Raw genomic sequence first — 82181 nt, forward strand, 5'->3', positions numbered from 1 at the left:
GGCGGGTTCTTCACGCCGAGCTTCGGCAGCAGCCACTGCTCGATGCCGGTCATGAGCGTGGCGGTGTTGCGCCCCTTCTTGAACCACTGCTTGAAGTTCTTGGCCTGGTTCAGTTCCGCGTGCAACCAGCTCGCTTCGAACGCCTCGGGGTAGGCCGAGAGCTCGTCGTGCTGGCGCTGCTGGCCCAGTGCCGCGAAGGCGGCCTCCGCGCACAGCATGCCGGTCTTGATCGCCGCGTGGCTGCCCTTGATGCGGCTGGCGTTGAGGTAGCCCGCCTCGCAGCCGACCAGCGTGCCGCCGGGGAACACCGTCTTGGGCAGCGACAGCAGCCCGCCCGCGGTGATCGCGCGCGCGCCGTAGCTCACGCGCTTGCCGCCCTCCAGGTGCTTCCTGATCACCGGGTGGGTCTTGAAGCGCTGGAACTCCTCGAAGGGCGACAGCCACGGGTTCTTGTAGTCCAGCCCGACCACGAAGCCGATGTAGACCTGGTTGTTCTCGGCGTGATAGAGGAAGGAGCCGCCGTAGGTGTCGGGCTCGAGCGGCCAGCCGGCGGTGTGCACGACGAGCCCGGGTCGGTGGCGCGCCGGGTCGATCTCCCACACCTCCTTGAGCCCGATGCCGTAGCTCTGCGGGTCGCGGCCCTCGTCGAGCCGGAAGCGCTCGATCAGCTGCTTGCCCAGGTGCCCTCTGGAGCCCTCGGCGAAGACCGTGTACTTCGCCAGCAGCTCCATGCCGAGCTGGAAGGCGTCAGTCGGCTCGCCGTCACGGCCGATTCCCATGTTGCCGGTGGCCACGCCGCGCACCGAGCCGTCGTCGTTGTAGAGCACCTCCGCGGCGGCGAAGCCGGGGAAGATCTCGACGCCCAGCGCCTCTGCCTGCTGAGCCAGCCAGCGCACGACGTTGCCGAGGCTGACGATGTAGTTGCCGTGGTTCTGGAAGCACTCGGGCAGCAGCGCCGGGGGCGTGGCCTGCGCGCCGCTCTCGCTCAGGAACAGGAACTCGTCCTGCGTCACCGCCTGGTTCAGCGGCGCGCCGAGCTCACGCCAGTTCGGCAGCAGCTCCGACAGCCCGCGGGGGTCCATGATCGCGCCGGAGAGGATGTGCGCGCCGGGCTCCGAGCCCTTCTCGAGCACGCACACCGAGACCTCGCGGTCCTGGGCGGCGGCGAGCTGCTTGAGGCGGATCGCGGTGGCCAGGCCCGCCGGGCCGGCGCCGACGATCACCACGTCGTATTCCATCGATTCGCGCGGGCCGTAGGAGGCTGGCGACACGTGGGACTGTCGAACTGAGGCCATCAAGGGGTTACTGGTCGTTTTGTGTTTCGGGAAGGAGAGCGGCCATGGCCTGCATTCCAGTCTTGTAGGTGCTCGGAGACCATCGCGTTACCTTGGCTGCCCCCAATGCACATTGCTCCGAGGCGCTGCAGTTCATAACGCAACAGAAACATGCCGTTTGGCCTGCCCGATTGGAGGGGCGACCATTTCAAGCCTAGCAAGTACGAGGCCGCGGCGGGTACGGCTGCGCCCCCTGGGCGCTCGTCTCGGCTTGCCGGCAACGCAATTCTGCTGTCAGGAGCGGGGGCGACAGCCCCCTCTTGCCCTCGGTGAACTGTTCCTCTGCGTTGTCCAGTTCCTGGCGGCGCGCACGCAACTCCCACAGGCATTGGCGAAGAAGAGCCATTTCCACTCCCTCTCGAACTCTTGATCCGGACAGCTCGCTTAGATCTGACCCGCCAGCTCCGGGACCGCACTGAAAAGATCAGCCTCCAACGCGTAGTCGGCCACGCTGAAGATTGGCGCCTCGGGATCCTTGTTGATCGCCACGATCACCTTGGAGTCCTTCATGCCCGCCAGGTGCTGGATCGCGCCGGAGATGCCGCAGGCCACGTACAACTGCGGTGCGACGATCTTGCCGGTTTGTCCAATCTGCCAGTCATTGGGTGCGTAGCCCGCGTCCACGGCGGCACGACTTGCGCCGAGTGCCGCGCCCAGCTTGTCAGCCAGCGGCGTAAGCACCTCGGCGAACTTCTCGCTGGATCCCAGGGCACGGCCGCCGGAGACGACGATCTTCGCAGCGGTCAGTTCGGGCCGGTCGTTCCTTGTCACATCCCGGCCCACCAATCGGCTTGCGCCGCTGTCGGCCACTGCGGCGATGCTTTCGATGACAGCCGAGTGGCTCCTTACGGCCGCGGCATCGAAGGCCGTACTGCGCACTGTCACCACTTGGATGGGATCCGAGCTCAACACGGTGGCCACCGCGTTGCCTGCATAGATCGGCCGCTCGAAGGTGAAGGCATCCACGATGCGCACGATGTCGCTGATCTGGGCCACGTCGAGCCGCGCAGCCACGCGCGGCGCGATGTTCTTGCCGCTGGAGGTCGCTGCGAAGAAGATGTGGGTATAGCCCTTCGCGAGGGTAATCACCTGTTCGGCCAGCCGCTCGGCCAGCCCTTCGCCCATGCCCGGGCCATCGGCATGCAGCACGCGGCCCACGCCGTCGATGCGCGCTGCCGCCTCTGCCGCCGCACCGGCGTCGGTGCCTGCCACCAGCACATGCACCTCACCGACCTGCGCAGCCGCGGCAACGGTGTGGAGGGTGGCTGGCTTCAGGCTGGCGTTGTCGTGTTCTGCAATGACGAGTGCGGTCATGATCAGATCACCTTGGCTTCGTTCTTGAGTTTCTCGACGAGCATCGCGACGTCGGGCACCTTCACGCCGGTACCGCGCTTCGGCGGCTCGGCCACCTTGAGTGTCTTGAGCCGCGGTGCGATGTCCACGCCGAGCGTCTCGGCCTTCAGCGTCTCCAGCGGCTTCTTCTTCGCCTTCATGATGTTGGGCAGCGTCACGTAGCGCGGCTCGTTGAGGCGCAGGTCGGTCGTGACCACCGCCGGCAGCGAGAGCTCCAGCGTCTCCAGGCCGCCGTCGACCTCGCGCGTGACCTGCAGGCGCTCCCCGGCGAACTCCACCTTGCTGGCGAAGGTCGCCTGCGGCAGGCCTGCGAGCGCGGCCAGCATCTGCCCGGTCTGGTTGCAGTCGTCGTCGATGGCCTGCTTGCCCAGGATCACGAGTCCGGGCTGCTCGCGCCCGACCAGCACCTTCAGCAGCTTGGCCACCGCCAGCGGCTGCAGCTCGACCTCGGTTTCCACGAGGATGGCGCGGTCGGCGCCGATGGCCATCGCGGTACGCAGCGTCTCCTGGCAGGCCGCCGAGCCGCAGGAGACGGCCACCACCTCGGAGACCACGCCCTTCTCCTTCAATCGCACCGCTTCCTCGACGGCGATCTCGTCGAAGGGGTTCATGCTCATCTTGACGTTGGCGAGGTCCACGCCACTGCCGTCGCTCTTGACACGAACCTTGACGTTGTAGTCGATGACCCGTTTGACCGGGACCAGGCACTTCATGATTGGAAACTCCTGTGATAGAGCCTCCACTGTCGCGACCCGCCCGGCTCGGCGCGTCCCTCAAACGGACGATCGCCGGCCCCGTCCGAACGGACGATGCCCGGCGGCGGCGGCCTCCCAGAATCGGCCGGCCAACTACCATTCCCCCAAGCCATGACCAATCCCTATTCCGCGCTGCTGCAACCCGGCCAGATCGGATCACTGCAACTGCGAAACCGCATCGTGATGGCGCCGATGGGCTCCAACTTCGCAGAAACCGACGGCACTTGCGGAGATCGTATCCAGGCCTACTACGAGGAGCGGGCCCGCGGCGGCGCCGGGCTGCTGACCATGGGAGTGTGTGCGGTGGCCTTTCCGGCCGGGACCGCCGAGCCCTTCCAGGTGGGCGTGTCGCGCGACGACTTCATCCCCGGGCTGGCCGCCCTCGCGCAGCGCGTGCACCGGCATGGCGCGAAGATCGCGATGCAGCTCCAGCATGCCGGCAAGACCTCCGCGCGTGACATCGCCGAGGGGCGCGAGCTGTGGGTGCCCTCGGTGCCGCCGGCGCACCGGACCACGATGATGGAGGCGCTGACACAGGAGGAGATCGCCAGCTTCGTGCGCAACGTGAGCGGCGGCAGGCCGCGCGTGCGCGTGATGGACCGCGCCGACATCGAGCAGATGATCGAGTGGTTCGCCGCCGCCGCCGCACGCGCCCAGGCCGCCGGCTTCGACGGCGTGGAGCTGCATGCGGCCCACAGCTACATCCTGGCGGGCTTCCTGTCGCCGCACTACAACCGCCGCGAGGACGAATGGGGCGGCCCCCTGGAGAACCGCGCCCGGCTGCTGCTGGACACCCTGCGCGCCGTCAAGGCCCGCACCGGCGGCGACTTCCCGGTCTGGGTGCGGCTCGATGCGCAGGAGCTGCGCACCCCCGGCGGCATCACGCTGGAGGACGCCATCGCCACCGCCCGGCTGGCCGAAGCCGCCGGCGCCGAGGCCATCAGCGTCTCGGCCTACGCCACCATCGACACCGGCACCGCCTTCACCGAGGCCCCTCTGGTGCAGCAACCCGGCGCCTACATCCCCAACGCTGCCGCCATCCGCGCCGCGGTCTCGGTGCCGGTGATCGCGGTCGGCCGCATCGAGCCGGAGGTGGGCGCCGAAAGCATCGCCCGGGGCCGCTTCGACTTCGTCGCGATGGCGCGCAAGATGCTGGCCGACCCGGAGATCCCGCTCAAGCTGCAGCGCAACCGGCCGCAGGACATCCGCCCCTGCATCTACTGCTACGCCTGCGTCAGCGAGATCTTCGTCAACCGCCGGGTGAAATGCGCCGTCAACGCGCTCACCGGCCACGAGTTCGAGGCCGCGATCGAGCCGGCGGACACGCCGCGCCACGTGCTGGTCGTTGGCGGCGGCCCGGCCGGCATGGAGGCCGCGCGCGTAGCGGCGCTGCGCGGCCACCGCGTCACGCTGGTGGAGCGCAGCGAGCGGCTGGGCGGCACGCTGTTCTTCGCCGCGCTGGCCTATCCGGAAAACGGCCGGCTGCTGGACTACCTGGTCGAACAGGTGAAGGCCCTGCCGATCGACATCCGGCTCTCGACCCCGGCGGACGCCGCGCTGGTGGACACACTCCGGCCCGACGCGATCATCGTCGCCACCGGCGCACGCCGCGCTGCACCGGAGATCCCGGGGGCCGGCCAGTCGCATGTCTGGAGCGGAGACGAGCTGCGCCGCCTGATGACGAACGATGGCGCGGACGAGATCGCCCGCGCCAAGCTCGGCCTGGCCGAACGCGCGCTTTTCAAGGCCGGTGGCGTGCTGCGCGTGACCGACAGCACGCAAGCGCTGCAGGGGCTGTCGAAACTGTGGATGCCCCTGGGCAAGCGCGTCGTGATCGTGGGCGGCGGGTTGGTGGGGTTGGAGCTGGCCGAGTTCCTGCTGGCGCGCGGACGCGAGGTGACGGTGCTGGAGCCAAGCGACAAGCCCGGGCGCGAACTCGCGATCGTGCGCCGCTGGCGGGTGCTGGAGGCGGTGGAGCAGCATGGGGTGCTGCACCGCAAGGCCGAGGTGCAGGAGATCGGCAAGCGCGAGGTGGTGTGGCAGGACGCACAGGGCGAGCAGCAACGCACGCCCGCGGACTCCGTGGTGCTGGCGCTGGGGGCGCAACCCGACGACAGCGGGGCGCGCCGCTTCGCCGAATGCGGCGTGCCGGTGATCGCAGTAGGCGACTGCGCCGAGCTCGGCTACATCGAGGGGGCGATGCACGGCGGGCATCGCGCGGGGCGCAGCGTGTAAGGGAAACCGAAAGGCGGCACGCCGCTGGGCGGCGTGCCGGGCGCAGCCTCAGCGCCAGTTCGGCGCCTCGACCCCGCCGTCCACGCCCAGGATCTTGCCGGTGATCCAGCGCGATGCGGGCGAGGCCAGGAAGAGCGCGGCGGCGGCAATGTCCTCGGGCTGGCCGAAGCTGCCCATCGGCGTGCCGTCAAGCAGCGCCTGCCGGCGCTCCGGCGTGAGGAAGGGAGCCAGCGCATCGGTCATGATGGTGCCGGGTTCGATGGCGTTGATGCGCACCGACGGCGCGTAGTCCTGCGCCAGGTTGCGCGTGAGCTGGTTGAGCGCCGCCTTGGCCGCGCCGTAGGCGCTGAAATGCTTCTGTGCATAGCGCGCCGCCGTCGAAGAGATGTTCACCACTGCACCGCCGCCGGCCTCGCGCATGTGCGGCACCACCTTCTGGATCAGCAGGTAGGCCGGCGTGACGTTCCAGGTCAGCGCATGGCTGAAGTCGGCCGCGCCCATGCGGCGCGGGTCGTTGGGGCCGGAGCCGCCGGCATTGTTGACCAGCAACGTGATTCGCCCGAGCTCCTCGCGGGTGCGCTCGACCAGGCAGTCCAGCGCCGCTTCATCGCCCACGTCGCAGGGCACGGCGACCGCCTTGCGGCCGAGCGCGCGGATCTCGGCCGCCACCGCCTCGATGTCGGCCGGCGTGCGCGCGGCCAGCGCCACGTCGGCGCCGGCCTGCGCGAAGGCCAGCGCGCAGGCGCGGCCGATGCCCTTGCCGGCACCGGTGACGATGGCCGCCTGGCCTTCGAGCGAGAACAGGGCGGGAACATGGGGCAAGGCAGTCATGGAGGCGTCTCCTCGGCTTGTCGATGGGGAGACCGATCTTCGGCGCCCCGGCAGACGCGACCATCGTGCGAACGGACGATGCCGGCCCTCAGCGCGTCACCGAGGCCCTGAGCATCGCCTCGAACTGCTCGCCGTAGGGCGGCAGCATCCCCCACTCGCGGCGCGGATCGTGGGAGCCGGCCTGGTAGACCGAGCGCGCATGGCTGAACTCCAGGAAGCCCTCACGGCCGTGGTAGCGCCCCATGCCCGAGGCGCCGATGCCGCCGAAGGGCGCATCGTGCAGCGCGGGGTGCATGCACACGTCGTTGATCGAGACGCCCCCCGAGAGCGTGTGCTCGAGCACCCAGCGCTGCTCGGCCTCGTCGCTGCCGAAGTAGTAGAGCGCCAGGGGGCGCTCGCCGGCGTTGATTGCGGCCACCGCCTGCGGCAGCTCGCGGAAGGTGTTGAGCACCAGCGCCGGCCCGAAGATCTCGTGGCGGGCGATCTCGCTATCGGCGGGCGGGTTCATCACGACGCGCAGCGGCATGCGCCGCTCGGCAGTCCCCTGCGCACTCGGCCAGCCGCCGACCAGCAGCACCCGGGCGCCGCGCTCCGCGGCGTCAGCCACATAGGATTCCACACGCGCGAAATGGCGCTCGTTGACCACCGGCACCACGTCGCGGTTGCCGGCGATGGTTGGGAACAGGCCGCGCCAGACCTCGTCGAGCGCCTCCACGAAGGCCTGCGCCTGCGACTCGTGGACCCACACTACGTCGGGCGCGACGCAGAGCTGGCCGGAGTTGGAGCTCTTGCCCACCGCGATGCGCTCGGCGGCATTGCGCAGGTCGGCGCCCGGGCTCAGCAGCACCGGCGACTTGCCGCCCAGTTCAAGCGTGACCGGCACCAGATTCTCGGCTGCGGCCTGCATCACCCGCTTGCCGACCGCCGTCGAGCCGGTGAACACGAGGTGGTCCCAGGGCTGGGCGGCGAACTCGGCCCCCACGTCCGGGCCTCCCGTCACCACCGCAAGTTCCTCGGGCGCGAAGAAGGCGGCGACGGCCTGCGCCACCGCCTCGGCAGTGCGCGGCGTCAGCTCCGAGGGCTTGAGCACGGCCCGGTTGCCCGCCGCCAGCACGCTGGCCAGGGGCGAGAACAACGTGAACAGCGGCGCGTTCCAGGTGCCGACGATGCCCACCACGCCCTTGGGCTGGTACTGCACCCAGGCGGTGGCCCCGAAGCTGTCGAAGGGCGCGACGCTGGGCCGGGGCTCCCGCGGCGTCCAGTTCGGCAGCTGGTCGCGCGCGTGCTTGAGCGAGGCCAGCGAGCCCAGCACGTCGTTCATCAGGGAAAACACTCTGGAGCGGCCTCCGAAGTCCTGCTCCATCGCAGCGCACAGCGCGTCGTGGTGCTCGACCAGCATGTCGATCACGCGCTGCAGCCGGGCCTGGCGCAGGGTATCGGGGACGCCGCCGTCCTCTAGGAAGGCGGCGCGCTGGGCGTCGAGCAGGGCGCGCAGCGGCGCCGGTGAAGTCTGGGGCATGTCGTCTCCTGAAGGCTCTTTGCGTCAATGATGACCGGGAACCGCACGAGGGTGCCGCCGCGGCCGACGATCAGCGTCGTCCGAAGGGACGATGCCTGCACCCCGTCTCCCCCGGACGATGCACCATCGCCTCTTCCATCGCCCCACCACCATGCAGCACGACGTTTCCTGGCGCACCCACCTCACCCTGGCGCTGCTCGCCCTGGTCTACATCTTTTCCTACATCGACCGGCAGGTCGTGGCCATCCTGATCGAGCCGATCAAGAGCGAGTTCGGGGCCAGCGACACCCACATGGGGCTGCTCAGCGGGCTGGCCTTCGGGCTGCTGTACGCCACTCTGGGCGTCCCGGTGGGCAAGCTCGCCGACAAGTACAACCGGCGCAACATCGTCGCCGTCTGCTGCGCCATGTGGAGCCTCGCGACGCTGGCCTGCGGCATGGCGGCGCAGTTCTGGCAGCTGGTGCTGGCGCGGATGTCGGTGGCGATCGGCGAGGCCGGCGGCATGGCGCCCTCGATCTCGATGGTGTCGGACCTCTACCCGAAGCAGCGCCGCTCGCTGGCCATCAGCCTGTTCATGATGGGGCCGCATTTCGGCGTGCTGATCGGCTTGGCGCTCGGCGGCTGGATCGCGCAGCAGTACGGCTGGCGCGCGACCTTCGTCTTCTTCGGTGCGCCGGGGCTGCTGCTGGCCCTGCTGCTGTGGCTGCTGGCGCCCGAGCCGCAGCGAGGCCGGTTCGACGCGGCAGCACCCGCGCCCGTGTCCGCGAGCAGCGAGTCGCTGGCACGCCAAGTGACGCGCCTGCTCGCCCTGCCCGCCTTCCGCAACCTCGCCCTCGCTTGCGGCATCGCCGGGGTGGCGGGCTACGGCTACGCCGTGTGGGCCCCCAGCTTCCTGGTGCGCAGCTACGGTCTGAGCATCGCGCAGGCCGGCTTGCTGTTCGGCGTGGCCAGCGGCGTCGGCGCCGTGGCGGGCGCGCTTTTCAGCGGCTGGCTGTGCGACCGCCTGGTCCAGCGCGACATACGGTGGCAGCTCGGCCTGCCCCTGGCCGGCGTGGCGATCTCGCTGCCCCTGGCATTGGGCTTCTTCCTCTGGCCGGGGGAGGGGCAATGGATGCTGGGCGGGCTGCGGATCCCACACACCATGGTCTTCGCGCTCGGCTTCGGTTTCTTCGCCAGCTGGTGGCCCTCGCTGTCCTACAGCGCCATCAGCCACATGGTCGATGCCTCGGAGCGCAGCGTGGCTGCGGCGCTGCTGAACTTCTTCATCACCCTGTTCGGCGTCGGCGCCGGCCCCCTCGTGACGGGCATGCTCAGCGACTGGCTGACGCCGCTGCACGGCCCCGAGGCGTTGCGCTATGCGCTGCTGTGCGCGATGAGCCTGCTGCTGCTGACCTTGCTGTTCATGGCGCTGGCCATCGAGCCCTATCGTCACCGCGTGAGCCGCCTGGGCGGCCTCGCCCCCACCGCATCCTGATCGAAAGGAGACCCCTTGAAATCCGCCCCTCCCGTGGTCCTGATCACCGGCGCCAGCCGCGGCATTGGCGCGGCCACCGCGCAGGCCTTCGGCCGCACCGGCTGGCGCGTGGCCGTCACCGCCCGCACCCGCAGCGACGGCCAGCGCCTGGCGCACCAGCTGCGCCGCCCCGACGGCAGCACGCTGGCCGGCAGCCTTGACAGCACCGCCGAGGCGGTGCGGGCCACCGGCGCCGAGGTGCTGGCGCGACCGATGGACCTGATGGACCCCGCCTCGCTGGACGCCGCGCTGGACGAGGTGCTGGCGCACTGGGGCCGCGTCGACCTGCTGATCAACAACGCCGTCTACCAGGACGCCGAGATGAACGCGATGCTGCTGGCCCTCGACGACGAGGCGCTGCAGCGCACGCTGCAGGGCAACGTGGTGGCCCCCTTCCGCCTCGCGCGCCGGCTGCTGCCGGCGATGATCGCGCAGGGCGGCGGCCAGATCATCAACGTGTGCTCGGGCGCGGGCAAGAACGACCCGCCGGTGCCGGCCGACCAGGGCGGCTGGGGCTTCGCCTACGGCGCCTCGAAGGCCGCGCTGGCGCGGCTGGCGGGCTGCATCAACCGCGAGCACGGCGCGCAGGGCTTGCGGGCCTTCAGCGTCAACCCCGGGCTGGTGAGCACCGAGGCCGTCACGGCCACGCTGGGCGACGGCGGCTGGCTGCAGCAGCGCTACGGCGCCATGCCGCCGCAAGCGATCGCCGCCGCGCTGCTCTGGCTGGCGACCGATCCGCGCGCGGCCGCACTGGCCGCCGGGCCTTCGATGATCGACCTGCAGCCGCTGGTGCGCGAGCACGAGCTCGCCGCCTGAGGCGCGACGCACCGGCGGGGCTGCGCCGCCCGCCGGTGCCTTCGGAAGGACCCGGCTTGATCCGGCTCAGGGGACGAGCCGCCCATCGTCCGAACAGGGTATGCGGCCGCCGAATCGTCCTCCGAACATGGACGCACCCCCTCACCACAGGAGCAACCATGGCAACCTCCAAAGACTACAGGCTCGGCGAGTACACCTTCCCGCGCGGCTGGTTCATGATCGCCGACGCCGACGAGCTCAACACCCACAAGCCGCTGGCCGTGCGATTCTTCGGCAAGGACTTCGCGCTCTACCGCGGCCGCGCCAGCGGCAAGGTCGTGCTGCTGGACGCCTACTGCCCGCACATGAAGACCCACCTGGCCGCGCCGAACAACACCTCCTACGTGGTGCTCGACGGCGGCGGCAGCAATGTCGACGGCGACGGCATCCGCTGCCCCTACCACGCCTGGCGCTTCGGCCCGGACGGCAAGTGCGACGACATTCCCTACCACAGCGGCCCGATCCCGGCCGCGGCTTGCGTGAAGTCCTGGACCGTGACTGAGAGCCTGGGCGCGATCTGGGTCTGGCACGACCCCGAGGGCGGCGAGCCCGAATGGGATCATCCCTCGCTGCCCCAGTGGAACGACCCGGGCTGGGTGCGCTGGAAGTTCGACCACCTCGGCCTGCTGGCGCATCACCCGCAGGAGGTCATCGACAACATCTGCGACTACGGACACCTGAGCCCGATCCACGGCTCGACCGTGCAGCGCTACGAGAACGAGTTCCAGGGCCACACGGCCACGCAGCGCCAGTGCGGACCGCACCGCACGCTCGTCGGGCCCAACGGCGCGAGCCCGATCCTGCACACCCTCACCACCTACCACGGGCCGGGCGTGCTGATCTCCGAGCTGACCGGGCTCTTCGAGTCGATCCTGATGATCACCCACACCCCGGTCGACGACGGCACGCTCAAGGTCTGGCACGCGCTGCTGGTCAAGGCGCCCAGCGGCCAGGCCGTGGCAACGGTGGCCGACACCATTGCGGCGCGCCAGTTCCAGGAGGCCAGCCGGCTGGCCTTCGCCCAGGACTTCGAGGTCTGGACCAACAAGGGGCCCTGCCTCAACGGCCTGTTCCTGCCCAGCGACGGCCCCTTCATGAAGGCGCGGATCTGGTACAAGCAGTTCTACAACCCGCGTGCGAAGAAGCAGGAGTACCTCGACCAGTGCGAGGGCCTGTACGTGCCGCGCGGCGCGCAGCCGTATACCGAGCGCGAAACACGCGAGGCCCCGCAACCCGCTTGAGCCGCTTGAGCCGCCTGAGCAGGAGGGCCGCCCGGCCCTCCTACTGCGCAGCCCCGCCTACTGCCGCGACAGCAGCAACTGCTCGAAGTGGCAGCCCTGCATGCACAGGTTGCGGACGATCTCATCCACCCACTGCTCGTGTTCCTCATGCTGCGGTTCCCGGGCCGTCGGGGACGCCTGCGGCTGCCGCGGCGGCGCGAGGCTCGCGAAGGTGGAGACGCCCGCCACGAGGGCGGCCACCGTCAGCGAGCTGACGATCCTGGTTGCCTTGTTCATCATCGTCTCCTCCTGGGTCCGGGTCAGGGCCGCCGGTGCGTCACCTGAGTCAGGATGAACAGGGAGCGCTGCAGATCGGCCATGCCGCCGAGCTGCGGTCCCAATGCGCAGCGCACGTCCTGGCGGCCGAAGGCGGCCCGCGCGCTGGCGGTCCCGTCGAACCACCATTCGCCGATGCCGTCGTAGTCGTAGCCCGGCGGCGCGGGCAGCTGCACCGCGTTGTGCACCACCCGGCCCCCGTGCGGCAGGCTCGCGGCCCCGGCCTGCAGCCAGGCCTGCGCGAACGCCGCGGCCGAAAGCGACGGGCTGCGGCGCAGGAAGCCCACCAGGCAGACCTCCCCGGGGGGCCCGTCACGGCGGACCGCCTCGCGGCAGACCAGGCTGAAGTCGCGGACGTGCCGGTCGAACACCCTCGGCTCGTCGGGCCGCATGATGGCCAGCGTCTCGGGATCGCTCCAGATGTCGAGGGCGGCCTGCAGGTCCCGCAGCTGCAGCAGGTTCACGCCGTCGTGGTCGGCGCTGAGGCCCGCCAGCCCGGGGTCGGCGAGCCGGGCGCACTGCATGACCGAACGCACCTTGTCCTGCACGTTGCGGCACTGCCGCCCGAGGGCCGAGTGCTCGCGCCAGGCCTGCACGAAGCCCGGCAGGTCCAGCGCCGGGTTGCGCCGGGCCAGATAGATCATCTTCGCGTTCATCGAGGCACTCCTGCAGCGGACGTGGCGCTCACGATGCGGCCAGCGCCAGCCGGTCCGCCGCCGTGCGGGCAGCCGGATAGGCCTGCATCGCCCGCGCGAAGGCGAGCCCGCCCGGCAGCAGCATGGACACCGCGCAGGCGAGCGCCACGCGCAGGCCGTCGCCCTGCACCCAGGGCGTCAGCACATCGCTGAGCCAGCCGGTGAAGATGGGGCCGAGGCCGCTGCCGAAGATCGAGCCGGCGAGCAGCACCACCGCGCTGGCCGTGGCACGGCGGTGCGCAGGCACCACGAGGCTCAGCGCCGCGTAGGTGGGTGCCACCCACCAGGTGATGAAGAAGGCGTAGAGCACCACCAGGACCACGACGCCGGACAGCGCGCCGGGGGGCAGCATCAGGTAGGCCAGCCCCGCCGGCAGCGCCAGCAGCATCCCCAGCACCGGCACGCCGATCTGCCAGCGTGGGTCGCGGCGGGCCAGCCGGTCGGTCAGCCAGCCGGAGAACAGGCCTCCGACGACCGAGGCGAGCGCCGCACTCCCCGACACCCAGCCCGCCCCCTGCAGCGACAGGCCATGGTGGCGCACCAGCAGCGCGGTGTTCCAGGCGCCGAAGGAATAGCCCGCCAGCAGCACGCAGGACGCGCCCACGATCAGCCAGCGGGTGACGCCGCCGCGCCAGAGATCGCGCACCGCGCCCGGCTGCGCCCCCTGCATCGCGGTCTGGAGGCGGGGCGGCTCCGTCACGCTGGCACGCAGCAGCAGCGCGAGGCCCAGCGAGCCGAGCCCCACCAGCGCCAGCGTCGCACGCCACCCCCATTGCTGGGCCATCCAGGAGCCGCCCAGCAGCGCCAGCAGGGCGCCGATGCTGGCGCCGGTGCCGAACACGCTCATTGCTCTCGAACGCTGCTCGGGCGGGAACAGGTCGGCCACCATCGCCATCGAGGCCGGTGCGCCGCCGGCGTCGCTGACGGCCCCGCCCGCCCGGCTGAGCATCAGCCCCCAGAAGCCGGTGCTGAGCGCGCCCAGCGCGGCCAGCAGGCCGCCGGCGCCGCGGCACCAGGCGATCAGCCCGCGGCGCTCGCAGCGGTCCGCCAGGCGCCCCAGCGGCACGCCGAGCGCGCTGAAGGTCAGCGCGAAGCCCAGGCCGGTGATCAGGCCGATCTGCAGGTCCGACAGCGCGAACTCGGTCTTCACCGGCTGGACCAGGACCGCCAGGATCTGGCGGTCCATGAAGGCCAGCGCCGACATGGCGGTCAGCAGGACCAGGGTATAGCGGCGCCGGACAATGCCGGGATTCTGGCCTGCGTGCATGGGAAGTCCCGAGTGGAGTTGAATTGATTGTTCGGGGGGTCCCGAGGCCGGGCATCGTCCGTGTGGACGATGTGCAGCGCCTCCGGGCGGCCAGCGGCCACGGCGCGCCCACGCGGCAGCGTCCTGTCGGAGAAGAAAGCGAAGGAAGAGGACGGCCCGCGGAACGGCTCAAGCCGTGGGACCGGCCGCGCCGCAGGAGCCCGCCCCGGGACGACCGATCGTGCAACTTGCTCGGGACCCATCAGCCCTGCCGCGGCCCGTCATGGGCGCGCGGGCCGGTCTCCGGCTAGTCCTTCGAACCGAGCCAGGCGACGCTGTTGAGGAAGATGCGCACCAGCTCGGTCTGGCGCCGCACGCCGGTCTTCGAGAAGATCGAGCGCAGGTGCGCGCGCGCGGTGTTGCGGCGGATGCCCAGCGCCTCGGCCGCCTCCTCGAGCGACAGGCCGTTGGCGAGCTCGATCGCCAGCGCGGTCTCGGCGGGCGTGAGCTGGAACAGCTGCTGCGCGAGCTTTACCGGCGGATGCGCCTTGCCCTCGGTGTCGCGCACGAACACCGCCACGCTGGGCCGGCGCTTTCCTTCCGTCCACTGGTCGGGCGAGATCGCCTGCACCACCACGCCCCAGCTGAGCTGCCCCGAGGGCCGGCTGACCGACATCGCCTCGGTCAGCGCCACCTTGGAGGACTGCGGATGCGCCAGCGCCTCGCGCACCAGGCGCTGCAGCTTGCGGTTGTCGTTGACGTAGGTGGCCTCGAGCTGCTGGCCCGCGATGCGCAGGCCGTCGTTCATCGCCAGGATGCCGGTGGCGGCCGGATTGGACTCGATCACCAGGCCGTTCTGGTCGAGCACCACCACGCCCACCATCAGCTGCGCCATCGCGTGGCCGTAGAGGGAGTTGAGCCTGCGGTCCTGATGGATCGACAGGTGCAGGTTCAGCGCACGCTTGAGATGCGGCACCAGGCGCCGCGCCAGCGCCACGTCCTCGGCCGAGAAGGCCGGCGCCTCCTCCGAACGCGTCACGCGAAAGCCGTAGGTGCTGCCGTCCTGGGTCACGATGTCGGCGGCCAGGACATGGAAGACCTGGTGAGGGGCGCACCAGTCCCGGTAGTAGGCCGAGGCCCGCCAGTCCGACTCGGACAGCAGGTCCTGGATCGTCACCACCTTGTCGGGCGGCAGCCCCGTGAAGGGACTCATCGCGATGTAGCGGTTGTGCGGCGACAGCACCCGGTAGTCCCCCGAGGCCGAGACGATCAGCCCGAGGTCCTCGGTGTTGCCGGGGCGCACGATCAGCGACGAATAGTTGCCGGCGAACTCGCGCCGGATCTTCTCGAGGCACGCCACCCAGTGCCCCGGATCGAGCGCCACCTCGTAGAGGGCCTCCAGGATCTGGCTGAAACGCTCGATCGTCAGGGGCGCACGCGCGCCGCCCGTTGTCTCCAGGCCCGTCTCTTCGGACAGGTCTTCGATGGAACTGCTCATAACGCTCCAAATGTGCCATTCGGTCGCAAAGTGTGCCATCCGGCGCGCTGCGCTGCAGGTGGGCCGATCCCTGCCCGCGCCCGCTCAGGTCAGCTCGAACAGGCCGGCCGCGCCCATGCCGCCGCCGATGCACATGCTCACCACCACGTAGCGCACGCTGCGCCGGCGTCCCTCCAGCAGCGCATGCCCCACCAGCCGCGCGCCCGACATGCCGAAGGGGTGGCCGATGGCGATCGCCCCGCCGTTGACGTTGAGCCGCTCGTCCGGGATGCCCAGCACGTCGCGGCAGTGGATGACCTGGCAGGCGAAGGCCTCGTTGATCTCCCACAGGCCGATGTCGGACACGTTCAGGCCGTGCTGCTTCAGCAGCTTGGGGATGGCGAACACCGGCCCGATGCCCATCTCGTCGGCACGGCAGCCTGCCACCGCCAGGCCGCGGTAGGCGCCCAGGGCCTTGAGGCCGCGCCGCCGGGCCTCGGCCGCGCTCATCAGCACCGAGGCGGAGGCGCCGTCCGAGAGCTGCGAGGCGTTGCCGGCGGTGACGAACTCGCCCTGCTCCACCCAGCGGCCCTGCTTCCACACTGGCCTGAGGGCCGAGAGGCTCTCCAGCGTGGTGTCGGGGCGGTTGCCCTCGTCGCGCTCGAGCCGCACGGTCTCGCTGCCGACGGCGCGGCCCTCCTTGTCGAACAACTGCCTGACGGTGGTCAGCGGCACGATCTCCTCGTCGAGCAGGCCGTCGCGTTGCGCCGCAGCGGTGCACTGCTGGCTGCGCAGCGCGTACTCGTCCTGTGCGGCACGCGAGATGCCGTAGCGGCGGCTGACGATCTCGGCGGTCTCGATCATCTGGATGTAGGCAGTGGGCTCGGCCTCCAGCACGGCCCGGGACTGCGCGCGGTGGCTGTTCTTGTGCGAGTTCTGCACCAGCGAAATCGATTCCAGCCCACCGGCGACCGCGATCTCCATCTCGCCGCAGACGATGGACTTGGCGGCAGTTGCGATGCTCACCAAGCCGGAGGCGCACATGCGGTCGATGGCCATGCCGCCCACCGACGCGGGCAGCCCGGCAGTGTAGGTGCACAGCCGGCCCAGGTTGTAGCCCTGCGTGCCCTGCTGCGCGGCCACGCCCAGGATCACGTCGTCCACCTCGGTCCTCTCGACCCCGGCCTTCTCCAGCGCGGCGCGGATGACGTGGCCGCCGAGCACCGGCGCCTCGGTGTCGTTGAAGGCACCGCGATAGGCCTTGCCGATCGGCGTGCGGGCGGTGGAGACGATGACGGCTTCATTCATGATGGTTTTCCTCACTCCTCGAAATACAGGCGGCTGATCGTGTCCACCACGCAGCCGGGCTTGTCCGATCCCTCGATCTCGACGCTGATGCGCACCACCACCTGCACGCCCTCGCCGACCTCCCGGGCCGCGAGGATCTGGCCGCGGCCGCGCACGCGCGAGCCCGCGCGCACCGGCGCCGGAAAGCGCACCTGCTCGCAGCCGTAGTTCAGCCCCATGCGCAGCCGCTCGTAGCCCACCAGCTGCGGCAGGAAGCAGTTGGCCAGCGACAGCGTCAGGTAGCCGTGCGCGACGCAGGCGCCGAAGGGGCCGTCCTTGGCGCGCACCGGGTCGACGTGGATCCACTGGTGGTCGCCGGTCGCCTCGGCGAACAGGTCGATGCGGCGCTGGTCGACCGTCAGCCAGTCGGTCGTGCCGAGCTCCTGCTGCTGCGCCGCCAGCACCGCGGCCACCGAATCGAAGCGCTTCATGCTCAGGCCCTCTGCGCGCTGACCGAGACCACTTCGCCGGTCATGTAGGAGGCGTAGTCGCTCGCCAGGAACACCATCACGTTGGCCACCTCCCAGGGCTCGGCGGCGCGGCCGAAGGCCTCGCGGCCCGCGAGCTCCTGCAGCAGCTCCTCCGAGGCGGACTTCTTCAGGAAGGCATGGATCGCGATCGAGGGCGCCACCGCGTTGATGCGCACGCCGTGCTCGGCGGCCTCCAGCGCCGCGCAGCGGGTGAAGGCCATCACGCCGGCCTTGGCCGCCGCGTAGTGCGCCTGCTCGGCCTGCGCGCGCCAGCCCAGCACCGAGGCGTTGTTGACGATCACGCCGCGCCGGCGCGGCTGCATGGCCCGCAGCATGGCGCGCGTCATGCGGAAGGTGCCGGTCAGCGTCACGTCGAGGACCTTGTGCCACTCCTCGTCGCCCATCTCGACGACGCGGCGGCTGGTGCCGAGGCCGGCGTTGTTGATCAGCACGTCGACGCCGTCCATCCGCTGCTCGGCCTCGTCGACGAGTGCCTGCACCTGCGCCTCCTGGCTCACGTCGCAGAGCCGGCCGTGCACCGCCTGCAGGCCCGTGTCGCGCTTGAGCGCCTCCACGGCCTCGGCCAAGCGCCGCTCGTGCACGTCGGAGACGAACAGCGCGCGCGCACCCTCCTCCGCCGCGCGCCGCGCGGCGGCGAAGCCGATGCCGGCGCCTGCCGCGGCGGTGACCAGGACGCTCTTGCCTTGCAGCAGGCCATGAGCGGGAACGTATGCGGGAGAAGGTTTCATCGACAACTCATCCATCGGGGTCGGGATGACCCGATGGTGGCCCCCGGGCGGCGCCGCCTCATCGTCCGAGCGGACGATGAGGGGACGGCCGCAGCGGGTTCAGCGCGGCATGCCCAGCGCGCGCTCGGCGATCAGGTTGAGCTGGATCTCGTTGGTGCCGGCGTAGATCGTGTCGGCGCGGCTGCCCAGCCACAGCAGGTGCAGGCGCTGGCGATCGGGGTCGTCGCGGATCACGTCGCCGTCGGCGCCCAGCACGTCCATCGCCAGCCGGCCCAGCTCGCGCCGCCAGTTCGACCAGGCGTACTTGGCGGTGTAGGCCTCGGGCGGCTGGGTGCCGTCCCGGGCGCCGAGCACGCGCAGCGCGTGGTGGCGCAGCATCGCCAGCCCCTGTGCCGCCTGCGCGATGCGCTGGCGCAGCAGCGGGTCGCGCGCCGCGCCGTTGGCGCGCGCGGCTGCAATGACGAGGTCCAGCTCGTGGCGGAAATGCGCCTGCTGGCCCAGCGTCGAGACGCCGCGCTCGAAACCGAGCAGCGCCATCGCGACCTTCCAGCCCTGGCCCGGCGCGCCCAGGTGCAGCGAGGCCTCGGTGCGCGCGCCGTCGAGGAAGACCTCGTTGAACTCCGCACTGCCGGTCATCTGGTGGATCGGACGGATCGCGACGCCGGGCTGCTCGAGTGGCACCAGCAGCAGCGTGAGGCCCTGGTGGCGCGAGGACCCTTCCTCGGTGCGCGCCAGCACGAAGATCCAGTCGCTCTCATGCGCCCAGGAGGTCCAGACCTTCTGGCCGTCGATCACCCATTCGCCGCGGGCCGGGTCCAGCCGGGCCCGGGTGCGCACGTTGGCCAAGTCGGAGCCGGCGCCCGGCTCCGAGTAGCCCTGCGCCCAGTATTCGGTGCCGGCGCGGATGCCCGGCAGGAAGCGCGCGCGCTGCTCGGGCGTGCCGTGGGCGATTAGCGTCGGCGCCAGCAGCTGCTCGCCGATGTGACCGAGCCGGCCCGGCCCGCCGCAGCGCGCGTACTCCTCGTGGAAGATCAGCTGCTGCCCGAGCGGCAGCGCCCGGCCGCCCGCCTCGCGCGGCCAGCCGAGGCCCACCCAGCCGCCTTCGGCGAGCCGCTGCTCCCAGCGCCTGGCCAGCGCCGCGTCGAAGCCGGGCGCCCCCGGCCCGTGGCAGTCGCGCAGCGGCTCGAACTCGCCGCGCAGGTGCGCGCGCATCCAGTCCTGCACCTCGGTGCGAAAGCTGCGTTCTTCGGGGCTCTCGTGCAGGTTCATGATGCGGGGGTGTCCAGCAGTTGCGCCGCCACGCGCTCGCGCCACCAGGCCGGCGGCCCGAGGCGCTGGCTGCCGGCCTGCGCACGTTTGAAGTAGAGGTGGGGGTCGTATTCCGAGGTGAAGCCCACGCCGCCGTGCAGCTGGATCGCCTCCTGGGCGCAGAACTGCGCCGCGTCGGTGGCCTCGCACAGGGCGAGCGCCGCCTGGAAGGCCAGCGTCGCGTCGTCGGGCGCCGTGTCGGCCACCGCCGCGGCGCCGTGGACGGCCGAGCGCGCGCCTTCGAGCGCCACCAGCATCTGCGCGCAGCGGTGCTTGACCGCCTGGAAGGCGGCGACCGGCCGGCCGAACTGCACGCGCTGCGCGGTGTAGGCCACGCTCAGGTCGAGGCACTGCTGCGCCACGCCCACCTGCTCGGCCGCCAGCCCGATGGCGCCCAGGTCGCGCGTGCGCGCCAGCGCCTGCTGCAGCGCCGGCCCGCGCGCCAAGCAGGCGGCGTCCGGCAGCCGCACCCTGGCCGCCTGCACGTCGGCGCTGCGGCGCGTGCGGTCCACGGTCTGCAGCGGGGCGATGCGCAGGCCCGGGCTCGCGGACGGGACCGCCAGCAGCAGCGCCTCGCCCGCGGCGTCCTGGGCGACCAGCAGCAGCAGGTCGGCCTGCGCGGCCGACCCGACGCGTTGCCAATGACCGTCGAGACGCCAGCCGCCCTCCGGCAGCGGCTGCGCGCGTGCCCCCGAGGCCTCCGAGGCCAGGGCCGCGACGGTCTCGCCGCACGTCACGCCGGCGAGCACGGCCGACCCGGCCTCGCCCACCGTGCGCAGCAGCGTCGCGGCCAGCACGGCGCTGTCGAAGAAGGGCACGCAGGCCAGGCGCCGGCCGAGCTGCTCCTGCAGCAGCGCGAGTTCCACCCAGCCCAGGCCGAGGCCGCCCTGCGCCTCGCTGCCCTGCAGGCCGCACCAGCCCATCTCGGCCATGTGCCGCCACAGGCCGCGGTCGAAGCCGTCCGCGCTGTCGGCGGCGGCGCGCATCGCGCGCGAGTCGCTGGCCTGCGCCAGGAAGTCGGCCGCGGTCTCGGCGATGAGCCGCTGTTCGTCGGAAAGTGCAAGATCCATGGTGGCCCTCAGGTGCCGTAGACCTTCTGCGGCGCAACGCTCTCGGCGATCAGGCGGTCGACCACCGCCGTCAGCTCCGCCGGCGCCCAGCGCGCGCCCTTGTCGGCGATCCTGCCAGTGCGCCAGCCGTCGGCCACCGAAAGCTCGCCCCCCTTGGCCTCGAAGCAGCGGCCGCTCACGTGGGCCGAGAGCGGGCTGCCCAGCCAGACCACGATGGAGGCGACGTTGAGCGGATCCCAGACGTCGAAGCCGCTCTCGGGCTTCTTCACCAGATCCGGCATCGCGCCCTCGGTCATCGAGGTGCGCGCGGCCGGCGCGAGGCAGTTCACCGTGATGCCGTAGCGCGCCAGCTCGGCGGCCTGCACCAGCGTGAGCGCGGCGATGCCGGCCTTGGCGGCGGCGTAGTTGCTCTGGCCGATCGAGCCTTGCAGGCCGGCGCCGGAGCTGGTGTTGATGATGCGCGCATCCACCGCGCGGCCCGCCTTCTTCTGGTCGCGCCAGCGCCGGCCCAGCACATTGGCGAGGCAGAAGTGGCCCTTGAGGTGCACGTGCATCACCGCGTCCCAGTCCTCCTCGCTGAGCGAGAGGAACATGCGGTCGCGCAGGATGCCGGCGTTGTTGACCAGCACGTGCACCTCGCCGAAGGCCGCCACGGCGGCGTCGACGATCGCCTGCGCCCCGGCGACCGAGGCGATGTCGCCGCTGTCGGCCAGCGCCCGGCCCCCGGCGGCCCGCACCTCGGCGGCCACCGCCTGCGCGGCCTCCGCGCGGATGTCGTTGACGACGACGTTGGCGCCCTCGGCCGCGAAGGCGAGCGCGTAGGCCCGTCCCAGGCCGCCGCCGGCGCCGGTGATCAGGACGGTTCGGTTGTCACAGATTCCCATGGTGTTCTTTGCTCGAAATCGGTCGTTGAAGGCGGCCCCTCACAGGGCCGGGGCGGGACGGCGCTGGCTCCACGGCGCCGCCTGCTCCAGCTGGGCGGCGAGGGCCAGCAGTCGGTCCTCGGCGCCGAAGGGGGCGGCGAACTGGGCCCCCACGGGCAGGCCGGCCCCGTTCCAGTGCAGCGGCACCGACATCGCCGGGTGGCCGCTCATGTTGAACAGGGCCGTGAACGGCGAGGCCATCACCGCGGCTTTGACAAAGTCCTCGTAGGGCTGGTCCAGCGACAGCGCGCCAAGCTTCGGCGCGGGGGCCGCCGTCACCGGCGACAGGATCAGGTCGTGCTCGCCGAAGAACAGGTCGAGCGTGCGCCCGACCTGGTCGAACACGGCGCGGGCGGCGAATACCTGCTCGGCGCCGTAGCCGCTCGCCAGCTGGAGGCTGCGCCAGTTCAGCGGCTCGAACTCGTCCTCGCGGGCGCGGCGGCCGAGCGCCTTCTCGCGCGCCCTGACGGTGCTCAGCATGCCGGTCGCGGTGAGCACGCCCATGCCGGCGAACATCTCGGCCACCGGCAGCTGCAGAGCCGCCGGCTCCACCTTGTGGCCGAGCGATTCGCACAGCCGCGCGGCCTTGCGCGCGGCCTCCAGGCAGTCCGGATGCACGGGCAGGCCGAAGGGGTTGGCCTCCATCAGCGCGATGCGCAGGGGCCGCGGCGGCCGGGCGATCGCGGCCATCAGGGCTTCGGGGGAGGCGGGCTGCATCGGTCCGCTGCGGCTGCCGGGCTCCGGGCCCTGCGTCAGCTGCAGCAGCAGCGCCGTGTCGCGCACCGAGCGGCTGATGACGTTGTGCACCGACAGGCCCATCCAGCCTTCGAGCGCCGTCGGCCCCATCGGCACCCGGCCTCGGCTGGGCTTGAGGCCGAACAGGCCGCAATGCGAGGCGGGGATGCGGATCGAGCCGCCGCCGTCGCTGGCGTGCGCCACCGGCAGGATCCCGGAGGCCACCGCCACCGCGGCTCCGCCGGAGGAGCCGCCGCTGCTGTGCTCGGGCTGCCAGGGGTTGCGGGTCGGGCCGAACAGGCGCGACTCGGTGGTGGCGGTCTGGCCGAACTCGGGCGAGGTGGTCTTGGCGAAGATGTTCAGGCCCGCGGCCCGGTAGCGCTGCACCAGCGTCGAGTCGTGGTCCGCCACGACGTCCTTGAAGAAGGCGCAGCCGTGGGTGGTGACCGTGCCCTTCATCTGCAGGCCCAGGTCCTTGAGCGCGAAGGGCACGCCCAGCAGCGGCGCGGCCGCGGCCCGGCGCTCTCGCTCGGCCCGGCCGAGGCCGGAGAGCTGCCGGGCCGTGTCGCGAGCGGGCTCGTCGTGGCGCAGGGCAATGGCATTGAGCGCGCTGCGGGCCTCGGCGCGGGCGAGGGCTGCTTCCAGCGCGTCCAGGGCGCTGATCTGCCCCTTGCGGATCTGCTGCGCCAGCCCGGTGGCGTCGAAGCGCTCGTACTCGGGCAGGGGCAGGGCCGCCCCGCGCGCAGCGGTTCCGGTCGCGCCCAGCGTCGTGGCGAGACCCGCGGCTGCCGCGCCCCTGAGGAAGTCGCGCCGGCTAGCGTCCGGCTGTCGGTCGTTCATGGGGTTGTCTCCCGGGCTTTCAGAGCCGCTCGATGATGGTGACGTTGGCCTGCCCGCCGCCCTCGCACATGGTCTGCAGGCCGTATCGACCGCCGCTGCGCTCGAGCTCGTGCAGCAGGGTCGTCATCAGCTTCGCACCCGAGGCGCCGAGCGGGTGGCCCAGCGCGATGGCGCCGCCGTTGACGTTAGTGCGGGCTACCGGGTAACCGGTCTCCTTGAGCCAAGCCATCACTACCGACGCGAAGGCCTCGTTGATCTCGACGAGGTCGATGTCCTCCAGTTTCATGCCGGCCTTGCGCAGCGCATGCGCGGTGGCCGGGATCGGCGCCGTGAGGTGCCAGATCGGGTCGTCAGCCCGCACGCTCAGGTGATGGATGCGCGCGCGCGGCTTGAGGCCGTAGCGCTTGAGCGCGGTCTCCGACACCACCAGCACCGCGGCCGCGGCATCGCACGTGGAGCTCGACACCGCCGCCGTGATCTTCGGGTAGTCGGGGTCCACGGGGGCGAGCGTGGCCATCTTCTGCAGCGAGGTCTCGCGGGCCGTCTCGTCCATCGCCAGCAGCCCGGGCAGCGGCACCACCTCGCGGTCGAAGCGGCCCTCGTGAATGGCCTGCAGCGCGCGGTCGTGGCTCCGCTTGGCGTACGCCTCCATCGCCTCGCGCGACAGCTCCCAGTGGTCCGCGATGCGCTGCGCGGCGTAGAACTGGTTGACCGGGGCGTCGCCGAAGCGCGCGCGCCAGCCCCGGCTCTCGGCGAAGGGGGTGGTGAAGCCCAGCGGCCGGCCGGCGAGCATGGCCGAGGAGATCGGGATGCTGCTCATGGTCTGCACCCCGCCGGCGAGCACCACGTCCTGCGTGCCGCTCATCACCGCCTGTGCCGCGAAGTGCACCGCCTGCTGCGAGCTGCCGCACTGCCGGTCCACCGTGGTGCCGGGCACGTTCAGCGGCAGGCCGGCGGCCAGCCAGGCGGTGCGCGCGATGTCGCCGGCGAGCGCGCCGATGGTGTCGACGCAGCCGAACACCACGTCGTCGTACTCGGCGGAGGGAATGTCGTTGCGCTCGACGATCGCGCGGATCACGTGGGCGCCCAGGTCCGCGCCGTGCACGCCGGCGAGCGATCCGCCGCGCTTGCCGGTGGGCGAGCGCAGCGCGTCGACGATATAGGCTTCAGCCATGCAGGTTCTCCCGTTCACTCGAATCTGAAGGTGGCGGCCGGGCCCAGGGGGGCGTCCTCGGCCAGCAGCCGCTCGCTCAGGCGCGCGCGGTGGAAGCTGCGGTCGCCCCAGGCCGCGTCGAGCACCCAGGCGCGCTTCATGAACATCTGCAGGTCCACCTCCCAGGTGTAGCCCATTGCGCCATGCACCTGGATGCTCTTGCGCGCCGCGGTCCAGGCGGCGTCCGCGCAGGCGAGCTTCGCGTGCGACACGCGCAGCGCCGTCTGCGGCTCGCCGCGCTCTAGCGCGCACACCGCGCGGTAGAGCACCGGCTTGGCGAACTCGATCTTGGTCACGACGTCGGCCAGGTGGTGCTTGACGGCCTGGAAGCTGCCGATGGGCCGGCCGAACTGCTTGCGCTGCGCGGCGTAGTCCACGCCCAGGTCCAGCATGCGCTGCGCCAAGCCGATCAGCTGCCCGCTCACGTTCAGCGCGCCGCGCTCCAGCGCCTCGTCCCACAGCCGCTGGCCCTGGCAGCCGTCGAGCACGCGCGTGCCCGCCCCGGGCTCCCAGCGCACCTGCGCCAGGCGCCGCGAGGCGTCGACGCTGGCCAGCGGCTCGACCTGCACCTGCTCGGGCGCGAGCGCGTGCAGTTCCAGCCCCTGCGGCGTGGCATGGGGCAGCAGCAGCAGGTCGGCCCTGCGGGCATCCGCCACCCAGGGGTTGACCGGATGGCCGACCGCGATGCGGCAGCTGCCGTCGGCGATGCAGGGCAGCCAGCGGCCGCGCAGCGGGTGATCCTCCGGCAGCCCGGCCAGCAGGCCCGCGGCGACGTAGGCCGTGTCGGCCAGCGAGTCAGCGATCGCGTAGTAGCCCAGCTCCTGCGTCAGCAGGGCCCAATCGATGTCGCCCAGCCCCAGGCCGCCCTCGTCCTCCGGGACGGACAGGGCGGTCAGGCCCTGCGCCGCGATCTTGGCGCGCAGCTCGGGCGAGCGGCCGGCGTCGGTCTCCCAGATCTCGCGCAGGACCTCGGGGGCCGCCTCCGTCATCAGCAGCCGGCTGACCGAGTCCCGGAAGGCCAGCTGGTCTTCGGTGAAGCAGAAGTTCATGTCCGTTCCCTCGTCAAGCCTTGGGCAGGCCAAGCACCCGCTCGGCGATGATGTTGCGCTGGATCTCGTTGCTGCCGGCGTAGATCGGCCCGGCCTGCGCGAACAGGAAGCCGTCGAGCCAGTCGGCGGCCTCCGCCGACTCCGTCAGCTCAGCGCGCGCGCCCAGGATGCGCAGCGCCGTCTCGTGCAGCTCCAGGTCCAACTCCGACCAGAAGATCTTGTTGGTGCTGGCCTCGGCGCCGATGCGGGCGCCGCGCTGCAGCCGCCCCACCGTGTGGTAGGAGGCCAGCGTGTAGGCCTCGGCCCCCATCCAGGCACGCAGCACCGCCTCGCGGATCGAGGGGTCGCGGTCCGCCGTCTCGCGGTGGCGCTGGTAGAGCTGCACCAGGCGCTGGGCATTGCGCTGGTAGCGTGCCGGCGAGCGCAGCAGCAGCCCGCGCTCGAAGCCCGCGGTGGCCATCGCCACGTGCCAGCCCTGCCCCTCCTCGCCCACCCGGTTCTCCAGGGGCACGCGCACATTATCGAAGAAGACCTCGGCGAAGGCCGGCAGGCCGTTGAGCGCCTTGATGGGCCGGATCGTTATGCCGGGCGCGTCCAGCGGCACGAGCAGGTAGCTCAGGCCGTGGTGGCGCTGCGATCCGGGCTCGCTGCGGAACAGGCCGAACATCCAGTTGGCGAAGATCGCCCGCGTGGACCAGATCTTCTGGCCGTTGAGCACGTAGTGCTCGCCGTCGCCGTCCTGCGTGCGCACCGCCCGGCTGCTGATTGCGGCCATGTCGGAGCCGGCGCCCGGCTCGCTCCAGCCCTGCGCCCACATGTCGTCGCAGCGCGCCATGCGCGGCAGGAAGCGGGCCTTCTGCTCGTCCGTGCCGAACTCCATCAGCGTGGGCCCGAGCAGCAGGATGCCGTTCTGGTTGACGCGCAGCGGCGCGTCGGCGGCCCAGTACTCCTCCTCGAAGATCAGCCACTCGATCAGGTCGCAGCCGCGCCCGCCGAGCTCCTTGGGCCAGCTCACGCTGCTGTAGCCGGCGGAGGCGAGCACCGCCTCCCACTGCCGGTGCTGCTCGAAGCCCTCGCGCGTGTCGTAGCTGGCGAACCTCTCGCGCGGCGCATGAGTGAACAGCCAGTCGCGCACCTCGGCGCGGAATGCCTTCTGGGCTGGGGTGTAGCTCAGGTCCATGGGGTTCTCGCTTTCAGAAGCGCGCATCGCGCTTTTGCACGAAGGCGCGGCGCGTCTCGGCCGAATCCGGGCTCATGTAGGCCTGCAGCGTGAAGCCCTGCTCCCAGCGGTACTTGTCCTCCAGGCAGCCGTCCTCGATGCCGGTGAGGGCCTCCTTGGCGATGCGGATCATCGCGGGGCTCTTGGCGGCGATCTTCGCGGCGACGGCCATCGCCTCGTCGCGCAGCTGCTCGCGCGGCACCACGCGCTCGATGGCACCGAGCCGCAGCGCCTCGGGGGCACCGATCATCTCGCCGGTGAAGAACAGGTAGCGGGTCTTCTGCACGCCGAACATGCGCTGCAGGTGGGCCGCGCCGCCCATTGCGCCGCGGTCGACCTCCGGCAGCCCGAAGCGCGCATCCTCCGCCGCGATCACGATGTCGGCCGCGCCGCAGATGCCGATGCCGCCGCCCAGCACGAAGCCGTGCACCGCGGAGATCACCGGCACCGGGTTGAGGTGCACCGCCCTGAAGGTGGCGTAGTTGCCGGCGTTGACCTCGACGATCAGGCCGGGGTCTGCCTCGAGCTCCTTGATGTCCACCCCGGCGCAGAAGCCTCGTCCCTCGGCGCGGATCACGATCACGCGCACCTCGGGCCGCCGGCCCAGCGCCTCGAGGGCGGCGGCCAGCGCGTTCCAGCCTCGGGCGTCGAGCGCGTTGACCGGCGGCCGGTCGATCACCACCTCGGCCACGCCGTCGTCGTGGACCCGAGTCGAAAACTGTTCCTGCATTGTTCTTCCTTCCATGTGCGCTTCTAGCCCAGGCCGCTCAGGCCATCGTCGCCTGCAGCAGCGCGGCGCGTCGCTCGACGGCCTGCGCCACGATCCCCTCGATCACCGCCTGGCAGGAGTCGAGGCGCCCGATCAGCGCCGCCACCTGCCCGGCCGACATCACCCCCTGCTCGGGGCGGCCCTCGACCATTGCGCGCTGCAGCAGCAGCGGCGCATTGCCTGCCATCACCGTCTGCGCGACGCTCCCGGGGTCCTCCCGCAGGGCCCGCCACAGCACGCCGGCGGCGTGGCGAGAGCTCATGCCGGTCTGCGCCTTCCACTGCAGCGCGGTCCCGAGCGCGATCAGCACGCGGCGCAGCGGCGAGGCCTGCTCCAGCCTCGCGAGCACCTCGTTGGGGATCATCCGTTGCGGCATGCCGTCCACCAGCGTCGAGACCTGGATGCGCTCGGCGTCGCGGGCCTCGAGGTAGCGCTGCAGCGTCGCGGCGGGCACCCCGCTGTCGCGCGTCATCAGGAAGCGCGTGCCCATCGCGATGCCCTGGGCACCGAAGGCCAGGGCCGCGAGCAGCCCGCGCCCGTCGTAGAAGCCGCCCGCGGCGACCACCGGCACCTGCACCGCGTCGAGCACCTGCGGCAGCAGCACGGTGGTCGGCACCGAGCCGGTGTGCCCGCCCCCTTCGCCGCCCTGGACCGTGACGGCGTTGGCGCCCATCTCGATCGCCTTGAGCGCGTGCTTGACCGCGCCCACCGTCGGCATGCAGACGATGCCGCCGTTGCGCAGCCGGGCGATGGTCTTGCGGTCCGGCCCGCGGCCGTAGCTCACGGCGCGCACCCGGTGCCTGACCGCCAGGTCCAGCAGCTGCTGCGCGTTGGGCTGGAACATGTGGAAGTTCAGGCCGAAGGGCTTGTCGCCCGTGAGCTCCTTGACCCGCAGGATCTCCGCCTCGATGCGCTCGGGCGCGATCGTCGCGCCGGCGAGGAAGCCGAAGCCGCCCGCGTTGCAGGTGGCGGCCACCAGCCCGGAGCCCGCCACCCAGCCCATTGCGGTCTGCACGATGGGGTAGCGGCAGCCGAGCAGCTCGCACAGCGGCGTGTGCAGCTCCAGGGGATCGTTGGCTCGGTAGCGGTCGTTCATGAAGCAACGCCCTTGTTGGCCGCGGCCATCGAGCGTGCGTCGTGCCCGCCCAGGTGCCCCTCCCCCACCAGCTGCCCGTGGGCATGGGCCAGGTGATGGTAGCCGTAGGCCAGGTCCATCGTGGTGCGCAGGCCCTGGAGATCCAGCACGCGGTTGATCACCTGCTTGGTCAGCGCAAGCCCCAGCCGGGGCTGCCGCGCGATCCGATCGGCGATCGCATAGGTCTCCTCCTCCAGCCGATCGCGCGCCACCACCCGGTTGACCATGCCCATCTGATGGGCGCGCGCCGCGTCCATGCGCTCGCCCAGGAACAGGAATTCCTTGGCCACGCGCGGGTTGAGCTCATGCGCATGGGCGAAGTACTCGACGCCGGGGATGCCCATGCGCAGCACCGGATCCTGGAAGAAGGCATCGTCGCTGGCGATGATGAGGTCGCAGACCCAGGCCAGCATCAGCCCGCCCGCGACGCAGGCGCCCTGCACCATCGCGATGGTGGGCTTGGGCGCGTCGTGCCAGCGCCGGCACATGCCGAGGTAGACCTCCTGCTCGCGCGCATAGTGGAACTCGGCGCCGGGCTTGTCGCTATGGTCCCACCACAGCTGGGTGCGCTCGAAGCTCTTGTTCACGTCGCGCCCGGGCGTGCCGATGTCATGGCCGGCGCTGAAGTGCCGGCCGGCGCCGCGCAGCACGATGACGCGCACGGCGTCGTCGTCCACTGCGCGCCGGAAGCCGGCATCGAGCGCATAGGTCATCTGCGAGTTCTGCGCGTTGTTGAAGGCCGGGCGGTTCATCGTCAGCGTGGCGATGCCGGCGCGCACCTCGTAGAGCACGGGCTCGTCGGTCTCGTAGACAGCGCTGTCCTCGCGCCGCACCGGGCGGTCGGCCGGATGGGGATCGTGGTTCATTTCGGCCCCTTCATCCCAGTGCGCCGGCGCGCAGGCCGTGCGGGTCCAGCCGCGCCAACAGGTCGAGCTGGGCCGGCGTGGGGTCGGGCGTGACGGGCACGTGCTCCGGCACGTGCAGCGGGAAGCCGGTTGCCTCCTGCACCTGCTGCACGCTCACGCCCGGGTGCAGGCTGCGCAGCCGCATTCGGTGCTGCGGGCCGTCGAAGTCCATCACACAGAGATTGGTGACAACCAGCCGCAGGTCCACCAGCTCCTCCATGCGCCAGCCGCGAGGCAGCCGCTCGGGCTTGAAGCCCGTCGAGGCCACCATATCCACCTCGCCCTCCACGAAGACCTTGGGGCTGTGGTTGGGCACGAAGAAGGAGTTGGCGTGATTCGCCGAGTTGCCGGGAAAGCCGCGCACGCCCAGCATCTGCGACTTCGGCCGCCGGTAGTCGGCGCCGATCATCGAGATGTTGGCCTGGCCCCAGCGGTCGATCTGGGTCGGCCCCACCATCGCGTGGCGCCTGCCGCCCCACACGTTGTCGAAGATGCGCGAGAAGCCCATCCAGGTCTCGCGCCGCGGCAGGTAGTCGCCGCGCGGGCCGACGGGCACCGGCTCGCTCACAAGCCAAGCCTCGGAGTCGGTCATCATCAGGTCGAGATTGATGGAGGCCATGCACATCGAGGCAGCCAGCCGGGGCACGATGCCGATGCCGGTGGCCAGCACCTCGCCGTCGTCCTTCCAGGCCTGCGCCGCGGCACAGATCATGCGGTCCACCAGGTTCGTGTCGTTCATGTCCGCGCTCCTTTTCAGAACACCGGCAGCGGCAGCCTGCGGATCGCGCCCACGCCGCCGACGCGCCGGAGGTATTCCTGCTCGCCGCAATTCACGTACTGCTCGACGTACTGCTGCCATCCCCCCGGCTCACGGGCGCTCGCGGCATAGGCCTTGAAGTGAGCCACGTCGAAGCCGTAGAGCGGTGCGCAGCTGCTCGGATGCGCGCCGCCCGGCAGGTGCACCACGCCCGTGGTCTGCGAGCGCTCCCAGAACACGTAGCGGGCCTCGGCGCCCTGCTCGAACACGTGGCTGTCCACGAGCTCGTCGCAGCTGACGTAGGTGCGCGCCGCCGCGCGGGCGAACAGGTCGTCCATGTACAGGTCGGGTCCCTTGACCTGGCACACGCCGCGCGCGTCGGCCCGGTCCACGTGCAGCAGCGCGGCGTCCAGCTGCAGGGCCGGCATCGCGACCCATTCGCGCTCGTCGTAGGGCGAGGCGACCGTCCTGATCTGCGGGTTGTGGCGCAGCACGTCAGTGCCCAGGCCGACGCGGGTCGGGATGTAGGGCACGCGCATGGCCGCCGCCTTCAGGCCGAGCATGAACATGCCCTCGTCGATCTCCATCACCTCGAGTTCGCCACGCTGGCGCGCGAGGCGGAAGTAGGGCTCCAGCGGAATGAAGTCCAGCGACACGAAGGCGAACACGAGCTTCCTCACCTTGCCGGCGGCGCACAGCATGCCGACGTCCGCCCCGCCGTAGGACACCACCGTCAGGTCCCTGAGGGGCGAGCGCAGGATCTCGCGCACCAGCGCCATCGGCTTGCGCCGCGGGCCCCAGCCGCCGATGCCCAGGGTCATGCCGTCGCGCAGCTGCGCGACCACGTCGGCCGAGTTCATCAGCTTGTTCATTGCGCGTCTCCCGCGTTGGCAATGGAGAAGTCGTGCCCCCACAGGCTCACGCGGGTGAACTCGTGGACGATGTGCTCGCGCCAGTCGACCACCGCACCGCCGAAGCCGAACTCGATGTCGAAGCCCGAGGGCGAGCGCATGTAGAAGGAGATCATGCGGTCGTTGGTGTGCTGGCCAAGCGTGGCGGTCTGCGTAATGCCCTGCGAGTGCATGCGGTCCATCGCGCGCCCCACCTCCGGCATCGACTCGACCTCGACCATCACGTGCACGCAGCCGCTCGGCACCGGGAAACCGGCCAGCGCCAGACTGTGGTGGCGGGCGTTGCCGCAGTGCAGGAAATGGATCGGCAGCGTCGGCCCAGCCTCGCCCTGCGGCTGGAAGTTGTAGATGTCCGACAGGCCGAAGCCCAGCACGTCGCGGAAGAAGCGCTGCGTGGCGTCGAGCTCGGGGGCCGGCAGCACCACGTGGCCCATGCCCATGGAGCCGGTCACGAAGCGCGACACGCCCACCGGGGAGGCGAAGTGCCGGAAATCGGACTTGAAACCCCACACCAGCTCATGTCGGTTGCCGGAGGGGTCCGAGAAGGCGGCGAGCTGCTGCACGCAGCGCAGGCGGCACAATGCGGCGTCGCCCGGCGTGACCTCCACGCCGGCCGCGCGCAGCGCCTGCAGCGCCGCCTCGTAGGCCGCCCGGTCCGCCACCTCCCAGCCGGTGGCCAGATAGGCGTTGCGCGGCCCCTCCTGCACCGCGAAGCGGAACTGGCGCTCGTCCATGCGCACGTACAGCCCGCCGTCGGGTGCCGGGGCGGTCATCATGCCCAGCACCTCCTCGGCGTAGCGCTTCCACTGCTGCAGGCTCGTGGTCTGTGCCACCACGTAGGCCAGCGCTCGAATGTCGATCATGGCTTGCTTCCCCGGCCCGCCGGAATGGGGCCCATGAACTTCATTCTGTGGAGCCGGGGCCGGCGCCTCATCGTCCGTTGAGACTAACGGGGCGGGGCATTTGCGGGGCAGGAAGGAGAAGGTCGAGCTCGCGGCGGAGATGGCCGCATCCCCGAGGGCCGCAGACGGGGACGGAGCGCGCTCCCCGCATGGCGGGTGGTTCTCCCGGATCCGGTCAAGCGCATCGCTCGGCTGGAAATCGTTGTGTGGATCGCGTATCGCTTGGGACGCGTCGAAGCGCTGCGAGCTCACGACAATCCCCATAACGCTACGCTGGCAGGGTAAACGCGCTCTGCAAACCTTGCTGCCGCCGTCCCTATCTTGCGGCGCCGGCGACATACCAAGGTGTCACGAACAGCCTTCGCTTCCTAGCATGTCCGGCAGCGACCGTGCACATCGCGCGGCGCCACACAGGAACGAAGGAGACACACCATGAACCGCAGATCAGCCACTCCGCTTCACGCACAGCCCGCCGAGCTCTGGCGCTGGAGTGCCTCGGCACTGGCCGATGGCATTCGAACCCGCGCCATCTCTTCGCGTGACGCAACGCTCGCCTGCCTGCAACGCATCGATCAGGTCAACCCGGCCATCAACGCGCTGGTGGAAGTGTCGCCTGAAGAGGCCCTGGCGGCTGCGGATGCGGCCGACCGCGCCGTGAAGCAGGGGGCCGAACTGGGGCCGCTGCATGGCGTGCCGGTGTCGATCAAGGTCAACAGCGACCAGAAGGGACACGCCACGACCAACGGTGTCGCCGCATTCAAGGATGCCATCGCATCGGAAGACAGCCCGCATGTTCACAACCTGCGTGCTGCAGGGGCAGTGTTCGTGGGGCGCAGCAACACGCCCGCCTTCTCGTACCGCTGGTTCACGACGAATGACTTGCACGGCAGAACCTTGAATCCCTGGGACCCGACGCGCACGCCGGGCGGCTCCAGCGGCGGCGCAGCTGCTGCTGCCGCCACCGGCATGGTGCCGATCGCGCACGGCAACGACATCGGCGGCTCGATCCGGCAGCCGGCCTACTGCTGCGGCGTCACGGGGCTACGGCCGACCGTCGGCCGCATCCCCACCTGGTACGGCCCTGCCAACGCGGATCAGGCGCTGTCCGTACAGACCATGCTGACGCAGGGTCCGCTGGCGAGGTGCGTCGCGGATCTTCGTCTCGCCCTCGCTGCAATGAGCCCGTTCGATCCGCGCGACGCGCTGCACGCGCCGGCCCCGCTCACTGGCGCTCCCGTGGCCCGTTCGATCCGGGTGGGCCTCCTGCGCGAGGCGGGCGCCGCCCGACCGAGCCCTGCGGTTGATGCCGCGCTCGACCAAGCCGCTGCCTGGTTGACGGACGCGGGCTACCGGGTCGAAGAGATTGCCGATCCCGCCTTCGGGGAGGCCTATCGGTTGTGGTACTTGCTGGCGATGGAGGAGTTCCGCCAGATCATGCCGCTGGTCGAACAAATCGGCGACGACGGCATGAAGAAGGCCGCCGAGCATTACTACGCCGTCGCTCGGGACTGGTGGGGCGATCGGCCGGGCCTGACGGACTACATGAACGGCTACGCACGGCGCGGCACCCTGATCGCGCGGCTCCAGCGCCTCCTGCAGGATTGCCCGCTGATCCTGATGCCGGTCTCGGCAGAGCAGGCGTTCGAGCAGGACGCCGACATCCACAGCGTTGAAAGCATGCGCCGTGTCATGGCGGCCAATTGGTCGATGATGGCCGTTCCCCTGCTCGGATTCCCGGCCATGTCCGTTCCGACGGGGATCGCCAACGGGCTGCCGGTGGGCGTTCAACTGCTCGGCCCTCGCTTCCGCGAGGACATGGTTCTCGATGCCGGCGAAGTCATCGAGGCCAGGGCCGGCCTGCTGACGCCGATCGATCCGCGCTGATGTGGCTCGGGCCTACTGGCTGACCTGGGTCCGGTAGGCCCCTGGCGCGCATCCCGCGTGACGGCGAAAGGCACGGGCGAACTGGCTCGCATCGGCAAACCCGAGCTGTCGGGCGATTCTCTCGACCGGCATGTCCGTTGAAGCCAGCAACTCACGCGCGCGCTCGTGACGCAGCTTGTCGTAGTAACGGTAGGGCGAACAGCCCACACTGTTGCGGAACAGCCTGCTGAAGTGGAAAGGACTTAGTCCCGCCAGCGATGCCAGCCTTTCAATCGACAGTCCGTCCGCGGGCATGTCGTGAATTGCAGCCAACACACGCTGCAGCGTGCCTCGCTGAAGCTTGGGCGCGGTGCGAGCCTCGGCCGACTGACGCCCGTTGGAGCGCCGGGCCAACGCGTGCAGGATGGCGACGCGGCAACTGCTGCCCAGCAAAGGGCTCAGACCGACAGAGATCGCCTCCTGCCACAGCCGCACCAGCAGCTCGTGCACCACCGGCTCCTCGAACCCGCGACTCGCAAGCTCCCACAGCCGCTCAGCGGGTCTCGCGAAGTGAAGATCGTCGAGCAGCGCATGGGCTTCCACCTGTGGAATAGCGAGGTAGACGCACTGGGATTCCCCATCGAGCCGCCACCGCGCATCCGCTTCTGCGGGAATCACATAGATAGCCGCCGGAGCCGGACAGAAGTGTTCGCGCCAGCCATAACCCAGATCGAACTCGACCGAGGTGGAGGCGATGTTCTGCTGCGCCACGATCACCAGGTCGGATGTCCGGCCACGCTCGAAGACGTGTGCAGGCGCACGTTGGCGCGCCAACGCCACGCCACCCATCGCTGAGGGACCCGGGGTTACCTCTCCAGGGATGCGTTCAGGCTGAACCAGGACATCTCGAAAACTGGGGCACTCAGTCATGCAGGTCTCGATGCGCAGCGATGAGTTGGCACTATACGGCGCCGTGACGCCTCGCTGGGCAAGGACCGAAACGTCACTCACCGCCCCGATCCGGGATCTCGTTCGTGGCCAAATCGCACGCTCCGATCGACGAGAGACCGGCGGGAGCAAGGCTCGGCGGCGCGTCGAGAGATCCGGGCTACTGGCAAGTGCGATCCAGAGCCCGCTTCCGCCGGGTCTTGCGCGACCGATTGGCGAGGCAAAGGTTTGCTTTCGGCCTGATAGTTCGATGTCCGCATCTGGCCGCTCGCCGACCTCCGTCCCGCGATGCTTGCCAGCAGGTGTTGCCCGGGCTGGTCGAGTTCGTCGCGGGCCGATTTCAAGGCGGTCATCGCCGGCTTACGGGCAACTATCTTGAATTATCTGGCGTCCGATAATTTATCGGGCCCAGGATAAAACTCGATAGTGCCGAACTTCCGAGGCCCACGCATTTCATTGCGAGCCCGCACTCCTGACTCGGCCGCAGCCGCCGCTCAGGCCGGCGCGTGGTCGGTGTAGCCGGCCGGCCCGGGCGTGTAGAGCGTCTTGCGGTCGAAGCGCTGCAGCGGCAGCCCTTCGCGCAGGCGCCGCACCAGGTCGGGGTTGGCGATGTAGTGGCGGGCAAAGGACACCGCTGCGCCCGCCTGCAGGGCCTGCTCCGCGTTCTCGGGGCCGAAGCCGTCGTTGACGATCAGCGGGCCGCCGAAGTGCTCGCGCGCCAGTGCGAAGGCGTCCAGCCCCGGCAGGGGCGAGCGCATCACGTGCAGGTAGGCGAGTCCGAGGGGCCGGACCTGCCGCATCAGCTCGGCATGCGTGGCAGCCGATTCCTCGTCGCTGGTGTCGTTGTAGGTGTTGCCGGGATTGAGCCGCAGCCCCACCCTGCCCGGCCCGATCGCATTGGCCATCGCTTGCAGGCATTCGAGCGCGAAGCGCGCGCGCACCGCGGCGTCCCCCCCGTACTCGTCGCTGCGCCGGTTGGTGCCGGAGCAGAGGAACTGCATCGGCAGGTAGCCGCTGGTGCCGTGCAGCTCGACGCCGTCGAAGCCGGCCGCGCGCGCATTGAGCGCGGCCTGCGCATGCTCGCGCACCACCGCCCGGACCTCGTCAGTGGACAGGGCCCTCGGCACGTCGAAGGGCTGCATGCCGGCGCTGTCGGTGTGCACTTGCCCTGCGGCCTGCAGCGCCGAGGGCGCCACGGTCTCGACGCCGGGCGGCTTGACATGGCGGCTGCCGATGCGCCCGGCATGCATGATCTGCAGCACGATCAGCCCGCCGGCCTCGTGCACCGCGTCGGTGACGCGGCGCCAGCCCGCGACATGTGCCGCGGTCTGGATGCCGGGCTGGCGGCAGTAGGCTTGGCCCGTCGCGCTCGGCCAGGTGCCTTCGGCCACGATCAGCCCGGCGTCGGCGCGCTGGGCGTAGTGCTCGCGCATCAGGGCGCTCGGCGTGCCGTCGGGCTCGGCGCGGTTGCGCGTCATCGGCGCCATCACGATGCGGTTGGCCAGCTCCAGCTCGCCGAGCCGCACCGGCTCGAACAGGGTTCGGGTCATCGGCAGGCTCCTTTCTTCAGCGCACGCGCATCTTCGGCGCGGGCGTGCCGCGCCGCATGCCGCGCAGGAACTGCTCCAGCGGCGCCGGCGGCGCCACCTCGGGCAGTTCGTCCTTGTCGGGGCGGCGGGCCCAGAACTCGGCCCAGCTCGGGAACAGCTCGTGGAAGCTGCCCCGGTAGGGCTCGCGGCCGGGCCAGCGCATCTTCAGGTCGCCGATTGGCGGCTTGTTGAGGTCGCTCGCGTACCAGTAGCAGGGCAGCCGGCGCCGGAAGTACCAGCGCCCCTCGATGCGCTCGTAGTCGTCCCAGTACAGCATCTGCATGACCACCCACTCGGGCCCGCACTCGTGCTCGTTCTTCGAGTACACGACGCCGCAGGCGTGGTCGCGGTCGATGAGCTCGATCAGGTGCTGGCCCAGGTGGTGCGAGGTGCCGGTGAACTGCTCGCGCAGCGTCTGGTCCTGCCAGGCCTTGAAGTGCGCGCGCCCCACCTTGTCGCGCCCGACGCGGATGTCCGGGGCGAAGAGGTTGACGTGCGCATCCATGTCGCGCATGTCCAGCGACAGCGCGTAGCGGGCCGCGAGCTGGCGGATCTCCTCGATCGACTCCAGGCGGTCGATCCGGTCCTCGAGGCTGCTCATACCGCCGTCACCAGCACCGCCGAGCGGCCGCCGTCCACCGGCAGCACCGCGCCGGTGACGTAGGAGGCGTCGTCGCCCGCGAGGAAGGCGATGGCCGCCGCCAACTCCTGCGGCTGGCCGACGCGCCCCATCGGGATCAGCTTCTCGGTGTTCCTGCGGCTCGCCTCGTCAGCCAGCATGCCGGCCGTGGCGGGCGTCTCGACGACGGCCGGCACCACCACGTTGACGCGGATGCCCGCCGCCGCCCCCTCGGCCGCCGCGGCGCGCGAGAAGTTAATGATCGCCGCCTTGGCCGCCGAGTAGCCGGCCATCCAGGGCATGCCCAGCGTGCCGCAGATCGACGAGACGTTGACGATCGCGCCGCCGCGGCCCTGCATCAGCCGCATCGCCGTGCGCGTGCCCCAGAAGCTGCCGTCCACCGAGGTGCCGAAGTTGGCCTGCCAGTCGGCGGTGCTGGATTCGGCGATCGAGCCCCAGGTGTAGGCCATCGCGTTGTTCACGAGGATGTCGAGCCGCCCGTGGCGCGCTGCCGTGTCCTCGATGGCGCCGACGATCTGCGCCTCGACGCTCACGTCGGCCTGCACCGCCTCGGCCCGCCCGCCGGCGGCGCGGATCTCCGCGGCCACCTGCTCCAGCGGCTCCAGGCGCCGGCCGCAGATCACGACGATCGCGCCCTCGGCCGCCAGGCGCTGCGCCGTGGCCGCGCCGATGCCGCTGCTGCCTCCGGTGACGAAGGCCACCTTGCCTTGCAACTTCATGTCCGGCTCCTCAGAGGAAGGCGCTGCCGCCGTTGACCGCCAGGTTCTGGCCGGTGACGAAACCACTGTCCTCGCTGGCGAGGAACAGCGCCGCATTCGCGATGTCCTCGGGCTCGGCCATGCGGCCCATCGGCACGCCCTTGACGATGGCGTCCGCCCACTCCTTGGGGATGCCCTGCATCATCGGCGTGTTGGTCGGCCCAGGCACCAGCGTGTTGACGCGGATGCCCTGCGGCGCGAGCTCGCGCGCCATGCTGCGCGTCAGGCCCATCAACGCGGCCTTGGAGGCGCAGTAGTGCGCCGGCCCCTCGCCGCTGACGGCCGCCGTGCTCGCGACGTTGATGATCGCGCCGGCGTTGCCGACGCCGCGCATCGCCCGCACCGCCTCGCGCGCGCAGTGGAAGGCGCCCGTGAGGTTGACGCCGATGACGCGCGCCCAGGTCTCGTCGGGAATGTCCGCGAAGGCATCCACCGAGCCGACGCCGGCGTTGTTGACGAGGACGTCGATGCGGCCCCAGCGCGCCAGCACCTCCTTGAAGCCGTCCCGGACCGCTGCGCTGTCGGCCACGTTGAAGGCCAGCGCCATGCCGTCGGCACAACCTTCGAGCGTCTGCCGGGCCGCGTCGAGCCCGAGGTCGACCGCGACGACCGAGGCCCCTTCCTGCGCGAAGCGGCGCGCGATGGCCCGCCCCATGCCCTGCCCTGCGCCGGTCACCAGCGCTACCTTGCCCTTCAGTCTCATCCTTTGCTCCTCTTGCCTCGTGATGGGTATGGATTCGAGACCCAGCTTAGGCAGGGCGGGACGGCGGGCCATCGTCCGAGGGGACTAGGGTGTTCCGGGAAGGTTCATGCGAGACGGAGGGAGGACTTTCGGGACTGCAACCAAGGACGAGTCAGGACGCGACGGGTCTGGCACCTCCGGCGCCGGCCTCGTGTACGGCATCGCTCAAGCAGCCGCGGGCATACTGAGCCGTATCTCTGAAGGTACATACAGCCAGGAGCGGGCGCTCAGAACGCCAAGTCGTATGGCCGCTCAAGACTGATGGTGGCCGTTCAACTTGTCGAACTGGTCACTCCCAAGTCGCCTTTTTTGTCAGACAATGACGGCCAGTAATGTGCACGGCAATTTCGTGTAAGGAAAAACCGGCTTTCGGTCAAATGAGTCCCAGATGAGATGCATGCTGCAATAGCCTAGTTCAACAAGAGTCTACTTTTCATGAACATTACCGCAACCGTGCTCCGGCTTTTTGCTTCTATTGCGGGGGCCTTGGTACCCAAGGGCAAACAACTCTATTCGGAACGTTCTGCCGGAAAAGCCCCGGACGCCACCCCAGTCGATTACGCTGAGGAAATACTCGACGAGGCCCTGAGCAGATTGGGCGCCGTCGATCTAGATCACCCATGGTGGAAGCGCGCGCTGGTGGAGTTGGGCGCAGCCGCAGTTCGACCAGACTGGTTCAAGAAGCCGCACGTTCAGGAATGGCTTTCGCAAACAGATACCCAGCGTCTTCTCAAGGTGGTTGCTAAGGGCTCTGTTGCAACAGAGCCCCCGCTTCCTCGACCCGATTTTGGGGATCGAGGGCGAAAATTGCTGGGCTCTCTTATCTCCATTTGCGAGCACCTACGTTTGCGCCTACGTGTACGATGCGGCGATCGTTCCAGCCGACGCAGTCACGACGCTTGACCTCTGTCTTGGGCGCCTTCTCCAAGACTCCGCCTTCAAGCGTAACGCCTACCGCAGCGGAAAGTTCTCTGGCTTCGATCAGCCCCAGCTTGTTCGCACGTTGATGTTTGTCTCAGTCGAACGCGCTAACTTAGCCGCTCGCTATGTCAATGGCGATTGGTCCGAAATCGGCCGCATACTTCCCCTGGTCGATCGTTTTGTTCGCGCCGGCGGATGGGCTTCTTCCGTAATGGACCCGTTCTTGACGCTCTGTGAACGAGCTAGGGCCAGCTACCCGGCCGAAGCCTTCGCGGACCAGGTGCTCGCGATTATCGGCAACGGATCCGACAGCTTGAAGGGTTGGCATGGAACGTTCATTCCGGCGCGTATCGCGGAACTCGTGCAGCACTTCACACATCGTGATGCGCCGATGAAGTTGGCTTTGGCCCAGAAATTCCTGCGGATCCTTGACATGCTGGTCGACATGGGCGACCGGCGAAGTGCGGCACTTCAGCTTGGTGAGACGTTCCGGGAGATTCGCTTGCCTTCCTAGCCAGAGATACCTGTCCCAAATGACTTCACCTGATTGATTCGTGGTCATGGCGATCCAGAATGCAGCCGTTGGCCAGTACCCGCTTTCGCTATAGAACGGGCATTGGTAGGTTCAAGCTGATGGACTGCATTGGGTCGTGACCAAACCGCGAAGGACAGGGTCCATGCTGAGGAGAACTTCGATAAACCGGTTTTCGAGCGAGACGGGACTCAGCAGCGCGCTGGCAGACGCAGCAGCGAGGCGCGCAGGGGCAAGCGAGGCGGCAGCGGCCGGACGGACATGAGCAAGAGGCGGGTGACGCGAGCGCCGTACCGGCTGCTGCAGGCCGAGCGGCGACTCAGAAGGCCACTACGTTGTCCTTCAACCACGCCAGACGCTTGAGGTTGTAGACGGCGCACTTGACCGCAATGGCGAGTTCGTTGCGAGCCAGGCCGATGGCGCGCACCGTCTTGCCTCCCAGCTGCTGCAGCCCGGCGAAGACGTGCTCGACGCGTGAGCGGCGCCGGTTGATGGCCTTGTTTCTCGCCTCGGCGCGCTGGTCGAGCTTCTCGCCCGCTGGTGCTCGTCGTGCGATGCCGTCCTTGCAGCCGTGCTCGGCCAGCAACTCCCTGCTGGCTCGGCGGTCGTAGCCACGGTCGGCGTACAGTCGCGCGGCGGTGTTGCAGGCATCGATGACCTCCGGGAGGGTATTGCCGTCGCCCAAGTTGGCCGGCGTGACCTTGTAGCGCCGGATGAGCTTGTAACGCGCGTCGACGTGGGCATGCAGCTTGTAGCCGTAAAAGCTCTTGCCGTGCTTCTTCGTCCAGCGCGCCTCGCAGTCCTTGTGGCTCGACTTCTTCGCGCCCCACTCCCGCGGCACCGCGCCCTGCTGGACGAGTGTTCTCTCTTCCTTGTCCAGGTGCTGGATGGGCGCACGCACGATGGTGGCGTCCACGATCTGCCCGCCCCGCGGGATGTAGCCCTGCGCCTGCAACTGCTGCTGCACCGCGTCGAAGATTGCCCGCGCGCCGAGCCCGCCCTGCACGAGCCGCTGCTTGAACAGCCAGACAGTGCGCGCGTCCGGGATGCGCAGCTCGTCGGCCAGGCCGCAGAAGCGCTGGAAGCTGCGCCGGTCCAGCAACTGGTGCTCGGCCTGCTCGTCCGACAGGTTGTAGAGCGCCTGCAGAAACAGCACCTTGACCATCACGACCGTCGGATACGGAGGCCGCCCGCCCTTGCTGCGATAGGGCCTGGGGCAGGCCGCATCCACCGCAGCCGCCACCTGCTCGAAATCCACCAGCTCGCCCATGCGCTCCAGGCTATCGGTGTACTGCCGCAGCTTCACGTCCCTGTGGTGCTGCACGAACATGTCGCCCTGCGGCGCCGACGCCTGCTCGGTCTTGGTCTTCTTGCTGCTCATCCCCGCATCATGCCGCAGGGGGCGGTTTCTAGAAGCTCCCTGAGGGGTATGACCAGATTAAGCATTACGACGCGGCGAAGCGGCCCACTGGAGCGAGGCGGCGCGCAGCCGCGGCACCGAGCCGGACTGGAAGCCGTCGAGCCGCGTTTCCGTCATCACCGGCGTGCGGCATCCTGAAGGCGTGCCGCGCGCCGCGCTCCTCGCACAGTGCGGGGAGCCCTCCTAGGAAGCCCGCAGCTCCGGCACCCAGGGCACTCCGTTGATGTGGCTGCCGCCGTCGACGAACAGCGTGTTGCCCGTGAGGTAGCGGGACTCCTCGCTCGCGAGGAACAGCACCACGGCGCCGATGTCCTCCTCGGGATCGCCCATGCGGCCCATCGGGTTGAGCTTGAGCATCGCGGCGGCGCTTTCCGGCCGGGCCGCCGCGAAGCTGCGGTAGGCCTCGGTGGCGGCGCCGGGGCAGACGGCGTTGCAGCAGATGCCCCAGGGCGCCCATTCCCGGGCGGCGGTGCGCGTGAGGGTGCGCAGCGCCTCCTTGGCCATGTTGTATTCCAGCGTCCAGGGATGGGCGTTGACGCCGTTGAGCGAGCACATGTTCACCACCCGGCCCCAGCGCTGCGCGCGCATGGCCGGGAACGCCGCCTGCATCGCCCACAGCGCCGCCTGCGCGCCGATGCGGAAGGCATGCTCGACGTCGGCGTCGCCGCGCTCCTCCACCGGCCCGAGGCCGCCGGCGCCCGGGCGCCGGCCCCAGGCGTTGTTGACCAGCACGTGCACCGTGCCCCAGCGCGCCAGCGCCGCCTGCACCATCGCCTCCACCTCGGCGCGAAGCGTCACGTCGGCGTGCACGAACTCGACCTCGGTGCCGAAGTCACGCCGGATCTGCCCGGCGCAGTCCTGCCCGGCCCCGGCATCGCGGTCGGCGAGCAGCAGCCTCATGCCCTCGCGGGCCAGGCGCCGCGCCACGCCGCGGCCGATGCCCATGCCGGCCCCCGTCACGAGGGCGACCTTCCCGCCCGTCCCTGCCGCCACGGCCCGCTCCGTCCTCAGACCCCGGCCAGCCGCTCGGCGGCCAACCGCGCCAGATCCCGCTTGAGCACCTTGTTGGCAGCGTTGAGCGGGAAGCTGTCGAACAGCAGCACGTGGCGCGGCACCTTGTAGTTCGCCATGCGCTGCCGGGCCCAGCCGATGAGCTCCTCGCCCAAGAGGCTGTCGCCCGGGCGCAGCTGCACGCAGGCGCAGCCCACCTCGCCCATGCGCTCGTCGGCCACGCCGACCACCGCCACCTGCGCGATGGCCGGGTGCTCGGCCAGCATGCGCTCGATCTCGGCCGGGTAGCAGTTGAAGCCGCCGACGATGAACATGTCCTTGAGCCGGTCGGTGATGCGCAGGTAGCCGCGCTCGTCGAGCACGCCCACGTCGCCGGTGTGCAGCCAGCCCTCGGCGTCGATCGCCTCACGCGTCGCCTGCTCGTCCCCGAAGTAGCCCTGCATCAGGTGATAGCCGCGCAGCAGCACCTCGCCCGGCTGCCCGGCAGGCACGCTGCGTCCCTGCTCGTCGACGCAGCGCACCTCGGTGCCCGGCAGCGCCCGGCCGCAGGTGAGCGCCACCGTCTCGGCGCTGTCCGACGGGTCGCACAGCGTGGCGCAGCCGCCGCACTCGGTCAGGCCGTAGGCGGTGGTGACCTGGGCGATGCCGAGCTCCTCGCGCATGCGCGTGATCAGCACCGGCGGCACGCTGGCCGCGCCGGTGACGGCCGCGCGCAGCGAGGAGATGTCGAAGTCCCGCAGCCGCGGGTGCGCCAGCATGCTCAGGAACAGCGTCGGCGGCCCGGGCAGGAAGGTGATGCGCTCGCGCTCGATGCAGGCCAGCACCGCGTCGGCGTCGAAGACCTGCTGCGGGTAGACAGTCGCGCCGCGCAGGATGGCCGCCACCCAGCCGGCCTTGTAGCCGAAGGTGTGGAAGAAGGGGTTGACCACGAGATAGCGGTCCCCCTCGCCCAGGCCCACCACCTGCGACCACTCGCTGAAGGCGCGCAGCGTGGGCGCGTGCGCCGACATCACGCCCTTCGGGCGGCCGGTGGTGCCCGAGGTGAACATCAGGTCGGCCGTGCTGTTGCCGTCAATGGCCTGCTCGCGCTCGAGCACGCGCTGCGGGTCGACGTCAGTGCCCCGCGCCAGAAAGTCCTTCCAGTCCATGCAGCCGGGCGCCGGTTGAGAACCCTCGCGCAGCACCACGAGGTGCTGCAGCGCCGCCGGCCTCAGGCCTTCCAGCAGGTCCGGGTAGTACTGGCCGAGGAAGTTCCCAATCGTGAACAGCAGCCGCGTACCGCTGCGCTCCAGGATGTCGGCCGCCTCGGCGCCCTTCATGCGGGTGTTGAGCGGCACCAGCACCGCGCCCGCGGCATGGATGCCGCAGGCCGCGACGATCCATTCGTGCAGGTTGGGCGCCCACAGCGCCACGCGGTCGCCCGCCTCGATGCCGAGCGCGAGCAGCGAGCGCGCGACCTGGCGGCTGCGCGCCCCCAGCTGTTCGTAGCTGATGCGCTCGTCGCCGTCGACGATCGCGTCGCGCCCGGGCCAGCGCGCGGCGGCGCGGCTCAGCGCGGCCGGCAGCGTGGCCGGCAGTTCTTGGGGAGAGGTCATGGAGCTCATGGGGATCATTCCGGAAACTTGATGCGCAACTGAGCGCTGGTGGGCACGGCCTGGCAGGCCAGGGTCCAGGACCGGGCCAGGTCCCTGTCGCTCAGGGCCTCGTTGCGGCGCAGGTGCACGCTGCCCTCGACCACCTGGCACATGCAGGAGGCGCACAGGCCCTCCTCGCAGGAATGCGGCAGCTCCACACCGGCCTGCCGTGCCGCGTCGAGCAGCGTCTGACCGCCTCCGCAGTGCAGCCGGTGCACCTCGCCACCGATGCGGATCTCCAGCTGAGCCTCCGCCGGGCCGGAGGCCGGCTCCGGCGCGGCGGCCGGCGCCTCCTCGTCAGGCAGCGACGCGAAGCGCTCGACGTGCACCCGCTCGTCGGACACGCCCGCGTCCTGCAGCGCGGTCGCGGCCGCGTCCATGAAGGGCCCCGGCCCGCAGACGAAGGCCTGCGCGTCGCGCCAGGGGCGCAGCAGCTCGGCCAGCTGCGCCACCGTCGGCACACCCTGCACCGAGTCCAGCCAATGGACAACCTGCAGCCGCGCCGGGTGCGTGGCGGCCAACTCCCGAAGCTGCGCGGCGAAGATCACGGAGCGCTCGTCGCGGTTGGCGTAGAAGAGCAGCACGCGCCCGCTGCCGCGCGCCAGCACGCTGCGCAGGATCGAGAACACCGGCGTGATGCCGCTGCCGCCGGCCAGTAGCAGGAAGTCGCCCTCAAAAGAGTGCGGCGTGAAGACGCCGGCTGGCGGCATCAGCTCCACGGTGTCGCCCGGCCCGAGCCGGTCGCAGATCCAGTTCGAGCCCCGGCCCTGCGCGACGCGCTTGACGGTCACGCGCGGCGCCTCGTCCAGCCCCGGCGCGCTCGACATCGAGTAGCAGCGCCGCAGTTCGCGCCCCTCGACGGTCAGGCGCAGCGTCAGGAACTGTCCCGGCCGGTAGCGGAAGACCTTGGCCAGATCGTCAGGTACCTCAAACACCAGCGAGCTCGCGTCGTGCGTCTCCCGCACCACCTCCCGCACGCGCAATCGATGGAAGCCCATGCTCAGAGCCCCATGCCGAGGATTGCGTTGTCGGCGCGGATCTCGGCTCCGCTGATGGCGCTCGACTCGTCGCTTGCGAGGAACAGCATCACGTTGGCGATCTGTTCGGGCAGGCAGGCCCGGCCCTTGGGATTGGTCGCCGGATCAAACAGCAGGTGCTGCGCCGGCACGCCCGGCGCCGAGGCCTGCATCATCGGTGTGTAGATGCCGTCCGGATGCACCGAGTTGACCCGCACCGCATAGCGGCTCTTGCGGCAGTGCAGCGCCGTGGCCCGAGTGATGGCGGCCACCGCCGCCTTGGACGCGCTGTAGGCAAGGTAGCCGTCGATCGGCAGCCAGGACGACACCGAGGCCATGTTGACGATGCTGCCGCCGCGCTCCTTCATGGCTGCCACCCCGTGCTGGCAGCCGAGGAAGCAGGAGTCGGCATTGACGCGCATCAGCTGCTGGAACTGCTCCAGGTTCGCGGTCTCGACGTTGCCGGGGATCAGGATGCCGGCGTTGTTGATCAGGATGTCGAGCGATCCGAGGCGCTGCTGCACCGCAGCCATCACCGCTGCCCAGTCCGAATCGCGCGCTACGTCGTGGGGCAGGAAGAGTGCGCGCTCGCCGATCTCTCGCGCCAGCGCGTGGCCCGCTGCCTCGTTGAGGTCGCTGATCGCCACGCGCGCGCCCTCGCGCGCCAGCAACAGCGCCGTCTCGCGCCCCACCCCGCTAGCGCCGCCCGTGACCAGCGCCACCTTGTCCTGTACCCGTCCCATTGCGTCTCCTTGATCGGACCTCACCGGCCCCGCTGCATGCTTTGGTGTCCGCCCGTTCCAGCGCCGGCGTGGTGGTTCCCGTACTGGTGCTCGACCGCCGCAGCGCGCCCGGCACGCCGGCCCGAGAACACGCAGTCCGCCAGCGACAGGCCGCTGACGTAGCGGCACGAGGGAAGGCCGATCGCCGTGCGTCCCGCCGCGAACAGGCCGGGGATGTCGCCGCCCTGAGCATCGAGCACGTGGCCGTCGTCCTCGTTGACCCGCAGGCCGCCAAGCGTTAGTGTCGCGAGTGGGAAGAGCCGGGAGCCGATCGAGATGTCCAGCGCGTAGAAGGGCCCCTGCTCCAGCGGCTGCCGCATGTCGGCCGACTTGCCGAAGGGGTCCTCGCGGTGCCCGTGCACGGCTGCGTTGTAGGCCTCTATGCTGTGCTGCAGGTGCTGCGGATCGGCACCGATGGCATGTGCCAGCCCCCGTGGCGTCACGGCCTTGCGTGCCGTCAGCATCGCCGCCAGCGCCGGCATCCACTGGAAGGCCCACAGGCCGCCGAACAGGCACTCTCGGATCGCCCGGCGGCGCAGCCCGGCGTCGAGGACCAGCCAGGCCCGGCCGCCCTGGTGCACGACCATCTCGTGCCCGAGCGTCGCGCCGTAGACCTGCTCGTTGCAGAAGCGCTCGCCCCGGGCGTTGACGACGATGCCGCGCGGCCAGACCGAGGGCGGGGTGATGAAGCGCCAGGCGGAGACGTTGTCCAGCGCCTGCGCCTGCGCGCCCACGCTCTGGCCCAGCCGCAGGCCGCTGCCGTCGCAGCCGGCCCCGCCGATCGGCCAGCCGCGCCCGGCGTGCGGCGCGTGTCGGGCCATCAGCTGCGGGTTGTAGACGAAGCCGCCCGTGGACAGCACCACGGCGCGAGCGGCCCGCACGAAGCAGCGCTGCGCGACGGCCTGCTCGATCGCGGCGGCCTCGCGCCGCCAAGCCGCGGCCTTGCGCGGCCGGAAGGTGCGCCAGCGCGCCACCAGCCGGTCGAGCTCGGCATGCCGGCGCGTGAGCGGATGGTCCGGCGGCAGGCGCCAGACCTCGACCCCGATCACCCGGCCGCTGCCCTCCTCCCGCACCAGCCGGCGCACGCCGGCCTGCGTGAACGCGCGGGCGCCCGCACGTAGCGTGGCCGCCTGCAGTGCCGCGTAGAGCGTCGCCCCGGACTGTCTCCGGGCCAGCGCGCGGTGGCCGCGCGGCGCCGGGACCGAATCGCCCCGGCAGGCCGGCACGACCTCGTTGCCGGAGTAGTAGAGGAACTTGCCCTCGGGCGGGTAGGAGGTCTTCGTGTCCGGCATGCGCGCGTCGAAGCGCGCGCCCTGCCGCTCCAGCCACTCCAGGTTGGCCACGCTCTGCTCGCAGAAGCGCGCGAGCGTCGCGTCGCTCACCACCCCCTGGGTTTCGTGTCGCAGGTAGTCAAACATGGCCTGCGGCGTGTCCGAGAAGCCCGCCTCCTTCTGGTAGCGCGTGCCGCCGCCCGCGTAGACCACCCCGCCCGAGAGCTTGCTCGCGCCGCCGCCGCCGAAACGGTCGATCACCAGCACCGAGGCGCCCGCGTTGCGGGCCTCGATGGCCGCGCAGGCCCCGGCCGCCCCCCAGCCCACCACCAACACGTCCGCCTGGTCACTCCAGTCGAGCTCAGAGGCGTCGCGGACTTCGAGCGCGGGCTGCACCGGCGTGACAGTGCTGACGCGGCCGGGTTTCTCGTCCTTCCCGCCGCGGACCGGTGCGCGCACCACGGACACGGAGTCGCGGCTCATGCGGCCCGCTCCATGTCCTGACCCAGCAGATCGGTCCGCTCCAGCGCGATCGGGCGGCCCGCGATGCGCGCGACCGCCCGGAAGCCGAAGGTCATCGCGGGGCCGAGCGTCGAGCCCGCGCCCGGATAGGACGGGCCCATCACCGAGGCGGAGTTGTTGCCGATGCAGTAGAGGCCATCGACGGGCCGGCCCGTCGCGTCGAGCACGCGCGCATCCTCGTCGGTCAGCAGACCACCCTTGGTGCCGATGTCGCCGGGATACAGCTTCATCGCATAGAAGGGCGGCTTGGCGATCGGTGCCAGGTTCGGGTTGGGCTTCACGTGCAGGTCGCCGTAGTAGCGGTCGAACACGTTGCCGCCGCGGTCGAACTCCGCGTCCTTGCCGCTGCGCGCGTACTCGCCCATGCGCGCCGCGCTGGCCACGAGGCCCGCCGGGTCGACGCCGATGCGGCGCGCCAAGCCTTCGAGCGTGTCGTCCTTCCAGTACACCTGGCCCAGCCAGCTCTTGCGCAGCTTGCTGTCAGGCACCGCCGCTGAGGGCATCAGCGGGCCGATCGGGTACTTGGCGCGGAAGTCGGCGTCGAACACGATCCAGGCCGGCACTGCGGCCTCGCCTCGCTCGTGGCTGGCGTACATGGCCTGCTGGAACTCCGGGTAGGGACAGGACTCGTTGACGAAGCGCCGCCCCTGCGCGTTCACCACCATGCAGCCTGGCAGCGAGCGCTCGACGAAGACGGCACGGAACTTCTCCTCCTTGGGCACCTGCAGCGTGGGGGCGCCCCAGGTGTGGCCCATCAGGTGCAGCACGCCGCCGGCGGCCGCAGCGGCGCGGATCGCGTCGCCGGTGTTGGCCTGCGGCGGGGTGGCGGTCCAGGCCTCGTCGGTGGGCTGCGGCAGGAACTGCTCGCGCATCGACTGGTTGCGCTCGAAGCCCCCGGCAGCCAGCACCACCGCCTTCGCCGCGCGCACGCGAACCTCCCGTCCTTCACGTTGCAGCACCACGCCGGCCACTCGCCCCTCCTCCACGATCAGCGACTGCAGCGGCGCCTGCAGCCACAGTTCCACCTTGCGCTGGCGCAGCGCCGCGAAGAGGCCTCCCACCAGCGCCTGTCCGCCTGTCAGGCGCCTGTCGCGCCGCGTCTTGCTGCGCCAGGGGTAGTCCAGGAAGTAGCGCGCCATGATCCACATCAGCACGAACTTCGACTTGCGCTCGCGCGCCAGCATGGACTGCGCCTCGAAGGCGTTGATGTGCATGCGGCCGAAGATCAGCTGGCCAGGGTTGGTGGGGCGCACCTGCTCCAGCGCCCGCACGCCGAGCCTCGCGGCGTCGAAGTCCAGCGGGTCCATCGTGCGGCCCCCCGGCATCGCGCCCGCCATGCCGGGGTAGTAGTCGGCGTAGCGCGGCACGCTGCGGTAGGGCACGCCGATCCTCTGCAGGTAGCGCGCCATGTGGCGCGCGGTCTCCACGTAGGCCAGCACCCGCTCGTCGCTGGCCAGCCCCTTGGCGCAGGCCTTCACGTAGCGGAAGGCGGCGTCCACGCTGTCGCGCAGGCCCACGCGCGGCATGTCGTGGTTGTCGGGGATCCAGATGCCGCCGCCCGAGGTGGCGGAGGTGCCGCCGACCCGATCGGCCTTCTCGACCACGAGCACGCTCAGGCCCTCGTCGGCCGCCCGCACCGCGGTCAGCAGGGCGCCCGCGCCGGAGCCGACCACCACCACGTCGAACTGTTGCTGTTCCACCGCCCGCCTCTCCTTCGTTTGCCCGGGGTGCATCGACATGCCGCTCAGATGTAGGGATCGGCGTTGGGCAGGCCCAGCATCACGGCGCCATGGGCGCGGACGTAGGCGTCCGTGTTGTTGGCGATGTGGCTGCGCGCCTGGTGGAGATCGCGGAACGCGCGCTCGATGGGGTTGGTCTTGTAGCTGCCCGAGGCGGCACAGGCGCGCAGCAGCTCGTTGGCATGGTGCGCGCAGATCTTCGGCACCGCCGCCGACTGCGCGCGCTGCAGCAGCCGCTCCTCCACCGGCATCCGCTCGCCGGTCCGGGCGCAATGGGCGATGCGCGCGTAGTTGCGCTCCAGCACGAGCTTGAGCTGGTCGGTGGCGATCATCGCCTCGCTCACCGCCTGCTGCGCGTTCACGTCCTCGGCGGTCCTGTTGCCGTGCTTGCCGACATGCGCCGCGGCGCGGCGGCGGAAGCTCTCGATCGCGCCGTCCAGCGCCCCGATGCAGGAGGTCGACACCGCGCGCTGGAACACCTGCGTGAAGGGAATCCGGTAGAGCCAGCCGGGGTTGGTGGCGCGGCCCGGGCAGCCGGCGTCGCTGTGGTCGTTGGTGCGCTGCGTGCGGTGCTCGGGCACGAAGACGTCCTCGACCACGATGTCGTGGCTGCCGGTGGCGCGCAGGCCCAGCACGTCCCAGTTGCGCTCGATGCGGTAGTCGGACTTCGGCAGCAGGAAGGTCGTGTGCTCCAGCGCACCGGAGCCGTCGGCCTTGGGCAGCAGGCCGCCGAGGAAGATCCATTCGCAGTGCTCGACGCCGCTGGAGAAGCTCCAGCGTCCCGAGAAGCGGTAGCCTCCCTCCACCTTCTCGGCCTTGCCGGTGGGCATGTAGGTAGAGGCGATGCGGGTGCTGGTGTCGCGGGCCCACACGTCCTTCTGCGCGGCCTCCGGGAACAGCGCCAGCTGCCAGTTGTGCACCCCGATCACGCCGTAGATCCAGGCGGTCGACATACAGCCCTCGGCCAGCGCCATCTGCACCCGGTAGAACACGCGCGGATCCAGCTCGTAGCCGCCCCAGCGCCGCGGCTGCAGCACGCGGAACAGCCCCGCCGCCTCCATGTCGCGCACGGACTCGGCCGGGACGCCGCCGTCCGAATCGGCCTTCTGGCCCCGTTCGGCGAGCTTCGGGGCCAGGGCCCGGGCGTTCTGGATCACCTCCACGGCCTCGGGGCTCAAGTAGTCTTCGTGCGACGCGTTCATCAGGTCTCCTCGCGGGTTCTGCGCGGCCGATGCCGCGGCGTGCAGGCATGATCCCGGCGCCCGGGGCCCCGCCTCATCGTCCGATCGGACTAACGGAGGAAGGGGCTCGCCGGGATAGTCCGGCTGGAGGATTCGCGCCGCGTCGCGTGGCCGCACCCTCGCTCATCCCCATCCACCGAGGACGAGCCATGGAGTGCAGCCGACCCTTCGACCCCCGAGACTTCCGCCAGGCGCTGGGCATGTTCGCCACCGGCGTCACGATCGTGACCGCGCGCATGGACGACGGCACCCCGGTGGGCGTGACCGCCAACAGCTTCAACTCGGTCTCGCTCGAGCCGCCACTGGTGCTGTGGAGCCTGGCCCGCAACGCCCGCAGCCTGGCCGCCTTCCGCGGCGCGGGGCAGTGGAACGTCCACATCCTCTCGCGGGAGCAGGAGGCGCTGTCGAACCGCTTCGCGCGCGCCGGGGAGGACAAGTTCTCCGGCCTCGAGCTCGAAGCCGCAGTGACCTCGGCGCCGCTGCTGAGCGGATGCAGCGCGCGCTTCCAGTGCCGCACGCAGTTCGAGTACGAGGGCGGCGACCACGTCATCTTCGTCGGCGAGGTGCTGGACTACGACCGCAGCGAGCGCACGCCGCTGCTCTACGTCACGGGCGGCTACGCGCTGGCCACGCGCGCAGCGGGCCCCGTCGCGACCGAGCCGCAGTCGCAGCCGGCCTCCGCGCTGTTCTCCGAGGACCTGCTGGGCTACCTGCTCGGCCGCGCGCACTACCAGTTCCTCACCGCCGTGAGGCCGATGCTCGACCGCCACGGCCTGGCCGAGGCCGACTTCTTCGTGCTCGCGCTGCTGAGCGTGCGCGAGCCGCTCGGCGCGGACGGGATCGCGGCGCACACCGCCTACACCGGTATCGACCTCGGCCCGGTGGCGCTGCAGGCGCTGTGCGCGCGCGGGCTGCTGCAGGAGCGGGACCAAGCCTTCTCCTTGAGCGAGCGGGGACGCGACGCGATCCTGCACGTGCTGGCCGCCGCCAAGGCGGCGGAGGCCGACATCGCCGCGCGCCTGGACCCGGTGGAAGCCGCCGCGCTGCGCAACCTCCTCAAGCGGCTGATCGCCGTGAGCGACCCGGGCCTGCCCAAGCTCTGGACCGCCTAGCTAGTCCTTCTTGACGATGCCCGCGCCCGCCGCGCGCACCGACCATAGCCCCTCAAATTTCGCCCCTGCGGCGCGGAGCAACGATGGAACAGCAATCACCGATACCCGTGGGTCACTTCGCCGACATCGGCGGTGGCCGGCGCATCCACTACCACGACCGGGGCCAGGGCGAGGCCGTGATCTTCCTGCACGGCGCGGGAGCGGGCGCCAGCGGCTGGAGCAACTTCAAAGGCAACTTCCCCGAGCTCGCAGCAGCGGGCTTGCGCACCATCGTGCCGGACCTGCTGGGCTTCGGCCTGTCGAGCAAGCCCGACGTGCCGGCCTACGACCTGGACTTCTTCATCGAGGGGCTCAAGGGCCTGCTCGACGCGCTGCAGCTCGGGCAGGTCACGCTGCTGGGCAACTCGCTCGGCGGCGCGGTGGCGCTGGGCTACGCACTGGCCTACCCGGACGAGGTGAAGCGCCTGATCCTGATGGCGCCCGGCGGCGTGGAGGACCTGGACACCTACCTCGCGATGCCCGGCATCGCCAACATGTTTGACGTCTACCGCTCGGGCCAGACCGGCGAGGCGGCAATGCGCGCCGTGATGCGCATGCAGCTCTTCGACCCGGAGCAGCTGACGGATGACATCGTGGCCGAGCGCGCCCCCATCGCCGCGCTGCAGACGCAGGCGGCGCGCTCGGTGATGAAGGTGCCGAACATGACCGGGCGGCTGCACGAGCTGCGCTGCCCGGTGCTCGGCTTCTGGGGCGTGAACGACCAGTTCAACCCGGTGGGCGGCGCGATGAAGCTGGCGCAGCACTGCCCGCAGGCCCGCGTCCTCCTCGTCAACCGCTGCGGCCACTGGGTGCAGGTCGAGCATCGCGAGATGTTCAACCGCGCCTGCATCGACTTCCTGCGCGAGGGCTGAGCCATGGACACCCCACTGATCGAGGCCCTGGGCGACGAGCTGCATGCCGCGCTGCGCGAGCGGCGCACGCTGGCTCCGCTGACCGAGCGCCATCCGGACCTGACGGTCGAGCAGGCCTACCGCATCTCGCTGCGCCTGCTGCAGGGGCGGCTCTCTGGCGGCGAGCGCGTGATCGGCAAGAAGATCGGCGTCACCTCCGAGGCGGTGCAGCGCATGCTGGGCGTGTACCAGCCCGACTTCGGCTTCCTGACCGATGCGATGCAGTTCGAGGACGGCGCGCGCATCAGCCTCTCGGGCGCCGGGCTGATCCAGCCGCGCGCCGAGGCCGAGATCGCCTTCATGCTCAAGGCCGACCTGCAGGGCCCGGGCGTGACGCGCGAGCAGGTGCTGGAGGCCACCGACTGGGTCGCGCCCTGCTTCGAGATCGTCGACTCCCGCATCGCCGACTGGAAGATCCGCATCCAAGACACCGTGGCCGACAACGCCTCCTGCGGCGTCTTCGTGATCGGCCCGCAGCACACCGACCCGCGCACGATCGACCTGGCCGGCGTGCAGATGCGGATGTGGCGCAACGACGAGCCCGCCGGCAGCGGCCTGGGCTCGGCGGTGCAGGGCCACCCGGCCGAGGCCGTGGCCTGGCTGGCCAACACGCTGGGTGCCTTCGGCATCCCGTTCAAGCGCGGAGAGCTGATCCTCTCGGGAGCGCTCGCGCCGCTGGTGCCGGCCGCGCCCGGCGACCGCTTCCGCATGGAGATCGAGGGCCTGGGCGGCTGCTCGGTCGGCTTCACGGATTGAAGGATTTCTCATGAACCAGAAGATCAGATGTGCATTGATCGGGCCGGGCAACATCGGCACCGACCTGTTGATGAAGCTGCAGCGCAGCCCCTGGCTGGAGCCGGTGTGGATGGTGGGGATCGATCCCGAGTCCGACGGGCTGAAGCGCGCCGCCGAGATGGGGATGAAGACCACCGCGCAGGGCGTGGACGGCCTGCTGCCGCACATCGCAGCCGATGGCATCCGCATCGCCTTCGACGCGACCAGCGCCTACGTGCATGCCGAGCACAGCGCCAAGCTCACCGAGCGCGGCGTGCTGGTGATCGACCTCACGCCGGCCGCGATCGGCCCCTACTGCGTGCCGCCGGTGAACCTGAAGGAGCACCTGGGCTGGCGCGAGATGAACGTCAACATGGTGACCTGCGGCGGGCAGGCGACGATCCCGATGGTCGCCGCCGTGAGCCGGGTGCAGCCGGTCGCCTATGGCGAGATCGTCGCCACGGTGTCGAGCCGCTCGGTCGGCCCCGGCACGCGCAAGAACATCGACGAGTTCACCCGCACCACGGCGGGTGCGGTCGAGAAGGTGGGCGGCGCCAGGAAGGGCAAGGCGATCATCGTCATCAACCCGGCCGAGCCGCCGCTGATCATGCGCGACACGGTGCACTGCCTCACGGAATCGGATCCGGACCAGGCCGCGATCACGCAGTCCATCCACGACATGATCCGAGAGGTGCAGAAGTACGTCCCCGGCTACCGGCTGGTCAACGGCCCGGTGTTCGACGGCAAGCGGGTCTCGGTCTTCCTCGAGGTCGAGGGCCTGGGCGACTACCTGCCCAAGTACGCCGGCAACCTCGACATCATGACCGCGGCCGCCGCGCGCACGGCCGAGATGTTCGCAGAGCAAATGGTGTCGGGCGCCATCGACGCCGCACGCACCGAAGGAGCAGTGCAATGAGCCTCCAGGGCAAGAAGATCACCGTCCACGACATGACGCTGCGCGACGGCATGCACCCCAAGCGCCACCTGATGACGCTGGAGCAGATGAAGAGCGTGGCCTGCGGGCTCGATGCGGCCGGCGTGCCGCTGATCGAGGTCACGCACGGCGACGGCCTGGGCGGCGCCTCGGTCAACTACGGCTTCCCGGCGCACAGCGACGAGGAATACCTCGGCGCGGTGATTCCGCTGATGAAGCAGGCCAAGGTTTCGGCGCTGCTGCTGCCGGGCATCGGCACGGTGGACCACCTGAGGATGGCGCACGGCCTCGGGGTCCACACGATCCGCGTCGCGACGCACTGCACCGAGGCCGACGTGTCCGAGCAGCACATCAGCCAGGCGCGCAGGATGGAGATGGACACGGTCGGCTTCCTGATGATGGCGCACATGGCCTCGCCGCAGAAGCTGGTGGAGCAGGCCAGGCTGATGGAAGCCTATGGGGCCAACTGCCTCTACATCACCGACTCGGCCGGCCACATGCTGCCCGAGGACGTGAAGGCGCGCATCTCGGCGGTGCGCGAGGCGCTGAAGCCGGAGACCGAGGTCGGCTTCCACGGCCACCACAACCTCGCGATGGGCGTGGCGAACTCGATCGCCGCGATCGAGGCAGGGGCCAACCGCATCGACGCCGCCGCGGCCGGCCTGGGCGCCGGCGCCGGCAACACGCCGATGGAGGTGCTCGTGGCGGTGTGCAGCCGCATGGGCATCGAGACGGGCGTGGACGTGTTCGGGATCCAGGACGTGGCCGAGGACCTGGTGGTGCCGCTGATGGACCACATCGTCCGCATCGACCGCGACTCGCTCACGCTCGGCTACGCCGGCGTCTATTCGAGCTTCCTGCTGTTCGCCAAGCGCGCCGAGAAGAAGTACGGCGTGCCGGCCCGCGACCTGCTCGTGGAGCTGGGCCGCCGCGGCATGGTCGGCGGCCAGGAGGACATGATCGAGGACACGGCGATCACGATGGCGCGGCAGCGGGGCTGATTTTTTCTTGTGTGCATGGGTGCGCACGGCGGACCGGGCCGGCCGGTTCGGGGGTCGGCAGCGCTGCCCCTCGCTGCCCGCTCGGGGTGTCGGGCGCTGGACGCGCCCGACCGGTTCGCCCCGAAGGGGCTTCCGGCCCTGCGGGGCTCCGCGGCCCGGGGCGACCGGGTGAAACTCGGCCCCGGGTACAGGGCCTCAGACAACACCCGGTCGTCGCGGCTGCGCCGCGATGCCCCCGCGCCGCTGCACTCCTCGGCAGCGCAAACTCCCCCGCCCCGGCCAGCCCGGCCCGCCTGAAGCAGCGCCTCGGCGTGCGAAGAGCGAGAGGCGGTTTCGACCCTGAATTCGCTCTTGGATGGACGGCCGCCCCCGGCCAATGCCTTCAGCGGAAGCGCGAGAAGTCCGGCGCGCGCTTGTCGAAGAAGGCCTGCAGCGCCTCGCCCGCCTCGGCGCTGCGCAGGCGCCGCACGAAGCCCTCGACCTCGGCCGCGAGCGCGTCCTGCACGGCCTGCGCCTGGCCGCGGCGCAGCAGCTGCTTGGTCTCGCGCACCGCCGCAGCCGGCAGCGCGTTGAAGCGCCCGGCCACGCGCCGCGCGTGCGCCAGCACCTCGCCGGCCGGCAGGAGGTCGTTGACGAGGCCCATCTCCAGCGCGTCCGCGGCGCCGAAGGGCTCGCCGAGCAGCAGCTTCTCTGCCGCCCGCACATGTCCCGCGCGCAGCGGCAGCAGCAGGCTGGACGCGAACTCCGGCACGAGCCCGAGCCGGGTGAAGGGCAGCCCGAAGCGCGCCTCGTCGCTGGCATAGGCCAGGTCGCAGTGCAGCAGCATCGTCGTGCCGATGCCGATCGCCGTGCCCGTCACCGCCGCGACCACCGGCTTGCCGCATTGGATGAGCGCCTGCATGCAGCGGAAGACCGGCGCATCCGGTCCGTCCGGCGGGCTCTGCAAGAAGTCCTCCAGGTCGTTGCCGGCGGTGAACACCCCGGGCTGGCCGGTGATCAGCACTGCGCGCACTGCCACGTCGGCATCGGCGCGCTGCAGTGCGTCGGTCATCGCCTCGTACATCGCCATCGTCAGCGCGTTCTTCTTGCCGGGCCGGGCGATCTCGATGGTCTGCACGCCGTCGAGCACGGCGGTCTGGATGTCCATGGTGTCTCTTTCAAACGGGAAAAGGGGGCGGTCTCACCGGTGCGGTGGGATCCGCCCCCTGCCGCCCGGCCAGGAGCACGAGGCGTGTGTCGCCGCCCGCTCGCGCAGCCGGCGCCGCCTCCATGCGGCTCACATGTACAGCACGACCAGGTCGTTGATGACCGAGGGCCGGTCCTGCCCGACCACGTGGACGTTGATCTCCATCGTGATCTGCACTCCGCTCTTGACCTGCTGCACGTCCTTGACGCGACTGCGCGCGCGGATGCGGCAGCCCGAGGGCACCGGCGTCCGGAAGCGCAGCCGGTCGGAGCCGTAGTTCACCATGTTGGTGAAACCGGTGACCTCCCAGTCCAGCGGCAGCTGCAGCCGGCTGACGAGCACCTGCACCAGCGAGCCGTGGGCGATGGTGGTACCGAAGGGGCTCTCTGCCCGGGCCCGGACGGGGTCGGTATGGATCCAGTAGTCGTCCCCCGAGAGCGCGGCGAAACGGTCGATCAGCTCCTGCGTGACCTCGACCTCGTTGGACCAGCCGCCGAACTGCTCAGACACGAGTGAGCGCAGGCCCGCAAGGTCCTTGACGTCGATGCGCCGGCGCGGTGCGGCAGGCTGCGCCGGCTCCTGCGCGAGCGCCTCGGGCTGCCGTTGCCCGTCGATCACGGAGGGCTGCAGCGATTCCTCCGGCGTGTAGCGCAGCAGCGTGACACGGCCCGGCCGCTCATCGAAGACCGGTCGCACCCGCATGCCCACCCGCACTGACTCCGGCGCCACGCCCACCAGCGTGGTGTTGAGGTGCGGGCCCTCGTCGAGCTCGACCACCGCCAGCAGCTGCGGCAGCTCGTCGCTGAACTCCGGCAGCGTCGGCACGCGCGCCACCGTGTAGGTGTAGATCCGGCCGAGGCCGGAAACGCTCTTCCAGCCGAGCCGGCGCGAGCCGCAGGATGGGCAGTGCGAACGCGGGAAGAAGATCCAGTGGTTGCAGTCACCGCATTGCTGCAGCCGCATCTGGTGCTCGCGCAGGCCGTCCCAGAAGGGCTGGGACAGCGGGGTCGGCCGGGGCAGGGGCTTGTTCCACATGCTCAGGCTCCCTGCAGGATCAGCGCGCCCTGCTCGCTCATCACGCCGCCGGTGCCCGACACGTAGGCCAGCTCACGGCGCGCCAGCTGACGCTCGCCGGCCCGCCCCTGGATCTGGTGCAGGGCCTCGATCACCTGACTCATGCCACCGGCGCTGCCGGCCTGGCCGAAACTGAGTTGGCCGCCATGGGTGTTCATCGGGAAGTCCCCCTTGAAGCTCAAGTCGTGTTCTCGCAGGAAGCGCTGGCCCTGCCCTTTCTCGCAGAAGCCCGCGTCCTCTAGCGTCAGCAGCACGGTGATGGTGTAGCAGTCGTAGATCTGCGCCATGTGCATGTCGGAGGGCCGCAGGCCGGCCATCGCGAAGGCCCTGCGCGAGGCCGGACCAATGGGGGTCGACAGCATGTCCGACGCATAGGTCGGCGACTTGGACTGCACGTGCTCGCCGCATCCGATCACGCGCGCCCCGCGGTGAGCGCAGCGCCGCGCGATGTCCTCGCGCGTCACCACCACGGCGGCGCCGCCGGCCACCGGCATCACGATCTCCAGCATGCGCAGCGGCTCGGCCACCATGCGCGAGGCGAACACGTCCTGCACCGTGATTGGCTGGCCGTGGAACAGCGCCTGCGGGTTGTGGCAGGCGTTGAAGCGCTGGGCCACCGCAATGCGCGCCAGCGCCTCGGCGTCCCAGCCGTGCAGCGCCGCGTAGCGCTGCGCGATCATTGCATAGCCGGTGTTCTGTGCCATGTGCCCGTAGGGCAGGTCCATCTCGGCCTCGGGCGCGCCGTAGCGGGTGCTGTGTCCGCCGTAGCGGGCGGCCTTCATCACCTCGGCGGCGTGGTCGTCGTCCGGCGCCGTAGGCGCCAGGCGTGCCGGGATCACGCACAGCACCGTGCTGCACATCCCCAACTCGATGGCGGCCGCGGCGCGCCATACCATGCCTACCGCGCTGGCACCGCCGAGGTCCACCACCTCGGCGAAGTCCAGTCGCACGCCAAGGTACTCGCCCGCCATCGCCGGCACGAACATCCCGGCCTCGTGGAACTGCGGCCCCGTGAGCACGAGGCCGTCCACGTCCCCGAGCGTCAGGCCCGCATCGGCCAGGGCCTGCGTGCCGAGGTCCGCCACCTGTTCCAGATGGAACATGCGCGGCGCGCTGGCGTATTTCTCCGGCTTGTACTGCGCGGCGCCGACGAGCGCCGCCTTTCCTGTGAGTCCCATGCTGTACCCCGTTGGTCGTCGGCCCGCCGGGCCGCTGCACTGGCAACGATTCTGACCCTCGCAGGCGGTGACCCCATCGTCCGTCAGGACTAGGTCTGTCGCGGGCCGCCCTACTCTTTTCGGACGATGCCCGGACACGCCAGCAGCGAAGAATGCGACGCACCCGTCCCTCACACAGACAACCAGGAGACACACCGTGCGAATCGCTGTTGGCATCGCCGTGGCCACCCTCATGGCCGCTGCCGCGTTCCATGCCTTCTCCCCGCGCCCGACCCCGCCCCTGGAGGCCACCGCCCTCCCGATCGAGCACATGCATTTCAACGCCCTGGTTCGCTCCAGTGTCGGCCTGGTAGCCGGCGGCGAGCTCGGAGCCCTGGTCTATTCGCGCGACCAGGGCCGCAGCTGGCAGCGAGCGCAGGTGTCTGCCAATCGCCAGGCGCTGATCACCCAGGTCCGCTTCGATGAAAGCGGCCGGCTCGGGCTGGCGGTCGGACACGAAGGCTGGATCCTGCGCAGCGACGACGGTGGACAGACCTGGACCGAGCTGCACTTCGACCAGGCCAACGGCGAGCCGCTGATGAGCATCGCCACGCTGCCCTCGGGCCGCTGGCTCGCGGTGGGAGCCTTCGGGCGCATGCTGGGCTCCAGCGACCAGGGGCGCAACTGGCAGCGCATCGAGGTGGAGGGCGTGCAGGACCAGCACCTCAACCGCATCGTGGGCTCGGAGGACGGCAAGCGCTGGCTCGTCGTCGGCGAGCGCGGCCTGATGCTGATCTCGGAGGACCAGGGCGCGTCCTGGCGATTGCTGCCGCCCTTCTACAACGGCTCCTTCTACAACGCCGCCGCTCTCCCGGACGGCAACTGGCTGGTCTATGGCATGCGCGGCAACGCCTTCCGCAGCAGCGGGGGCGGAGAGACTTGGCACAAGGCCGAGCTCCCAGCGCCCGCCTCCTTCTTCGACCATGCGCAGGGCAGCGACGGACAGCTGATCCTGGTCGGGCAAGGCGGACTGATCGCCCTCAGCAGCGACGGCGGGCGCCGCTTCAGCCTGCAGCGTGCCGACTCGCGCGCCACGCTCACCAGCATCGTGCCCGACACCGAGGACGGCGCCTGGCTGGCCAGCGATGCGGGCCTGATGCACCACGTCGCCCCCACGATGGCTGCACTCATCCGGAGCGACGAACCGGCCCAAGGAGGACTGCGATGAACCGGACCCACTTCTCCCGCCGTCTTGACGGCACGATCGAGCGCATTGCTCGCACGCTGATCGACTGGCGCCGCGGCATCGCATTCGTCACCGCCGTGCTCACGCTGCTGCTTGGCAGCTCCGCACTGCGCACGCATCTGGACGCCGGGTTCAACAAGCTGATCCCGCTGCGCCACGACTACATGGCGGCCTTCCTGGAGCATTCCGCCACGTTCTCGGGGGCGAACCGGGTGATGGTCAGCGTGCGCTGGAAGGGCGAAGGCGACATCTACAACGAGCCCTTCCTCAAGGTGCTGCGCGGCGTGACCGACGAGGTGTTCTTCACGCCGGGCGTCAACCGGGCCCAGGTCTATTCGCTGTTCACGCCCAACGTCAAGTACATCGAGATCACCGAGGACGGCTTCGTCGGCGAGGTCGTCATCCCCTCGCGCTTCACGCCGAATGCCGAAGGCCTGGCGCAGGTGCGCTCCAACGTCGCCAAGTCGGGGCAGATCGGCAGCCTGGTGTCCACGGACCTGAAGTCCGCGATGGTGCGCGCCGACCTGCTGGAGATCGACCCGCAGACGGGCCAGCGCCTGGACTACGGCCAGGTGGCGCAGAAGCTGGAGGCGATCCGCGGCCAGTTCGAGAGCGAGCACATCGAGATCAGCATCGTGGGCTTCGCCAAGGTGCTGGGCGACGTGATGGAGGGCCTGTTCAACGTCGTCACCTTCTTCGGCATCGCCTTCGGCGTGACAGCGCTGCTGCTGTGGGCCTACTCGCGCTCGGTCAAGCTCACGGTGCTGGCGCTGTTCGTGGCGCTGCTACCGGTGGTGTGGCTGCTGGGGCTGCTGCCGCTGATCGGCTACGGGATCGACCCGATGTCGATCCTCGTGCCCTTCTTGATCTTCTCGATCGGCGTCTCGCATGCGGTGCAGATGTCCAATGCATGGAAGCAGGACGTGACAGCTGGCCAGTCGGCCGCGGAGGCGGCGCAGAGCGCCTTCCGCAAGCTGGCGGTTCCCGGCACGCTGGCGCTGCTGACCAACGCGCTGGGTTTCATGGTGATCATGCTGATCGACATCCCGATCGTGCACGAGCTTGGCGTCACCGCCTGCCTGGGCGTGCTGCTGATGATCGTCACCAACAAGGTCATGCTCCCGGTCATCCTGTCCTACCTGCAGCTCAAACCGACAGCGACTGCCTCTGCCGCACCGCGCCGCCACGGCCTGTGGTGGGCAGTCTCGGGCTTGGCCGAGCCCAAGCCCGCGCTGCTGAGCCTGCTGGCCGCGCTGCTACTGCTGGCCGCCGGCACGCTGGTGTCGCGCCAGCTGCAGACGGGCGACGTCGGCAGCGGCGCTCCGGAGCTGCGTGCCGAGTCCCGCTACAACCGCGACAACGACCGCATCCTGTCGCACTACTCCATCGGCATGGACGTGCTCTCGGTATATGCCGAGGCGCAGGGGCTGGACGAGGCCTGCCTGAACTGGGAGGTGATGAACGCCGTCGAGCGCTTCGACCTGTACATGCGCGGCGTGGACGGCGTGCGATCCGTCAACACGGTGGCGGCCCTTGCCAAGCGTGGGGCCGCGGGTAGCAACGAAGGCAATCCCCGCTGGGCCGCGCTGCAGCGCACGGAAGCAGCCTTGCGCACCGGCTACCGAGCCGCCCACCCGGAGCTCGGCCTCAACACCGAGGGCTGCAAGACCATCCACCTGCAGGTCTTCCTGAAGGACCACGACGGCGCGACGCTCAAGCACGTGGTGACGGAGGTGCGCAAGTTCATTGCGGCCGACCGCACGCCACATCTGAGTTTCCGGCTGGCCGGAGGCAACGCCGGCGTGGCCGCTGCCACCAACGACGCGGTCGATCGGGCCGAGGTGCAGATGCTGTCGGCCATCTTCGGTGCGATCGCGCTGCTGTGCTGGCTGACCTTCCGCAGCTGGCGGGCGGTGCTGTGCATCCTCGTGCCGTTGACCCTGGTGTCGATCCTGTGCAATGCGCTGATGGCCCTGCTGGGCATCGGCCTGAAGGTCGCGACGCTGCCGGTGATCGCGCTGGGCGTGGGTGTGGGCGTGGACTACGGCATCTACCTGTTCGAGCGCATGCAGCACGAGATCGAGGAGCGTGGGGCCTCCTTGCGCGAGGCCTTCTACGAGGCCATGCGCCAGCGCGGCACGGCCGCCGTGTTCACGGCCCTGACGATGTCCCTCGGCGTAGGGAGCTGGGCCTTCTCGGCGCTGAAGTTCCAGGCCGACATGGGAGTGCTGCTGGCCTTCATGTTCCTGGTCAATGCTCTGGGAGCGATATTCCTGCTTCCCGCGATGGCTTACTGGCTCGCCATACAACCCGCGGGCCCGTCCAAGACGGCCTACCGGCCTGCCCAAGCCTGAATAACTCGGATCAAGAAGTCTCTGCCGCCGCCAAGCAGGGCGCCCTGGCTTCCGGCCCGGGCGCCTGACTGCTGGACGCTTGTCGCGCAACCGGGACTGAGAGGGAAACCACACCATGAACCACGAAATCTGGATTCTGAGCGCCAGGCGTACCGACATTGGCGGCTTTGGCGGCCAGGGCATTGCAACGCTCCTCGAGCGAGCCTGAGGCAGGCGTCATGACGCAGATTCAGGACCTTTTCGGGCGCAACCGCCGCTGGGCCGACGAGACCGAGAGCCGGCGTCCCGGCTTCTTCTCGAGGCTGCTGGAGCAGCAGGCCCCGCAGTATCTGTGGATCGGCTGCGCCGACAGCCGCGTGCCGGCCAACGAACTCGTCGGCCTGCTGCCGGGCGAACTGTTCGTGCATCGCAACGTCGGCAACGTCGTGGTGCACTCGGACCTCAACTGCCTGTCGGTGATGCAGTTTGCGATCGACAAGCTGCAGGTCCGGCATATTCTCGTGGTCGGCCACTCCAATTGCAGCGGTGTGCGCGCCGCCCTGGAGGACATGCGCCTTGGCCTGGCCGACAACTGGCTGCGCCACGTTCAGGACGTGCGCAATCAGCACCAGGCTTGGCTCGACACCCTGCCCGCATGGCAGCGTGCAGATGCACTGTGCGAACTCAACGTACTCGAGCAGGTGCGCAATGTCTGCCAGACCACCGTCGTGCGCGACGCCTGGCAGCGAGGCCAGACCGTGCAGGTGCACGGTTGGGTCTACGGCTTGCATGACGGGTTGCTCAAGGACCTGGGCATGACGGTCGAGGGCGTGGAGGCAGTCGCGCCCGCATTCGAGGAGGCGCTGCAAGCCGTCAAGCGGCGCTATGCCGGGACCTGATGCGCCCCGGCGACTGCTGACAGCCCGACATGCCGGGCGTCTTCGCAAGCACCGGTCAGGCCGACAGACATGATCGGCCTACGAAGGAAGGAGAGCCTCCGGGAATCTAACCGCTGGAGAGGAACCTCCTACCGAATCCACGCCTGCCTCCCGCTCATGCCCCGCCGCACCAAGGACGCCGCCCAGCAGACCCGCCAGCAGATTCTCGACGCAGCCCGCCGCACCTTCTGCGAGCGCGGCGTGTCGGCCACGAGCCTGGCCCATATTGCGCAGGCCGCGGGCGTCACGCGTGGGGCGATTTACTGGCACTTCGAGAACAAGGAAACGCTTTTCCATGCAATGCGCGAGGAAGCGCTCCTACCTCACATCCACCACTTGGACAGCCTGCTGCTGGAAGACCAGCAGACGCCGCCACTCGAGCGCCTGCATCGCTTCCTGAGGCAACTGATTGAGCATTGGACGCGCTGCGAGTCGCTGCGCGAGGCGCTGGAGATCGTGGTGTTCAAGTGCGAGTACGTGGGTCCGATGTTGGGAGACATGGCCGGACACCTCTCTCACCATCGCAAGCTGGTCGCCACGCTGGAGCTGGTGCATCGCGAAGCGCAGCAGCGAGGCGATCTGCGCGGGGGACTGTCACCACATGCCGCAGCGCTGGAGACGGCCTCCTTCGTCGATGGTCTCGCCCGGCTGACGTTGCTGCAACTGCGCAATGACCGCCTGCTCGACGACCTGCACGAGATGATCGCGCTCCACGTGGGAAACCGGAGGCTGAGGCGTCGCGACCGCTAGAACGGGGGCGACGTGCATGGTGGCGATCAACCTTTGACGCTACGTGCTCGCTGAGGACGCCTTCGTCGACAACTTCGTCCACTACGCGGCCCTCGGCGCGCGGCCCCGACCGTGTGGACTGCCCTAGGGACAATGCCCAGATAGCGCTCTTTCCATGAGCGCCATCTGGGCTATCCTGAGGCGTTAGAACGCGTACTTGAGCACCAGCGACAGCTGATCGCGATCGGTCAGTTTGCGCTCGGTCTTCAGGTCGAGGCTGGCGTCGCCGAGGAAGGCGAGGTAGTTCACCCCGATCGAGAGGTTGCCGCCCTTGACGAAGGTAGTGCCCAGGCTCAGCCGCTTGTCGCCCTCGCCGCCGGTGCCACCGACCAACGAGCGCCCCTTGACCTGGTGCGCGAAGCTGATCGGGACGGTGAGGTCCCAGCCCTCCACGAAGCCGGGATAGCCCAGCACCGCCTGCAACGTGTAGGCGATTCCCTTGCTGGTCTTGAAGCTCAGCGTGTCGGACGCAGGAAAAGCGGCCGCCGCTGCCCCCAGGGCCTCGACGCCCGGTGCCTTGCGCGCCTCAACGTCGTTGACAATGACCGCCGACACCTCGCCAAGCAGCTGAAGCGACGTGATAAAGGGGACGCGGCCGACGTTGGCGAAGGCGTTGACGCTGGCCTGCGTGACATCAGCGCGGGTCGGGTTGGGGATCGTCGCACCAGTCGCCGGATTGACGACCGTGTTCACCAGCACCGGAGCGCCCTTCTTGTGCGTCAACTCGCCGGCCACCGCGACCTTGCCGAGCACCGTGCTGACCGTCGCGCCGAGCAGCTTGACGTCCTCGAAGTAGCGGATGCGGTAGGAGCCGTTACCGATTTGGTTGCCCGGGATGCCGAAGGCCGCGGGCGTAGCCGTCCCTGGCGTGAAGGCGTTGATCTCCGGAAGTGGCGTGCGATCGTGGAAGTTCAGGTAGTACAGGCCGACCTCGGTCTCGTCGGTCACGCGGTAGCGCGTGCCAATGCCCCACTGCCCCGTCTTGCCCGGCTTGATGTCCTCGCCTCTCGATCCGAACGAGCAGCCATTGAATCCAGAGAATGAACCCGGCACGGCTGGCAATGCAACGAAGGGCCCCAGGCAGACACCGCCGGGTCCGACCGCATCCGAGGTGTTGAAGTAGGAGCCTGGGGCCGGCGCCAGCGTGGGATGGAAGCCGAATTGCGCGTGGCTCAGGAGCGTCCATCGCGGCGTGACCTCGACAGCAGCCGAGATCTGGTCCTCTGGCAGCAGCACGTCCTTGGTCTCGGTTCCCGGGATGTTGGCCTTGGTCCCGTCGGCCGGTCCCTGGGCCAAGCCCATGCCGGGGTAGAACAACGCCTCGCCCCAGTTCACCACGTGCCGGCCCACGCGCACGGTAGCGCGACTGCTCTCGCCAAGCTTGAACGCGGTGTAGCCGTATGCGTCGAGGACGCGACTGTACCCGCCGTGATACCGCCGCGCGCCCTCGGTGAACTCGTTGAACGGCGCGGGCTTGTTGACGCGGTTCGGGTTGCTCGCTGCCGGGTCGTTGTCGTTCGTCCGGTGATAAGCGTCGTCGTAGAAGGTGCTGGCCGAGAACACCACTCCGCTGTCGCCCTTGGACAACTTGGTCTCGAGCAAGGCGGAAATTCGGTTGGCCGTCAGCGCTCCCTTGTCGAAGTTGTTATTGCCGTCATTGCCGCCGGCGTTGTTCACGGCCGAGGTGGCCGGTGCGCGGTAGGTCAGCAGGGGGTCCTGCGCCTCGGCACGGCCGGACAGCGTGTAGGTCGTCAAGACGCGCCAATCGAACTTGAGGCCGTTGCCGAATTCGACGGATTCGCCAGCGTGCGTGGACTGCGAGGCGCCGATCGCCAGCACGGCTGCCGCGAGCGGAGCAAGTTTGGGATTGAACTTCACTTTGTGGGTGTCCCTGTTCGTGGAATGTTCAAGTGCCGGCCGAGCGGGCCGCTTCGGGGGTGAACATGTCGGGCTTCAGGTCGCCCTTGTTGAGGACCGGGCCCGTGTCGCGCTCCTGGAACAGGTTGTAGCCGACGTATCCACCCGAATTGAGGTCGTGATAGAAGCTTGTGCCGGCCTGCCACCCTTGCATGTCGAAGGCGTAGTAGTGGTTGACGAAGGCGTACTGCCACAGCGTGCCGCGCGCGTCGTAGAAGTCGGACATCGCCGCCTGCCAAGTGTCCTCGTCAAGGAACAGCACGCGTTTGCCGTAGAGATGGCGGAAGCCATCCTTCAGCGAGCCTTCGACCACCCAGACACGGCGCAACTCCCAGCGGATGAAGTCGGGGTTGGGCACGCCTGGCTTGAGCAAGTCTGCGTACTTGACGGTCTTGCCATGCAGCTTGTACGAGTTGGCAGGCACGACCATCTCACGCTTGCCGATCAGCTTCCAGTTGTAGCGCTCAGGCGAACCGTTGAAGAGGCGGTCAGAATCAATCGTGATCTTGCCGCCGGTGCCGGCCATCGGCTGGTCGAAGCCGTACTCGGGCAGCTGGCGCACACGCCGGGTGCCGGGGTCGTAGTGCCAGGCGAGGCGCTTGTCCTTGCTGAAGTTGACAGGCTCGGCGGAAACAGCGATTCCCCCCTTCTCGCGCTCGGGCAACAGCGCGATGTTGCGGCTGTAGGCCATGCGGCCTTCGAGCGGCTTGTTGATCGCGTCGGGACCGTTCACCATGCCGAGGTTGGTGTTGCGGGCGCGCCCCCAGGAAATGTTGCCGTTGGAGAGCACGTTGGCGACGTCACGGACGACATCCTCGGTGAAGGCCCGGTACGGGAACATGTTGTTCATCAGGGCCTCGTTCCCGTCCTTTGGAATCGGGAACGGCACGGCGCCCTTGACCGCATTCTTGATACCCAATCCGCCATCCGAGAGTTCAGCGCTCAACGCGTTCGTCCTGGCCGCCTCGCACACCTCGTCGGGGTAGCGGAAGTCACGGCGCGTCGGGTAGACGTCGATCCGGAAGGCCTTGGGAAACTTGGCAAACACCGCTTTCTGGCCTTCCGAGAGTTTGGCGGCGTGCTGTGCGAGGTTCTCCGCGGTGATGCTGTAGAGCGGCTTGTCGGCCGCATAGGGATCCACCGGGTGCTGACCGACATGGGGCTTGTACTGGACGCCCGGCGGCGTTCCGAGCCACTTGCCGGAGAACTCCGGGATGGTCCCGTCCTTGTTGCCGGCCTTCTCAGCCCCTACGCAGGTGAGCTCCTTGCCGAGCTTCTCGGCCTCGCTGGGACTGACCTTGGCGATGGCCCCGCCGGCGAGCACCGAGCCTGCCGCAAGCGCCATCCATGAAATCCATCTCTTCATCGTTGTCTCCACGTTGATCTCGAGCCAGGATCGGGACCGACTCGGCTACACGACACGCGGTCGCCCGATGGTCGGAATGTTCGACGCCGGCAGCCACGGGCTCATCGTCCGATGGGACTAAGGGTGAGCGCGGGGATCGACAAGGCGGAGCAGGAACGGAACGCTCGGCAGGAAGCGAGCTCGCGAGGCTATAGAGATAGGGAAGGAAGACGAGGCTCTTCCGGTGAGCCAGCATGGCTGCCGGAGGGATTCGGGACGGGGAACGAGCGTTCCCCAGAGGGACTCCCGGTCGCGAATCCGTCAGCGCGGAGGCCGCGCCGGGCGGCACCGCGACGGGCGGTGCGAAAGAGAAGGGATCGGAGTGCCGCTCAGGTGTACTGACGCTTGATCTGGTTCTTGAGCAGCTTGCCGGTGGCGTTGCGCGGCAGCGGCCCGTCATGCAAATGGACCGCGCGCGGCACCTTGTAGGCCGCCAAGCGCTCGCGCACGTGCTCTCGCAGCTGCGCCTCGCTCGGTGACGCGCCGGGCAGCGGCACCACAACTGCGACCACAGCCTCGCCAGTGGTGTCGTCGGGCAGGCCGAATACTGCGGCCTCCTCGATGCCCGGATGCTGCAGCAGGCAAGATTCGATTTCCGCTGCGGCGATCTTCTCGCCACTGCGGTTGATCACGTCCTTGATGCGATCCACCACGTGCAGGAAGCCCTGCCCGTCAAGGTAGCCGATGTCGCCCGTGTGCAGCCAGCCCTCGCGCAGCGCGGAGGCGGTGGCCTCCGGTTTGCGCCAGTAGCCCTCCATCACCGTTACACCCCGCAGGCAGATCTCTCCCGGCTCCATAGGCGGCAGCGGCGTGCCATCCGGACCGACCACGCACAGCCCGATGATCGGCGACAGCAGGCCCGAGCTTCGCGGGTGCCGGCTGAAGATCTCGCCCGATGCCGCCGCAGCCACCCCGTTGCTCTCGGTCATGCCGAAGCCGATCCCAGAGAGCGAGTCCGGCCGGCGCTCCAGCAGCTCGTCGATCAACCGCTGCGGCAGCCCTGCGCCGCCGAAGCCGATGCCGGCCAAGCTGCCCGTGAGCGCCGGGTCGTCGAAGCCGGGCTGCGCCATCAGCTGCATCACCATCGAGGGTGCGCCGTTGAACTGCGTGATGCGCTCCCGCGCAATCAGCTCGATCGCCTGTGCGGGGTCCCAGCGGTGCATGAAAACCAGGCGGCGCCCGTGGCGCAGCGAAACCAGCAGCTGCGCATGCAAGCCGCTCACGTGGAACAGCGGCACCGCCGTCAGCGTGGCCGGCGCATGGCCACGCCGCAGCATGGCCTCGATCCGCGCCGGCGAGGTCATCGCCGTGAGCGCGCCGATGTAGTCGATGTTGAAGAGCGCCTGGCACACGGCTCTTTGGTTCGACAGCACCGCCTTGGCCTGGCTGCTCGCCCCCGAGGTGAACAGGATCAACGCCGGGTCCTGCGGCGACAGCGACACCTTCGGCGCGGCAGGTCCACCCTGCTGCACCAGGTCCTCGAAGGCCTGCACGCCGGGGGCCCTCGGCCCGTCTGCCAAGGAGATGGCCCTGCAGTCCAGCCCGTCGAGCTCGTCGGCCACGCGCGCGAGGCGGTCGACATCGCAGACCAGCAGGCGTGGCTGCACGTCTCGCAGCGCCGCGCACAGCTCGTCACGCAGGCCGAAGCTGTTCAGCGGCACCGGCACCGCACCGACCAGGACCGCCGCCGCGAAGGCCACGGCCCATTCGGGCCGGTTGCGCATTGCGATCGCGACGCGGTCGCCGGGCCGCAGGCCCAGGTCGTGGTGCAGGCGCCCGGCCAGGGCGTCGACCGCCGCAAAGAAGCGGTCGAAGCTCCAGCGGTCCTCCCCGTAGGCCATGAACTCGCGGCCTGCATGGACGCGGCCGGCCTCGATCAGCTCCGGCAGCGAGCGAAAGGCGTTGCGGTAGGCCGGCGCGCGGCCGCCGTGCAGATCTACGTCAACCAGCTCGAAAGGCGCACCGGGCGCGGTGAGCTGCCGGCGCACCGCGTCAAGATCAATGTTCGTCATGGGTCTCCTCCTTCTTCTAGAAGCCTTTCAGCCGAGCATAGCGTTCGCGGTGGAACACCGCGTCGCCCAGGCTTTGCTGCAGGACGCGGCCCCGCTTGAGGAACAGGCCCAGGTCGAACTCGTCGGTGACGCCAATTCCACCGTGCATCTGCACCGCTTCGTTCAGCAGCTTCGCGCAGAGCTCGCCGGCACGGGCCTTGGCCAGGCTCGCCAGCTGCGCGCGATCGGAGGCCTGGTCGTCGATCGCCTCCAGGGACGCCATCACGCAGCTCTGCAGCAGCTCCAGCTCCACGTACAGCCGCGCAGCGCGGTGCTGCAGCGCCTGGAAAGAGCCGATCGGCCGGTCGAACTGCACCCGCTCCTTGAGGTAGCCCAGCGTGCGCTCGAAGGCCTCGCGCAGCAGGCCGAGCGACTCGGCAGCCAGGCAGCAGCGCGCGCAGTCGAGCACCGCGTCCAGCGGTCCGAAGCCCTCGTCCGCGCGGCCAACCAGCGCCTGGGGCCCCACGCGCACGCCCTCCAGCCGCACACGAGCCGCGTTGCGGCTGTCCACCATGTGCGTGCGCTGCACCTGCACGCCCGGCAGCGCCGCGTCGACCAGGAACAGGCTCAGCCCCGCGGTCTCGCCGGGCCGGCCCGAGCTGCGCGCCACCACCAGCAGCTGCTGCGCCACGTGGCCGTCGATGACGAAACACTTCTCGCCGTCGAGCACCCAGTCGCCCGCCTCCCTGCGGGCGCTCAGGCGCACCGCGGCAGGGTCGTGCCGGCCGCCCTCCTCCAGCGCTAGCGCGAACAGCGTGCTGCCGTCGATGATCCGCGGCAGCCAGCGCGCGCGCTGCTCCTCGCTGCCGGCCTCTAGCAGCAGGCCGCCGGCGAGCACCACCGAGGCCAGCAGCGGTAGGGCCGAAAGCCGGCGGCCCGACTGCTCGAACACGGCGCCGAGGCCCTTGTAGCCAAAGTCGAGGCCGCCATGGGCCTCGGGCATCACGGCGGCGGTCCATCCCAGCTCGACCACCTCGCGCCACAGCCGGGGGTCGTGGCCCAGCGGATCGTCGGTGTCCCGCAGGCGGCGCAGCGCCGAGACCGGCGAGCGCGCCGTGAGGAATTCGGCGGCGGTGTCGCTCAACAGGCGCTGTTCTTCGTTCAGCAGCAGGCTCATGACATTCTTCTCCACGAACGGGCGTTCATTCCGGCAGGCCGAGCACGCGCTTGGCGATGATGTTGAGTTGCACCTCGCTGCTGCCGCCGGCGATCATGTAGGTCTTGGACAGCAGCCAGGCGCGGCAGACCTCGAGCTCGTCGCGCGTGAACTCCTCTCCCTCCCAGCCCAGCGCCCGCTGGCCCAGCAGCTGGGTGAGGAACTCGTACTTCGCGGCCTCCTGCTCGGTCTGCACCAGCTTCATGATGGCGGCCGGGCCGCTCACGTCCTGCCCTGCCAGCGCCATCTCCTTCACGCGCCGGTGCGTGAGCGAGAAGGCCTGCTCGTCCATCAGCAGCCGGGCCAGCCCGTCGCGCAGCACCGGCTCGCGCGGCGCGCCGTCCTCGTCGACCAGGCAGGCACGCGCCAGCGCCAGCGCGTCGTGGGAAGGCGCCGAGCCCTCGGTGAACTTGGACATCGCGGCGCGCTCGTGCTGCAGCAACTGCTTGGCCACCGCCCAGCCGCCGCCGCGCGGGCCCACCAGGTGACGCGCCGGAACCCGCACATCGTCGAAGAACACCTCGCAGAAGCTGGACTTGCCGCTGATCAGCTCGATCGGCTTGACGCTCACCCCCGGCGAACTCATGTCAATGAGCAGGAAGCTGATGCCTTCCTGCTTGCGCGCGCCGGCGTCGGTGCGCACCAGTGCGTACATCCAGTCCGACTGGTCGCCATAGGAAGTCCAGATCTTGGAGCCGTTGACGATGTAGGCCTCGCCCTCCTCGTCCTGGACATGGCGCGCCGAGGTCCGCAGGCTGGCGAGGTCGGAGCCGGCATTGGGTTCGCTGAAGCCCTGGCACCAGCGGGTGCGCCCCTGCATCATCGGGATCAGGTGCTCCCGCTTCTGAGCCTCGGTGCCGAACTCCAGCAGCACCGGCCCGAGCATCCACACACCTAGGTTGTACTGCGGCTGGCGGCAGCCCAGGCGAGCCATCTCCTGCTCCAGCACGCGCTGCCGCCGCGGATCGAGGCCGCCCCCGCCGTATTCCACCGGCCAGCCGGGCGCGAACCAGCCCCGGTCGCGCATGCGCTCGAACCACAGGCGCTGGTCCTCGGTCTGGAACTGCAGCTTCGAGCCGCTCCACACCATCTCCTCGGGCACGATGGGCCGGCGCATCGAGAGCGGGCAATTGGCCTCCAGCCACGCCCGCACCTCGGCACGGAATGCTTCCATCTCGTCGTTCATTCTGACTCCTTGGTCTCCCGGCCCGCCGCCAGGCCGAATCGGTAGCTGCCGTCCTCGTCCAGCACGCGGCGCACGATGCCCGCATGGCGCAGCCAGGACAAGTGGGCGATGGCCTCGCCTAGTGCCAGCATGTCGTCCATTGCGTGGCGCAGGCGGGGGAACAATTCCAGCATCGCCTCGAAGGCGGTGCAGGGCCCCTGTCTCGCCATCAGGTCGCGCAGCGCCTCAAACTGCTGCTCATGGTGCCGCCCAAGCTCCTGTACCCGTTCGTGCAGACCCCGGAAGACCCCTTGGTGCGACGGCAGTACCAGCGTATCGGGCGCGAGGCGGTCCAGGCGGTCGAGCGAGTCCAGCCACAGCTGCAATGGGTTGGCCTCGGGCTCGATCGCGGTCACGAGTACGTTGGAGGTGATGCGCGGCAGCAGCTGGTCCCCGGCGATGAGGATGCGGTCCGCCTCGCAGTACAGGCAGGCGTGCTCCGGCGAGTGCCCCTCGCCGATTACGACACGCCAGCGCCGTGCGCCGATCCGCAACTCCTCGCCTTCGCGCATGCGCACGAAGGACTGGGGCTGCGGCGGCAGGAAGGGATCGCGGCGCAGGGCAGTGAGCATGCGCTCCATGCGCTCCGCCGGCAGGCCCGAGCGCCGGTAGAACAGCGTCTGAGCGTCGGGCAGCGGGTCCGGCATGGGCACGGACAGCGTGCGCATCATGTAGTACTCGCCGTGCGTCATGTACAGCGGCACCCCGAAGCGCTCGCACAGCCAGGCGGCCAGCCCCGCGTGGTCGTAATGGAAATGGGTGCAGATCAGGCGCTTGGGGCGCAGGCCGTCGAGCCGCTCGCTGGCGACGCGCTCCCACAAGGCGCGCGCCTGCACGGTGTTCAGTCCGGTGTCCACCAGGGTCCAGCCGTCGTCCTCGCGTAGCAGGTAGACGTTGATGTGGTCGAGCGCCATCGGCATCGGCATGCGCAGCCACAGGATGCCCGGCGCCAGCTCGACCGTGGAGCCGTCGGGAGGTGGCGGCTCGAAGGGATAGTCCAGTGCCGCTGCAGCGCGTATTCGCTCAACCACGCAGCGCTCCTTCCAGCGCCTCGGGCGTCAGAGGGACGTAGCGCCGCGCCCGGTCGTCGCGCACGTACAGCGGGTCCCGCACGAGACGCGCGTCGTAGCCCTCGCGTTGCAAGTCGACCTTGCGCAGCTTGTAGTTGCCGGTCATGTCGGCGGCTGGTGCGATGCGTACGAACAGCGGGGCCGCGTAGCGCGGCAGCCGCCCGGTGCACAGCTGCCAGAAGGCCTGCGGGTCGAAGACGCGACCGGGCTGCAGCACGAGAGTGGCCATGCCCGCGCGGCCCTCGTGGCCGGGCACCTGCACGCCGTAGACCGTGATCGCGTCCAGGCCCGGCATGTCGCCCAGCACGTCGGCCACTTCCGTGGTCGAGACGTTCTCGCTTTTCCAGCGGAAGGTGTCGCCAATGCGATCCACGAACCAGCAGTAGCCGTCCTCGTCGCAGCGAAGCAGGTCGCCCGAGGACCACCACGCATCGCCCTCGCCGAAGACGTTGCGCAGGATCTTGGCCTCGGTGGCCTCGGCCGAGGTGTAGCCTTCGAAACGGCCACCGATCACTTCAGGATCGTTGTGAATGAAGCCGATGGCCTCGCCCACCTCGCCGGGGGCGCAGTGGATCATGAAGCCGCGCTCGTCGCGCACGTGGGTGCCCGCCTCGAGGTCGTAGCGCACCAGGCGCAGGTTGGTTCGCTCCCAGAAGGGCACGCGCCCGCAGGAGCCGACGCGGTTGTCGAGGTTGATCGTGTTGGTGTTCGCCTCGGTGGAGCCCCAGCCCTCGTAGATGTGAAAGGCGCCGAAGCGGGCGACCCACTGCTCCCAGACCTCCGGCGCCAGCCCGGCGCCCACCATCTTGCGCAGCGAGTGGTGGCGGTCGTCGGGCCGGGCCGGCTCGGTGAGCAGGAAGCGGCAGATCTCACCCACATACTGGCAGGCGGTAACGCCGTGGCGGCGCACGTCGCTCCAGAACTCGCGCCGGCTGAACTTGCGGCGCAGCAGCAGGCTCGCACCGGCCGCGATGGCGGTGGACGCTGCCGACAGAGAGGCCGCACCGTGATAGAGCGGCAGGAAGCAGTAGAAGCAGTCCTGCATGCGAATGTCCATCGTCACCTTCATCACGTCGCCGGTGATCAGCCAGCGCGCGTGGCTGATGATGGCCGCCTTCGGCAGGCCGGTGGTGCCGGAGGTGAAGATGTGAAGAGCCGGCATGCCGGCCAGCAGGCCCTCCCGCCAAGCGGCCGGCGGGTTGTCGCTTTCGGCGGCGGCGGCCAGCGCCTGCAGGTCCAGGCTGCACAGCGCACACAGTTTTTCCGGGGCCGGTCGCTCGGCGTCGGGCCAAAGCCAGCAGTCCAGCCCTGCGGGCAGGCCCGGCGTCGCTTCGAGCAGCGGCAGGCATTCCTCGCCCACCACGATGCGGCGTGCGCCGGTGGTCTCCAGCGCGTGCAGCAGCGGCCGGCCGCTGACGTTGGTGTTCAGGAAGGCCACGACGGCGCCCAGCTTGGCTAGGCCGAGCCAAGCGAAGAAGAAGCCGGGGCGGTTCTCCATGCACAGCGCAACCACATCACCGCGACGCACGCCGAGGGCGTGCGCCGCATGGGCGACCTGGTTGGCGCGGCGGTTCAGTTCCGCATAGCTGTAGCGTTCCTGGGCGTACAGGAGACAGGGCCGGTCGGCGAACTCGCGCGCGCTGTCCTCGACACGCTCGGCCACACCGTAACGCTGCGTGGCGCGGTGGCGCGCGCTCGCCTCGGCGCGGCGGTCGAGCTTGGCCTGCGTGACTTCGCGCGGTACCAGGGGGAGGGCTGTCCTCACGTCTGCTCCTCGGTTCTTCAGCGCAGCGGCCGGGGCAGGCCCAGGCCGAACTGTGCAATCAGCTCGCGCTGGATCTCGTTGGTTCCCCCACCGAAGGTATTGATGGTGGAGGCGCGTATCTCGTACTCCAGCTCGCCCAGCAGCAGTGCGGCACTCGACCCGGCGCGCACCAGGGCGCTTGCGCCGACGATGTCCATCAGGCGGCGCAGCACCTCGATCACGCCCTCGGAGCCGTAGACCTTGGTGGTGGAGGCGAGCGCCACGTCCATGCCGCCGGCCTCGAGCTCGGCCGCGATGCGGAAGTTGATCGTGCGCATCGCCTCCAGCCGCGCGTAGCACTCGGCCAGGCTGCGCCGCACCCAGGGCTGGTCGATGGCGCGCCGGCCCTGCTCGTCGCGAGCCTTGGCCCACAGCAGCACCTTGCGGAAGGGGCCGAAGACCTTGTCCGACCAGGAGCCGAGCCCCAGCCGCTCGTGGTTGAGCTGCGCGGTGATCAGCTTCCAGCCGCCGTGCAGCTCGCCCACCAGCAGGTCGGCGGGGACCTCGACCTCGTCGTAGTAGGTCGCGGCGGTCATGTTGCCCACCGTCTCGATGGTCGTGTGCGAGAAGCCGGGGGACCGGGTGTCGACGATCAGGATCGAGACGCCCTTGTGGCGTGCCAGCTCCGGATGGGTGCGCGCGGCCAGCCACACGTAGTCGGCCGACTCGGCACCCGAGGTCCAGAGCTTCTGGCCGTTGACGACGAAGCGGTCGCCTTCCAGCCGGGCCTGCGTCTTCAGCGCCGCGAGGTCCGAGCCGGCGCCCGGCTCCGAGTAGCCGATGGCGAAGACGATCTCGCCGGCGGCGATGCCGGGCAGGAAGCGCTGCTGCTGCGCCGTGGAGCCGTGCTCCATCAGCGCCGGGCCGACGGTGCTGATGGTCACGAAGGGCAGCGGCGCGCCCGCGATGTTGGCCTCCTCGAAGAAGATCAGCTGCTCGGTGGCCGCGTAGCCTTGGCCGCCGAATTTCTTCGGCCAGCCCACGGCGAGCCAGCCGTCCTGGCCCATCTGCCGGATCACGCGCCGGTACTCGGCGCCGCCTTCCGCGCCGCGCAGCGCCAGGCGCAGCTCGGGCGTCATCAGCGCGTTGAAGTAGTCGCGCACCTCCAGGCGGAGGCGGTGCTGCTCGGGGGTGAGATCGACGAACATGCGCTCTCCCCTTTCAGGCCTCGCCCAGCACCAGGCCGCTGGTCGGGACGCCCGTGCCGGCGGTGACGAGCACGTTGTGCACGTCCGCCACCTGGTTCACCGCGTCGCCGCGGACCTGGCGCACCGCCTCGGCGATGCCGTTCATGCCGTGGATGTAGGCCTCGCCGAGCTGCCCGCCGTGCGGGTTGATCGGCAGGCTGCCGCCACGCGCGTGCTCGCCGGCGCGGATGAAGTCCTTGGCTTCGCCGCGCGGCACGAAGCCGAACTCCTCCAACTGGGGCAGCACGAAGGGCGTGAAGTGGTCGTAGATGACGGCCGTCTGGATGTCGGACGGCGTCAGCCCGCTCCCCTGCCACAGCTGGCGAGCCACCAGGCCCATCTCCGGCAGGCCGGTGATGTCCTCGCGGTAGAAGGAGGTCATGATCTGCTGCCCGTCGCTGATGCCCTGCGCCGCGGCCTTGATGACCACCGGCTTGCGCCGCAGGTCGCGGGCCCGCTCCGTCGAGGTGATGACCATCGCCACCGCGCCGTCGGACTCCTGGCAGCAGTCGAGCAGGCGCAGCGGCTCGCAGATCCAGCGGCTCCTCTGGTGATCCTCCAGCGTGATCGGCTTGCCGTGGAAGAAGGCGGCGGGGTTAGTGGCCGCGAAGTCGCGCGCCGCCACCGAGACGCGGCCGAAGTCCTCGCTCGTCGCGCCCCAGCGGTGCATGTAGCGCCGCGCGAACATGCCCACCCAGGCGGCGGGCGTGTGGAAGCCGTGCGGCATGTACCAGCCGTAGTTGACGTTCTCGAAGATCGGCGTGGAGGCGAAGCCGTAGCTGCCGCTGCCGAAGCGGTACCAGCTGCGCTCGTTCATCGCGCGGTACACGACGACGGTGCGGGCCACGCCGGTGGCCACCGCCATCGCGGCGTGCAGCACCGGGGCGCAGGCCGCGCCGCCGCCGTGCGGGATCTGCGAGAAGAAGCTGACCTCCTTGGCCCCGAGCAGTCGGGCGATCTCGTACTCGGGCACCTTGTCGACCGAGTAGGAGGAAAAGCCGTCGACCTCCTCGGGGGCGATGCCGGCGTCCTCCAGGGCCTGCAGCGTGGCTTCCATGGCCAGCCGCAGTTCGGTGCGGCCGGAGTTCTTCGAGAATTCGGTCGCGCCCAGGCCGACGATGGCGGCGCGTCCGGAGAGGGGTGTAGATTGCATAATGTCTCCTGCTCGCGCTTCAGGGCAGCCGCACGCGCACCGTGCCGCTGACGTGGTGGCCCATCGAATTGCGTCCCTTGAGCGTCACCTCGACGCTGCGGTCCTCCTCGCGCCGGTCGGTCACCGAGCCGGCGAGGCGCATCGTGTCACCGGGGTAGTTGGGCGCGCCCAGCCGGATCTTCAGGTCGTGCAGCAGCCCCTCGGGGCCGCACCAGTCCTCGACGAAGCGCTGCACCAGCCCGTTGGTCGTCAGGATGTTCATGAAGATGTGCGGCGAGCCCAGCGCGCGCGCCGCCTCCAGGTCGTGATGCCCGGGGAAGTAGTCGCGCGTGGCGATCGCGCCGCCGGCAATCAGCGCCACGGTGATCGGGATGGACAGCTCGGGCAGTTCGTCACCCAGCCGGGTGTCATCAAAGCGTCGGGTGGTCTTCGGCGAGGTCATATTTCCATCCCAGGTTGTCGTTGTCGGCCAGCCAGTCGCCCAGCCGGGCCAGGTGGTGTTCGCTGCCTCCGAGCGCGACGGCCAGCGCGCGGCTCCAGTAGAGAAAGCGGTGGATGTGGAAGCTCACGTCCACGCCCATGCCGCCGTGCACGTGCTGCGCCATGTGGCCGGCGCGGTGTCCCAGCTCGCAGGCCAGCACGCGCGTCGCGTGCGCGTGGGGCACCCCGCCCAGGCCGGCGTCAAGCCGGTAGACCAGCTGCCACAGCGAGCTGCGCAGCGCCTCCAGGGCGATGTAGCCGTCGGCCATCTGGCCCGCCACCAGCTGGAAGCTGCCGATCGGGCGGTCGAACTGCTTGCGTTCCTTGAGGTAGTCCACCGTGCGGGCGAGCTGCTGTGCGGTGACGCCGAGCTGCAGCGCGGCCAGGCAGGCCAGCGCGCGCGGCTCGATCCAGCCGGCCGCCTCGGGCGGCAGCACCGCCGCTTCGTCCACTGGCAGCGCGTCAAAATGCAGGTCGGCCACACCGAGGTGGTGCTGGCTCGTGCCCTCGACGCGGCGCACCCGGTCGAGCTCGGCCAGCAGCAGGCGCGGGCCCTGTCCGTCGTCGGCGGCCAGCAGCGCCCAGCGCGCCTGGCCGCCCAGGGGAAGGGCGTGTACCGTGCCCTCGGCCGTCCAGCCCCGCTCGCTGCGCTGCAGGCGCAGTCCGGCGCCGCGGGGCGCTGCGAGCCCCGACAGCGACAGGGTCAGCAGCTGCCCGCCCTCCATCACCGGCCGGAGCACCCGGTCGCGCAGGGCCGCGTCGCCGAAGCGCGCGAGGGTGGCCGCCGCGAGCTGCTGCTCCCACAGCGGCACCAGGGCCAGCGCCCGCCCCTGCTGTTCGAGCACGCACATCAGCTCGGTCAGGCCGAGGCCCAGGCCGCCGTCGGCCTCCGGGACCAGCACGCCGTGCAGGCCGGCGGCCAGGCATTGCTCCCAGAGCGCCTGCATGAAGGGCCGGCCCGAGGCGTCGTGCTCGCGCAGCTGCTCGTCGCCGCAGTAGTCGGCGAACAGGGCCTGCGCGCTCTCGCCGAAGGCGCGTTGTTCTTCGCTGAAGCTGAAGTCCATCGCGCCGTCCTTAGTGGGCCACCGGCCGGAACTGCGGCAGGACCAGCTCGCCGTCCACGCAGTTGAACTCGACCTGCACCGGCTGGCCGATGCGGACCTCCTCCGGATTCAGGCCCACGAGCTGAGCCACGAGCCGCGTGCCCTCCTCCAGCTCGATCAGGCCGATCGGGTTCGGGTGCTCGAAGGGCGGCACCTCCGGGTAGTGCATCACGACGAAGGAGTAGACGGTGCCGCGGCCCGAGGCCTGCACGGTGTCCCATTCGAAGCTGTGGCAGTGGGGGCAGACCGGCCCGGGCGGGTGGCGCAGCCGGCCGCAGCCGCTGCAGCGCTGGATCAGCAGCTTGCCTTCGCGCACGCCGTCCCAGAAGAAGCGGGTGTCGTCGCTGATGCCCGGCGCGGGGCGCCGGATCGCGGGCTTCGTCGCCTCGGGCGGGGCTTCTTCGGCCTTCGGCCGCTCGGCGGGCCGGAACTTGAAGACGCGGAACAGCAGTTGCCCCACCTTCTCGTCGGGCGCGTCGTCCTTCTGCGCGAAGTAGCTCATCACCAGCGTGACGAAGTAGCCGGTGCCCAAAGCGGTGGTCTTCTGCTCGCCCACCGCGTCCAGGCGGGTGGTGTAGTAGAGCCGCTCGCCCATGCGCAGGTAGCGCGCGAACTCCAGCTCGGAGTTCACCGCCACCACCGCCGGGAAACCCTGGGCCTCGATCAGCTTCAGCGCCTCGTAGGGGTTCTCGTCGGTCGAGCCGGGCGGGTAGTTGTTCATGTGCAGCCCGGGCTCGCACCAGGACTGCAGCATCGCCGGCGGCGCCACTAGGCCGCCGTGAACGGAGGCGGCGGCGAACTCGGGGTCGGTGTAGACCGGGTTGGTGACGCCCATCATCTCGCACCACTGGCGCGCCATCGGCGCGTTCACCGGATCCCAGGCATGGACGTGGCCGTACTCCTTGCCCACCAGCGCCCGCACCTCCTTCATCCAATCGGGTTCAACCACGAACATGCTCCTTGTGTTGTGCGGCCTGCGCAGCCGCCAGGAAGGCCGGCTTCTCGCCGCCGCCGTGCAGCAGCAGGTTGCTGCCGCTGATGTAGGCTGCGCGCGGCGAAGCCATGAAAAGACAGGCCTGCGCGACGTCGGCCGGCTCGGCCATGCGGCCCGCGGGAATCGTCCCTGCCACCGCTGCGATGCCTTGCTCGTCGCCGTAATGCAGGTGCGACTGCTCGGTGCGCACCAGGCCCGGGCTCACCACCGCCACGCGCACCCGGGGGCCCCACTCCACCGCGAGCGAGGACGCGAGACTCAACACCGCCGCCTTGGCCGCGCCATAGGCGGCCGTGCCGGGCGAAGGCCGCAGCGCGCTGACGCTGCCGATGAAGAGGATCACCCCCCCGTCCGCCTGCCGCTGCATCACCGCGTTCGCGGCCTGGGCCGCATGCAGCGGCGCCAGCAGGTTCAGGCGGATCACGCTCTCGTGAAAGCGCGGGGACGCGGAAGCCGCCTCCGCTGCAGGACTGCCCCCGGCGTTGTTCACCAGCACGTCGAGCCGCCCGTGGCGCTGCACGATCTGATCCATCAGTGCGCTCAGTGCGCCCGCCTCGCGGACGTCGCACGCAATGAAGGCAGCGCGGCGCCCCTGTGCCTCGGGCAGCGTGTCCGGCTCGTTGCGGCCGCACACTAGTACCTGGGCTCCGGCGGCCAGGAAGGCTTCGGCGATACCGCGGCCTATGCCCCTCGTGCCCCCGGTCACAAGGACCACCCGTTCCTTGAATTCGGCTTCCATGCTTGCAGCCTCGTCGTTGTGTTCGATCTGCTTGCAAATCTAGAGACCGGATGGAAACGCGCCTACGTCCGAAAGGACGATGCCTCCCGCCCTCCCCGGATCGAGCATCACGCCCATCCATCCGACGAGAACCCTATGAGCGAGCTGCCTTCCGATGCCGAATCCGCCCCCCCTGAAGTCTTGGTCTCGTATGAGGGCGAGGGCGTGGCCCTTGTACGCCTGAACCGTCCCGAGGCGACCAATGCGTTGAGCCTGACGCTGCAGGCGCAGCTGGGGAAGGCCTTCGAGGAGCTGTCCGCCGATGCGCGGGTACGCGCCATCGTGCTGACCGGCGGGCCGCAGGTGTTCGCCGCCGGTGGCGACATCAAGGGTCTACTCGAGGCCGGGCCGGTTGAGATCCTGCAGCGCCACACCGAGCGCGTGTGGGCGCCCATCGAGCGCTGCCCCAAGCCCGTCATCGCGGCCGTGTGCGGCTATGCCTATGGCGGGGGCGCGGAGCTGGCCATGCACTGCGACATCATCGTGGCTGGGCAGGGTGCGAGCTTCGCGCAGCCGGAGATCCGAATCGGGATCATGCCCGGCATCGGCGGCACCCAGCGGCTCGTGCGTGCGGTGGGCAAGTTCAACGCCATGCGCCTGCTGTTGACCGGGAGGCCCGTCGGTGCCGAGGAGGCGCGCGTCATGGGCCTGGTGAGCCTAGTGGTGCCCGATGAGCAGGTCCAGGACGAGGCCCTGAAGATGGCGCGCGGCATCGCGGCCATGCCGCCGCTGGCGGCGATGCAGATCAAGGAAGTCGTGCTGGCGGGCGTGGACGCGTCGCTGGAGGCGGCGCTGATGCTGGAGCGCAAGGCCAACCAACTGCTCTTCGCCACGCGCGATCAGAAGGAAGGCATGCAGGCCTTCATCGACAAGCGCAAGCCGAGGTTCGAAGGCAGGTGAGCGTGAAACCGGCTGCGAGTCACCGGTTTCGGAGGCCGCCTGCTCAGAAGCGGGTGGGCCTCGTCATGGCATCGATGCCGCCGTCGACATAGAACTGAGCTCCATGAACGTAGCTGGCCTGCGCACTCATCAGGAACGCGATCACCGCAGCGATCTCCTGGGGCTGAGCACGACGTCCGAGCGGTGCGACGAAGTCACGGATTGCGGGTCCGTAGCGAGGGTCGTCCAAGCCTGCTTGCAGCAAGGGCGTCTCCACCGCGCCGGGCGCCACGCTGTTCAGACGTACGCCCGCCTTCCCCCATTCGACAACACGGCGCCGCACTGCCACCGTCAGCGCATTCTTCGAACTAGCATAGGCCAGCTGTCCGCTCTTGGGGCCGGCGGCCGCAACCAGGGCCTGCACCTTCGCCTCATCCCCCGCCTCGAATGCCGTCGCCAGGGGATTCTGGTCCCAAGCAAGATGCGACGCCGCGACCGAAGAGATGACGACCGCCGCAGCATCTTGTCCCCGACGCAAGGCCGGCAAGAGGCCATCGAGGATGGAGAGCGCACCGAAGTAGTTGACCGAGGCCACCTTGCTCACCGGTTCTGTCTGCGGCCCCAAACCTGCGCACAGCACCAACCCGTCGAGGCGGGCGCCGCAGCATGCCTGTACCGCGCCCAGAGCACGGGCCCGTCCTTCCGGAAAGGAGAGGTCAGCCTCGATCTCCGCATGAGCCAGGTCAATGCCTATCACTGTATGTCCTGCGGCTTCGAGGACTGCCCGGGTGGCTGCGCCGATCCCCGAGGCTGCGCCGGTAATGACGGTGGTGGGCATTGCTGTGCTCCTTGTCGTTGAATGGATCGCTCATTGGGCCGTGATCCAGGACCCGCCCGGCACTTGGCATGACGGGTCGCAGACATCAGATCCGAAGTTCCGATGTTTCTCGACCTGCAAACGGACGATGCTCGCGGAGGTTCTTTCACAATAGCAGGGTGCAGGCAAAATCAAACCGGGGCAGCGAGCCTGCTGGTGAGGACCCGCGTGCTCGTGTGCACCCAGGCGATGCTGGCCGCTCCCGTGCCCCACTCCCGGTTGGGCGGCTTGAGCAGGATCGGCACGGCTGTCACCGCGCCGAAGCCCAGCGAGGCGATCGCCAGCGCGAGCGCCGCGAGCCACCAGCC

At 69.9% G+C, this 82181-nt stretch carries 71 protein-coding genes; 16 read left to right on the top strand and 55 right to left on the bottom strand.

All coding sequences use genetic code 11. The features are described 5' to 3' along the window. The 3 genes from D3A59_RS15245 to D3A59_RS15255 all read right to left on the bottom strand — a co-directional run. The coding region (locus D3A59_RS15245; RefSeq protein ID WP_240636077.1) for an NAD(P)/FAD-dependent oxidoreductase at window positions 1-1238 on the bottom strand (1238 nt) is incomplete at its 3' end. 480 nt (window positions 1239-1718) lie between these two features. Beyond that, window positions 1719-2648 carry an electron transfer flavoprotein subunit alpha/FixB family protein gene (locus D3A59_RS15250; protein ID WP_119155803.1) on the bottom strand — a complete coding sequence of 310 codons (930 nt, stop codon included), beginning with the start codon at window positions 2646-2648 and terminating at the stop codon, window positions 1719-1721. Between the two features lie 2 nt (window positions 2649-2650). Next, window positions 2651-3400 carry an electron transfer flavoprotein subunit beta/FixA family protein gene (locus D3A59_RS15255; protein WP_119155804.1) on the bottom strand — a complete coding sequence of 250 codons (750 nt, stop codon included), beginning with the start codon at window positions 3398-3400 and terminating at the stop codon, window positions 2651-2653. A gap of 153 nt (window positions 3401-3553) precedes the next feature. Between D3A59_RS15255 and D3A59_RS15260 the strand changes: the two genes are divergently transcribed. Beyond that, on the top strand, window positions 3554-5677 hold the full coding sequence (locus D3A59_RS15260; protein WP_119155805.1) for an oxidoreductase: 2124 nt from the start codon (window positions 3554-3556) through the stop codon (window positions 5675-5677). 48 nt (window positions 5678-5725) lie between these two features. On the opposite strand, the gene D3A59_RS15265 is transcribed toward D3A59_RS15260, so the two are convergent. Further along, on the bottom strand, window positions 5726-6508 hold the full coding sequence (locus D3A59_RS15265; RefSeq protein WP_119155806.1) for an SDR family NAD(P)-dependent oxidoreductase: 783 nt from the start codon (window positions 6506-6508) through the stop codon (window positions 5726-5728). An 88-nt stretch (window positions 6509-6596) separates the two neighbouring features. Further along, the gene (locus tag D3A59_RS15270) at window positions 6597-8027 is read right to left on the bottom strand and encodes a coniferyl aldehyde dehydrogenase (RefSeq protein ID WP_119155807.1); all 1431 of its coding nucleotides are present in this window, start codon (window positions 8025-8027) and stop codon (window positions 6597-6599) included. A 151-nt stretch (window positions 8028-8178) separates the two neighbouring features. Here D3A59_RS15270 and D3A59_RS15275 point away from each other — a divergent pair, with 151 nt between their 5' ends. From D3A59_RS15275 to D3A59_RS15285, 3 genes are all read left to right on the top strand, one after another. Then, window positions 8179-9501, top strand: a complete 1323-nt coding sequence (locus D3A59_RS15275) for a spinster family MFS transporter (RefSeq protein WP_119155883.1) — start codon at window positions 8179-8181, stop codon at window positions 9499-9501. A 15-nt stretch (window positions 9502-9516) separates the two neighbouring features. Continuing rightward, window positions 9517-10356, top strand: a complete 840-nt coding sequence (locus D3A59_RS15280; RefSeq protein ID WP_240636072.1) for an SDR family oxidoreductase — start codon at window positions 9517-9519, stop codon at window positions 10354-10356. Window positions 10357-10514: 158 nt separating this feature from the next. After that, window positions 10515-11636 (top strand): aromatic ring-hydroxylating dioxygenase subunit alpha, encoded by a 1122-nt coding sequence (locus D3A59_RS15285; RefSeq protein ID WP_119155809.1) that lies wholly within the window; start codon window positions 10515-10517, stop codon window positions 11634-11636. A gap of 57 nt (window positions 11637-11693) precedes the next feature. Here D3A59_RS15285 and D3A59_RS15290 read toward each other — a convergent pair whose 3' ends face one another. The 20 genes from D3A59_RS15290 to D3A59_RS15385 form a co-directional block, all read right to left on the bottom strand. Next, on the bottom strand, window positions 11694-11912 hold the full coding sequence (locus D3A59_RS15290) for a hypothetical protein (RefSeq protein ID WP_119155810.1): 219 nt from the start codon (window positions 11910-11912) through the stop codon (window positions 11694-11696). Between the two features lie 23 nt (window positions 11913-11935). After that, window positions 11936-12607 carry an EthD domain-containing protein gene (locus tag D3A59_RS15295; RefSeq protein WP_119155811.1) on the bottom strand — a complete coding sequence of 224 codons (672 nt, stop codon included), beginning with the start codon at window positions 12605-12607 and terminating at the stop codon, window positions 11936-11938. A 28-nt stretch (window positions 12608-12635) separates the two neighbouring features. Further along, on the bottom strand, window positions 12636-13913 hold the full coding sequence (locus D3A59_RS15300) for an MFS transporter (protein ID WP_119155812.1): 1278 nt from the start codon (window positions 13911-13913) through the stop codon (window positions 12636-12638). Between the two features lie 286 nt (window positions 13914-14199). Further along, entirely contained in the window at window positions 14200-15390 is a 1191-nt protein-coding gene (locus D3A59_RS15305; protein ID WP_240636073.1) for a helix-turn-helix transcriptional regulator, read from the bottom strand. An 84-nt stretch (window positions 15391-15474) separates the two neighbouring features. Then, the gene (locus D3A59_RS15310) at window positions 15475-16677 is read right to left on the bottom strand and encodes an acetyl-CoA C-acyltransferase (protein WP_119155814.1); all 1203 of its coding nucleotides are present in this window, start codon (window positions 16675-16677) and stop codon (window positions 15475-15477) included. A gap of 11 nt (window positions 16678-16688) precedes the next feature. Continuing rightward, window positions 16689-17147, bottom strand: coding sequence for a MaoC family dehydratase (locus tag D3A59_RS15315; protein ID WP_119155815.1), 459 nt, complete (start codon window positions 17145-17147; stop codon window positions 16689-16691). Window positions 17148-17149: 2 nt separating this feature from the next. Continuing rightward, window positions 17150-17935 (bottom strand): SDR family oxidoreductase, encoded by a 786-nt coding sequence (locus D3A59_RS15320; protein WP_419187260.1) that lies wholly within the window; start codon window positions 17933-17935, stop codon window positions 17150-17152. A 99-nt stretch (window positions 17936-18034) separates the two neighbouring features. Further along, complete coding sequence (locus tag D3A59_RS15325) at window positions 18035-19204, bottom strand: acyl-CoA dehydrogenase family protein (RefSeq protein WP_119155817.1); 1170 nt, start codon at window positions 19202-19204, stop codon at window positions 18035-18037. Further along, window positions 19201-20313 (bottom strand): acyl-CoA dehydrogenase family protein, encoded by a 1113-nt coding sequence (locus D3A59_RS15330; protein ID WP_119155818.1) that lies wholly within the window; start codon window positions 20311-20313, stop codon window positions 19201-19203. The genes D3A59_RS15325 and D3A59_RS15330 overlap by 4 nt, the downstream gene beginning before the upstream one ends. A gap of 8 nt (window positions 20314-20321) precedes the next feature. Next, window positions 20322-21197 carry an SDR family oxidoreductase gene (locus D3A59_RS15335; protein ID WP_119155819.1) on the bottom strand — a complete coding sequence of 292 codons (876 nt, stop codon included), beginning with the start codon at window positions 21195-21197 and terminating at the stop codon, window positions 20322-20324. A 39-nt stretch (window positions 21198-21236) separates the two neighbouring features. Further along, entirely contained in the window at window positions 21237-22811 is a 1575-nt protein-coding gene (locus tag D3A59_RS15340) for an amidase (protein WP_119155820.1), read from the bottom strand. Window positions 22812-22830: 19 nt separating this feature from the next. Then, complete coding sequence (locus D3A59_RS15345) at window positions 22831-23985, bottom strand: acetyl-CoA C-acetyltransferase (protein ID WP_119155821.1); 1155 nt, start codon at window positions 23983-23985, stop codon at window positions 22831-22833. A gap of 14 nt (window positions 23986-23999) precedes the next feature. Then, window positions 24000-25073 (bottom strand): acyl-CoA dehydrogenase family protein, encoded by a 1074-nt coding sequence (locus D3A59_RS15350; protein WP_119155822.1) that lies wholly within the window; start codon window positions 25071-25073, stop codon window positions 24000-24002. Window positions 25074-25086: 13 nt separating this feature from the next. Beyond that, entirely contained in the window at window positions 25087-26253 is a 1167-nt protein-coding gene (locus tag D3A59_RS15355) for an acyl-CoA dehydrogenase family protein (RefSeq protein ID WP_119155823.1), read from the bottom strand. A 13-nt stretch (window positions 26254-26266) separates the two neighbouring features. Continuing rightward, the gene (locus D3A59_RS15360) at window positions 26267-27022 is read right to left on the bottom strand and encodes an enoyl-CoA hydratase family protein (protein ID WP_119155824.1); all 756 of its coding nucleotides are present in this window, start codon (window positions 27020-27022) and stop codon (window positions 26267-26269) included. Window positions 27023-27059: 37 nt separating this feature from the next. Beyond that, entirely contained in the window at window positions 27060-28157 is a 1098-nt protein-coding gene (locus tag D3A59_RS15365; protein ID WP_119155825.1) for an NAD(P)H-dependent flavin oxidoreductase, read from the bottom strand. After that, window positions 28154-29062: an enoyl-CoA hydratase gene (locus D3A59_RS15370; RefSeq protein WP_119155826.1), complete on the bottom strand. Its 909-nt coding sequence runs from the start codon at window positions 29060-29062 to the stop codon at window positions 28154-28156. The genes D3A59_RS15365 and D3A59_RS15370 overlap by 4 nt, the downstream gene beginning before the upstream one ends. Before the next feature lie 10 nt (window positions 29063-29072). Beyond that, entirely contained in the window at window positions 29073-29840 is a 768-nt protein-coding gene (locus D3A59_RS15375; protein ID WP_119155827.1) for a CoA-transferase subunit beta, read from the bottom strand. Between the two features lie 14 nt (window positions 29841-29854). Next, the gene (locus D3A59_RS15380; RefSeq protein WP_119155828.1) at window positions 29855-30730 is read right to left on the bottom strand and encodes a CoA transferase subunit A; all 876 of its coding nucleotides are present in this window, start codon (window positions 30728-30730) and stop codon (window positions 29855-29857) included. Continuing rightward, complete coding sequence (locus tag D3A59_RS15385; RefSeq protein WP_119155829.1) at window positions 30727-31632, bottom strand: VOC family protein; 906 nt, start codon at window positions 31630-31632, stop codon at window positions 30727-30729. Before D3A59_RS15385 ends, D3A59_RS15380 begins: the two co-directional genes overlap by 4 nt. A gap of 471 nt (window positions 31633-32103) precedes the next feature. On the opposite strand from D3A59_RS15385, the gene D3A59_RS15390 reads away from it, so the two are divergent. After that, window positions 32104-33555, top strand: coding sequence for an amidase family protein (locus D3A59_RS15390; RefSeq protein WP_119155830.1), 1452 nt, complete (start codon window positions 32104-32106; stop codon window positions 33553-33555). Window positions 33556-33567: 12 nt separating this feature from the next. Here the strand turns inward: D3A59_RS15390 and D3A59_RS15395 are convergent, their stop codons facing one another. The 5 genes from D3A59_RS15395 to D3A59_RS15415 all read right to left on the bottom strand — a co-directional run bounded on the left by D3A59_RS15395 (window position 33568) and on the right by D3A59_RS15415 (window position 38172). After that, complete coding sequence (locus D3A59_RS15395; protein WP_119155831.1) at window positions 33568-34464, bottom strand: helix-turn-helix domain-containing protein; 897 nt, start codon at window positions 34462-34464, stop codon at window positions 33568-33570. A 512-nt stretch (window positions 34465-34976) separates the two neighbouring features. Beyond that, window positions 34977-36032: an alkene reductase gene (locus tag D3A59_RS15400; RefSeq protein WP_119155832.1), complete on the bottom strand. Its 1056-nt coding sequence runs from the start codon at window positions 36030-36032 to the stop codon at window positions 34977-34979. A 16-nt stretch (window positions 36033-36048) separates the two neighbouring features. Then, a complete protein-coding gene (locus tag D3A59_RS15405; protein ID WP_119155833.1) occupies window positions 36049-36672 on the bottom strand; it encodes a nuclear transport factor 2 family protein in 624 nt (207 codons plus the stop codon). Next, on the bottom strand, window positions 36669-37430 hold the full coding sequence (locus D3A59_RS15410) for an SDR family NAD(P)-dependent oxidoreductase (RefSeq protein ID WP_119155834.1): 762 nt from the start codon (window positions 37428-37430) through the stop codon (window positions 36669-36671). Before D3A59_RS15410 ends, D3A59_RS15405 begins: the two co-directional genes overlap by 4 nt. Window positions 37431-37440: 10 nt before the next feature. Further along, window positions 37441-38172 (bottom strand): SDR family NAD(P)-dependent oxidoreductase, encoded by a 732-nt coding sequence (locus D3A59_RS15415; protein WP_119155835.1) that lies wholly within the window; start codon window positions 38170-38172, stop codon window positions 37441-37443. A gap of 793 nt (window positions 38173-38965) precedes the next feature. Here D3A59_RS15415 and D3A59_RS15420 point away from each other — a divergent pair. Next, on the top strand, window positions 38966-39646 hold the full coding sequence (locus tag D3A59_RS15420; protein ID WP_205665207.1) for a hypothetical protein: 681 nt from the start codon (window positions 38966-38968) through the stop codon (window positions 39644-39646). A 337-nt stretch (window positions 39647-39983) separates the two neighbouring features. Here the strand turns inward: D3A59_RS15420 and D3A59_RS15425 are convergent, their stop codons facing one another. From D3A59_RS15425 to D3A59_RS15460, 8 genes are all read right to left on the bottom strand, one after another. Next, window positions 39984-41045: an IS5 family transposase gene (locus D3A59_RS15425; protein WP_119155836.1), complete on the bottom strand. Its 1062-nt coding sequence runs from the start codon at window positions 41043-41045 to the stop codon at window positions 39984-39986. A 222-nt stretch (window positions 41046-41267) separates the two neighbouring features. Beyond that, the gene (locus tag D3A59_RS15430) at window positions 41268-42077 is read right to left on the bottom strand and encodes an SDR family NAD(P)-dependent oxidoreductase (protein WP_240636074.1); all 810 of its coding nucleotides are present in this window, start codon (window positions 42075-42077) and stop codon (window positions 41268-41270) included. Between the two features lie 14 nt (window positions 42078-42091). Continuing rightward, a complete protein-coding gene (locus D3A59_RS15435; protein ID WP_119155885.1) occupies window positions 42092-43690 on the bottom strand; it encodes a FadD3 family acyl-CoA ligase in 1599 nt (532 codons plus the stop codon). Window positions 43691-43704: 14 nt separating this feature from the next. Continuing rightward, window positions 43705-44727, bottom strand: coding sequence for a 2Fe-2S iron-sulfur cluster-binding protein (locus D3A59_RS15440; protein ID WP_119155838.1), 1023 nt, complete (start codon window positions 44725-44727; stop codon window positions 43705-43707). 2 nt (window positions 44728-44729) lie between these two features. Beyond that, window positions 44730-45488: an SDR family oxidoreductase gene (locus D3A59_RS15445; RefSeq protein WP_119155839.1), complete on the bottom strand. Its 759-nt coding sequence runs from the start codon at window positions 45486-45488 to the stop codon at window positions 44730-44732. 20 nt (window positions 45489-45508) lie between these two features. Continuing rightward, the gene (locus D3A59_RS15450) at window positions 45509-47281 is read right to left on the bottom strand and encodes an FAD-binding protein (protein ID WP_119155840.1); all 1773 of its coding nucleotides are present in this window, start codon (window positions 47279-47281) and stop codon (window positions 45509-45511) included. Further along, window positions 47278-49020 carry an FAD-dependent oxidoreductase gene (locus D3A59_RS15455; RefSeq protein WP_119155841.1) on the bottom strand — a complete coding sequence of 581 codons (1743 nt, stop codon included), beginning with the start codon at window positions 49018-49020 and terminating at the stop codon, window positions 47278-47280. The genes D3A59_RS15450 and D3A59_RS15455 overlap by 4 nt, the downstream gene beginning before the upstream one ends. Window positions 49021-49064: 44 nt before the next feature. Then, window positions 49065-50261 carry an acyl-CoA dehydrogenase family protein gene (locus tag D3A59_RS15460; protein ID WP_119155842.1) on the bottom strand — a complete coding sequence of 399 codons (1197 nt, stop codon included), beginning with the start codon at window positions 50259-50261 and terminating at the stop codon, window positions 49065-49067. Window positions 50262-50449: 188 nt separating this feature from the next. Here D3A59_RS15460 and D3A59_RS15465 point away from each other — a divergent pair, with 188 nt between their 5' ends. The 5 genes from D3A59_RS15465 to dmpG all read left to right on the top strand — a co-directional run bounded on the left by D3A59_RS15465 (window position 50450) and on the right by dmpG (window position 55071). Next, on the top strand, window positions 50450-51412 hold the full coding sequence (locus tag D3A59_RS15465) for a flavin reductase (protein WP_119155843.1): 963 nt from the start codon (window positions 50450-50452) through the stop codon (window positions 51410-51412). 83 nt (window positions 51413-51495) lie between these two features. Next, on the top strand, window positions 51496-52323 hold the full coding sequence (locus tag D3A59_RS15470) for an alpha/beta fold hydrolase (RefSeq protein WP_119155844.1): 828 nt from the start codon (window positions 51496-51498) through the stop codon (window positions 52321-52323). Window positions 52324-52326: 3 nt separating this feature from the next. Continuing rightward, window positions 52327-53118, top strand: coding sequence for a fumarylacetoacetate hydrolase family protein (locus D3A59_RS15475; RefSeq protein ID WP_119155845.1), 792 nt, complete (start codon window positions 52327-52329; stop codon window positions 53116-53118). A gap of 10 nt (window positions 53119-53128) precedes the next feature. Beyond that, the gene (locus D3A59_RS15480) at window positions 53129-54052 is read left to right on the top strand and encodes an acetaldehyde dehydrogenase (acetylating) (RefSeq protein ID WP_119155846.1); all 924 of its coding nucleotides are present in this window, start codon (window positions 53129-53131) and stop codon (window positions 54050-54052) included. Further along, window positions 54049-55071, top strand: a complete 1023-nt coding sequence (gene dmpG, locus D3A59_RS15485) for a 4-hydroxy-2-oxovalerate aldolase (RefSeq protein WP_119155847.1) — start codon at window positions 54049-54051, stop codon at window positions 55069-55071. Before D3A59_RS15480 ends, dmpG begins: the two co-directional genes overlap by 4 nt. Window positions 55072-55453: 382 nt before the next feature. On the opposite strand, the gene D3A59_RS15490 is transcribed toward dmpG, so the two are convergent. The 3 genes from D3A59_RS15490 to D3A59_RS15500 form a co-directional block, all read right to left on the bottom strand. Next, complete coding sequence (locus D3A59_RS15490) at window positions 55454-56218, bottom strand: enoyl-CoA hydratase (RefSeq protein ID WP_119155849.1); 765 nt, start codon at window positions 56216-56218, stop codon at window positions 55454-55456. 129 nt (window positions 56219-56347) lie between these two features. Beyond that, window positions 56348-57292, bottom strand: coding sequence for a bifunctional OB-fold nucleic acid binding domain-containing protein/MaoC family dehydratase (locus D3A59_RS15495; RefSeq protein WP_119155851.1), 945 nt, complete (start codon window positions 57290-57292; stop codon window positions 56348-56350). A 2-nt stretch (window positions 57293-57294) separates the two neighbouring features. After that, complete coding sequence (locus D3A59_RS15500) at window positions 57295-58509, bottom strand: thiolase family protein (RefSeq protein WP_119155852.1); 1215 nt, start codon at window positions 58507-58509, stop codon at window positions 57295-57297. A 196-nt stretch (window positions 58510-58705) separates the two neighbouring features. On the opposite strand from D3A59_RS15500, the gene D3A59_RS15505 reads away from it, so the two are divergent. The 4 genes from D3A59_RS15505 to D3A59_RS26720 all read left to right on the top strand — a co-directional run bounded on the left by D3A59_RS15505 (window position 58706) and on the right by D3A59_RS26720 (window position 63755). Beyond that, window positions 58706-59716 (top strand): WD40/YVTN/BNR-like repeat-containing protein, encoded by a 1011-nt coding sequence (locus D3A59_RS15505; RefSeq protein ID WP_157991542.1) that lies wholly within the window; start codon window positions 58706-58708, stop codon window positions 59714-59716. Continuing rightward, a complete protein-coding gene (locus tag D3A59_RS15510; RefSeq protein ID WP_119155856.1) occupies window positions 59713-62088 on the top strand; it encodes an efflux RND transporter permease subunit in 2376 nt (791 codons plus the stop codon). The genes D3A59_RS15505 and D3A59_RS15510 overlap by 4 nt, the downstream gene beginning before the upstream one ends. A 218-nt stretch (window positions 62089-62306) precedes the next feature. After that, window positions 62307-62966 carry a carbonate dehydratase gene (gene can / locus D3A59_RS15515; protein WP_119155858.1) on the top strand — a complete coding sequence of 220 codons (660 nt, stop codon included), beginning with the start codon at window positions 62307-62309 and terminating at the stop codon, window positions 62964-62966. 156 nt (window positions 62967-63122) lie between these two features. Continuing rightward, complete coding sequence (locus tag D3A59_RS26720; protein ID WP_119155859.1) at window positions 63123-63755, top strand: TetR family transcriptional regulator; 633 nt, start codon at window positions 63123-63125, stop codon at window positions 63753-63755. Window positions 63756-63938: 183 nt separating this feature from the next. Here the strand turns inward: D3A59_RS26720 and D3A59_RS15525 are convergent, their stop codons facing one another. The 13 genes from D3A59_RS15525 to D3A59_RS15585 all read right to left on the bottom strand — a co-directional run bounded on the left by D3A59_RS15525 (window position 63939) and on the right by D3A59_RS15585 (window position 80078). Next, window positions 63939-65672, bottom strand: a complete 1734-nt coding sequence (locus D3A59_RS15525) for a DUF1302 domain-containing protein (protein WP_119155861.1) — start codon at window positions 65670-65672, stop codon at window positions 63939-63941. A gap of 28 nt (window positions 65673-65700) precedes the next feature. After that, window positions 65701-67077: a DUF1329 domain-containing protein gene (locus D3A59_RS15530; protein ID WP_119155863.1), complete on the bottom strand. Its 1377-nt coding sequence runs from the start codon at window positions 67075-67077 to the stop codon at window positions 65701-65703. Window positions 67078-67445: 368 nt separating this feature from the next. Next, window positions 67446-69128 carry a class I adenylate-forming enzyme family protein gene (locus D3A59_RS15535; protein WP_119155865.1) on the bottom strand — a complete coding sequence of 561 codons (1683 nt, stop codon included), beginning with the start codon at window positions 69126-69128 and terminating at the stop codon, window positions 67446-67448. A gap of 16 nt (window positions 69129-69144) precedes the next feature. Beyond that, window positions 69145-70284: an acyl-CoA dehydrogenase family protein gene (locus D3A59_RS15540; RefSeq protein WP_119155866.1), complete on the bottom strand. Its 1140-nt coding sequence runs from the start codon at window positions 70282-70284 to the stop codon at window positions 69145-69147. Window positions 70285-70309: 25 nt separating this feature from the next. Then, the gene (locus D3A59_RS15545; RefSeq protein WP_240636075.1) at window positions 70310-71509 is read right to left on the bottom strand and encodes an acyl-CoA dehydrogenase family protein; all 1200 of its coding nucleotides are present in this window, start codon (window positions 71507-71509) and stop codon (window positions 70310-70312) included. After that, on the bottom strand, window positions 71506-72579 hold the full coding sequence (locus D3A59_RS15550; RefSeq protein WP_205665208.1) for an MBL fold metallo-hydrolase: 1074 nt from the start codon (window positions 72577-72579) through the stop codon (window positions 71506-71508). The genes D3A59_RS15545 and D3A59_RS15550 overlap by 4 nt, the downstream gene beginning before the upstream one ends. Next, window positions 72572-74383 (bottom strand): long-chain-acyl-CoA synthetase, encoded by a 1812-nt coding sequence (locus tag D3A59_RS15555; RefSeq protein WP_240636076.1) that lies wholly within the window; start codon window positions 74381-74383, stop codon window positions 72572-72574. Before D3A59_RS15555 ends, D3A59_RS15550 begins: the two co-directional genes overlap by 8 nt. 17 nt (window positions 74384-74400) lie before the next feature. Then, window positions 74401-75570, bottom strand: a complete 1170-nt coding sequence (locus D3A59_RS15560; RefSeq protein ID WP_119155868.1) for an acyl-CoA dehydrogenase family protein — start codon at window positions 75568-75570, stop codon at window positions 74401-74403. A gap of 13 nt (window positions 75571-75583) precedes the next feature. Beyond that, complete coding sequence (locus D3A59_RS15565) at window positions 75584-76762, bottom strand: lipid-transfer protein (RefSeq protein WP_119155870.1); 1179 nt, start codon at window positions 76760-76762, stop codon at window positions 75584-75586. A 19-nt stretch (window positions 76763-76781) separates the two neighbouring features. Then, complete coding sequence (locus D3A59_RS15570) at window positions 76782-77204, bottom strand: MaoC family dehydratase (protein WP_119155871.1); 423 nt, start codon at window positions 77202-77204, stop codon at window positions 76782-76784. Continuing rightward, window positions 77173-78306: an acyl-CoA dehydrogenase family protein gene (locus tag D3A59_RS15575; RefSeq protein ID WP_119155873.1), complete on the bottom strand. Its 1134-nt coding sequence runs from the start codon at window positions 78304-78306 to the stop codon at window positions 77173-77175. The genes D3A59_RS15570 and D3A59_RS15575 overlap by 32 nt, the downstream gene beginning before the upstream one ends. A gap of 10 nt (window positions 78307-78316) precedes the next feature. After that, window positions 78317-79294, bottom strand: a complete 978-nt coding sequence (locus D3A59_RS15580) for a bifunctional MaoC family dehydratase N-terminal/OB-fold nucleic acid binding domain-containing protein (protein WP_205665209.1) — start codon at window positions 79292-79294, stop codon at window positions 78317-78319. Next, window positions 79287-80078: an SDR family oxidoreductase gene (locus tag D3A59_RS15585; RefSeq protein ID WP_119155878.1), complete on the bottom strand. Its 792-nt coding sequence runs from the start codon at window positions 80076-80078 to the stop codon at window positions 79287-79289. The genes D3A59_RS15580 and D3A59_RS15585 overlap by 8 nt, the downstream gene beginning before the upstream one ends. Window positions 80079-80213: 135 nt before the next feature. On the opposite strand from D3A59_RS15585, the gene D3A59_RS15590 reads away from it, so the two are divergent. After that, window positions 80214-81017 carry an enoyl-CoA hydratase gene (locus tag D3A59_RS15590; RefSeq protein ID WP_119155880.1) on the top strand — a complete coding sequence of 268 codons (804 nt, stop codon included), beginning with the start codon at window positions 80214-80216 and terminating at the stop codon, window positions 81015-81017. 43 nt (window positions 81018-81060) lie between these two features. Here D3A59_RS15590 and D3A59_RS15595 read toward each other — a convergent pair whose 3' ends face one another. Further along, window positions 81061-81834 carry an SDR family oxidoreductase gene (locus D3A59_RS15595; protein ID WP_119155881.1) on the bottom strand — a complete coding sequence of 258 codons (774 nt, stop codon included), beginning with the start codon at window positions 81832-81834 and terminating at the stop codon, window positions 81061-81063. Between the last annotated feature and the right edge of the window lie 347 nt (window positions 81835-82181).

This window comes from Caldimonas tepidiphila, assembly GCF_003569765.1.
Classification (GTDB): domain Bacteria; phylum Pseudomonadota; class Gammaproteobacteria; order Burkholderiales; family Burkholderiaceae_C; genus Caldimonas; species Caldimonas tepidiphila.

Bases quoted from the DNA above. Each gene is read 5' to 3' on its own strand.
- D3A59_RS15405 (WP_119155833.1), bottom strand. From the start codon at position 36,672: ATGAGCAGCCTCGAGGACCGGATCGACCGCCTGGAGTCGATCGAGGAG.
- D3A59_RS15320 (WP_419187260.1), bottom strand. From the start codon at position 17,935: ATGAAACCTTCTCCCGCATACGTTCCCGCTCATGGCCTGCTGCAAGGC.
- D3A59_RS15425 (WP_119155836.1), bottom strand. From the start codon at position 41,045: ATGAGCAGCAAGAAGACCAAGACCGAGCAGGCGTCGGCGCCGCAGGGC.
- D3A59_RS15465 (WP_119155843.1), top strand. From the start codon at position 50,450: ATGGAGTGCAGCCGACCCTTCGACCCCCGAGACTTCCGCCAGGCGCTG.
- can (WP_119155858.1), top strand. From the start codon at position 62,307: ATGACGCAGATTCAGGACCTTTTCGGGCGCAACCGCCGCTGGGCCGAC.
- D3A59_RS15400 (WP_119155832.1), bottom strand. From the start codon at position 36,032: ATGACCCGAACCCTGTTCGAGCCGGTGCGGCTCGGCGAGCTGGAGCTG.
- D3A59_RS15575 (WP_119155873.1), bottom strand. From the start codon at position 78,306: ATGGACTTCAGCTTCAGCGAAGAACAACGCGCCTTCGGCGAGAGCGCG.
- D3A59_RS15275 (WP_119155883.1), top strand. From the start codon at position 8,179: ATGCAGCACGACGTTTCCTGGCGCACCCACCTCACCCTGGCGCTGCTC.
- D3A59_RS15410 (WP_119155834.1), bottom strand. From the start codon at position 37,430: ATGAAGTTGCAAGGCAAGGTGGCCTTCGTCACCGGAGGCAGCAGCGGC.
- D3A59_RS15360 (WP_119155824.1), bottom strand. From the start codon at position 27,022: ATGCAGGAACAGTTTTCGACTCGGGTCCACGACGACGGCGTGGCCGAG.
- D3A59_RS15370 (WP_119155826.1), bottom strand. From the start codon at position 29,062: ATGAACCACGATCCCCATCCGGCCGACCGCCCGGTGCGGCGCGAGGAC.
- D3A59_RS15350 (WP_119155822.1), bottom strand. From the start codon at position 25,073: ATGAACTTCTGCTTCACCGAAGACCAGCTGGCCTTCCGGGACTCGGTC.
- D3A59_RS15500 (WP_119155852.1), bottom strand. From the start codon at position 58,509: ATGGGACTCACAGGAAAGGCGGCGCTCGTCGGCGCCGCGCAGTACAAG.
- D3A59_RS15595 (WP_119155881.1), bottom strand. From the start codon at position 81,834: ATGCCCACCACCGTCATTACCGGCGCAGCCTCGGGGATCGGCGCAGCC.
- D3A59_RS15590 (WP_119155880.1), top strand. From the start codon at position 80,214: ATGAGCGAGCTGCCTTCCGATGCCGAATCCGCCCCCCCTGAAGTCTTG.
- D3A59_RS15435 (WP_119155885.1), bottom strand. From the start codon at position 43,690: ATGACCTCTCCCCAAGAACTGCCGGCCACGCTGCCGGCCGCGCTGAGC.
- D3A59_RS15395 (WP_119155831.1), bottom strand. From the start codon at position 34,464: ATGACTGAGTGCCCCAGTTTTCGAGATGTCCTGGTTCAGCCTGAACGC.
- D3A59_RS26720 (WP_119155859.1), top strand. From the start codon at position 63,123: ATGCCCCGCCGCACCAAGGACGCCGCCCAGCAGACCCGCCAGCAGATT.
- dmpG (WP_119155847.1), top strand. From the start codon at position 54,049: ATGAGCCTCCAGGGCAAGAAGATCACCGTCCACGACATGACGCTGCGC.
- D3A59_RS15445 (WP_119155839.1), bottom strand. From the start codon at position 45,488: ATGGGACGGGTACAGGACAAGGTGGCGCTGGTCACGGGCGGCGCTAGC.
- D3A59_RS15335 (WP_119155819.1), bottom strand. From the start codon at position 21,197: ATGGGAATCTGTGACAACCGAACCGTCCTGATCACCGGCGCCGGCGGC.
- D3A59_RS15330 (WP_119155818.1), bottom strand. From the start codon at position 20,313: ATGGATCTTGCACTTTCCGACGAACAGCGGCTCATCGCCGAGACCGCG.
- D3A59_RS15365 (WP_119155825.1), bottom strand. From the start codon at position 28,157: ATGAACGACCGCTACCGAGCCAACGATCCCCTGGAGCTGCACACGCCG.
- D3A59_RS15285 (WP_119155809.1), top strand. From the start codon at position 10,515: ATGGCAACCTCCAAAGACTACAGGCTCGGCGAGTACACCTTCCCGCGC.
- D3A59_RS15305 (WP_240636073.1), bottom strand. From the start codon at position 15,390: ATGAGCAGTTCCATCGAAGACCTGTCCGAAGAGACGGGCCTGGAGACA.
- D3A59_RS15585 (WP_119155878.1), bottom strand. From the start codon at position 80,078: ATGGAAGCCGAATTCAAGGAACGGGTGGTCCTTGTGACCGGGGGCACG.
- D3A59_RS15300 (WP_119155812.1), bottom strand. From the start codon at position 13,913: ATGCACGCAGGCCAGAATCCCGGCATTGTCCGGCGCCGCTATACCCTG.
- D3A59_RS15480 (WP_119155846.1), top strand. From the start codon at position 53,129: ATGAACCAGAAGATCAGATGTGCATTGATCGGGCCGGGCAACATCGGC.
- D3A59_RS15315 (WP_119155815.1), bottom strand. From the start codon at position 17,147: ATGAAGCGCTTCGATTCGGTGGCCGCGGTGCTGGCGGCGCAGCAGCAG.
- D3A59_RS15570 (WP_119155871.1), bottom strand. From the start codon at position 77,204: ATGACCTCGCCGAAGACCACCCGACGCTTTGATGACACCCGGCTGGGT.
- D3A59_RS15440 (WP_119155838.1), bottom strand. From the start codon at position 44,727: ATGGGCTTCCATCGATTGCGCGTGCGGGAGGTGGTGCGGGAGACGCAC.
- D3A59_RS15510 (WP_119155856.1), top strand. From the start codon at position 59,713: ATGAACCGGACCCACTTCTCCCGCCGTCTTGACGGCACGATCGAGCGC.
- D3A59_RS15540 (WP_119155866.1), bottom strand. From the start codon at position 70,284: ATGAGCCTGCTGCTGAACGAAGAACAGCGCCTGTTGAGCGACACCGCC.
- D3A59_RS15475 (WP_119155845.1), top strand. From the start codon at position 52,327: ATGGACACCCCACTGATCGAGGCCCTGGGCGACGAGCTGCATGCCGCG.
- D3A59_RS15385 (WP_119155829.1), bottom strand. From the start codon at position 31,632: ATGATCGACATTCGAGCGCTGGCCTACGTGGTGGCACAGACCACGAGC.
- D3A59_RS15380 (WP_119155828.1), bottom strand. From the start codon at position 30,730: ATGAACAAGCTGATGAACTCGGCCGACGTGGTCGCGCAGCTGCGCGAC.
- D3A59_RS15470 (WP_119155844.1), top strand. From the start codon at position 51,496: ATGGAACAGCAATCACCGATACCCGTGGGTCACTTCGCCGACATCGGC.
- D3A59_RS15390 (WP_119155830.1), top strand. From the start codon at position 32,104: ATGAACCGCAGATCAGCCACTCCGCTTCACGCACAGCCCGCCGAGCTC.
- D3A59_RS15355 (WP_119155823.1), bottom strand. From the start codon at position 26,253: ATGGACCTGAGCTACACCCCAGCCCAGAAGGCATTCCGCGCCGAGGTG.
- D3A59_RS15340 (WP_119155820.1), bottom strand. From the start codon at position 22,811: ATGAACGACCGACAGCCGGACGCTAGCCGGCGCGACTTCCTCAGGGGC.
- D3A59_RS15295 (WP_119155811.1), bottom strand. From the start codon at position 12,607: ATGAACGCGAAGATGATCTATCTGGCCCGGCGCAACCCGGCGCTGGAC.
- D3A59_RS15565 (WP_119155870.1), bottom strand. From the start codon at position 76,762: ATGCAATCTACACCCCTCTCCGGACGCGCCGCCATCGTCGGCCTGGGC.
- D3A59_RS15545 (WP_240636075.1), bottom strand. From the start codon at position 71,509: ATGAACGACGAGATGGAAGCATTCCGTGCCGAGGTGCGGGCGTGGCTG.
- D3A59_RS15325 (WP_119155817.1), bottom strand. From the start codon at position 19,204: ATGAACCTGCACGAGAGCCCCGAAGAACGCAGCTTTCGCACCGAGGTG.
- D3A59_RS15490 (WP_119155849.1), bottom strand. From the start codon at position 56,218: ATGGACATCCAGACCGCCGTGCTCGACGGCGTGCAGACCATCGAGATC.
- D3A59_RS15535 (WP_119155865.1), bottom strand. From the start codon at position 69,128: ATGACGAACATTGATCTTGACGCGGTGCGCCGGCAGCTCACCGCGCCC.
- D3A59_RS15260 (WP_119155805.1), top strand. From the start codon at position 3,554: ATGACCAATCCCTATTCCGCGCTGCTGCAACCCGGCCAGATCGGATCA.
- D3A59_RS15270 (WP_119155807.1), bottom strand. From the start codon at position 8,027: ATGCCCCAGACTTCACCGGCGCCGCTGCGCGCCCTGCTCGACGCCCAG.
- D3A59_RS15450 (WP_119155840.1), bottom strand. From the start codon at position 47,281: ATGAGCCGCGACTCCGTGTCCGTGGTGCGCGCACCGGTCCGCGGCGGG.
- D3A59_RS15255 (WP_119155804.1), bottom strand. From the start codon at position 3,400: ATGAAGTGCCTGGTCCCGGTCAAACGGGTCATCGACTACAACGTCAAG.
- D3A59_RS15375 (WP_119155827.1), bottom strand. From the start codon at position 29,840: ATGAACGACACGAACCTGGTGGACCGCATGATCTGTGCCGCGGCGCAG.
- D3A59_RS15560 (WP_119155868.1), bottom strand. From the start codon at position 75,570: ATGTTCGTCGATCTCACCCCCGAGCAGCACCGCCTCCGCCTGGAGGTG.
- D3A59_RS15530 (WP_119155863.1), bottom strand. From the start codon at position 67,077: ATGAAGAGATGGATTTCATGGATGGCGCTTGCGGCAGGCTCGGTGCTC.
- D3A59_RS15345 (WP_119155821.1), bottom strand. From the start codon at position 23,985: ATGGCTGAAGCCTATATCGTCGACGCGCTGCGCTCGCCCACCGGCAAG.
- D3A59_RS15415 (WP_119155835.1), bottom strand. From the start codon at position 38,172: ATGAGACTGAAGGGCAAGGTAGCGCTGGTGACCGGCGCAGGGCAGGGC.
- D3A59_RS15495 (WP_119155851.1), bottom strand. From the start codon at position 57,292: ATGTGGAACAAGCCCCTGCCCCGGCCGACCCCGCTGTCCCAGCCCTTC.
- D3A59_RS15310 (WP_119155814.1), bottom strand. From the start codon at position 16,677: ATGAATGAAGCCGTCATCGTCTCCACCGCCCGCACGCCGATCGGCAAG.
- D3A59_RS15250 (WP_119155803.1), bottom strand. From the start codon at position 2,648: ATGACCGCACTCGTCATTGCAGAACACGACAACGCCAGCCTGAAGCCA.
- D3A59_RS15460 (WP_119155842.1), bottom strand. From the start codon at position 50,261: ATGAACGCGTCGCACGAAGACTACTTGAGCCCCGAGGCCGTGGAGGTG.
- D3A59_RS15290 (WP_119155810.1), bottom strand. From the start codon at position 11,912: ATGAACAAGGCAACCAGGATCGTCAGCTCGCTGACGGTGGCCGCCCTC.
- D3A59_RS15265 (WP_119155806.1), bottom strand. From the start codon at position 6,508: ATGACTGCCTTGCCCCATGTTCCCGCCCTGTTCTCGCTCGAAGGCCAG.